This is a genomic window from Streptomyces olivochromogenes (assembly GCF_001514115.1).
Taxonomy (GTDB): Bacteria; Actinomycetota; Actinomycetes; order Streptomycetales; family Streptomycetaceae; genus Streptomyces; species Streptomyces olivochromogenes.
This window is the reverse complement of record NZ_KQ948466.1, coordinates 169,978-283,179: the sequence shown is the minus strand read 5'-3', so window position 1 is coordinate 283,179 and position 113,202 is coordinate 169,978. Positions and strand designations below refer to the sequence as shown.

Annotated in this window: 98 protein-coding genes and 5 pseudogenes (1 of these 103 only partly in view); 59 read left to right on the top strand and 44 right to left on the bottom strand. The window is 70.8% G+C overall.

The window, feature by feature from the left end; all coding sequences use genetic code 11:
* From AQJ27_RS35600 to AQJ27_RS35595, 3 genes and pseudogenes are all read left to right on the top strand, one after another.
* On the top strand, positions 1-172 hold a 172-nt coding region (locus AQJ27_RS35600), incomplete at its 5' end, for a winged helix-turn-helix domain-containing protein (RefSeq protein WP_208948609.1).
* 31 nt (positions 173-203) lie between these two features.
* Positions 204-449: pseudogene (locus AQJ27_RS52805) on the top strand (hypothetical protein); the annotation flags it as partial.
* A 238-nt stretch (positions 450-687) separates the two neighbouring features.
* A pseudogene (locus AQJ27_RS35595) lies at positions 688-1,317 on the top strand (toll/interleukin-1 receptor domain-containing protein); the annotation flags it as partial.
* Between the two features lies 1 nt (position 1,318).
* On the opposite strand, the gene AQJ27_RS35590 reads toward AQJ27_RS35595, so the two are convergent.
* Positions 1,319-1,612, bottom strand: a complete 294-nt coding sequence (locus AQJ27_RS35590) for a hypothetical protein (RefSeq protein ID WP_159064455.1) — start codon at positions 1,610-1,612, stop codon at positions 1,319-1,321.
* Between the two features lie 342 nt (positions 1,613-1,954).
* On the opposite strand from AQJ27_RS35590, the gene AQJ27_RS35585 reads away from it, so the two are divergent.
* The 3 genes and pseudogenes from AQJ27_RS35585 to AQJ27_RS60230 form a co-directional block, all read left to right on the top strand.
* Positions 1,955-2,677 (top strand): NUDIX domain-containing protein, encoded by a 723-nt coding sequence (locus AQJ27_RS35585; protein ID WP_079065475.1) that lies wholly within the window; start codon positions 1,955-1,957, stop codon positions 2,675-2,677.
* Positions 2,678-2,972: 295 nt separating this feature from the next.
* Positions 2,973-3,587 (top strand): annotated as a pseudogene (locus tag AQJ27_RS60895) (ABC transporter substrate-binding protein); the annotation flags it as partial.
* Between the two features lie 88 nt (positions 3,588-3,675).
* Positions 3,676-4,134, top strand: a pseudogene (locus tag AQJ27_RS60230) (ABC transporter substrate-binding protein); the annotation flags it as partial.
* Positions 4,135-4,244: 110 nt separating this feature from the next.
* On the opposite strand, the gene AQJ27_RS35570 reads toward AQJ27_RS60230, so the two are convergent.
* The 3 genes from AQJ27_RS35570 to AQJ27_RS35560 all read right to left on the bottom strand — a co-directional run bounded on the left by AQJ27_RS35570 (position 4,245) and on the right by AQJ27_RS35560 (position 7,404).
* Positions 4,245-4,775: a GNAT family N-acetyltransferase gene (locus tag AQJ27_RS35570; RefSeq protein ID WP_067377848.1), complete on the bottom strand. Its 531-nt coding sequence runs from the start codon at positions 4,773-4,775 to the stop codon at positions 4,245-4,247.
* Positions 4,776-4,989: 214 nt separating this feature from the next.
* On the bottom strand, positions 4,990-5,931 hold the full coding sequence (locus tag AQJ27_RS35565) for an SGNH/GDSL hydrolase family protein (RefSeq protein WP_067377845.1): 942 nt from the start codon (positions 5,929-5,931) through the stop codon (positions 4,990-4,992).
* Between the two features lie 249 nt (positions 5,932-6,180).
* A complete protein-coding gene (locus AQJ27_RS35560; protein ID WP_067377842.1) occupies positions 6,181-7,404 on the bottom strand; it encodes a PucR family transcriptional regulator in 1,224 nt (407 codons plus the stop codon).
* A gap of 141 nt (positions 7,405-7,545) precedes the next feature.
* On the opposite strand from AQJ27_RS35560, the gene AQJ27_RS35555 reads away from it, so the two are divergent.
* Positions 7,546-9,039: a flavin-containing monooxygenase gene (locus AQJ27_RS35555; protein ID WP_067377839.1), complete on the top strand. Its 1,494-nt coding sequence runs from the start codon at positions 7,546-7,548 to the stop codon at positions 9,037-9,039.
* A 326-nt stretch (positions 9,040-9,365) separates the two neighbouring features.
* Here the strand turns inward: AQJ27_RS35555 and AQJ27_RS35550 are convergent, their stop codons facing one another.
* Positions 9,366-9,845 (bottom strand): winged helix-turn-helix transcriptional regulator, encoded by a 480-nt coding sequence (locus AQJ27_RS35550; RefSeq protein ID WP_067377948.1) that lies wholly within the window; start codon positions 9,843-9,845, stop codon positions 9,366-9,368.
* A gap of 90 nt (positions 9,846-9,935) precedes the next feature.
* On the opposite strand from AQJ27_RS35550, the gene AQJ27_RS35545 reads away from it, so the two are divergent.
* The 4 genes from AQJ27_RS35545 (at position 9,936) to AQJ27_RS35530 (ending at position 13,328) form a co-directional block, all read left to right on the top strand.
* The gene (locus AQJ27_RS35545) at positions 9,936-10,421 is read left to right on the top strand and encodes a PaaI family thioesterase (RefSeq protein ID WP_067377836.1); all 486 of its coding nucleotides are present in this window, start codon (positions 9,936-9,938) and stop codon (positions 10,419-10,421) included.
* Positions 10,422-10,465: 44 nt separating this feature from the next.
* A complete protein-coding gene (locus AQJ27_RS35540; RefSeq protein ID WP_067377833.1) occupies positions 10,466-11,089 on the top strand; it encodes a cysteine hydrolase family protein in 624 nt (207 codons plus the stop codon).
* 71 nt (positions 11,090-11,160) lie between these two features.
* Positions 11,161-12,564, top strand: coding sequence for a dihydrolipoyl dehydrogenase (lpdA, locus tag AQJ27_RS35535; RefSeq protein ID WP_067377830.1), 1,404 nt, complete (start codon positions 11,161-11,163; stop codon positions 12,562-12,564).
* Positions 12,565-12,827: 263 nt separating this feature from the next.
* Positions 12,828-13,328, top strand: coding sequence for an HIT family protein (locus tag AQJ27_RS35530; protein WP_067377945.1), 501 nt, complete (start codon positions 12,828-12,830; stop codon positions 13,326-13,328).
* Positions 13,329-13,340: 12 nt separating this feature from the next.
* On the opposite strand, the gene AQJ27_RS35525 is transcribed toward AQJ27_RS35530, so the two are convergent.
* Complete coding sequence (locus tag AQJ27_RS35525; RefSeq protein ID WP_067377828.1) at positions 13,341-14,513, bottom strand: acyl-CoA dehydrogenase family protein; 1,173 nt, start codon at positions 14,511-14,513, stop codon at positions 13,341-13,343.
* Positions 14,514-14,588: 75 nt separating this feature from the next.
* Here AQJ27_RS35525 and AQJ27_RS35520 point away from each other — a divergent pair, with 75 nt between their 5' ends.
* Positions 14,589-15,755: a CaiB/BaiF CoA transferase family protein gene (locus AQJ27_RS35520; RefSeq protein WP_067377826.1), complete on the top strand. Its 1,167-nt coding sequence runs from the start codon at positions 14,589-14,591 to the stop codon at positions 15,753-15,755.
* Here the strand turns inward: AQJ27_RS35520 and AQJ27_RS35515 are convergent.
* Entirely contained in the window at positions 15,730-16,302 is a 573-nt protein-coding gene (locus AQJ27_RS35515) for a TetR/AcrR family transcriptional regulator (protein ID WP_067377823.1), read from the bottom strand. The two genes, AQJ27_RS35520 and AQJ27_RS35515, sit on opposite strands and share 26 nt — an antisense overlap.
* Before the next feature lie 43 nt (positions 16,303-16,345).
* Positions 16,346-17,029, bottom strand: a complete 684-nt coding sequence (locus AQJ27_RS35510; protein ID WP_079065479.1) for an SDR family NAD(P)-dependent oxidoreductase — start codon at positions 17,027-17,029, stop codon at positions 16,346-16,348.
* Between AQJ27_RS35510 and AQJ27_RS59025 the strand changes: the two genes are divergently transcribed.
* Positions 17,017-17,235: an aldehyde dehydrogenase family protein gene (locus AQJ27_RS59025; RefSeq protein ID WP_235613699.1), complete on the top strand. Its 219-nt coding sequence runs from the start codon at positions 17,017-17,019 to the stop codon at positions 17,233-17,235. The two genes, AQJ27_RS35510 and AQJ27_RS59025, sit on opposite strands and share 13 nt — an antisense overlap.
* Positions 17,235-17,699 (top strand): aldehyde dehydrogenase family protein, encoded by a 465-nt coding sequence (locus AQJ27_RS35505; protein WP_067377820.1) that lies wholly within the window; start codon positions 17,235-17,237, stop codon positions 17,697-17,699. The genes AQJ27_RS59025 and AQJ27_RS35505 overlap by 1 nt, the downstream gene beginning before the upstream one ends.
* 115 nt (positions 17,700-17,814) lie before the next feature.
* Here the strand turns inward: AQJ27_RS35505 and AQJ27_RS35500 are convergent, their stop codons facing one another.
* The 4 genes from AQJ27_RS35500 to AQJ27_RS35485 are packed head-to-tail and all read right to left on the bottom strand — an operon-like array spanning position 17,815 to position 21,737.
* Positions 17,815-18,717 (bottom strand): sugar phosphate isomerase/epimerase family protein, encoded by a 903-nt coding sequence (locus AQJ27_RS35500; RefSeq protein WP_060899598.1) that lies wholly within the window; start codon positions 18,715-18,717, stop codon positions 17,815-17,817.
* A 1-nt stretch (position 18,718) separates the two neighbouring features.
* Positions 18,719-19,633 carry an ATP-binding cassette domain-containing protein gene (locus AQJ27_RS35495; protein WP_067377942.1) on the bottom strand — a complete coding sequence of 305 codons (915 nt, stop codon included), beginning with the start codon at positions 19,631-19,633 and terminating at the stop codon, positions 18,719-18,721.
* Between the two features lie 8 nt (positions 19,634-19,641).
* Entirely contained in the window at positions 19,642-20,718 is a 1,077-nt protein-coding gene (locus AQJ27_RS35490; RefSeq protein WP_067377818.1) for an ABC transporter permease, read from the bottom strand.
* Positions 20,718-21,737 carry a sugar ABC transporter substrate-binding protein gene (locus tag AQJ27_RS35485; protein WP_067377815.1) on the bottom strand — a complete coding sequence of 340 codons (1,020 nt, stop codon included), beginning with the start codon at positions 21,735-21,737 and terminating at the stop codon, positions 20,718-20,720. Before AQJ27_RS35485 ends, AQJ27_RS35490 begins: the two co-directional genes overlap by 1 nt.
* Before the next feature lie 292 nt (positions 21,738-22,029).
* Between AQJ27_RS35485 and iolC the strand changes: the two genes are divergently transcribed.
* The 7 genes from iolC (at position 22,030) to AQJ27_RS60890 (ending at position 29,524) form a co-directional block, all read left to right on the top strand.
* Positions 22,030-23,001: a 5-dehydro-2-deoxygluconokinase gene (gene iolC, locus AQJ27_RS35480; RefSeq protein WP_067377812.1), complete on the top strand. Its 972-nt coding sequence runs from the start codon at positions 22,030-22,032 to the stop codon at positions 22,999-23,001.
* 29 nt (positions 23,002-23,030) lie between these two features.
* Complete coding sequence (locus AQJ27_RS35475) at positions 23,031-23,909, top strand: Cgl0159 family (beta/alpha)8-fold protein (RefSeq protein WP_067377809.1); 879 nt, start codon at positions 23,031-23,033, stop codon at positions 23,907-23,909.
* A gap of 75 nt (positions 23,910-23,984) precedes the next feature.
* A complete protein-coding gene (gene iolB, locus AQJ27_RS35470; protein WP_067377806.1) occupies positions 23,985-24,869 on the top strand; it encodes a 5-deoxy-glucuronate isomerase in 885 nt (294 codons plus the stop codon).
* Positions 24,869-26,740, top strand: coding sequence for a 3D-(3,5/4)-trihydroxycyclohexane-1,2-dione acylhydrolase (decyclizing) (gene iolD, locus AQJ27_RS35465; RefSeq protein ID WP_067377804.1), 1,872 nt, complete (start codon positions 24,869-24,871; stop codon positions 26,738-26,740). The genes iolB and iolD overlap by 1 nt, the downstream gene beginning before the upstream one ends.
* A gap of 44 nt (positions 26,741-26,784) precedes the next feature.
* The gene (locus AQJ27_RS35460) at positions 26,785-28,278 is read left to right on the top strand and encodes a CoA-acylating methylmalonate-semialdehyde dehydrogenase (protein ID WP_067377802.1); all 1,494 of its coding nucleotides are present in this window, start codon (positions 26,785-26,787) and stop codon (positions 28,276-28,278) included.
* Positions 28,279-28,413: 135 nt separating this feature from the next.
* Positions 28,414-29,157 (top strand): GntR family transcriptional regulator, encoded by a 744-nt coding sequence (locus AQJ27_RS35455; RefSeq protein WP_067377799.1) that lies wholly within the window; start codon positions 28,414-28,416, stop codon positions 29,155-29,157.
* Positions 29,158-29,275: 118 nt separating this feature from the next.
* On the top strand, positions 29,276-29,524 hold the full coding sequence (locus AQJ27_RS60890) for a hypothetical protein (RefSeq protein WP_067377796.1): 249 nt from the start codon (positions 29,276-29,278) through the stop codon (positions 29,522-29,524).
* 232 nt (positions 29,525-29,756) lie between these two features.
* On the opposite strand, the gene AQJ27_RS35445 is transcribed toward AQJ27_RS60890, so the two are convergent.
* Positions 29,757-30,449 carry a TetR/AcrR family transcriptional regulator gene (locus AQJ27_RS35445; protein WP_067377939.1) on the bottom strand — a complete coding sequence of 231 codons (693 nt, stop codon included), beginning with the start codon at positions 30,447-30,449 and terminating at the stop codon, positions 29,757-29,759.
* A gap of 62 nt (positions 30,450-30,511) precedes the next feature.
* Between AQJ27_RS35445 and AQJ27_RS35440 the strand changes: the two genes are divergently transcribed.
* Positions 30,512-31,630, top strand: coding sequence for an FAD-dependent oxidoreductase (locus tag AQJ27_RS35440; protein WP_067377793.1), 1,119 nt, complete (start codon positions 30,512-30,514; stop codon positions 31,628-31,630).
* A gap of 134 nt (positions 31,631-31,764) precedes the next feature.
* Here AQJ27_RS35440 and AQJ27_RS56600 read toward each other — a convergent pair whose 3' ends face one another.
* The 3 genes from AQJ27_RS56600 to AQJ27_RS35430 all read right to left on the bottom strand — a co-directional run bounded on the left by AQJ27_RS56600 (position 31,765) and on the right by AQJ27_RS35430 (position 33,759).
* On the bottom strand, positions 31,765-31,908 hold the full coding sequence (locus AQJ27_RS56600) for a hypothetical protein (protein ID WP_159064453.1): 144 nt from the start codon (positions 31,906-31,908) through the stop codon (positions 31,765-31,767).
* Between the two features lie 235 nt (positions 31,909-32,143).
* On the bottom strand, positions 32,144-32,383 hold the full coding sequence (locus AQJ27_RS35435) for a hypothetical protein (protein ID WP_067377789.1): 240 nt from the start codon (positions 32,381-32,383) through the stop codon (positions 32,144-32,146).
* A gap of 221 nt (positions 32,384-32,604) precedes the next feature.
* Complete coding sequence (locus AQJ27_RS35430; RefSeq protein ID WP_067377786.1) at positions 32,605-33,759, bottom strand: Gfo/Idh/MocA family protein; 1,155 nt, start codon at positions 33,757-33,759, stop codon at positions 32,605-32,607.
* Positions 33,760-33,887: 128 nt separating this feature from the next.
* Here AQJ27_RS35430 and AQJ27_RS35425 point away from each other — a divergent pair, with 128 nt between their 5' ends.
* Complete coding sequence (locus tag AQJ27_RS35425) at positions 33,888-34,889, top strand: LacI family DNA-binding transcriptional regulator (RefSeq protein WP_067377783.1); 1,002 nt, start codon at positions 33,888-33,890, stop codon at positions 34,887-34,889.
* Between the two features lie 66 nt (positions 34,890-34,955).
* Here AQJ27_RS35425 and AQJ27_RS35420 read toward each other — a convergent pair whose 3' ends face one another.
* Both AQJ27_RS35420 and AQJ27_RS35415 read right to left on the bottom strand, forming a co-directional pair.
* Positions 34,956-35,399: a TetR/AcrR family transcriptional regulator gene (locus AQJ27_RS35420; protein WP_079065473.1), complete on the bottom strand. Its 444-nt coding sequence runs from the start codon at positions 35,397-35,399 to the stop codon at positions 34,956-34,958.
* Between the two features lie 5 nt (positions 35,400-35,404).
* Complete coding sequence (locus tag AQJ27_RS35415; RefSeq protein WP_067377780.1) at positions 35,405-36,100, bottom strand: type 1 glutamine amidotransferase domain-containing protein; 696 nt, start codon at positions 36,098-36,100, stop codon at positions 35,405-35,407.
* A gap of 180 nt (positions 36,101-36,280) precedes the next feature.
* Here AQJ27_RS35415 and AQJ27_RS35410 point away from each other — a divergent pair, with 180 nt between their 5' ends.
* Positions 36,281-36,682: a nuclear transport factor 2 family protein gene (locus tag AQJ27_RS35410; RefSeq protein WP_067377777.1), complete on the top strand. Its 402-nt coding sequence runs from the start codon at positions 36,281-36,283 to the stop codon at positions 36,680-36,682.
* Here AQJ27_RS35410 and AQJ27_RS60535 read toward each other — a convergent pair.
* A complete protein-coding gene (locus AQJ27_RS60535; protein WP_341866117.1) occupies positions 36,679-36,942 on the bottom strand; it encodes a DUF6479 family protein in 264 nt (87 codons plus the stop codon). The genes AQJ27_RS35410 and AQJ27_RS60535 overlap by 4 nt on opposite strands.
* Here AQJ27_RS60535 and AQJ27_RS35405 point away from each other — a divergent pair.
* From AQJ27_RS35405 to AQJ27_RS35370, 8 genes are all read left to right on the top strand, one after another.
* Positions 36,919-37,299, top strand: coding sequence for a four-helix bundle copper-binding protein (locus AQJ27_RS35405; protein WP_067377774.1), 381 nt, complete (start codon positions 36,919-36,921; stop codon positions 37,297-37,299). The genes AQJ27_RS60535 and AQJ27_RS35405 overlap by 24 nt on opposite strands.
* On the top strand, positions 37,251-37,715 hold the full coding sequence (locus AQJ27_RS35400; RefSeq protein ID WP_067377771.1) for a hypothetical protein: 465 nt from the start codon (positions 37,251-37,253) through the stop codon (positions 37,713-37,715). Before AQJ27_RS35405 ends, AQJ27_RS35400 begins: the two co-directional genes overlap by 49 nt.
* A 114-nt stretch (positions 37,716-37,829) precedes the next feature.
* On the top strand, positions 37,830-39,008 hold the full coding sequence (locus tag AQJ27_RS35395) for an acyl-CoA dehydrogenase family protein (RefSeq protein ID WP_067377766.1): 1,179 nt from the start codon (positions 37,830-37,832) through the stop codon (positions 39,006-39,008).
* 69 nt (positions 39,009-39,077) lie between these two features.
* Positions 39,078-39,875 (top strand): oxygenase MpaB family protein, encoded by a 798-nt coding sequence (locus AQJ27_RS35390; RefSeq protein ID WP_425275251.1) that lies wholly within the window; start codon positions 39,078-39,080, stop codon positions 39,873-39,875.
* A gap of 62 nt (positions 39,876-39,937) precedes the next feature.
* Positions 39,938-42,214, top strand: a complete 2,277-nt coding sequence (locus tag AQJ27_RS35385; protein WP_067377760.1) for a serine/threonine-protein kinase — start codon at positions 39,938-39,940, stop codon at positions 42,212-42,214.
* A 260-nt stretch (positions 42,215-42,474) separates the two neighbouring features.
* Complete coding sequence (locus AQJ27_RS35380) at positions 42,475-44,034, top strand: phytoene desaturase family protein (RefSeq protein ID WP_067377757.1); 1,560 nt, start codon at positions 42,475-42,477, stop codon at positions 44,032-44,034.
* 129 nt (positions 44,035-44,163) lie between these two features.
* Complete coding sequence (locus AQJ27_RS35375; RefSeq protein WP_067377754.1) at positions 44,164-45,276, top strand: NAD(P)H-dependent flavin oxidoreductase; 1,113 nt, start codon at positions 44,164-44,166, stop codon at positions 45,274-45,276.
* Entirely contained in the window at positions 45,273-46,823 is a 1,551-nt protein-coding gene (locus tag AQJ27_RS35370) for an acyl-CoA synthetase (RefSeq protein ID WP_067377751.1), read from the top strand. The genes AQJ27_RS35375 and AQJ27_RS35370 overlap by 4 nt, the downstream gene beginning before the upstream one ends.
* Before the next feature lie 64 nt (positions 46,824-46,887).
* On the opposite strand, the gene AQJ27_RS35365 is transcribed toward AQJ27_RS35370, so the two are convergent.
* Complete coding sequence (locus tag AQJ27_RS35365) at positions 46,888-49,311, bottom strand: penicillin acylase family protein (protein ID WP_067377748.1); 2,424 nt, start codon at positions 49,309-49,311, stop codon at positions 46,888-46,890.
* Positions 49,312-49,496: 185 nt separating this feature from the next.
* On the opposite strand from AQJ27_RS35365, the gene AQJ27_RS35360 reads away from it, so the two are divergent.
* Positions 49,497-51,041 (top strand): acyl-CoA synthetase, encoded by a 1,545-nt coding sequence (locus tag AQJ27_RS35360; RefSeq protein ID WP_067377745.1) that lies wholly within the window; start codon positions 49,497-49,499, stop codon positions 51,039-51,041.
* 145 nt (positions 51,042-51,186) lie between these two features.
* Here the strand turns inward: AQJ27_RS35360 and AQJ27_RS35355 are convergent, their stop codons facing one another.
* Complete coding sequence (locus AQJ27_RS35355; protein ID WP_067377742.1) at positions 51,187-52,806, bottom strand: acyl-CoA synthetase; 1,620 nt, start codon at positions 52,804-52,806, stop codon at positions 51,187-51,189.
* Between the two features lie 273 nt (positions 52,807-53,079).
* Between AQJ27_RS35355 and AQJ27_RS35350 the strand changes: the two genes are divergently transcribed.
* The 8 genes from AQJ27_RS35350 to AQJ27_RS35315 all read left to right on the top strand — a co-directional run bounded on the left by AQJ27_RS35350 (position 53,080) and on the right by AQJ27_RS35315 (position 62,201).
* The gene (locus AQJ27_RS35350) at positions 53,080-53,880 is read left to right on the top strand and encodes a crotonase/enoyl-CoA hydratase family protein (RefSeq protein WP_054232934.1); all 801 of its coding nucleotides are present in this window, start codon (positions 53,080-53,082) and stop codon (positions 53,878-53,880) included.
* Positions 53,881-54,128: 248 nt separating this feature from the next.
* Positions 54,129-55,070, top strand: coding sequence for a Zn-ribbon domain-containing OB-fold protein (locus AQJ27_RS35345; protein ID WP_067377738.1), 942 nt, complete (start codon positions 54,129-54,131; stop codon positions 55,068-55,070).
* Positions 55,071-56,126: a thiolase domain-containing protein gene (locus tag AQJ27_RS35340; protein ID WP_067377733.1), complete on the top strand. Its 1,056-nt coding sequence runs from the start codon at positions 55,071-55,073 to the stop codon at positions 56,124-56,126.
* The gene (locus AQJ27_RS35335; RefSeq protein ID WP_067377730.1) at positions 56,123-57,289 is read left to right on the top strand and encodes a thiolase domain-containing protein; all 1,167 of its coding nucleotides are present in this window, start codon (positions 56,123-56,125) and stop codon (positions 57,287-57,289) included. The genes AQJ27_RS35340 and AQJ27_RS35335 overlap by 4 nt, the downstream gene beginning before the upstream one ends.
* A gap of 83 nt (positions 57,290-57,372) precedes the next feature.
* On the top strand, positions 57,373-57,615 hold the full coding sequence (locus AQJ27_RS35330; protein ID WP_054232930.1) for a DUF397 domain-containing protein: 243 nt from the start codon (positions 57,373-57,375) through the stop codon (positions 57,613-57,615).
* Positions 57,616-57,873: 258 nt separating this feature from the next.
* Positions 57,874-58,488 carry a CGNR zinc finger domain-containing protein gene (locus AQJ27_RS35325; RefSeq protein ID WP_079065472.1) on the top strand — a complete coding sequence of 205 codons (615 nt, stop codon included), beginning with the start codon at positions 57,874-57,876 and terminating at the stop codon, positions 58,486-58,488.
* 151 nt (positions 58,489-58,639) lie between these two features.
* A complete protein-coding gene (locus AQJ27_RS35320) occupies positions 58,640-61,531 on the top strand; it encodes a helix-turn-helix transcriptional regulator (RefSeq protein WP_067377936.1) in 2,892 nt (963 codons plus the stop codon).
* 172 nt (positions 61,532-61,703) lie between these two features.
* Entirely contained in the window at positions 61,704-62,201 is a 498-nt protein-coding gene (locus AQJ27_RS35315; RefSeq protein WP_054232928.1) for a hypothetical protein, read from the top strand.
* A gap of 16 nt (positions 62,202-62,217) precedes the next feature.
* On the opposite strand, the gene AQJ27_RS35310 is transcribed toward AQJ27_RS35315, so the two are convergent.
* A complete protein-coding gene (locus tag AQJ27_RS35310; RefSeq protein ID WP_067377723.1) occupies positions 62,218-63,237 on the bottom strand; it encodes an LLM class flavin-dependent oxidoreductase in 1,020 nt (339 codons plus the stop codon).
* A gap of 277 nt (positions 63,238-63,514) precedes the next feature.
* Between AQJ27_RS35310 and AQJ27_RS35305 the strand changes: the two genes are divergently transcribed.
* The 3 genes from AQJ27_RS35305 (at position 63,515) to AQJ27_RS35295 (ending at position 68,908) form a co-directional block, all read left to right on the top strand.
* On the top strand, positions 63,515-67,354 hold the full coding sequence (locus AQJ27_RS35305) for a S8 family serine peptidase (RefSeq protein ID WP_067377721.1): 3,840 nt from the start codon (positions 63,515-63,517) through the stop codon (positions 67,352-67,354).
* Positions 67,355-67,479: 125 nt separating this feature from the next.
* Positions 67,480-68,484, top strand: coding sequence for a helix-turn-helix transcriptional regulator (locus tag AQJ27_RS35300; RefSeq protein WP_067377717.1), 1,005 nt, complete (start codon positions 67,480-67,482; stop codon positions 68,482-68,484).
* Positions 68,485-68,542: 58 nt separating this feature from the next.
* Complete coding sequence (locus AQJ27_RS35295) at positions 68,543-68,908, top strand: hypothetical protein (RefSeq protein ID WP_067377714.1); 366 nt, start codon at positions 68,543-68,545, stop codon at positions 68,906-68,908.
* Positions 68,909-68,973: 65 nt separating this feature from the next.
* Here AQJ27_RS35295 and AQJ27_RS35290 read toward each other — a convergent pair whose 3' ends face one another.
* Positions 68,974-70,965: an N-acetylmuramoyl-L-alanine amidase gene (locus AQJ27_RS35290; RefSeq protein ID WP_067377711.1), complete on the bottom strand. Its 1,992-nt coding sequence runs from the start codon at positions 70,963-70,965 to the stop codon at positions 68,974-68,976.
* A gap of 328 nt (positions 70,966-71,293) precedes the next feature.
* Entirely contained in the window at positions 71,294-72,439 is a 1,146-nt protein-coding gene (locus AQJ27_RS35285; RefSeq protein ID WP_067377708.1) for an aminoglycoside phosphotransferase family protein, read from the bottom strand.
* A gap of 233 nt (positions 72,440-72,672) precedes the next feature.
* Here AQJ27_RS35285 and AQJ27_RS35280 point away from each other — a divergent pair, with 233 nt between their 5' ends.
* On the top strand, positions 72,673-74,175 hold the full coding sequence (locus tag AQJ27_RS35280) for a DNA-binding protein NsdB (RefSeq protein WP_067377705.1): 1,503 nt from the start codon (positions 72,673-72,675) through the stop codon (positions 74,173-74,175).
* Positions 74,176-74,254: 79 nt separating this feature from the next.
* Here AQJ27_RS35280 and AQJ27_RS35275 read toward each other — a convergent pair whose 3' ends face one another.
* Positions 74,255-75,676, bottom strand: coding sequence for a PP2C family protein-serine/threonine phosphatase (locus AQJ27_RS35275; RefSeq protein ID WP_067377702.1), 1,422 nt, complete (start codon positions 75,674-75,676; stop codon positions 74,255-74,257).
* 446 nt (positions 75,677-76,122) lie between these two features.
* On the opposite strand from AQJ27_RS35275, the gene AQJ27_RS35270 reads away from it, so the two are divergent.
* On the top strand, positions 76,123-78,144 hold the full coding sequence (locus tag AQJ27_RS35270; RefSeq protein WP_067377700.1) for a phosphocholine-specific phospholipase C: 2,022 nt from the start codon (positions 76,123-76,125) through the stop codon (positions 78,142-78,144).
* On the opposite strand, the gene AQJ27_RS35265 is transcribed toward AQJ27_RS35270, so the two are convergent.
* Complete coding sequence (locus tag AQJ27_RS35265; protein ID WP_067377697.1) at positions 78,145-79,158, bottom strand: Gfo/Idh/MocA family protein; 1,014 nt, start codon at positions 79,156-79,158, stop codon at positions 78,145-78,147.
* A 51-nt stretch (positions 79,159-79,209) separates the two neighbouring features.
* Positions 79,210-80,307 (bottom strand): baeRF3 domain-containing protein, encoded by a 1,098-nt coding sequence (locus AQJ27_RS35260; protein ID WP_067377694.1) that lies wholly within the window; start codon positions 80,305-80,307, stop codon positions 79,210-79,212.
* Positions 80,308-80,357: 50 nt separating this feature from the next.
* On the opposite strand from AQJ27_RS35260, the pseudogene AQJ27_RS59010 reads away from it, so the two are divergent.
* Positions 80,358-80,509, top strand: a pseudogene (locus AQJ27_RS59010) (arginine deiminase family protein); the annotation flags it as partial.
* Positions 80,510-80,516: 7 nt separating this feature from the next.
* Here the strand turns inward: AQJ27_RS59010 and AQJ27_RS35255 are convergent.
* Entirely contained in the window at positions 80,517-82,031 is a 1,515-nt protein-coding gene (locus tag AQJ27_RS35255; RefSeq protein ID WP_235613698.1) for an FMN-binding glutamate synthase family protein, read from the bottom strand.
* A gap of 367 nt (positions 82,032-82,398) precedes the next feature.
* Here AQJ27_RS35255 and asnB point away from each other — a divergent pair, with 367 nt between their 5' ends.
* Positions 82,399-84,240 (top strand): asparagine synthase (glutamine-hydrolyzing), encoded by a 1,842-nt coding sequence (gene asnB / locus AQJ27_RS35250; protein WP_067377688.1) that lies wholly within the window; start codon positions 82,399-82,401, stop codon positions 84,238-84,240.
* 26 nt (positions 84,241-84,266) lie between these two features.
* On the opposite strand, the gene AQJ27_RS35245 is transcribed toward asnB, so the two are convergent.
* Positions 84,267-84,767, bottom strand: a complete 501-nt coding sequence (locus AQJ27_RS35245) for a DUF4232 domain-containing protein (RefSeq protein ID WP_067377686.1) — start codon at positions 84,765-84,767, stop codon at positions 84,267-84,269.
* A 200-nt stretch (positions 84,768-84,967) separates the two neighbouring features.
* Positions 84,968-86,533, bottom strand: a complete 1,566-nt coding sequence (locus AQJ27_RS35240) for an alpha/beta hydrolase (RefSeq protein WP_067377683.1) — start codon at positions 86,531-86,533, stop codon at positions 84,968-84,970.
* Positions 86,534-86,750: 217 nt separating this feature from the next.
* Between AQJ27_RS35240 and AQJ27_RS35235 the strand changes: the two genes are divergently transcribed.
* Positions 86,751-87,455 carry a chaplin gene (locus AQJ27_RS35235; RefSeq protein WP_096240181.1) on the top strand — a complete coding sequence of 235 codons (705 nt, stop codon included), beginning with the start codon at positions 86,751-86,753 and terminating at the stop codon, positions 87,453-87,455.
* 75 nt (positions 87,456-87,530) lie between these two features.
* Here AQJ27_RS35235 and AQJ27_RS35230 read toward each other — a convergent pair whose 3' ends face one another.
* Complete coding sequence (locus AQJ27_RS35230) at positions 87,531-88,058, bottom strand: GNAT family N-acetyltransferase (protein ID WP_067377680.1); 528 nt, start codon at positions 88,056-88,058, stop codon at positions 87,531-87,533.
* 112 nt (positions 88,059-88,170) lie between these two features.
* On the opposite strand from AQJ27_RS35230, the gene AQJ27_RS35225 reads away from it, so the two are divergent.
* Positions 88,171-89,025, top strand: a complete 855-nt coding sequence (locus AQJ27_RS35225) for a GNAT family N-acetyltransferase (RefSeq protein ID WP_067377677.1) — start codon at positions 88,171-88,173, stop codon at positions 89,023-89,025.
* Positions 89,026-89,053: 28 nt separating this feature from the next.
* Here AQJ27_RS35225 and AQJ27_RS35220 read toward each other — a convergent pair whose 3' ends face one another.
* A complete protein-coding gene (locus tag AQJ27_RS35220; RefSeq protein ID WP_067377674.1) occupies positions 89,054-90,082 on the bottom strand; it encodes an aldo/keto reductase in 1,029 nt (342 codons plus the stop codon).
* A gap of 114 nt (positions 90,083-90,196) precedes the next feature.
* On the opposite strand from AQJ27_RS35220, the gene AQJ27_RS35215 reads away from it, so the two are divergent.
* Positions 90,197-90,823 carry a TetR/AcrR family transcriptional regulator gene (locus AQJ27_RS35215; protein ID WP_067377671.1) on the top strand — a complete coding sequence of 209 codons (627 nt, stop codon included), beginning with the start codon at positions 90,197-90,199 and terminating at the stop codon, positions 90,821-90,823.
* Positions 90,824-90,870: 47 nt separating this feature from the next.
* Positions 90,871-91,047, top strand: a complete 177-nt coding sequence (locus tag AQJ27_RS35210; RefSeq protein WP_341866116.1) for a MerR family transcriptional regulator — start codon at positions 90,871-90,873, stop codon at positions 91,045-91,047.
* A gap of 22 nt (positions 91,048-91,069) precedes the next feature.
* On the opposite strand, the gene AQJ27_RS35205 is transcribed toward AQJ27_RS35210, so the two are convergent.
* A complete protein-coding gene (locus tag AQJ27_RS35205) occupies positions 91,070-91,819 on the bottom strand; it encodes an MBL fold metallo-hydrolase (protein ID WP_067377930.1) in 750 nt (249 codons plus the stop codon).
* Positions 91,820-92,064: 245 nt separating this feature from the next.
* On the opposite strand from AQJ27_RS35205, the gene AQJ27_RS35200 reads away from it, so the two are divergent.
* Complete coding sequence (locus AQJ27_RS35200) at positions 92,065-94,071, top strand: ricin-type beta-trefoil lectin domain protein (protein WP_079065470.1); 2,007 nt, start codon at positions 92,065-92,067, stop codon at positions 94,069-94,071.
* 104 nt (positions 94,072-94,175) lie between these two features.
* Positions 94,176-94,949: a GNAT family N-acetyltransferase gene (locus tag AQJ27_RS35195; protein WP_067377668.1), complete on the top strand. Its 774-nt coding sequence runs from the start codon at positions 94,176-94,178 to the stop codon at positions 94,947-94,949.
* Between the two features lie 51 nt (positions 94,950-95,000).
* On the opposite strand, the gene AQJ27_RS35190 is transcribed toward AQJ27_RS35195, so the two are convergent.
* On the bottom strand, positions 95,001-95,264 hold the full coding sequence (locus AQJ27_RS35190) for a GlsB/YeaQ/YmgE family stress response membrane protein (protein ID WP_067377665.1): 264 nt from the start codon (positions 95,262-95,264) through the stop codon (positions 95,001-95,003).
* Between the two features lie 233 nt (positions 95,265-95,497).
* On the opposite strand from AQJ27_RS35190, the gene AQJ27_RS35185 reads away from it, so the two are divergent.
* Entirely contained in the window at positions 95,498-96,946 is a 1,449-nt protein-coding gene (locus AQJ27_RS35185) for a M6 family metallopeptidase (RefSeq protein WP_067377661.1), read from the top strand.
* A 74-nt stretch (positions 96,947-97,020) separates the two neighbouring features.
* Here the strand turns inward: AQJ27_RS35185 and AQJ27_RS35180 are convergent, their stop codons facing one another.
* From AQJ27_RS35180 to AQJ27_RS35170, 3 genes are all read right to left on the bottom strand, one after another.
* Entirely contained in the window at positions 97,021-97,230 is a 210-nt protein-coding gene (locus AQJ27_RS35180) for a hypothetical protein (RefSeq protein WP_067377657.1), read from the bottom strand.
* Positions 97,231-97,295: 65 nt separating this feature from the next.
* Positions 97,296-100,040: a glycoside hydrolase family 2 protein gene (locus tag AQJ27_RS35175; protein ID WP_067377924.1), complete on the bottom strand. Its 2,745-nt coding sequence runs from the start codon at positions 100,038-100,040 to the stop codon at positions 97,296-97,298.
* A 203-nt stretch (positions 100,041-100,243) separates the two neighbouring features.
* Positions 100,244-101,443 (bottom strand): ROK family transcriptional regulator, encoded by a 1,200-nt coding sequence (locus AQJ27_RS35170; protein WP_425275250.1) that lies wholly within the window; start codon positions 101,441-101,443, stop codon positions 100,244-100,246.
* A gap of 116 nt (positions 101,444-101,559) precedes the next feature.
* On the opposite strand from AQJ27_RS35170, the gene AQJ27_RS35165 reads away from it, so the two are divergent.
* Positions 101,560-103,014, top strand: coding sequence for an APC family permease (locus AQJ27_RS35165; protein WP_079065469.1), 1,455 nt, complete (start codon positions 101,560-101,562; stop codon positions 103,012-103,014).
* Between the two features lie 176 nt (positions 103,015-103,190).
* Here AQJ27_RS35165 and AQJ27_RS35160 read toward each other — a convergent pair whose 3' ends face one another.
* From AQJ27_RS35160 to AQJ27_RS35150, 3 genes are all read right to left on the bottom strand, one after another.
* Positions 103,191-104,402, bottom strand: a complete 1,212-nt coding sequence (locus AQJ27_RS35160) for an aminoglycoside phosphotransferase family protein (protein ID WP_067377654.1) — start codon at positions 104,400-104,402, stop codon at positions 103,191-103,193.
* A gap of 246 nt (positions 104,403-104,648) precedes the next feature.
* Positions 104,649-105,455 (bottom strand): hypothetical protein, encoded by an 807-nt coding sequence (locus AQJ27_RS35155; RefSeq protein ID WP_067377651.1) that lies wholly within the window; start codon positions 105,453-105,455, stop codon positions 104,649-104,651.
* Positions 105,456-105,484: 29 nt separating this feature from the next.
* On the bottom strand, positions 105,485-107,278 hold the full coding sequence (locus AQJ27_RS35150; RefSeq protein ID WP_067377647.1) for an Hsp70 family protein: 1,794 nt from the start codon (positions 107,276-107,278) through the stop codon (positions 105,485-105,487).
* Between the two features lie 149 nt (positions 107,279-107,427).
* Between AQJ27_RS35150 and AQJ27_RS35145 the strand changes: the two genes are divergently transcribed.
* Entirely contained in the window at positions 107,428-109,212 is a 1,785-nt protein-coding gene (locus tag AQJ27_RS35145; protein WP_067377645.1) for a helix-turn-helix domain-containing protein, read from the top strand.
* A gap of 186 nt (positions 109,213-109,398) precedes the next feature.
* Here the strand turns inward: AQJ27_RS35145 and AQJ27_RS35140 are convergent, their stop codons facing one another.
* From AQJ27_RS35140 to AQJ27_RS35130, 3 genes are all read right to left on the bottom strand, one after another.
* On the bottom strand, positions 109,399-110,211 hold the full coding sequence (locus AQJ27_RS35140) for an SAM-dependent methyltransferase (protein WP_067377642.1): 813 nt from the start codon (positions 110,209-110,211) through the stop codon (positions 109,399-109,401).
* A gap of 111 nt (positions 110,212-110,322) precedes the next feature.
* Positions 110,323-110,535, bottom strand: coding sequence for a DUF397 domain-containing protein (locus AQJ27_RS35135; protein WP_054233852.1), 213 nt, complete (start codon positions 110,533-110,535; stop codon positions 110,323-110,325).
* Positions 110,536-110,559: 24 nt separating this feature from the next.
* Positions 110,560-111,435 carry a helix-turn-helix domain-containing protein gene (locus AQJ27_RS35130; protein ID WP_067377638.1) on the bottom strand — a complete coding sequence of 292 codons (876 nt, stop codon included), beginning with the start codon at positions 111,433-111,435 and terminating at the stop codon, positions 110,560-110,562.
* Between the two features lie 375 nt (positions 111,436-111,810).
* Between AQJ27_RS35130 and AQJ27_RS35125 the strand changes: the two genes are divergently transcribed.
* Together AQJ27_RS35125 and AQJ27_RS35120 are read left to right on the top strand one after the other, a co-directional pair.
* Entirely contained in the window at positions 111,811-112,293 is a 483-nt protein-coding gene (locus tag AQJ27_RS35125) for an ATP-binding protein (RefSeq protein ID WP_067377635.1), read from the top strand.
* Positions 112,271-112,852: a hypothetical protein gene (locus AQJ27_RS35120; protein WP_341866115.1), complete on the top strand. Its 582-nt coding sequence runs from the start codon at positions 112,271-112,273 to the stop codon at positions 112,850-112,852. The genes AQJ27_RS35125 and AQJ27_RS35120 overlap by 23 nt, the downstream gene beginning before the upstream one ends.
* A 204-nt stretch (positions 112,853-113,056) precedes the next feature.
* Here AQJ27_RS35120 and AQJ27_RS35115 read toward each other — a convergent pair whose 3' ends face one another.
* On the bottom strand, positions 113,057-113,202 hold the 3' portion of the coding sequence (locus AQJ27_RS35115) for an SPW repeat protein (protein ID WP_067377632.1). Its footprint extends 295 nt past the window's final position; the window shows 146 of its 441 coding nt (coding positions 296-441); the start codon falls outside the window, past its right edge — the gene reads right to left on this strand; its stop codon occupies positions 113,057-113,059.

Here is a 113,202-nt window from a genome sequence, read left to right as displayed (position 1 = left end):
GCTCATCACCCAAAAACACCTCCTGGCCGAGGTGTGGGGAGTCAGCCAGAGCAACAAGACCAACTACCTGCGGGTCTACATGGCCCAACTCCGCCGCAAACTCGAGACCGACCCCGCCCACCCCCGCTACCTCATCACCGAACCCGGCATGGGATACCGCTTCGAAAGCTGAAGCGCGCGCACGAAACCGACGAAGAGAGACGAAGAGAGACGAAGAGAACCGCGGATCCACGTTCACCGAGACGGACATCGACGCGGTGCTGGCCCGGCACCCCCAGGTAGCCCTGGTCGACGAGCTGCCCCACACGAACATCCCCGGCATCCAGCAGCAGGAGACGGTGCCGGACGAGGTCGTACGCCGGACCGACCAGATCGAACTGGTCGACATGTCACCGCCCGCGCTGCTGTGGGTGGCCGACCGGGTCGACGAGTACCTGACCGAGTGCCGCGGTCGCGCGGGGCTTCGCCGAGGCGACAGGCGGCACCCTAGACGCCGAGGACACCCCGGCGGCGGTCTCAGCATGGTCCTCGGGCTGCCGATGTCCGCTCTGGACCGACATGCTGAAGTATGCGTCCGCTCAAGTGAGTTGGTCCTGCGGCCGACCCCGGAAAACATGTGTTCCTCTGCTAGTCGCGCCAGGACCGTGAGGACGTCCCACGACTCAAGGAACAGCTCGCCGACAAGGGTTCAACGCCTGGATCGACCTGTCCGACATCCTGCCGTCGGCCAAGTGGCGCGAGGCGGTCGCGGACGGCATCCGCCGCTCGGACGCGCTCCTCTTCGTCGTCTCGCCCGACCCGGTCCGTTCCGAGATGTGCGCCGAGGAGATCGACCTCGCGGTGCAGTACGGAAAACGTGTCATCCCGTTGTTCCACCGGCCTGTGCCCAGACAGGACATGCCCAAGGCGCTGGCTGCACACCACCGGACCGAGGGCGGCGACCTCGACCGAGCGGAGTGTGAACGGGCGGCGACGCAGCGCGCTGCTGCGCGGCAGGAACCTCAGGAACGCCAGGCACTGGCTGGCCGGGAGCACCGCGGACGAGCGCCGACCCCGACCGAGTTGCACCGGGAGTACCTCGCGCGGGGACGCGCGGCGGCGCACCAGACCCACTCGCGCAAGCTGGCGACCCGCGCCGAGGACGCCCTGAAGGACCAACTAGCCCTGGGGCTGCTGCTGGGGCGTGAGGCGGCCGACGAACAGCCGACGGTCGAGGCCGGACGGGCGCTGCTGACCGCGCCGCGGACCCGCCCACTGATGGTCCGGTTCCTCGACGCGCTGGCGGGTGTCCCGGCCGGGGACCGGGGGAGCCGCTGAATCACCTTCCGTTGGCCGTGCGGGCCGGCGGCCGGTTGCTCGCGATCCCGGTGCGGGGCGGAGTCCGGCTGGTGACGTTGCCGACGGGGCGACCGGCCTGGACGGTACGAGGCCTGGGCGGCACCCCCGCCTTCAGTCCCGACGGGCGGTGGTTGGCGGTCGCGACCGGGACCGACCCGGGGAAGGTCGAACTGGTGGACGTGGCCCGGCGGCGCGTGACGAAATGGCTGACCGTGCCGCAGAGCCACGACCGGCCGAACCCCAGCAACGACCTGCTCTCCGTCATCTCGGGCACGGCTGTCAGCCGCCGTGACCAGCGTGCCGCTGCTGCGCCGGGTCGGCGGCTCCTGGGATGTCATCGGCGAACGGCTGCCCAGGGGCGAACTCAGCGGCACCAGCGCCGTCTTCCTGGACCGGGGGTCCTCGCTGATCTGGGGCGTGCGCGGCACGGGCACCCTGGCCGTGTGGGACGTCCACGGTCCGGGCCCGCTGGGACAGGTGGTACGCGGCAGCCCGGGCAACGCCGTGGCCGTCGCCGTAGGCCCCGGCTCGGGGGAACCGGTGGCGTCCGGGGGCGCCGGCGGCACCATCACGACAGGTGGACTGACCCTGCGTCATGAACTGAAGGGCGAGCCCGGTGACGCCCCCCGGCGCGACCCTCTGGGCCACGGACCTCACCGCCCGGTCCCGGGCCGCCCGCGTCCGCGCGGACCGGGTACTGACCGGCGCCGAGGCCCACCGCTTCGACACCGGCGACCCGTTCCCGCGCTCGCCCCGCCCCGCCCACCGCATGCCGTCGTGGCTCCCGGGCACAACTGGGGTCATGGAGACCCGAGGACCATGGCGAAGACACCGCGAGGAGCAGAGGTACGCGACACCCCGCCTGGTGGTGTACCAGGACGAGATCACCCTGCCCGACGGGCAGCCGGGCCACTACGACTGGGTGCGCGTACCGGATCTGGTCCGGGTCGCGGCGCTGGTCGACGGGCGGCTGCTGATGATCGAGCAGTACCACTACCTCACCGGATCCATGTGGCAGTTGCCCGGCGGCAACGTCGACGCGGACGATCAGGACAATGAGGCGGCCGCACGGCGCGAGCTCGCCGAGGAGACCGGCTACCGGGGCGGCCGCTGGACCCCGAGGGGCGCCGTTCACCCCATGCCGGGACTGACCCCGGCACGTGTGCACCTCTGGAGTGCCGAGGGACTCACCCCGGGAGAGCCGGCACCGGAGTCCGGGGAAGCGGATCTCCAGGTGCGTCACCTGTCCCTGGACGAGGCCGTACGGGCCGTGCGCGACGGCCGGATCGGCTGCGCGTCCAGCGCGGCCCTCGTCCTGGCCGTCGCCGCCCCTCGTTGAGGGATGTCATGAACGAGGCCCCGATCCAACAGCGAACGGGCCTTCTCCATACGTTCGCCATGCCTCGCTATGTGTCTGGTTGAGAGGAGGGTCGTAGGCACGTCGGATTGTTGCCTCTGACCGGCGAATCTGAAATCGTCGAACGGTCCTGCAGTCCGGTGGTCACCGTCGTGGGCGTCTTCGTCCCTGACGTGGCGGTTGCTGGGCCAGTCATCGACGGGCGCCGGTTCGGCGGACAGCAGGGTCCCGCGGCGGTGGTACAGCGCGTACCGGCCCGGCGCGGGAAGGAAAGCCTGTGCCACGGTCGGGTCCACACACCGCGGCGGCGGCCGGCACGCCCCGCAACGTACCGACGCACACCATCGGCTTCCAAGCCGACCTGACAGGTCCTCAAAAGGCCACCGGAACAGCACAGGAACGCGGAGCCGCCCTCGCCGTCGCCACCCACAACGCACGCGCCGTCGCCTCCTTCCGCCTCGCCCTGACCAGGTACGACGACCGAGGCGAGACCGCACGGGCGAAGGACGCGGCCCGCAGGCTGCTCGCCCGGTCCGACGTCCGCGCGGTCATCGGCCCCACCACGACCGCTGCCGCACGCGCCGCGGGTCCGTTCTACGCGGCCGCGTCGACACCGTTCGTGCTCGTGTCGGTCGACGCCGACGAGGCCGGACTGTCCGACGACGTCTCCCTGCGGCGCGCACTGTGCGCGACCACAGCATCGGGTTCCCAGCGCGCCCTACCGGTCGTCCTCTACCTGACCCGGGTGCATTCCACGCGCCGTACCACCGTCATCGAGGACCAGGCCGTGGGACAGACGGCCTGGGACATCAGCCGGTACATCGGCGAGAATCCGCTCAGCGAGGGCGCGGTCACCATCCACCCCGTGAAAGCCGACACCGACGACTTCCGCCCGGCCGTCGCCGAGGCCCTGGCCACCGACCCGCAGGCCGTCGTCCACGCCGGGATCTCCCCGAGCCGAGCCGAGCCGAGCCGCGTCCTGCGCCCGCGCCCTGACTGCGGCTGGATTCACCGGTCCCCGCATGGGATTCGAGCCCGTTCTGCGTCCGGCCTTCCTCACCGGCGCGGGCGATGCGGCCGGGGGCTGGATGTTCGAAGCCCTTTACACCGAACCGCAATTGGCCGGCACCAAGGCCTCCAAGGCGTTCACCACCGCGTACCGGAAGCGCTACCGCCAGGCACCCGGGCGCTGGGCCGCCGAGGCGTACGACGCCGTCGGCCTGATCGCCCGCGCCCTCGACGCACTCGGGGGCGGCGCAGGAATCGAACCCGGCCAGGTCGCCGAACGCCTCTTCCGCACCGCCTACGACGGCGTGGCCAAGCCGATCCGCTTCACCCAGGACGCCACGCACACGCTGAACCCGGAGAACGCAAGCTTCCTCTGCCAGGCCAGGGACGGGGATTTCCGGTTCCTGGGGCGATACGACCAGGTGCGATGAGCGGCAGCGACGGAACCGCTCGAAGTTCCTGATCGCCCACGCCGTGATCGGGTGCGTCGATGGGCCGGTGCGGGCCGTCGGACCGGGACGGCACGCACCGGCGCCCTCGATCACATGGGGAGCGAGCGCAGGCGGACCTCTCCCGCAGGCCATTTCGCACCGTCGCGCAGTGGCGTCCACATGGTCCGCAGCGGCATGATCACGGATCCCCCGGGTTGTTCGACATGGACGTCCTGCTCAAGCATTCGCCAGCCGAGTCGCTGGTAGAGCGGAACGAGGGGAGGTCGGCAGAAGAGAAGCCCGTGCTGTGGCCCCATCGTTCGGGCGTGGTCCACGGCCGCCGATACGACCAACCGTGCCAGTCCGCGGCCCCGCAGATCAGGCGCGACAGCCACCCCGCCGACGCCCACCACCTGTGTGTCGGCCTCTCCTATCGATATGGGTAGCCGCAGCAGACCGGCGTGTGCGACGAGGCGGCCCTTCTGCCTGATGCCGAAATGATCTTCCTTCGGCAGCCAGGTCAATCCGGCGTCCGCGACGCCGAAGGGATCGTCGCTGTCGCCGATGATCTCGATCTGCTCGGTCTTCGTATACTCCGTGAGTCGCACCACGGGCGGTGCGGGAGGGAGATGGTCTGTCATCTCGCCATGATCCTGTTCGCGCCGGATTTTGAGCAACTGAAGTACTGGGCTGGTCAACCGAGTTGCTCGGTCACGCCGACGAGGGCACGTCATCGTCGAACTCACCGGCGGCGAGACCCCCGTGACCGAGGCGGTCGTTCGGCTCGCGAGTTCGTGAGTTCGTGAGCCCCGCTTCCGACAGTCACCCCCCGCAGGCGGTGTGCCGGGGTGTCGCTCACCGCGGAGCGCCGACCGCGCGCAGCACCGCGTCGGCCATGCCGCGCGCGCCCCGCTCGTTGGGATGCATCGGGGCGGCGGGAAGGCCGGGCAGCAGCGGTTCGATCCAGCGGGTGTCCCTGCCCGAGCAGGCGTCACGGCCGACGGAGGGCTTGTACGTGTCGACGTATCCGGCCCCGGCGTCCTGTGCCCGCTCGCGCAGCACGGCGTTGAGCTGTTGTTCCTTGTCGTGGAGATAGGTCGCGTCACCGGGTGCGAGGGTCAGGTCGTCGGCGCAGCCGGAGCCATGGGCCGGCAGGATCGCCGGGTATCCCACGACGTACACGTGGGCCTTCGGGGCGCGGCGCTTCACCTCGGCCAGTGCTTCGGACAGCCGCTCACCCGCCGTGTCGATCTTCCGCTGTACGTCGTCGGTGTCGCCGGAGACGTACTTCCCCCGGCACGGCGCGTCGTCCCCGGTGTACTTGCCGCGGCCGGTCATGTCGTAGAACACGCCCGCCTTGACGCACGTGGTGACCAGCGAGGCGAAGCCGATGTCGTTGCCGCCGATGCCGAGGGTGACCAGCCGCGTCCCGGCGGACAGTGCCGACAACTGGGCCGGGTTGGTGCCGTCGTCGGTGGACTGCGGCGTCGTCAGGTCGGCGACGGTGGCCCCGCTGCAGCTCACGTCGCGGAAGTCGGCCGCCCGCAGCCCCAGCCGCTCGGCGACCAGCGCCGGGTAGTCGTGGTCGGAGCGATCGCACCCGGCGGGGCTTCCGGTCCGGTCGGGGATCCGGGGCCCGGCGGTGTAGGAGTCGCCGAGCGCCACATACGGTCCCCGTGGCGTCGCGACGCCGGCCGGGTCGGTGCCCGAGGTGTGACGGCTGATGCCGACCGCGGCGACCAGGGTGGCGCAGGCGAGGAAGACACCGATCAGCACGGTCCGTAGGTGATTCGTCATCAACATGTCCTGCTGCCTCGGTGACGGATGAGGGGCGCGCACGCCGGAAGGCCCAACAGCCCGGTGGCCAAAGGGAAACAGCCATGGGAGCGGTCTTGTCGTCCCGCCCTCGGGGACGTCTTCAGGTTCTCGGACAGGGCCCTGTCGCGTCGTCCTGCGGCTGCCGACAATCCCGGCTACTGAGAACGCAGTACGCCGTGCAGTGCGCGTAGTGCCGATGCAGACGCACGCCCGCGCCCACCGTGGTCCTCAGTCGCTGCCACGCCACTGGAGCAGATCGAGGGCGACGGCGACCTTGACGGTGTTGTCCTCGAGTGGCTTCGGGAGCAGTTGGTCGGCTCGGTCGAGCTGCCGGAGCAGGGTGTTGCGGTGGGTGAAGAGCCGGCCGGCCGCGCGGGTCGTGTTGCACTGGGCCTGGATGTACGTGAGGACGGCGTGCCTCAGTTCCGGGCTCGCCGTGGCGAGGTCGCCGAGGGTGGTCTTGACGAAGTCGTCGGCCTGTTCGACGTCCTGGCTGATCAGGCTGCTGAGCTGGACGTCGTCGAAACCGGCGGCACGACGCGGTGAACGGAGCCTGGCGAGCATGCGCTGGGTGGTCAGCGCGGCGAGGTGGCTGCGCCGGAAGCCTTCCCTGCCCGGGGCGGGCGGGCCCACGGCGATCCGGACGCCCGGCAGCGGGTCGAGGAGCCGGTTCAGCAGGCCGGTGTCAGGTGCGGCGGGTCCGGGCAGCCACACCCACGAAGTGGCCGCGCCGACGATCACGGTGAGGGGTTGCTGCACTCCGGCCGTCTGCGCCAGAGCCTCGGTCGCACGTTCGAGGTGGCCCGGTTCGGGGCTCGGTTCCTCGCTCCACACGACGGCGGCGGTGTGCGTACGGTCGAGGGTGTAGCCCAGGCGTGCTTCCGCCCGTTGTCGGCTGATGGGTGCGCCCTCGACGAGCAGGGTGACGATCTCGCGACGTTCGGCGTGGGTGCCGTGGGTGAGTTCCTCGCGCTCGGCGGCCATGCGTGCGGCGATGTCGACGATCGTGGCGTCGAGGAAGCCCGAGACGGAGCGCGCCGAGGCATCGAGCAGCTCGCGCAGTTCGTCGGGGTCGGAGGTCAGGGTGAAGGCGGTCTGCATCCAGCGCCGCCAGGCCGCGTTCTGTCCGACGCGGTAGGAGTCGAGGGCCGATTCGTCGAGTCCGCGGCGCACCAGGTCGCGGGCGTGGCTGAGACTGTCCGGGCCGGTGTACGCGGGTACCGGCGCGCCGGGGTCGCGCACGGTCTCCGACGCCCAGAACGTCAGGTGGGCGCGGTTGATCCGCCGTGTGGCGGCGCGCAGGGCGGGGTCCTGCGCGATGGCTCGCATGGTCGCCGCCGCCAGGGTCGCCTCGTCGATCTCGTCGAGCCATTCCTGCAGACTGTTGAGTGCGATCTCCGCACCCTGCCGAAGCAAATCGCATGTCCGTTCGGAAGGGTGCTGCCAGGTCATGTCCGCACGTTAGCCCGCGGTGGTGCAAAATGCACTGGTCTTCTCCGATGAAGGTGCGAACTGCCACACCGTACTGGCTGGTATGTGAGGTCATCATCGAGGCACCACCCAGCGAACGCCTCATCAACGGAGTCCCCGCACATGACCCGTCAGAGCGAGCACATCGACGTGCTGATCATCGGCGCCGGCATTTCCGGCATCGGCGCTGCCCACTACCTGCAGACCGAGCGGCCGGGCAGCAGTTACGCGATCCTGGAGGCCCGTGGTGTCTCCGGCGGCACGTGGGCGCTGTTCCGCTATCCGGGTATCCGGTCGGACTCCGACCTGCACACCTTCGGCTACGCCTTCAAACCGTGGCGCAACGACAAGTCGATCGCCACCGCCGACCTGATCCTCGACTACCTGCGGGAGACCGCGGGGGAGAGCGGCATCGAACAGCACATCCGCTACCACCACAAAGTGCGCGGCGCGGCCTGGTCCACCGCCGAGGCCCGCTGGACGGTGGAGATCGAGCGCGCCGACACCGGTGAGACGGTGTCGATGACAGCGAACTGGCTGTTCTGCGCCGGTGGTTACTACCGCTACGACGAAGGGTTCACCCCCCGCTTCGAGGGCCGGGAGCGGTTCGCCGGACAGATCGTGCACCCGCAGCACTGGCCGGAGGACCTGGACTGCGCGGGCAAGAAGGTCGTGGTGATCGGCAGCGGTGCGACGGCCGTCACGCTGATCCCGGCGCTGGCGGACACGGCCGGTCACGTCACCATGCTCCAGCGTTCGCCCACCTACATCCTTCCGGTCGCCTCGGAGGACGTGATCGCGAACACGCTGCGCAAGGTGTTGCCCGCGAGCCTCGCCTACCGGCTCACCCGGCGCAAGAACATCGCCATGCAGCGCTTCATCTGGCGGACCTCGCAACGCCACCCACGGATCGTGCGACGTCTCATCCGCGCCGTGAACATCAGGCAGCTGCCGGCCGGTTATCCCGTGGACGAGCACTTCAACCCGTCCTACGACCCCTGGGACCAGCGGTTGTGCACGGTCCCCGACGCGGACCTGTTCAAGGCGCTCAAGAAGGGAGCGGCCTCGGTCGTCACCGACCGGATCGCGACGTTCACCGAGACCGGCATCCGGCTCGAGTCCGGTCGTGAGCTCGACGCCGACATCATCGTCACCGCCACCGGGCTGAACGTGCAGCTGTTCGGCGGGATGGCGCTCTCGGTGGACGGCGAACCCGTCGACTTCGCCGACAAGGTGGCCTTCAAGGGCATGATGCTGAGCGGCGTACCGAACTTCGCCTTCGCGATCGGCTACACGAACTCCTCGTGGACGCTCAAGGTGGGCCTGCTGTGCGAGCACTTCACCCGGCTGCTCGGACACATGGACGCCACCGGCGCGGACATCTGCCGCCCCGAGCTCCCCGACCCGGCCATGCCGACCCGTCCGCTGCTCGACTTCGGCGCCGGCTACGTCAAGCGGTCCCTCCACGTGATGCCGCGTCAAGGACTCGCCTATCCCTGGCTGATGTCGATGAACTACCACTCCGATGTCAAACTGCTGCGCGGCGGCCCCGTCGAGGACGACAACCTGCAATTCACCTCCGTCGCACGCCACGCGAAGGCGCAGACGTCGGCCTGAGCGACGACCGCGTTCCTCTCGCCGGACGCGACATCACCCCGTGCCGCCGGACGCAAGGCGACGACCGACGGCTGCGCCGGCCGGTGCTCCTTCGTCACCCGTTCCGACAGCCGTGACGCCGACCGGGCCACGAGGACCGCGGCGTCGCCGCCGGGCACGCTGTGTCAGGCGTCGGCCCGCCCGCGGTCCGACGCGTACGGCCTCGGCGACGGCCTGGCCCAGGACACCACAGGCCCGCTCGATCACCTCGGTGTGGCGGTCGCCGTCGTGACCGGCGCCGACTCGGCGACCGGGGCCGATCCCGCACGCGCGCGCTGCCCACCGGTCTAACGAGCGGTGAGGTCCAACGGCTTCGCCGACGGGCCGGGGCGGGTGCGTGCCTCCGGCGGGACGAGGGCGCCGTGTCCCGCGGAGCAGACGACCACGGTCTCGACCGGCGCGCCGCAGTCGACGTGCGTGACCTCCAGGGGCGGGCCCTCGGGATCCGCCGCGTGGCGGTCTCCCCACTGCTTGAGGGCGATCATCGCCGGCCACAGCTCCCAGCCCTTGCGGGTGAGCCGGTACTCGTGGCGGGTACGGCTGCCGGGCTCGTTGTAGGGGACGGAGTCCAGGATCCCGGCCGCGACGAGCTTGCGCAGCCGGTCCGCGAGCACGCTCTCGGACAGCCCCACGTGCCGGCGGAAGTCGTCGAAGCGCCGTACGCCGTTCATGGCGTCCCGCAGGACCAGCAGCGACCACTTCTCGCCCACCAGGTCGAGAGTCCGCTGGACCGTGCAGTTCTCGGTGCTTGTCTCCAGCCATGTCATGCGGCCCATCGTAGGCTGGCTTCGACGTTGACATCCAGACCTCGTCCTGGCTAGCTTCGAATTCCACATCCAGATCATCGAGGGAGCGACATGGGCAGGTCACGCACGTACGACTGGGAGGACCCCGCCGTCTCCGCCGCCGCCGTCGGGCAGTACAGCGGTCTCGACTTCCTCCGCGAGGTGCAGGCCGGACGGCTCCCCGCCGCGCCGATCGCGGCGACCCTCGGGATGACGTTCGAAGAGGTCGAGCACGGCCGGGTCGTCTTCGCCCTCGTCCCGGGCGAGGAGCACTACAACCCGATCGGAAGCGTCCACGGCGGTGTGTACGCCACCCTGCTCGATTCGGCGGCGGGCTGCGCGGTGCAGTCGGTCCTGCCGCAGGGGATGGGGTATACCTCACTCGACCTGAATGTGAAGTTCCTGCGCCCGGTCACCGTGGACACCGGCAAGGTCCGTGCCGTGGGCACCGTCCTCAACAGTGGACGTCGTACCGCCCTCGCGCAGGCCGAGCTCTTCGATTCCGGGAACCGGCTGCTGGCGCACACCACCAGCAGCTGTCTGCTGTTCCCCGTCTGAGCGGCCGCACGCACAGGAGCGCGACGTACGGAAGGCAGGCAGCCATGACGGTGTACGACTACGACCGGCGCCGGACGGGGGTTCTGCTGGTCGATCCGCTGAACGACTTCCTCGCCGACGAGGGCAAGCTCTGGCCGCGCATCGCGGAGGTCGCGCGGGAAGTCGACCTGCGGGCCCATCTGCCCGAACTGGTGTCCACCGCTCGTGAGGTCGACGTGCCGGTGTTCTATGTTCCGCATCACCGCTGGACACCGGGGTTGTACGACTCCTTTTCCCACCCGAACCCGTCACAACGCTCCGTGGACAAGCATCAGCTCTTCGCCCAGGACGCGTTCGGCGGGGACTGGTACCCGCCCCTGCGGCCCGAGCCCTCGGACACGGTGGTCGTACAGCACTGGGCCCAGAGCGGGTTCGCCAACACCGACCTGGAGATGCGCCTGCGTCAGCGTGGCGTGGACCACGTGATCGTCATCGGACTGCTCGCGAACACCTGTATCGAGACCACGGCCAAGTACGCGATGGAACTCGGATTCCATGTGTCGCTGGTGACCGACGCCACCGCGGCGTTCTCGCGCGAACTCATGAGGGCCGCCCATGAATTGAACGGTCCGACCTATGCGCATGTGATCACAGACACGAAAAGTGTCGTAGCGGCACTGACGACATAAGGTCACAGGGTCAGATGGTGCAGAGGATGTTGGACCGGCTCTGAGCCGGGCTTCACCGGAAGGATCCACTCATGGACGAGCGCTTCGACGTGGTCGTACTCGGAGCAGGACCGGGCGGCTATGTGGCCGCCATCCGCGCCGCGCAACTCGGCAAGCGGGTCGCGGTCGTCGAGGAGCGGTACTGGGGTGGTGTCTGTCTGAACGTCGGCTGCATCCCCACGAAGGCGCTGCTGCGCAATGCCGAGCTGGCGCACATCTTCACGCGGGAGGCGAAGACCTTCGGGATCAAGGTCGACGGCGAGGTCTCCTTCGACTACGGCGAGGCGTACCGGCGCAGCCGCCGGGTCGCGGACGGCCGGGTCAAGGGCGTCCACTTCCTGATGAAGAAGAACGCGATCACCGAGATCGACGGCCGCGGCACCTTCCTCGACGCCCACACGCTCCAGGTCGCCCTCGCCGACGGCACCACGAAGACGGTCGGTTTCGACGACTGCATCATCGCCACCGGCGCCACCCCCAAGCTGTTGCCCGGCACCCGGCGCAGCGACCGTGTCGTCACCTACGAGGAGCAGATCCTCGCCGAGGAGCTGCCGCGCTCCATCGTGATCGCGGGCGCCGGGGCCATCGGCATCGAGTTCGCGTACGTCCTGCACAACTACGGTGTGAAGGTCACGGTCGTCGAGTTCCTCGACCGGGTCGCCCCGCTGGAGGACGCGGACGTCTCCGCCGAACTCGCCAAGCAGTACCGGAAGCTGGGCATCGACGTGCTCACCTCGACGCGTGTCGAGTCGATCGACGAGTCGGGCCCGCAGGTGCGGGTGACGGTCACCGGCAAGGACGGTGCGCAGAAGGTGCTGGAGGCCGACAAGGTCCTCCAGGCGATCGGCTTCGCGCCGAACGTCACCGGGTACGGCCTGGAGGCCACGGGCGTACGGGTCACCGAGCGCGGCGCGATCGACGTCGACGGCCGCTGCCGTACGTCCGTACCGCACATCTACGCCATCGGGGATGTGACCGCGAAGCTGATGCTCGCGCACAACGCCGAGTCCATGGGGATCATCGCGGCCGAGACGATCGCGGACGCGGAGACCATGGAGCTGGACTATGTGATGATCCCGCGCGCCACGTACTGCCAGCCGCAGATCGCCAGTTTCGGCTACACCGAGGCGCAGGCGAAGGAGCGGGGCTACGACGTCAAGGTCGCCAAGTTCCCCTTCACGGCCAATGGCAAGTCGCACGGCCTGGGTGACACGGTCGGCTTCGTGAAGCTGATCAGCGACGCCAAGTACGGCGAGCTCCTCGGGGGCCATCTGATCGGTCCGGACGTGACGGAGCTGCTCCCGGAGCTGACGCTGGCGCAGCAGTGGGACCTGACCGTGCACGAGGTCGCCCGCAATGTCCACGCCCACCCGACCCTGGGTGAAGCGGTGAAGGAAGCCGTGCACGGCCTGGCCGGACACATGATCAACTTCTGAGACCGTACGGAGCCCTGACGCCCGCCGTGCAGCCCCCGCGGTGGGCGCCAGGGGTCGGAGGCGAGGACACGCTCGACGTAGGCGCGCGCCACGAGGGCGGCCTTGCCGGGTAGCTCAGGGGCGCAGTACCAGGCGGATCGGATCGCCCTTCTTGTGCTCCAGCCGTTCGACGGATTCGGCCGCCTGCTCCAGGGGCAGTACGTCCGAGATGGAGGGTGCAACTTATCCACCTCACCGAGAACGGGCGGCTGGACTTCTCCCCGATGACTGACACGACACGCGACACGGACACGGACGACACGACTCCCCCCTGCTACGCATGCGGCAAGGAAGCGCGGTTCGATGAACTTCCGCCCCGCGAACGCATCGCGTTCGACCAGTACTGGCGGGTGGCTCACAGCTTCAACACCGTGGTGCCCGGCTGGCTGGTGCTGCTGCCGCGGCGGCACGTCACGGCCGTCCATGACCTCACCGACGCCGAGGCCGGGGCGCTGGGGGTGTGGCAGGTCGGGCTCTCCAGGGCGCTGCGCGGGGTGACGGGTTGCCTCAAGACCTACGTCGTCCAGTTCGCCGAGTCCGAGGGCTTCGCGCACGTGCACTTCCACATCGTGCCGCGCATGGCGGATCTGCCCGCCGCACACCGTGGGCCGGGCATCTTCGGGCTCCTGGACCGCCCGGAGTCGGAGGGGGTGACAGCGGAAGGCGCGGACCGCATGGCCCGCGCCCTACGAGCCCGGCTCCACGGGCTCCCGCACTCCCATTAGGGTCCGCAGGTCCTAGTTCTGGACCCGGAGGGTGCCCCGGTCGCTCTCCCGCAGCGCGCGACCGATGATCAGGCGCTGGATCTGGTTGGTGCCCTCGAAGATCTGCATGACCTTGGCCTCGCGCATATAGCGCTCGACCGGGAAGTCGCGGGTGTAGCCGGCGCCGCCGAGGACCTGGACGGCGTCCGTGGTGACCTTCATGGCGTTGTCCGTGGCGATCAGCTTGGCGATGGACGCCTCGCAGGCGAACGGGAGTCCCTGGTCCTTGAGCCGGGCGGCGGCGAGTGTGGTGGCCCGGGAGGCCTGGACCGCCGCGGCCATGTCCGCGAGGACGAACGCCAGGCCCTGGTGTTCGATGATCGGGCGGCCGAAGGTCTCCCGTTCGCGCGAGTAGCGCAGCGCGTGGTCCAGCGCTCCCTGGGCCAGGCCCGTGGCCACGGCCGCGATGCCCAGTCGTCCGCAGTCCAGTCCGGCGAAGGCGATCTTGAGTCCCTGGCCCTCCTCGCCGATCCGGCGATCCGCCGGGACGCGCACGTCCTCCAGGCGGATGGTCGCGGTGGCCGACCCGGTCAGACCCATCTTGTGCTCGGGCGGGTCGGCTATGAGGCCGGGGGTGTCGGCCGGGACGAGGAAGCAGGAGATCGCGCCCGAGCCCGCGTCGGACGTACGCGCCATGATCGTGTAGAAGTCCGCGTGCCCACCGTGCGTGGTCCACGCCTTGGCGCCGTTCAGGACGTAGTCGTCGCCGTCCCTGACGGCCCGGGTGCGCATCGCGGCGGGGTCGGAACCGGCGTGGGCCTCGGACAGGCAGTAGGCGCCGAGCAGCTCGCCGCTGAGCATGTCGGGCAGCCACTCCTTGCGCTGCTTCTCGGTGCCGAAGGAGGCGAGGGCGAAGCAGGACAGCGCGTGCACCGAGACGCCGACCCCGACGCTGGCCCACACGGCGGCGATCTCCTCGAGGACCTGGAGGTAGACCTCGTAGGGCTGGTCCCCACCGCCGTACTCCTCGGCGTAGGGCAGGCTCAGCAGGCCCGCCCGGCCGAGCGTGCGGAAGACCTCGCGGGGGAACTTCTCCTCGGCCTCCGCTTCGGCGACTCGGGGCGCGAGCTCCTTCTCGGCGAGCTCACGGGTCAGGCCGATCAGGTCGACTGCTTCCGGGGAGGGAAGCGTGCGGGTAGCTGGCATGGGATGTCCTCGGTCGCTCAGGAATTAATGATACGGCGAGCGATACAACAGTATCGTTTTTGGTACCGTGATGCCATGCAGTCCAGCGATGGATCCGCCGGTCCCCTCGCCGGCCTACGCGTCCTCGAACTCGCGGGACTCGGGCCGGCTCCGCACGCGGCCATGGTGCTGGCCGATCTCGGCGCCGACGTGGTGCGCGTCGAGCGGCCCTCCGGCCGAGCGCTGCGACTCGGCCCGGAAGACGCGACCGACATCATGCGGCGCGGCCGCCGGTCGGTCTTCGCCGATCTCAAGGAGTCCGAGGGGCGTGCGCTGGTACGGGCGCTGGCCGCCCGGGCCGATGTGCTGATCGAGGGCCTCCGGCCGGGCGTCGCCGAGCGCCTGGGCGTCGGCCCCGAGGACTGCGGCAAGGGCAATCCGGGGCTCGTCTACGCACGCGTCACCGGCTGGGGTCAGGACGGCCCGCTCGCCCAGGACCCCGGGCACGACCTGAACTACATCGGTCTCACCGGGCTGCTCCATGCGATGGGCCGAGCCGGTGATCCCCCGCCCCCGCCGCTCAATCTGGTCGGAGATTTCGGCGGTGGGTCCATGCTCCTGGTCATCGGCGTCCTGGCCGCGCTCTGGGAGCGCTCACGCTCCGGAGCCGGGCAGGTCGTGGACTCCGCCATGGTCGACGGGACCGCCCTGCTGGGCCAGATGACATACGCGCTGCGCGGCATGGGCGAGTGGTCGGACGAACGGGGCGCCAACCTCCTCGACGGGGCCGCCCCCTTCTACGACACCTACGAGTGCGGCGACGGCAAGTACGTGGCCGTCGCCGCACTCGAACCGCAGTTTTTCGCGGCGCTGCTGGAAGGACTGGGCATCGCCGGGGCCCACCTGTCCGCCCAGGGCGACCGCGGCGGCTGGCCCGCGCTGCGCGCCCGGTTCGCGCGGCGGTTCGCCTCCCGTACGCGCGACGAGTGGGCCGCGCACTTCGCCGGCACGGACGCGTGCGTCACCCCCGTGCTGACGTTCGCGGAGGCGGGAGCGCATCCGCATGTGGTGGCCCGGAGCACCCTCATCGAGGTCGACGGCATCCTCCAGGCCGCCCCCGCCCCGCGCTTCTCGCGCACACCCAACCGGCGGCCCTCGGCCCCGGGCGCGCCGGGCGCCGACACCGAGTCGGTGCTGCGGGACTGGGGTGCCGGCTCACCGGCCGCCACCCCCGCGGTCAGGGCGAGACCGCGTGCACGATGAGCGACGCCAACTCGGCGTACGCCTCCGCGTCGCTCAGCCCCGTGCGCGCGGACACCTCGCCGCGCTGGATCTCCTGCATGGTGGCGGCGACGACCTCGCCCACGAAGGCCGCGTGGACGTCACGGAACGCGCCGGCGGCGACGCCGTCAGCGATCAGCTGTCGGATCCGGCCCGCGGCCAGGCGGGTGTTGGCCTCGTACACCTCGCGGGCCGGTTCGAATCCGGCCATGTCGTCGAGGAATCTCCGGGACAGCGGCCTCAACTGCTGGGCGACCGCGTTCAGGTAGACCGCCACACGCTCCGCGGGCGCGGAGGTGTCCGCCACCTGCTTCTCGATCGCCTCGGCCGCGCTCCGGAAGTAGTGCTTCACGGCCTCGCGGACCAACTCCTGCTTGCTGCCCGCCAGTTGGTACAACGTCGTCTTCGAGCAGCGCAGCCGCTCGGTCAGCTCGTCGAGCGTGAACGAGGCGAAACCTTCCGCCGCCAGCAGGGCGACCAACCGTTCGAGCAGGTCGGTCTGGCGCGCTGTGCGACGTGTGGACGGCATGACCTCAGCGTAGCCGTTCCCCTCTGCTCGGCAGGAGGTGCTGTCAGCGGGCGGTCCAGCCACCGTCGACGACGACCGTCTGCCCGGTGACATAGCTTCCGGCGTCGCCGACGAGCCACAGGACCGCGCCGACGATGTCGTCGGCGGTCCCCTCCTTGGGCAGCGGGGTGTTGCGGCGCAGGTACTCGGCGGCGCGCTCACCCTCGTAGAGCGGGCCGGTGATCTCGCTGCGGAAGAAGCCGGGGGCGACGGTGTTCACCCGGATCGAATGCCGCGCCCACTGCACCGCGAGTTCGGCGCTCAGGCCGGACAGGCCCGCCTTGCTCGCCGCGTACGAGGCCTGCGGGATGCCGGGGATGCCGACCCGGCCGCTGATCGACGAGATGTTGACGATCGCGCCGCGGCCGAGGGCGCGCATGTGGGGGAAGACGGCCTGCGCGAGCAGCAACGGGGCCAGCAGGTTGAGGTCCACGGTCCGGCGTACGGCGTCGAGCGGTTCGGACTCGGCGCGCTCGGTCGTGAACATGTTCCCTGCGGCGTTGACGAGGATCTCCGGCGGCCCCAGTTTCTCGACGACCGTGGGCACCACGGACCCGATCCGGTCGAGGTCGGAGAGATCGCAGGGGACGGCGAGGCCGCCGATTCCCTGGGGGAGCGCGGCCAGCCGGTCGTGGCGGCGGGCCACCACGGCGACCCGGGCGCCGAGCGAGGCGAGTGCGTGCGCCACCGCCGCTCGATGCCGCGGGTGTCCCCGCCGGTGTGTTCAACCTCGTCCAGGGCGACGGCCCCGGCGTGGGGGTGCCGCTCGCCGGCCACGCGGACGTCGACATGATCTCCTTCACCGGTTCGACGCGCGCGGGCATCGACATCGCGAGGAACGCCGCGCCCACGGTGAAGAGGGTGACCCAGGAACTGGGCGGCAAGAGCCCCTGATGGGGCCGGTGGTCTCGGGCGCCCAGTTCGAGAAGATCCAGGCGCTGATCCAGAAGGGCATCGACGAGGGCGCCACCCTGGTGGCCGGCGGCACGGGACGCCCGGACGGGCTGGAGAAGGGCTACTACGTGAAGCCCACCGTCTTCGCCCGGGTCACGAACGACATGACCGTCGCCCGCGAGGAGATCTTCGGGCCGGTGGTGACGATCCTCGGCTACGACAGTGTCGACCACGCCGTCGAGATCGCGAACGACACGGAGTACGGCCTCGCCGGCTTTGTGGCGGGTGCGGACCTGGAGACGGCGCGTGCCGTGGCGCGTCGCATCCGGGCGGGATGGGTCGCGATCAACGACGCGTTCGACTTCGGCTGTCCGTTCGGCGGGTACAAGAAGAGCGGCAACGGGCGGGAGTGGGGCGAGTTCGGCCTCCACGACTACCTGGAGACCAAGGGCATTCTCGGCTAGGGGGTGATCCGAACGACACCCCCCACGTGCCTGAGGCGGCCTCGCCGTGCTGACGAGGCCGCCTCACGGAGCGGACATCCGGGTGCCGGCGGATGCGGCGGTGGTGCCGGGCGGGTCAGGCGCCGCAGGAGCGCAGGAACTTGCGGGTGCGGACGGCGATCGGGAGCGGCTTGTCCGGCTCGCAGGGGTACATGTCCTGCTCGACGATGGCGAACAGGTCCACGCCCAGACGCTGGGCGGCCACCAGCACCGGCTCCAACTCCGGCACGCCGGACGGGGGTTCGCACATCACACCGCGCTGCACGGCGGGACCGAACGGCACCTCGTTCTTGACGACGTCGGCGAGGATCGCCGGGTCGACCTGCTTGAGGTGCAGATAGCCGATGCGCTCGCCGTACGTCTCGATGAGCTTGACGCTGTCGCCGCCGCAGTAGGCGTAGTGCCCGGTGTCCAGACACAGGTTGACCAGGTCGGAGTCGGTGGAGTCGAGGAAGCGCTCGACGTGGTCCTCGGTGTCGATGTGCGTGTCCGCGTGCGGATGGACGACGATGTCGAGGCCGTACGTCTCCTTGACCTCGTGGCCCAGCCGTTCCATGCCCTTGGTCAGGTGGGCCCACTGCTCGGCGGTCAGCTCCGGCGGCTCGATGATCTCGGCGGTCTTGTCGTCCCGCCAGAAGGAGGGGATGACCACCAGATGCTTCGCGCCCATGGCCTGGGTGAGCGCGGCGACCTCGCTGACGTGTTCCCAGGTGGCGTCCCAGACGGAAGGGCCGCGGTGCAGCCCGGTGAAGACCGTACCGGCCGACACCTTCAGGTCGCGCTTGTCGATCTCGGCGGTGAGCCGGGCCGGGTCGCTCGGCAGATAGCCGTAGGGGCCGAGTTCGATCCAGGAGTAGCCCGCCTCGGACACCTCGTCCAGGAAGCGTTCCCAGGGCACCTGCTGGGGGTCGTCGGGGAACCAGACGCCCCAGGAGTCCGGCGCGGAGCCGACCCGGATGCGGTCCAGGGGAGCGGTCATGTCAGGAGGTCCCTTCGGGAGTGGCCGCCGCGGGTGCTTTGAGGTCCTCCGCTTCGGGGAGTTCGTCGACGTCGACGCCTCGGACCTGGGCCAGTTCGTGCTTGAGGGCGGCGAGTTCGGCTCCGCCCGCCATGTGGTTGGTCAGCTCTTCCAGGCTGACCTCGCTGCGGGCGGCGCTGAGTTCCATGGTGCCCAGGCGCAGGACGCTGAAGTGGTCGCCGACCATGTAGGCGTGGTGCGGGTTGTGGGTGATGAAGATGACGCCGAGGCCGCGGTCGCGGGCGGCGGCGATGTACTTCAGGACCACGCCGGACTGCTTGACGCCGAGGGCGGCGGTCGGCTCGTCCAGGATCAGCACGCGGGCGCCGAAGTAGACGGCGCGGGCGATGGCCACCGACTGGCGCTGGCCGCCGGAGAGGGTGCCGATGGGCTGGTCGAGGTCGTCGAGGACGATGCCCATGTTGCGCAGTTCCTGGTCCGCGGTCTTCTTCATGCGGTCGATGTCGAGACGCTGGATCGGCCAGGGGCCCTTGGTCATCTCGGAGCCGAGGAAGAAGTTGCGCCAGACCGGCATGAGGGGGACGGTGGCAAGGTCCTGGTAGACGGTGGCGATGCCCTTGTCGAGAGCCTCGCGCGGGGTGGAGAAGCGCACCGGGGCGCCGTCGACGAGGAATTCGCCCTCGGTGTGCTGGTGCAGCCCCGAGATGATCTTGATGAGGGTGGACTTGCCGGCGCCGTTGTCGCCGAGGACGCAGGTCACCTGGCCGGGGTGGACGGCGAGGGAGACTCCGTGCAGGGCACGGATGTTGCCGTAGGCCTTCCCGGCGCCGCGCAGTTCGACGATCGGGGCGGTGCCGTCCTTTGGCGGAGCGTCCGGGAGGATGGCGCCGGCGGGTCCGGATCCGTTGGTTGTCATGGGTCGGTTCACCTCCGGGTCGCCGCGCGGCGGACCCACAGATTGATGAGCGTGGCGCCGAGCAGCATCACGCCGAGGAAGGCCTTGAACCAGTCGGGGTTCCAGCCCGCGTACACGATGCCCTGGTTGACCATGCCGAACATGAAGGCGCCGAAGACCGGTCCGATCGCGGAGCCGTAGCCGCCGGTGAGCAGACAGCCGCCGATCACCGCCGCGGCGATGTAGATGAGTTCCTGGCCGACGCCCTCGCCGGACTGCACGGTGTTGAAGGAGAACAGCTGGTGCATGCCGATGAACCAGGCGCCGAAGCCGACCATCATGAAGAGCGTGATCTTGGTGAAGGTGACCGGTACGCCGACCGCGCGGGCGCTGTCCTGGTTGCCGCCGACGGCGAAGATCCAGTTGCCGTACTTGGTGCGCAGCAGGACCCAGGTGGCGATCGCGGCGAAGACCAGCCACCACACGATGGTGATCTTCACCTGGACGCCGCCGACGTCGAAGGAGGAGGCGAAGACCTTCTTGGCCTGGTCGAAGCCGTCCATGGTGCTGATGTCGTCGGTCGCGACGTTCCCGGTGATCAGCTTGGTCACCGCGAGGTTGACGCCTTGCAGGATCAGGAACGTGCCGAGAGTGACCAGGAAGCTCGGTAGCCCGGTGCGGACCATCATCCAGCCGTTGAACGCGCCGACCGCCAGCGAGACGATGAGCGCGACGATCACGCCCACCCAGACGTTCATGGTCAGTTGGTAGCTGATCATGCTCGCGGTGAGCGCCGAGGTGATCACGGCGACACCGGCCGACAGGTCGAACTCGCCGCCGATCATCAGCAGGGCCACGGGCAGTGCCATGATCCCGATCGTCGACGACTGGTAGAGCACGGTCGCCATCGAGCTGCCGGAGCGCACCGACGGCGCCGCGATCAGGAAGAAGACGAACACCGCCACGGCGCCGAGGAAGACGCCGACCTCGGGCCGGGCGAGCAGGCGCAGCGTCAGGGAGCGCTGCGCGGTCCGCCCGTCGGTCTCCTTGGGGCCGGGGGCCGGCGGTGTGGTCACCGCCGGCTCGGCCTGCTGGGCCATGCTCATCACCGGGTGCCCTTCGCGGCGAACTGGGCGACGGCGTCGACGTTGGACTTGTCGACGAAGGCCGGGCCCGTCAGGATCGGCTGCTCACCGCCGCCGCTGTAGTTGCCGTTCGTCTTGTAGAGCCACAGCGAGTCGACGGCCAAGTAGCCCTGGAGGTAGGGCTGCTGGTCGACCGCGAACTGGATCGTGCCCTTGCTGATGGCGCCGGTCAGGTCCTTGTTGAGGTCGAACGTGGCGATCTTCGCCTTGCTGCCGGCGTCGCCCACCGACTGCACCGCGGTCAGGGCGTACGGGGCGCCGAGGGTGACGACGTAGTCGATGGCGCTGTCCTGCTTGAGCTTGGCGGTGATCGTCGACTTCACGGACGGCATGTCGGTGCCGTTGACGTACAGGGTCTCCGTCTTGCCGCTGAAGGTCTTCTTCACTCCGTCACAGCGCTGGGTGAGTCCGATGTTGCCCTGCTCCTGGATCACACAGACGGCCTTCTTCGCGCCTTCCGAGTTCAGCCTCTTGCCCAGCGCCTCACCCGCCACCGTCTCGTCCTGGCCGAAGAACTCCATCAGGCCGAGCTTCTGCCAGTCGCTGACGCCCGAGTTGAGGCCGACCACGGGGATCTTGGCCGACGTCGCCTTGCTCACGACGTCCTTCATGGCGTCCGGCTTGGCGAGGGTGATCGCGATGCCGTCGACCTTCTGGTCGATGGCGTTCTGGACCAGGTTGGCCTGGTTGCCCGCGTTCGGGTCGGCGGAGTAGATCAGCTTGACGTTGTCCTTGGCCGCGGCGGCCTCGGCACCCTTGCGGACGATGTCCCAGAACGTGTCGCCGGGCGCCTGGTGGGTGACCAGCGCGACTGTCATGCGGGGCGTGCTGGCCTTGCCGGCCGACACCGCCGACCCGCTCTCCTCCGCCTTCTTTCCGCCGGAGCTGCTGGAACAGCCGGCTATCAGCAGCACGGATGCCGCCGCGGTCGCGACGAGGGGGGCGATTCTGCGGGTACGGGGGTGAAACGTGCGGTCCATCTTTCCAGCACCTCACTGTGCGACAGGGGAAAGGGAACGGGACGGCGCCGGGGCGCTGGGCCCGTGCGGTGCCCGGACAGGATGTCCGGGTCGATGCGGGTGACTCGGCTGCTTCGTTGGGACGGGATACAAGTCCCTGACGCACCCCCCTGTCAATACTTTGTTAAGACATCATTTCCTGAGCAGGTCCGAATGTCAGTACAAAGTCTTGACAGGGGAGGGCCGTGGGTCCTACACCTAAAAGGCACCGGGCGCCCCGTTGCCCGCATCCCACGCATCAGGAGCGTCACGCATGCCTGAGTCCGCTGAATCCTTCGACGCCGAATCCCTCGACGTCATCACCATGGGACGCATCGGCGTCGATCTGTATCCCCTGCAGACGGGGGTGCCGCTCGCGCAGGTCGAGTCCTTCGGGAAGTTCCTCGGCGGCTCGGCGGCCAACGTCGCGGTGGCCGCCGCACGCCTGGGCCGGTCCACCGCGGTGATCACCCGCACCGGACAGGACCCCTTCGGCACGTATCTCCACCAGGCGCTCAAGGAGTTCGGCGTCGACGACCGCTGGGTCACACCCGTCGACGCCTACCCCACGCCGATCACGTTCTGCGAGATCTTCCCGCCGGACGACTTCCCGCTCTACTTCTACCGGCGGCCCAAGGCACCCGACCTGGAGATCCGGACCGACGAGCTGGACTTCTTCGCGATCCGCGCGGCCCACATCTTCTGGATCACCGGCACCGGCCTGAGCGAGGAGCCCAGCCGCTCCGCCACGCTCGCCGCGCTGAAGACGCGCGCCAAGTCCGGCACCACCGTCTTCGACCTCGACTGGCGGCCCATGTTCTGGTCCGACCCGGACGAGGCACGCCCGTACTACGCCGAGGCGCTGCGGCACTCCACCGTCGCCGTCGGCAACCTCGACGAGTGCGAGATCGCCACCGGCGTACGCGAACCCCGCGCCTGCGCCGAAGCCCTGCTGGCGGCCGGTGTCGAACTCGCCGTCGTCAAACAGGGCCCCAAGGGAGTCCTGGCCGTCCACCGCGACGGCACCGTCGCCGAGGTCCCGCCGGTCCCGGTGGAGGTCGTCAACGGCCTCGGTGCCGGAGACGCGTTCGGCGGCTCGCTCTGCCACGGTCTGCTGTCCGGCTGGGAACTGGAGAAGACCATCAGGTACGCCAACGCGGCCGGCGCGCTCGTCGCCTCCCGTCTCGCCTGCTCCTCCGCGATGCCCACCGAGTCCGAGGTCGAGGGCCTCCTCGCGCGCGGCTGACCGCCGCCACCCCCTGAACGGAGCCTGTCTTGAGCATCAGCATCCCCGACCTCGCCACGGTGCGCGCCCGGCATCCGGAGGCCATCGCCGAAGCGGCCGCCCGCCGGGTCCGCCGCCCGCTGATCGGCGACAGCGGCCGCCTGATGATCGTGGCCGCGGACCACCCCGCGCGCGGCGCGCTCGGCGTCGGCGGGCACCGCCTGGCCATGGCCAACCGCGCCGACCTCCTCGAACGACTCTGCGTCGCGCTGGCCCGGCCCGGGGTGGACGGGGTGCTCGCCACCGCCGACATCCTGGAGGACCTGCTGCTCCTGGGCGTTCTGGAGAACAAGGTCGTGATGGGCTCCATGAACCGCGGCGGCCTGTCCGGCGCGTCCTTCGAGATGGACGACCGTTTCACCGGCCACCGCGCCGAGGACATCGAGCGGCTGCGCTTCGACGCCGGAAAGCTGCTGGTGCGCATCGACTACGACGACCCGGGCTCCCTGGAGACCCTGCACACCACCGCGCGCGCCATCGACGACATGGCCGCCCGCCGACTGCCGCTGTTCGTCGAGCCTTTCATATCCCGCAGGGTGGACGGCAAGGTCCGCAACGACCTGAGCGCCGAGGCCGTCACCCGGTCCATAGCCATCGCCTCCGGCCTCGGTGGCACCTCGGCGTACACCTGGCTCAAGCTCCCGGTCACCGACGACCCCGACGACATGGCGGGGGTGCTGGAGGCCTCCACCCTGCCCGCCGTCCTGCTCGGCGGCGAGGTCGGCGGCGACCAGGAGGGCGCGTACGAGAGATGGCGCAAGGCCCTGCGGCTGCCCACCGTCCAGGGCATGGTCGTGGGCCGCTCGCTGCTCTACCCCGCCGAGGGCAGCGTGGAGACCGCGGTGGACACCGCGGTCGGCCTGCTCTGACTCCCACCCACCCGCCCGCGCCGACTCACCGACTCCCGAAGGCCCGCTCTGATTCCCGTAGAGGAGCCCCTCCCGATGACCACCACGCACCATCTGCCCGCGGGCAAGGCCGCCGCCGACGTCTATGCCGTGGACGTCACTCCCGAGTCGGCCGGCTGGGGCCACTCCAGCCTGCGGGTGCTCGAACTGCCCGCCGGCGGCTGGCACGCCTTCGACACCGGCGACAGCGAGTGGATCGTGCTCCCGCTCTCGGGCGGCTGCACCGTCGCGGTCGGCGGCGACACGTTCCGGCTCGCCGGGCGCGAGAGCGTCTTCAGCGGGGTGAGCGACTTCGCGTACGTGCCCCGCGACGCCCAGGTCTCGATCGCCTCGCGCGACGGCGGCCGGTTCGCGCTCACCGGCGCCCGCTGCGCCCGCCGGCTGCCCGCCCGCTATGGGCCCGCCTCCACCGTCCCCGTCGAACTGCGCGGCACCGGCAGCTGCTCCCGCCAGGTCAACAACTTCGGCGCGGCAGGGGTCTTCGAGTGCGACAAGCTGATCGCCGTCGAGGTGATCACCCCCGGTGGCAACTGGTCCTCCTTCCCGCCGCACAAGCACGACGAGCACCGGCCCGGCGAGGAGTCCGAACTCGAGGAGATCTACTACTTCGAGTTCGCCCCTCATGAGGGCACACCCGGCCTCGGCTACCAGCGCGTCTCGCCCTCGGGTCACGGCTCCCACACCGATGTGCTGGCCGAGGTGCGCGACGGCGACGTCGTCCTCATCCCCGACGGCTGGCACGGACCGTCCATGGCCGTGCCCGGCCACGACATGTACTACCTCAACGTCATGGCGGGCCCCGGCACCGACCGCGCCTGGCTGATCTGCGACCACCCCGACCACGCCTGGATCCGCGACACCTGGCCGGAGCGGCCGGTCGACCCCCGCCTGCCCCTCTACACCGCCCCCGAGAGGTCCTGATGAGCACCACCACCCGTCGTCTGACGACAGCCCAGGCTCTGGTGCGCTTCCTGTCCGCGCAGTACAGCGAGCGCGACGGCGTACGCCACCGGCTGATCGCCGGCACCTGGGGCATCTTCGGCCACGGCAATGTGGCGGGCATCGGCCAGGCACTCCTGGAGGCCGGCGAGGACGCCATGCCCTTCCACCAGGGCCGCAACGAACAGTCCATGGTGCACGCGGCGGTCGGCTACGCCCGCCAGCTCAACCGCCTCTCCACGCAGGCCGTGACCACGTCCATCGGCCCCGGCGCCACCAACCTCGTCACCGGCGCCGCCCTCGCGACGATCAACCGCCTGCCCGTGCTGCTGCTGCCCGGCGACTACTTCGCGACGCGCTCCGCCGACCCGCTGCTCCAGCAGCTGGAACACCCCGTCGAGGCGGATGTCTCCGTCAACGACACACTGCGCCCGGTCTCCCGCTACTTCGACCGGATCACCCGCCCGGAGATGCTGATCCCGGCCGCGCTGAACGCGATGCGGGTGCTGGCCGACCCGGCCGACACCGGCGCCGTCACCCTCGCCCTGCCGCAGGACGTGCAGGCGGAGGCGTACGACTGGCCGGAGGAGTTCTTCGCCGAGCGCGTCTGGCGCGTACGTAGGCCCGCCCCCGATCCGTTGGAACTCGCCGAAGCCGTACGGGCGATCCGCGCCGCCGAGCGCCCCCTGATCGTCGCCGGCGGGGGAGTGCACCACAGCGAGGCCGAGGCGGCGCTCAAGGCCCTGGCCGACGCCACCGGCATCCCGGTCGCCTCCACCCAGGCGGGCAAGGGCTCCCTGCGTCACGACCACCCCGCCGACCTCGGCGGCATCGGCCACACCGGCACCGCGGTCAGCGACGACATCGCCCGCACCGCCGACCTGATCATCGGGGTCGGCACCCGCTACACCGACTTCACCACCGCCTCGAACACGCTGTTCCAGCAGCCGGGCGTGCGGTTCGTCAACCTCAACATCACCGCCTTCGACGCCCACAAGCTCGCCGCCCGGCCGCTGGTCGCGGACGCGCGGACGGGGCTCGACGCGCTGACGGAGGGGCTGTCCGGCCACCGGGTCGACGCGGCGTACGAGGCCGAGTACCGCGCGGGCAAGGCGCGTTGGGAGGAGGTCGTCGAGGCCGCCTACCGGGCGGAGGACTCCGCCGTGCCCACCCAGACGCAGGTCCTCGGCGCCCTGGACGCCGTCGTCGGCGACGACGACGTGGTCATCAACGCGGCCGGCTCACTCCCCGGTGACCTGCACAAGCTGTGGCGGGCGCGCGGCCCGCGCCAGTACCACCTGGAGTACGGCTACTCCTGCATGGGCTACGAGATCCCGGCCGGCATCGGCGTCCAGCAGGCGGCCCCCGGCACGCCCGTCTGGTCGCTGGTCGGCGACGGCACCTACCTGATGATGCCCACCGAGATCGTCACCGCCGTCCAGGAGGGCCTGCCCGTCAACCTGGTCCTGATCCAGAACCACGGCTACGCCTCCATCGGCGGCCTCTCCGAGGAGGTCGGAGGCGAGCGCTTCGGCACCGCCTACCGCTACCGCGCCGCCGACGGCACGTTCTCCGGAGCCCCGCTCCCGGTGGACCTCGCCGCCAACGCCGCCAGCCTCGGCATGGACGTCATCCGCGCCAAGACCGTACGGGAACTGCGGGACGCCCTGGCCGCGGCACGCGCCTCGGACCGGCCGACCTGCGTCTACGTCGAGACCGACCCGACGCCCACCGCTCCGCCCGCCGAGGCCTGGTGGGACGTACCTGTCGCCGAAGTCGCCTCCCGCGACGCCGCGTCCAGCGCCCGCGAACGGTACGACGGCCACGTCGCCGACCGCCGCCGCCACCTCTGATCCCGACCTCTTCGCCTGCCCCGCCACCGAAAGGCCCCCGCACCATGAAGACCATCAGCCACTGGATCGGCGGCAAGCCCGTCGAGTCCGCCTCCGGACGCTTCGGCCCCGTCTACAACCCGGCCACCGGCGCCCAGGAGAAGCAGGTCGGCTTCGCCTCGGTCGACGAGGTGGACGCCGCCGTTGCCAACGCCAAGTCGGCGTACGAGAGCTGGGGCAGCGCCTCGCTCGCCAAGCGCACGGCGATCCTCTTCAAGTACCGCGAACTGCTCGACGCACACCGAGACGAGATCGCCGAGCTGATCACCGCCGAGCACGGCAAGGTGCACTCGGACGCGCTCGGCGAGGTCGCCCGCGGCATGGAGATCGTCGAGCTGGCCTGCGGCATCGCGGACAAGCTCAAGGGCGAGCTGTCCACACAGGTCTCGACCCGGGTCGACGTCGCCTCGATCCGCCAGCCGCTCGGTGTCGTCGCCGGCATCACGCCGTTCAACTTCCCCGCCATGGTGCCGATGTGGATGTTCCCGCTCGCCATCGCCTGCGGCAACGCCTTCGTGCTCAAGCCGAGCGAGAAGGACCCGTCGGCCTCCTTCCGGCTCGCCGAGCTGGCCTCCGAGGCCGGGCTGCCGGACGGTGTGCTGAACATCGTGCAGGGCGACAAGGTCGCGGTGGACCGTCTCCTGGAGCACCCGGACGTCGTCGCGGTCTCCTTCGTCGGCTCCACGCCCATCGCCAAGTACATCCAGCTCAAGGGCGTCGAGCACGACAAGCGCGTACAGGCGCTGGGCGGTGCCAAGAACCACATGCTCGTCCTGCCCGACGCCGACCTGGACTTCGCCGCCGACCAGGCGATCAACGCCGCCTACGGCTCGGCCGGCGAGCGCTGCATGGCGGTCTCGGTCGTGGTCGCGGTCGGCGACACCGGCGACGAGCTGGTCGGCAAGATCGCCGAGCGGGCGAAGAACCTGCGCATCGGCCCCGGCGACGACCCCGCCTCCGAGATGGGCCCACTGATCACGCGCGAGCACCGCGACAAGGTGGCCTCGTACGTCGCGGGCGCGGCGGCCCAGGGCGCCGAGGTCGTCGTCGACGGCACCGGCTACTCCGTCGACGGCCACGAGGACGGCTTCTTCCTCGGTGTCTCGCTGCTCGACAGGGTCCCGGTGACGGCGGACGCGTACAAGGACGAGATCTTCGGCCCGGTGCTGTGCGTGGTGCGCGCCGACACCTACGACGACGCCATCAAGCTCATCAACGCCTCCCGTTGGGGCAACGGCACCGCGATCTTCACCCGGGACGGCGGCGCCGCCCGCCGATTCCAGCTGGAGGTCCAGGCGGGCATGGTCGGCATCAACGTGCCGATCCCGGTGCCGGTCGGCTACCACTCCTTCGGCGGCTGGAAGGACTCCCTCTTCGGCGACCTGCACATCTACGGCAACGACGGCATCGCGTTCTACACCCAGGGCAAGGTGATCACCACGCGGTGGCCCGACCCGGCCGACGCGGGCATCAACCTCGGCTTCCCCAGCCACTCCTGACTCGCAGTGGCGGCCGGCGCGGGGACAGAACCCTCGGTTCCCGCACCGGCCGTCCTCAGGACCGACCGTCAGGACGATGCGATGGCAAGGGTTCCCGTCCGCCGGACCGCCCGGACCCCACGAGCAGCGGCCGCGATGCCCGTGGGCCTGGACTTCGCGCTGGACCGCAACAGCCCGGTACCGCTCTACTACCAGCTCGCGCAACAGCTGGAGGCCGCGATCGAGCGCGGTGCGCTGAGCCCGGGCAGCCTGCTGGGCAACGAGGTCGAGCTCGCGGGCCGCCTCGGCCTGTCCCGCCCCACCGTCCGTCAGGGCATCCAGACCCTGGTCGACAAGGGGTTCCTGGTCCGCCGCCGGGGCGTGGGCACCCAGGTGGTGCACAGCCAGGTCAAACGCCCGCTGGAGCTCAGCAGCCTCTACGACGACCTGGAGAACGCCGGACAGCGCCCCACGACGCGGGTGCTGCACAACGCGGTCGAGCCCGCGTCCGCCGAGGTCGCGGCCGCCCTGGGCATCGCGGAGGGCGGCGCGGTGCACCGTGTGGAGCGGCTGCGCCTCACCCACGACCGGCCCGTGGCGGCCCTGTGCAACTACATCCCGGAAGGGCTGCTGGACGTCGCCACCGCCCGGCTGGAGTCGACCGGCCTGTACCGCATGATGCGTGCCGCCGGCATCACCCTGCACAGCGCCCGCCAGTCCGTGGGCGCCCGCTCCGCCACGGCGGAGGAGGCCGAGCGGCTGGACGAACCGGCGGGCGCCGCCCTGCTCACCATGCAGCGCACGGCCTACGACGACACCGGCCGCGCGGTCGAGTACGGCACCCACATCTACCGCTCCTCGCGGTATGCCTTCGAGTTCCAGCTGCTGCTCCGTACCTGAGCGCGCCGCGACCGACCGACGGGCGCCCGCCCGCCCGTCACTCCCCGGTGTCGCGGCGACGCCGGTGGCGGCCAGGTCGCCGCCCTTCCCGCCGAGCGGGCTCGCGGAGGAGGAGGGCGTGGCGGACGCGCCGCCGGCGGGTGGCGCACCGGACGCGCGGCCCGGGGGCGACGTACCGGACGTACCGACGGTGTGCGCCGGCGACGCCGACGCCTCGGCGGCGGTGGCCCGGGGCCGGGTGAACGCCAGCGCGCCGAAGATGCCGGGTGCGCCCTTCTTCCGGGTGTACGAGGTGCAGGGCACGTCTCCGCCCAGGCTCCACTTGGCGACGTACTGGGCGCCCTTGAGGAAACGGCTGTCGTCATAGCCGTACAGGTCGATGCCCTGGTTCCAGGCCATCTCGCAGGAGCCGTTGTGGTGCGCGAGGAAGTCCTCGCTCAGCGGGTGGAGGACGTCACCTTTACCGACTCTCGATGTGTGCGGGTGAACTCTGAACTGAGGTGATGCGTCGCGTAGATGTCCGTGACGGTTTTGAGTCGCCCGTCAAAGCAGCGGCTTTGCGCGTTGCCGGGTCGCTCACCACCGGTCAGGGCTGCGCGTCACGCCAACGGCCGGGTGAGTTTGGCGGCCACGGCGTCGAGGACCCAGTCCAGGCCGGTCGCGAAGGATTCCTCGGCGTCCACGTCCGTGCCGTCGTACACGGCCTTGGCCAGCGCCGGGAAGCGGCCCGTGGCCAACATCCTCGTCACATGCGGGCCGGAGGCGCGCTGCCAGTCGCGCTTGGACAGGCCCGTGGCGCGCTCGGCCCGCAGGTTCGCGATCTCGCGTCTGATCGCGCCAGTGAAGTAGGCGCTGACGGTCTCCACAGCGCGCATGACGGTGTCGACGTCGGCGAGGCCATCGAGGGCGGCCAGCTTGGCCTCGGTCACGGCGAGGCCGTTCGGACCCAGGGTCGGGCGGCCGCCGAGCAGGTCGGCCAGCCATTCGTGACGGAGAGCGGCCTGCCTGGTGCGGTGGGCGAGGACGCGCAGCGCCTCCCGCCAGTCACCGGGCTGCTCCTCGGGGAGAATCTCGGCCTGGACCTCGTCCACCATGAGGTCGAACAGCTCCTCCTTGGTGGAGATGAAGCCGTACAGCCGCATCGGGCCGGCGTTCAGCCGGGCGGCGACCTTGCGCAACGACACCGCCTCCAGCCCGCCCTCGTCGGCCAGCGCGATGGCGGCGGCGACGATCCGCTCCCGGTCGAGCGGCACGGGGCGATTCGGCTGCTCCGGCCGGTCCCACACAGTCATGGTCACACCGTTCTGTTGCGTCCCTTGCGATGCATCGTATTGGAGAAATACAGTGTATCGACATGAGACATCGTATCGCCGTAGTCGGGAGCGGCCCTGCCGGCCTCACCTTCGCCCGTGTCCTGCACCGCCATGGCTACCCCGTCACCGTCCTCGAACGCGATCCCGCCCCCGACGCCCGCCCCCCGGGCGGCACGCTGGACCTGCACGAAGGGCTGGGCCAGCTCGCGCTGGACAAAGCGGGGCTGCTGGCCGAGTTCCAGACGCTGTCCCGCCCCGAGGGACAGGCCATGCGCATCCTGGACACGGACGGGACCGTCCTGCGCGACTGGCAACCCCGTGCAGATGACCGGGCCAATCCCGAGATCGACCGCAGGCAACTCCGTGACCTGCTGCTCGGCCCTCTTGACGTCCAGTGGGGGCGGGGCGTGACGCACGTGGTGCCGGGGACCCGGGACGGCGTACTGGTCCATTTCACGGACGGGCGACAGGAGACATTCGACCTCGTGATCGGCGCGGACGGCGCATGGTCCCGGATCCGCCCGGCAGTCTCGTCGGCGACGCCGCACTACACCGGCGTCACCTCGGTCGAGACCTCCCTCGACGACGTCGACACCCGCCACCCCGACCTCGCCCGGTTGATCGGCGACGGTTCCATGGCTGTGTACGGCGTGAACCGAGCTCTCGTCGCCCAGCGCAACAGCGGCGGCCACGTCAAGGTGCACGCCCAGTTCCGCGCGCCGCTGGACTGGCACACGAACCTGGACCTGGCCGACGTCGAGGCCGTGCGATCGAGCCTGCTGGCTCTGTTCGACGGCTGGGCCGCTTCCGTCCTCGGCCTCCTCCGCCACGGCACCGCTTTCGTCCACCGCCCCCTCTACGTCCTGCCTGTGTCCCACACCTGGACCCACGTCCCCGGGGTGACGCTACTGGGCGACGCCGCCCATCTGATGCCCCCCTTGGGGGCGGGCGCGAACCTCGCGATGCTGGAAGGCGCCGAACTCGCCGAGTCGCTCACCACCGGCCCTGGAGACCTGGACGACACCGTCCGCGCCTTCGAGGAACAGATGTGGGCACGGGCCGGCAGGTGGGCGAAGATCACGACGGCCGGTCTGGAACGCCTCGTGAGCCCGGACCCCGCCGAAGCCCTCGCCCTCTTCGACCAAGTCCAGCCATCCTGAGCACCAGCACGATCAGCTCGCCAAGGCTTCGCGGGACAGTACGGCACCGCCGCGGTCCCTTCCGGCCGAACCACGGTTAGACGAACGCGTGGACGCCTGCACGGACGCCTGCACTGAACGCAGCCCTCGGCCCGCTACCGCGGAAATCCGGTCCGACCCTCCTCGCGGGCCTGTTCGAGAAGTCGGGCTTCGAGGTCGGCGATGCGCTTCTCGGCGAACCGCAGGTTGGTGCGGGCGCCTTCGAGTCGCTCCTGGAGTGAGCGGTGCTCTCGCGTCATCTGGTCCAGACGGCGCTTGAGGGAGGTGTTCTCGGTGCGGAGGGCTGGGGCGGAGTCCGCGGGGCACTCTGTTCAACTTCTCGGAGCTGGCCCATCAGTTCGCCGATCCGCTTGCGCTGGGTGAAGACGGTCTCCCGGCGAAGCTGAGTGACGGCCCTCTCGAGCTGGGTCAGTTTGTTGCGGGTCTGGCGGCGGCGAGCGGCGATCGCGGCCGCTGGGGGGTTGGCAGCGGATGTCATGCGGCGTCACCGTCTTCGATCTCCGCTGGCTCGGTGAGGTCTGCGGCTCGGAAAGCGGTGGACCAGACGCGGCCGAAGTAGTCCTGGGGGCGGCGGAGTTCGAGCGCGAGGGCCTCGTCCAGGAGGCCGACGGCTTCCAGTGCCCGTTCCAGGCCGGTGATCGCGCGGGCGGTGGGCTCGAAGACCTGGTGGAGGTAGTCGGCGGTCGCACTGTCGGGCGCGCGTTCGGCGAGCATGCGTCATTGCTCACGCTTGCGGTGCCAGTGGACGAGGTCGGCGCCCGACATCGCGAAGTTCTCGCAGCTGTGGAAGTTGAGACTGACGTGGTTCTTTAGCGCTCGGTGCCTGGGGATGCCTACGCACAGGAGACGCCGTGGAACGCGGCCGATAACAGAAGGGCGCCCTGCCGCCGTCCTTCATGGACGCGATGACGGATCCGGCCATCGCGACCTCCCTGTCAGGCCAGGGGCACCCACGTGCCCCGCTCGGCGGAGCGGGACATCGCGTCCAGCGCGGCCGCGCTGTGCACCGCGTCGGCCAGCGTCGCGCCGTACGGGGTGTTCTCGGCGATCGACCGCAGGAAGTGGTGGGCCTCGATGACCTTGAGATCGTCGTAGCCCATGCTGTTCGCGGAACCCGGCTGGAAGGCCGCGTACTCGCCGTCCCCGGGGCCGACGTACACCGTGCTGACGGGCTGGTCCTGGTACGACGTACCCCTGCTGACGCCCAGTTCGCCCATGCGCCGGAAGTCCCAGAGAACCGCGCCCTTGGTGCCGTGCACCTCGAAGCCGTAGTTGTTCTGCTCGCCGACCGAGACCCGGCAGGCCTCCAGTACGCCCCGCGCACCGGAGGCGAAGCGCAGCAGACAGTTGACGTAGTCCTCGTTCTCCACCGGGCCCAGTTCGCCGCCCGTCGCGCGGGTGTGACCGGCGGTGGCGCCGGTCGGGCGGGCCCGGCGAGGCAGGAAGATCGCGGTGTCGGCGGTCAGTGCCTCGATCTCGCCGAGGAGGAATCGCGCCAGGTCGACGCCGTGCGAGGCCAGGTCGCCGAGGACGCCGCTGCCGCCGCGCTCCCGCTCGTAGCGCCAGGTCAGAGCTCCCTCGGGATGGGCCGCGTAGTCGCTGAACAGCCGGATGCGGACATGGGTGACGGTGCCGATCTCGCCGGAGGCGATCAGTTCGCGGGCGGCGGCGACGGCGGGCGCATTGCGGTAGTTGAAGCCGACCGTGCCCTGGACCCCGGCCTTGGTGACCGCGTCCGACACGACTCGGGCGTCCTCGGCGGTCAGTCCCACCGGCTTCTCGATCCAGATGTGCTTGCCCGCCTCGGCCATGGCGAGGCCGATCTCGCGGTGCAGGAAGTTCGGCGCGGCGATGCTCACCGCCTCGACCCGGGGATCGGCGGCCACCTCGCGCCAGTCGCGGTGGGCGGCGGCGAAGCCGTACTGGGCCGCGGCCTCCTCCGCCCGGCCCGGCACCTCGTCGGCGACGGCGACCAGTTCGGGCCGCAGGGACAGCCCGGGGAAGTGGTGGGGCACGCGGGCGTACGCCTGGGTGTGCACCCGTCCCATCCAGCCGAACCCCACGACGGCAACGCCGAGCGTACGCACCATGACTGCCCCTCTTTGGACCGGTCCAATGACTTCCCGGCCTCACACTGAAGGCCCTTGCAGTGCGTGTCAAGCCCTTTGACAAGCTCGCCCGCCGTATGGAACGGTCCAGGAATGGAGCCACGCAGACCATGAGAGCACCGACGATTCGCGACGTCGCCGAGCGGGCCGGAGTGTCGAAGTCGCTGGTCTCCCTCGTGCTACGCGGCTCCGACCAGGTCCGTGACGAGAAGCGGCAGGCCGTGCTGGCCGCCGTCGAGGAGCTCGGCTACCGGACCAACGCCGCGGCGCGCAGCCTCAGCGAGCGGCGCACCCGTACGGTCGGGGTGCTCCTCAACGACATGCGCAACCCCTGGTTCGTGGAGCTGCTGGACGGTCTGAACTCCCGGCTGCACGACTCGGGCCTGCACATGCTGCTCGCCGACGGCCATCTCAACCGGCGGCTGGGCGAGGACCTCACCCGTACCTTCGTGGACCTGCGTGTCGACGGTCTGATCGCCGTCGGCACCCTGCCTGCAGCCGAGGCGCTGCGGACGGCGGCCGGGCAGATTCCCACCGTGGTCGCGGGCGCCCGGGAGCCCGAGCTGCCCGGTGTCGACGTCGTCGCCAACGACGACGAGCGCGGCGCCCGCCTGGCCACCGAACATCTCATCGGCCTCGGCCACCGCCGGATCGCGCACATCGCGGGGCGGGGGGTGGTCGGTGAGCTGCGCCGCCGCAGCTTCGAGACGGTCATGCGCGAGCACGGACTGGCCGCGGAGGCGGTCGTGGAGCAGGGCGATCTGACCGAGGAGGGCGGCTACCGTGCCACGGTCCGGCTGCTCAGCGCCCGTGAACGGCCCACCGCCGTCTTCGCGTTCAACGACATCGCCTGCGTCGGCGCCCTCTCGGCCGCCGAGGAACTCGGCCTCCAGGTGCCGCGCGACCTCTCCCTCGTCGGCTACGACAACACCTACCTCTCCCGGCTGCGGCACCTGTGGCTCACCACCGTGGACAGCGCCGGCCATGACGTCGGCCGCCGCGCCGCGCAGTGTCTCCTCGACCGGATCGCCGACCCCGCCCGCCCGGGCGAGGTCGTCCTCACCGCCCCGACCCTCGAGGTCCGCGGCACGACGGCGCCTGCGCGGGGTTAGGGCCCTTCGACTTCCTGCTCTCCGGCGCGAGCACCTCGGCACCTGCCCCGGACACGGCCACCGTCGTCATGGAACTCCCGCGACGTCCGCGCACCGGGGAGACTTGGCGATCGCGCCGGTCGGCCACGAACGCCGCAACTCCCCGACGAACGCGTGGCAGATGTCCCCGAACAACCGGGCCTTCTCGTCGAGGAGTTCGGCCGTGTGCGGGGAGTCGCCTGCCAGCTGGACCACCAGGCCGAGCTTGGCGGCCAGAACGCCCCGGACGCGCTCGGCGTGCGGGGCGCCGCACTCGGCCGCCGCCTCCCCGGCCCGGCCGAGCGCCCGCTCGTGCAGACGCCCGGCGAGCAGATGGAAGACGTCGTCCTTACCGCGGACGTACGGGTAGACCGCCGACCGGGACACGCCCATGGTGGAGGCGATGTCGTCCATCGTCGTGCGCCGTACGCCATACCTGGTCAGGCAGTCGTAGGCGGCGTCGAGGACCTCATCGAGCCGGTCAGCGGCCATGAGGGTCAGGCCAGCTTCTTCAGCAGCTCGACGGCCAGAGGGGCGGAGGACGCCGGGTTCTGGCCGGTGACCAGGTTGCGGTCGACGACCACCTTGGGGGCCCACGGCTCGCCCTCCTGGAAGTCGACGCCCACCTCGACGAGCCGGTCCTGGAGCAGCCACTTCGCCTTGTCGGCGAGACCGGCCTGCGTCTCCTCGGCGTTGGTGAACCCGGAGACCCGGTAGCCCGCGAAGGCGTTGGTGCCGTCCTCCTTCGTCGCGGCGAGCAGCGCGGCCGGGCCGTGGCACACGACACCGAGCGGCTTGCCCGACTCCAGTGCGAGGGTGAGCAGCCGGCCGGAGTCCGCGTCGACCGCCAGGTCCTCCATCGGTCCGTGGCCGCCGGGGTAGAAGACGGCCGCGTAGTCGGCGAGGTCGACCTCCGCCAGCTTGATCGGCCGCTGGAGCGCGGTCATCGACGCGAGGGCGTGCGCGACGCGGTCGGCGGCCTCCTGGCCACCGTTGACCTCGGGAGCCAGGCTCCCCTTGTCCACGGTCGGTACGACGCCGCCCGGCGTGGCGACGACGACCTCGTGGCCCGCGGCCTCGAACGCCTCGTACGGGGCGACGGCCTCCTCGGCCCAGAAGCCGCTCGGGTGGCGGGTGCCGTCGGCGAGCGTCCAGTGGTCGACGCCGGTGATCACGAAGAGAATCTTCGACATGGTGCGTTTCTCCGAGGGTTGCGAGGGGTCGTTCGTCCTCGACGCTATGCGGCTCTGGCATAGGTGACCAATAGGGAGTGCGGTCGGAGCCATAGGGAATCCAATGCCTGGACGTCGGACGTGACCCCAACTACTCTGTTCGTAACCTAATCAATTAGTTGAGTGAGAGGCGGGGCTCGGATGCACCCCTTCCGGAAGGCCGTAGAGGCGGGCGACCTCACCGCGATCGAGGAGATGCTGGCCGACGACGTGGTGTTCACCAGCCCCGTCGCCTTCAAGCCGTACCCGGGGAAGGCCATCACCGCGGCCATCCTGCGCGGCGTCTCCCGTGTCTTCACCGACTTCCGCTACGTACGCGAGATCGCTGGTGCCGACGGCCGTGACCACGCGCTCGTCTTCACGGCGACGGTGGGCGACAAGGAGCTCAACGGCTGCGACTTCCTGCACTTCGACGAGGACGGCAGGATCGACGACCTGATGGTGATGGTCCGCCCGCTCTCGGCGGCCCACGCGCTCTCCGAGGCGATGGGCGCCCAGTTCGAGCGGATCTCACGCGAGGCGGCGGAGGCGATGGGCGGCTAGGAGCCGTTCGCTCGCTTCAACTCGTGGGGTGTCACCCGTTGCTCGCCCGGGGGCAGTTCGTTGGGCTCGCGGTGCTCCCTGACCTCGTGGACCGGGCCGCTGTCGGGCAGTCGAGGCTGTTCCTCCGGGCGGGGCGGGGGCGGTTGTTGTTGCCGCTCGCGGCGGCCCCGCTGGACCCGGAGGGCGGCGCCTGAGGTGCGGGGTTTGACGGAGCTTCCCGCGGCTACCCGCCCGCGGTGACGACACTGACATCCCAGCAAGAACGTATTCGATTCCTCGAGGACCGCTTCGACTGTGCGCAGGCCTGCGCCGAGGCCGCCCGCGCCTGCGCGCTGCGGGCGAGCGCGGTGGATCCGGACGGGCCGAGGGAGCAGGAACTCGTACGGCGCAAAGGCCTTCTCTGTGTGGAGGTGTGCGACGCGACCTGTCGTGTGCTGGCGGAGGAGGCCCACCGGGACGCGGCCGGCATTCGGGTCCAGGTCGAATGGTGCCGTACCGTCTGCCGCGAGAGCGCGGACGTGTTCGACGAGCACCCCGGTGGGCAGGACAGCGCGAAGACCTGCCGGGAGTGTGCCCAGGCCTGCACGGACTTCCTGGCCACCCTGAGCCGCCCCTGAAGCACCACTCCGCAGGCGAGCACGGCCTCGTCGACGGACCGGAGCCGAGGTGCGGACGATGGCCCGCATACGATTCCCGCGTCGCGTTCGGGACGATCTCTCCTCCGCTTGAGAGCCTGGAAATCCACGTCACGGCGCTGCTCCCGCCGACCCTGGCCGCGCTCGGCGCACTCGATGGTGCCGACGGCAAGGTACTGGCCACGGCCACTCTCGCCCTGCTGCCCGAAGGGCTGTCGCCGCCCTCCGGCAACTCGATCGACCAGCTGGAGCGTCGAGCCGTCGCAGGAGGGGACGCCGTGTTCACCCTGCGCCCCGACCCCGACGGGCACGGGTACCAGCACTTCCAGGCCGAGTTCGACCGTGGTGTCCGGGAGTACGGCCGCCCGGTCGACGTCGCGGACGGGTTCCGCGGGTGAGTGTCCGCCGGGAGGGTCGCGGTCCGGGCGTCGGTGTCATCGGCATTCACAATTTCTGAAACACGTTCTACGGTGTGCGCCGTCAGGTCCGGCCTTGGGGAGCCAGGAGGCGCCGTGCATCTCGAATACACGCCAGAACAGCAGCGGCTGCGGATCGAACTGCGCGGCTACTTCGCCGAGTTGGTCCCCGACCACGCCTACGCCCGATACGACGACCCGGCCGCCCAGAAACGGTTCTACCGCGAGACGATCCGGCGGCTCGGCAGGGACGGCTGGCTCGGGGTGGGCTGGCCCGCGGAATACGGCGGGCGCGGGCTGACCCCCATGGAGCAGTTCATCTTCTTCGACGAGGCGGCCCAGGCGGGCGTACCGCTGCCCCTGATGGCGCTGAACACCGTCGGCCCGACGATCATGCGGTTCGGCACCGCGGAGCAGAAGGAGTACTTCCTTCCAAGGATCCTCTCCGGCGAGATCGACTTCGCGATCGGCTACAGCGAGCCCGACGCGGGCACGGATCTGGCCGCGCTCAAGACCAAGGCCGTACGGGACGGCGACACCTACGTCGTCAACGGGCAGAAGATCTGGACGACGAACGGCGACACCGCCGACTGGGTCTGGCTCGCCGTCCGCACCGACCCGGACGCCCCACCCCACAAGGGCATCACCATGCTCCTCGTGCCGACCTCCGACCCCGGCTACTCCTGCACCCTCATCAACACCCTCGCCTCCCACGACACCACCGCCAGCTACTACGAGAACATCCGCGTCCCCCTCTCGCGCCGGGTCGGCGAGGAGAACAAGGGCTGGCGGCTGATCACCAACCAGCTCAACCACGAACGCGTCACCCTCGCCGCACACGGCACCATGGCGATCCGCGCCCTGCACGACGTCCAGCGCTGGGCCATGGACACCAAGCTCGCCGACGGCCGCCGCGTCGCCGACCTCCCCTGGGTGCGCCGCCGCCTCGCCCAGACCCACACCAAACTTGACGCGATGAAACTCCTCAACTGGCAGATGGTGAACGCCGTCCAGGAGGGCACCCTCACCCCGCAGGACGCCTCCGCGGTCAAGGTGTACGGCTCCGAGGCCCGCCGGGACGCGTACGCCTGGCTCATGGAGATCGTCGCCGCGCCCGGCGTCCTCAAGGAGGGCTCCACGGGCGCCGTCCTGCACGGAGAGCTGGAACGCGGCTACCGCTCGGCGGTCATCTTCACCTTCGGCGGCGGGAACAACGAGATCCAGCGCGAAATCATCTCGTGGATCGGACTGGGGATGCCGCGGGTCCGGCGCTAGCCTGACGAGGTGGACGCGCTTCGCTCAGGTGACCAGGGGCTGTTCGGTTCCTCCTCGGTGACCTGGCAGATGCACGGTGATCCCATGATGTGGGTCGCCGGGATCCGCGCGCTCTACCTCCAGGCCCTGCACCCCCGCGCCGTCCGGGGCGTCCTGCAGAATTCCGACTTCCGGCGCGACGCCTGGGGCCGGCTGATGCGCACCGCGAACTTCGTCGGCACGGCGACGTACGGCACCACAGAGGCCGCCGAGAAAGCCGGCGCCCGGGTCCGGAAGATCCACACCCTGCTCAAGGCCACCGACCCGGACACGGGGGAGCGGTACCGGATCGACGAGCCCGAGCTGCTGCTGTGGGTGCACTGCGCCGAGATCGACTCCTATCTGCACGTCCTGCGCCGCTCGGGCTTCCCGATGACGGACGCGCACGCCGACCGGTACATCGACGAACACCGGGTCAGCGCACGCCTGGTCGGCCTCGACCCCACCGACGTACCGGCGAATCGGGCGGAGCTGGCCGCCTACTTCGAGAAGGTGCTGCCGGAGCTCGCCGCAGGGCCCGAGGCGAGGGAGGTGGACGACTTCCTGTCGCGCCCGCCGACCCACCCGCTGCTCGTGCCGGCGCGCGCGCTGCTGTGGCGGCGCGTGGCGCGGCTGGCGTACGCCGCCCTGCCGCCGTACGCCCACGAGCTGTACGGCCGACCCGCGCCGGCCCCCTCGACGGTGACCCGGCGCCTGCGTGTCACGGGCACCGTGCTGCGCTGCGTTCCCGCACGTCTTCGCTGGCAACTCCCGCCCAAACACATTCTGCGGGCCATGGCGCGGCTCGGCCCCGGCTCCCGACCGGCGCCGTACAAAGTCGGCAGATAACTCGCCATACTGGACGGGCCAGGGGAGGGCGCGGCGAGCAGCGACGGGGGCGATCGCACGAGATGGCGGAGACCAGGCTGATCCAGAGCCGGTACCGACTGCTCGATCTGATCGGGCGGGGAGGCATGGGTGAGGTGTGGCGCGCCCGCGACGAGTCGCTGGGGCGGCAGGTGGCCGTGAAGTGCCTCAAACCGCTCGGGCCGCACCACGATCAGTCGTTCACCCGTGTGCTGCGGGAGAGATTCCGGCGCGAGGCCAGGGTGGCCGCCGCGCTGCAACACCGCGGGGTGACCGTGGTGCACGACTTCGGCGAGTCGGAGGGCGTGCTGTACCTGGTCATGGAGCTGCTGGAGGGCCGCAACCTCAGCCAGCTCCTGGAGGACAACAAGCAGCATCCGCTCCCCGTCGCCGATGTCGTCGACATCGCCGACCAGGTGTCCGGGGCCCTCGCCTACACCCACCAACAGGGCATCGTGCACCGTGACCTGAAGCCCGCCAACATCATGCGGCTGGCCGACGGCACGGTGAAGATCTGCGACTTCGGCATCGCGCGCCTCGGCCACGACATCGGCTTCACGGCCCGGCTGACCGGCACCGGTATCGCGATGGGCACTCCGCACTACATGTCGCCGGAGCAGATCAGCGGTGCCCAGGTCGACCAGCGCAGTGATCTGTACTCCTTCGGATGTGTGCTCTACGAAATCGCCACCGGGGCACCGCCGTTCGACCTGGACGACGCGTGGGCGATCCTCGTCGGCCACCGTGACACGCCTCCCGAGCCGCCGCGCCACCACCGCGCCGAGCTCCCCGAGTACTTCGAGCGGATCATCCTGGATCTGCTGGCCAAGGAGCCGGAGAGGCGCCCGCAGGACGCGCGCGAGCTCGGCCGGCGCATCGGCACGGGGCGTACGACTCCGGTGTACGTGCCGACGGTCGTGTCCCCCGCGATCGACCGTCCCGCCGACGAGCGGCGCATGTTGGAGCCGTCGACGAGGGCTCCCGCTCCCTCTTCCTCGCGTGAACCCCGGCTGCCCTCCTGGACCCGGGGCATGACCACCGGTCACAAGGCGACCGGTGCCGGACTCGGCGGCGCCCCGCCGGACGCGGCGGCGGGCCTGACCGGCGAATGGACGGCGCGCCCGGCCACGTCCGCACCGGAGGCGCCGGAGCACGTCGAACGCCCGACCCCCTCGCCGGAGTTGCTCACCACCCTGACGGGCCGGCACAACGCCGGACTGAGCCTCGGGCGGCTCGGCCGGTGGACCGAGGCGGGCGAGGTGCACCGCGCGGTCGCCGCCGAACGCGAGCACGTCCTTGGCCCCGACCACCCCGACACCCTCGCCAGCCGCTACGAGGTCGGCTTCACCCTCAGCCGCACCGGACGCGCAGCCGAGGCGCTGCGCGAGTACACGCGGGTCGCCGGGGGCAGGGAGCGGGCGCTCGGCCCCGACCATCCCGACACCCTGGCCGCGCGTCAGGAAATGGCGTACGTACTGGGCCAGTTGGGCCGTCACTTCGAGGCGCACCAGGCGTACACCGCGGTGCTCGCCGCCCGGGAGCGTGTCATGGGCCCCGATCATCCCGACACCCTGCGCTGCCGCCACAACCTGGCCTTCAACCTGAGCAGGCTGGGCCGCCTGGAGGACTCCTACCGGATGGCGAGCGAGGTCGCCGCCGCGCGGACCCGGGTGCTCGGTGTGAACCACCCCGACACCCTCGTGACACGGTACGAAGTCGCGTACGCGCTCGGTCAGTTGGGCCACTGGCCCGAGGCGTTGGGGACCTACCGGGAGGTGGCCGAGGCACGGGCCCAGGCCCTCGGCCCCGACCACCCGGACACCCTCTCCGCCCGCTACGAGGTCGGCATCAGCCTCGGCCGGCTCGGCCGCAGCGCGCAGGCCCTGGAGCTGTACCGGGACCTGATCGACGACCGCACCCGGGTGCACGGCCCCGCCCACCCCGAGACCCTGCGCGCCCGGCACGGCCTCGGCGTCAACCTCGGCCGGATGGGCCGCTGGGAGGAGGCGCTCGCCGAGTCCCGTGACGTGTGGGCCATCCGCGAGCGCGTCCTCGGCCCCGACCACCCGGACACCCTCGTCAGCCGCCGCGAGGTCGCGGTCGGCCTCGGCTGGCTGGGCCGCTGGTCCGACGCCCTCACCGAGTACCGGGGCGTCGCCACCGCCCGCGAACGCGTTCTCGGCGCCGACCACCCCGACGCCCTGGCCAGCCGCAACGACGAGGCACACTGCCTGGAACAACTGGGCCGGGGCCAGGAGGCGGTGGAGCTGTACCGCAGAGTGGCCGCGTTGCGCCAGCAGCGGGCGGCACGGGGAGACTGAGGGGCTCCCGTGCGTCCCGTGCGGGGGCGGGGGTGTGCCCGCCCTGTTCGAGGGACGGCACCGGCCATACGGCGGTGTCGTGGTCGGCGGACCGGCCATACGGCGGTGCCGTGGTCGACGGACCGGCCATACGGCGGTGTCGCGGCCGACGGTGGCGAAGGCCACGCCGGGGCGGATGCCCGCGCTCGTGCCCCGTCCGGACGCCCGCCGGGTGCCGCGTACCTCTGGCCGTTCTAGATCATCGCGTGCTACGAAGAACCATGCCTGCACACGAGGGATACGACGTCGTGATCGTCGGCGGGGGCCACAACGGACTCGTCGCCGCCGCCTACCTGGCCCGGGCCGGCCGGTCCGTGCTCGTGCTCGAGCGCCTGGGGACCACCGGCGGCGCCGCCGTGTCCACCCGGCCGTTCGCCGGAGTCGACGCCCGGCTGTCGCGCTACTCCTACCTGGTCAGCCTGCTGCCCCGGAAGATCGTGCGGGATCTGAGCCTCGACTTCCGCGTGCGGGGCCGCACCGTGTCCTCGTACACGCCCGTCGAACGCGGCGGACGGCCCACCGGCCTGCTCGTCGGCGGTGGCGAGCGCCGCACCCGCGAGGCCTTCGCGCGCCTGACCGGCTCGGACCGCGAGTACGAGGCGTGGCAGCGCTTCTACGGCATGACCGGCCGGGTCGCCCAGCAGGTCTTCCCGACGCTCACCGAACCGCTGCCCACCCGCGAGGAACTGCGCGCCCGCATCGACGACGAGGAGGCCTGGCGGGTCCTCTTCGAGGAGCCGGTCGGTGTCGCCGTGGAGGAGAACTTCGCCGACGACCTCGTACGCGGTGTCGTCCTCACCGACGCGCTCATCGGGACCTTCGCGGACGCCCACGACCCGTCCCTGCGCCAGAACCGCTGCTTCCTGTACCACGTGATCGGCGGCGGCACCGGCGCCTGGGACGTGCCGGTCGGCGGCATGGGCGCCCTCACCGACGCGATGGCCGCGGCGGCGCGCGCCGCGGGCGCCGTGATCGTCACCGGCCACGAGGCGGTGCGCATCGAGACCGACGGGCGGGCCGCCGAGGTCACCTACCGCACCGCGGACGGCGAGGGCGTCGTCCCGGCCCGGCACGTCCTCGTGAACGCCTCGCCGCAGGAACTCGCGCACCTCACCGGCGACGAACCGCCGACCCCCGCCGAGGGCGCCCAGCTGAAGGTCAACATGCTGCTCAAGCGGTTGCCGAGGCTGCGCGACACCTCGGTCGACCCGCGCGAGGCGTTCTCCGGCACCTTCCACATCGCCGAGGGCTACGAGCAGTTGGCGACCGCCCACGCGCAGGCCGCGTCGGGTGAGCTGCCCACCGCGCCGCCCTCCGAGATCTACTGCCACTCCCTCACCGACCCGAGCATCCTCGGCCAGGACCTGGTCGAGCAGGGGTACCAGACCCTCACCCTCTTCGGCTTGCACACACCTGCCCGGCTGTTCGAGCGGGACAACGACGCCGTACGGGCGGAGCTGCTGAAGTCGACGCTGGCGCAGCTGGAGGCGCACCTCGCCGAACCGCTCGCCGACTGCCTGGCCACCGACGCGGACGGCCGCCCCTGCATCGAGGCGAAGACCCCGCTCGACCTGGAGCGCGACCTGCGGTTGCCCGGCGGCAACATCTTCCACCGCGACCTCGCCTTCCCGTACGCCCAGGAGGGCACGGGCCGCTGGGGCGTCGAGACCCGGCACGCGAACGTCCTGCTGTGCGGGGCGGGCGCGGTGCGCGGCGGCGGCGTGAGCGGGGTGCCCGGGCACAACGCGGCCATGGCCGTACTGGAGGGCGGGGACGACTAGCTCTGCCGGTCGGTCGCGTGCCGTCGGTGTGGCGCGCGGTCTGGGACCCGGTCGAGGGACTGGCCAGAAATCTGACGGAGCATCAGAAAAGGCCTTCCCTCGTCCGGGGGACTGCGGCATTCTGCGGCCATGCAGACGGAGCTGAGCAAGAAACTGGGAGTCGAGCACGCCATTTTCGGCTTCACGCCGTTTCCCGCCGTCGCCGCGGCCATCAGTCGCGCGGGCGGATTCGGTGTGCTCGGCGCGGTCCGCTACACCGCCCCCGACGACCTGAAGCGCGACCTCGACTGGATCGAGGCGAACGTCGACGGCAAACCGTACGGCCTGGACGTCGTCATGCCCGCGAAGAAGGTCGAGGGGGTGACGGAAGCCGACGTCGAGGCGATGATCCCCGAGGGGCACCGGCAGTACGTCAGGGACACCCTCGCCAAGTACGGCGTGCCCGAACTCGCCGAGGGCGAGGCGTCCGGCTGGCGCATCACCGGCTGGATGGAACAGGTCGCCCGCTCCCAGCTCGACGTCGCCTTCGACTACCCGATCAAACTGCTCGCCAACGCGCTGGGCTCGCCACCCGCCGACGTGGTCGAACGCGCCCACGAGCGCGGGGTACTCGTCGCGGCCCTCGCCGGCAGCGCCCGGCACGCGCGCAAACACGCCGAGGCGGGCATCGACGTCGTCGTCGCGCAGGGCTACGAGGCGGGCGGCCACACCGGCGAGATCGCCTCGATGGTGCTCACCCCCGAAGTCGTCGACGCCGTCGACCCGTTGCCCGTGCTGGCGGCGGGCGGCATCGGCAGCGGACAGCAGGTGGCCGCCGCCCTCAGCCTAGGCGCCCAGGGGGTGTGGCTCGGCTCCCTGTGGCTGACCGTCACGGAAGCGGACATGCACGCGCCCGCCGTGACCCGCAAGCTGCTCGCCGCCGGGTCCGGCGACACCGTCCGCTCGCGCGCGCTGACCGGCAAGCCCGCGCGCCAGCTGCGCACCGAGTGGACCGACGCCTGGGACGACCCGAACGGCCCCGGCACGCTCCCCATGCCGCTCCAGGGGCTGCTGGTGGCCGAGGCGGTCTCCCGGATCCAGAAGTACGAGGTGGAACCGCTGCTCGGGACGCCGGTCGGGCAGATCGTCGGGCGGATGAACAGCGAGCGCAGTGTCCAGGCCGTCTTCGACGACCTGACGAGCGGCTTCGAGCGGGCCGTCGAGCGCGTCAACCGGATCGCGGGAAGGGGCGAACGGTCATGAGCACCTCACCCAACGGCTTCTGGGCCCAGGCCACCGCCGACCCAGGGCGGACGGTCCTCATCACCCCGGACGGGGACGAGTGGACCGCGGGCCGGCTGCACGCCGCGGCCAACCGGCTCGTCCACGGTCTGCGCGCCGCGGGACTCGAACGCGGCGACGCCTTCGCGGTCGTCCTGCCCAACGGCGTCGAGTTCTTCGTCGCCTACCTCGCCGCCTCCCAGGCCGGCCTCTACCTGGTGCCGGTCAACCACCACCTCGTCGGCCCCGAGATCGCCTGGATCGTCTCCGACTCGGGCGCCAAGGTGCTGATCGCCCACGAACGGTTCGCCGATGCCGCCCGCCACGCCGCCGACGAGGCGAAGCTTCCCGCGACGCAGCGGTACGCGGTGGGCACGGTGGCGGGCTTTAGGCCGTACGCCGAACTCCTCGACGCACAGCCCGACTCGGCGCCCGCCGGCCGCACCCTCGGCTGGGTCATGAACTACACCTCGGGCACCACGGGCCGCCCGCGCGGCATCCGGCGCCCGCTGCCCGGAAAGCTCCCCGAGGAGTCGTACCTCGGCGGCTTCCTCGGCATCTTCGGCATCAGGCCGTACGACGACAACGTGCACCTGGTCTGCTCACCGCTGTACCACACCGCCGTACTCCAGTTCGCGGGCGCGTCCCTGCACATCGGGCACCGCCTGGTGCTGATGGACAAGTGGACACCCGAGGAGATGCTCCGCGTCATCGACGCCCACGCCTGCACCCACACCCACATGGTCCCGACCCAGTTCCACCGGCTGCTGGCACTGCCCGACGAGGTGAAGGCTCGCTACGACGTCTCCTCGATGCGCCACGCCATCCATGGCGCCGCCCCGTGCCCGGACCATGTGAAACGGGCCATGATCGAGTGGTGGGGCCACAGCGTCGAGGAGTACTACGCGGCCAGTGAGGGCGGCGGCGCCTTCGCGACCACCGAGGACTGGCTGAAGAAGCCCGGCACGGTCGGCAAGGCCTGGCCCATCAGCGAACTCGCCGTCTTCGACGACGACGGCAACCGGCTGCCGCCCGGTGAACTCGGCACCGTCTACATGAAGATGAGCACCGGCGGATTCTCGTACCACAAGGACGAGAGCAAGACGAAGAAGAACCGCATCGGCGACTTCTTCACCGTGGGTGACCTGGGCTGTCTCGACGAGGACGGCTATCTCTTCCTCCGTGACCGCAAGATCGACATGATCATCTCGGGTGGGGTCAACATCTACCCGGCCGAGATCGAGGCCGCGCTGCTCTCCCACCCCGCCGTCGCCGACGCGGCCGCCTTCGGCATCCCGCACGACGACTGGGGCGAGGAGGTCAAGGCCGTCGTCGAGCCCGCCCCGGGCCACGAGCCGGGGCCGGCCCTCGCCGCCGACATCCTCGGCCACTGCGAGCGCCTGCTCGCCGGGTACAAGCGCCCCAAGAGCGTCGACTTCATCGCGTCGATGCCGCGCGACCCGAACGGGAAGCTGTACAAGCGGCGCCTGCGGGATCCCTACTGGGAGGGCCGTACGCGAGCGGTGTGAACAGCGGAGCGGGGTGCGACCGGGGTGGTCCCCGCCCGCCCGGGCAGGGACCACCCCGCTGCCGTCAGCGCTGTTCGCCCACGCGGATCACCCGCAGCCCGGGCGAGGACAGGATCTCCTTCTCGCAGAACCGGGAGGTGACCCACTTCCCCTCGGAGAACAGCCGCGTCTGGTCGCTGAAGTGCGGCGAGTTCGGATTCGACGACTGGGAGTAGGCCAGCAGCGTACGGGCGACCGGGCAGCGGCCGCCGTCCCACCCGACGGCCTGGATGTACGAGGACCCCGTGGTGACCTCGGTGTAGCCGCCGGCCGCCACGTCCCACACCGGCTCGACCTTGTTCCACACGCCGAGCGACTCCGTGCCGCCCGGCACGGGGATGCGCTGCTCGCCCCGGACGACGACCTGGTGCGCGCCGAGCGTCGCGTCCAGCGCGATGCCCGCCGCCCGCAGCTCGCTCACCGCGTCGGCGAGGGCCGTGGCCACGCCGGGCGCTTCGGTGTTGAGCGTGTTGGGCGTGTGCACGGGGTCCGCCGCCGAGAACGGGACCTTCCAGAGCTGCGCGGTCGCGGTCGTGGCGGTCAGTCGCCGCCAGAACCGGTCGAAGAGCAGTGCGCCCCGGCTGCCGGTCTTCATGGAGTGGTCCCACGCCTTCAGCACACCGCACGCCTCGCTCACGTCAACGGCCCTGCCGTCGCTGCCCGTCGCCGTCCCGCCGGGCAACGAGGCACACGCGCGGGCCGTGTCGTCGGCGATGAGGTCGCCCGAGGTCGCCCGGTTCGCGAACTGCTGCGCCTGTAGGTCCCGTACGGTCAGCTCTCCCGTCGCGGCCATCGCGGACACGTCCGCCTTCGCGCCCCGCGCACGGGTCGACAGCGGCGAGCCGATCGACCCGAAGACCCGTTCGTACCCGGTGAGCGGCCGGTCCGTATTGGCCAGCCAGGCACTGTCGTTGGAGTTCTCCGCGTACGGCGCGTCCTTCAGGACCGGCATCTTCGCGGGCCCGAAGATCCCGGGCTGTACGGCGTCGGGGTCGGTGCCCGGCGCGCAGTCGCCGCGGGAGCCGTCGAGGACCGCGATACCGGACGACGGGTAGAGGGCCTTGCCGAGCGCCGTCGAGCAGCGCTGGGCCAACTCGTCGGTGATACGCGGCAGTACCTGCGACTGCGTGAACAGCGAGTGCCCGCCCGAGTCGGCGGCGACCGTGTTGATCCAGGGCAGCCCCTGTGTGCGCCTCAGCGTCGTGAGGACGTCGGCCGTGCCGCGGGCCCGGCCGAAGCCGAGGGCGGTGTCGGGGGCGCGCAGATTCTCGGCGTTGGGGTCGTTGAGGGCGTACGCCGTCGTGGACGTCCAGGGCAGCGGGAGTCCCGCGCCGAGCGAGGTGACGACCGGGCCGTAGCGGGTCCACCACTGGGCACGGGTGACCGGCGGGCCGCCCCGCGTCTCGACGGTGACGGTCCGCCTCGTCATCCGCTCCGGCTTCCCGTCTACCAGGTACGTCGTGGGGTCGGCCGGATCCAGCGTCAGCTGATGGAGGTTGAGCGTGACGCCGGTGGCGACGGTATGGCTCCAGGCCACCCGTGCGTTGCGCCCGATGGAGACCGTGGTGGAGCCGAGCAGCGCGCCGCCCGCCACGTTCAGCTCGCCGGGGATCGTCTGCTGCGACTGCCAGAAACGACGGCCGCCCTGCCACGGGTAGTGCGGGTTGCCCAGCAGCAGCCCACGGCCGTTCGCCGTGGTGGCACCGCTGAAGGCGACCGCGTTGGACCCCATGTCGGCGGTGTCGAAGAGTTTTCGGGCGGCGCGCGCGGCACTCTTCGCGTCGGGTATGCCGACGGCCGTACGCGCGGCGGTCGTCGCGGGCGGCCGCGCGGCCGTGATGCCGTCGACCGCGCGGCCCTGACCGCCGAGCACCGCCAGCGCGAAGGTACGCGCGGCCACGTCCACCGCGGTCACGGGCCGGACCCAGGAGGCGCCCCGGCAGGCCGGATCGGTGATCCGGTTCTGGGCGAGCCAGGCGTTGTAACCGGTCGCCCAGCCCCGCATCAGAGCCTTGGAATCGCGGCTCGGACCCCGTGGCGCGGGCTCCGCGAGCAGTTTCTCCACGGTGCCCGTCGCCCGCACGCCGCGGAAGTAGAGGTCGCTGGAGAGGTTCTCGGCCGCCGAGGACAGCGAACCGTCGGGCTCCGCGTCGGGACCGAAGAAGCGGGAGCGTTCGCCGCGTACGGTCACGAACCCGTCGGCGAGGGTGCACACCTGGTCGGCGGCCTGCGCCCAGCCGGTGCCGAAGCCGAGGTCCGCGTAGTTCTGCGCGAGGATGTGCGGAATGCCGTACTCGGTGTAGCGGATCACGGCGGACAGACCGCCGGCGGACGGGTGGGACGGAGAGTGCTGACGCTCCTGGCCGTTCGCTGCGGTCGCGGGCAGCGCGGCCGAGGCGGTGAGCAGGGCTACGGCCAGGACGGCGAACCGTCTGGGGCGGATGCGCATCGTGCCTCCCGACATCATTGAGGGAAGGGGCGGTTGAGCGTAACAACAGCCACAGACGTGTGACCTGGTGTCAGTACGTTCCACGGTGGGGTTGATCCTCTTCGCGCCAAGGGCGCGGGAGGCTTGACCCCGTTCGCGGGCCGGAACGAGGATCACGGCACAGCAGCCGGACGAAGGAGCAGGTCATGACGGCGGGTCAGAACCCCACGGTGGCGGCGGGACGGAGCGTCACGGTCGACGGGGTGCTGCGGCGCAGCGCCCGGCGGACCCCCGAACGCGTCGCGATCCACTACCGCGACCGGTCCTGGACCTACGGCGAACTCGACGAGGCCGTCTCCCGCGCGGCCCAGGTGCTGCGCTCCTCGGGACTGGCACCGGGCGACCGTGTCGGTGCCTACGGCCACAACTCGGACGCGTACCTGATCGGCTTCCTCGCGTGTGCGCGCGGCGGGCTTGTGCACGTGCCGGTCAACCAGAACCTGACCGGTGACGACCTCGCGTACATCGTCGGACAGGCCGGCTGCGGACTGGTCCTGGCCGACCCGGACCTGGCCGGGAACCTCCCTGAGGGAACCCGTGTTCTCGCCCTGCGCGACAGTGACGAGTCGCTGCTCGCGCGACTCGACACGACCACGCCGTACGACGGACCGGAGCCCCGCGGCGAGGACCTGACGCAACTCCTCTACACCTCGGGCACCACCGCGCTGCCCAAGGGCGCCATGCTGACCCACCGTGCGCTGGTGCACGAGTACCTCAGCGCGATCACCGCCCTCGATCTGCAGGCCGGCGATCTGCCCGTGCACTCGCTGCCGCTCTACCACTCCGCGCAGATGCATGTGTTCCTGCTGCCCTATCTCGCGGTCGGCGCCGTGAACGTCATCCTCGACGCGCCCGACGCCGGGCAGATCCTCGACCTGATCGAGGCCGGTCACGCGGACAGCCTGTTCGTGCCGCCCACCGTCTGGATCGGACTGTCCAACCGCCCCGACTTCGCCACCCGTGACCTGAGCGGACTGCGCAAGGCGTACTACGGGGCATCGATCATGCCGGTGCCGGTTCTGGAACGGCTGCGGGAGCGGCTGCCGAAGCTGGCGTTCTACAACTGCTTCGGCCAGAGCGAGATCGGACCGCTGGCCATGGTCCTCGGACCCCACGAGCACAAGGGGCGGATGGACTCGTGCGGGCGGCCGGTGCTGTTCGTCGAGGCGCGGGTCGTCGACGAGTCCGGCAAGGACGTGCCCGACGGGGAGCGAGGCGAAATCGTCTACCGCTCGCCGCAGTTGTGCGACGGCTACTGGGACAGGCCGGAGGAGACCGCGGAGGCCTTCCGTGACGGCTGGTTCCACTCGGGGGACCTCGCCGTGCGCGACGAGGAGGGCTACTTCACCGTCGTCGACCGGGTGAAGGACGTCATCAACTCCGGTGGCGTGCTGGTTGCCTCGCGCCAGGTCGAGGACGCGCTCTACACACACGACGCCGTCGCCGAGGTGGCCGTGATCGGGCTCCCCGACGAGCGGTGGATCGAGGCGGTCACGGCGGTCGTCGTCGCCCGTACCGAGGTCACCGAGGCCGAACTCCTCGCCCACGCACGCGAGAAGCTCGCCGCCTTCAAGACGCCCAAGCAGGTCCTCTTCGTGGACGAACTGCCACGCAACGCCAGCGGGAAGATCCTCAAACGCGAGCTGAGGGACCGCTTCGCGGACGCACGGTCCGAAACCGTCCAGGGGTAGGACGCCCTGACGGAGACGGCCGACGACCCTCGCGTTCGACCGTCACCGGTCGCCCCGGGACGGGCTCGGCAACCGTCGCCGGTCACGCGGCAACCGTTGTCGGTCACGCGGTGACCGGCGTGGGGCGGCGGTTGCGGCGGATGCGTCAGTGGGCCGCCTCCGTCGCCACCGAGCGCGCCCACCGGTAGTCCGCCTTGCCGCTGGGCGAGCGCTGGATGGCGTCGGTGATGACGAGCTGGCGGGGGATCTTGTAGCCGGCCAGGTGGCTTCGGCAGTGGGTCTGGATGTCCTCCAGCGAGGGCCTGCCCGCGCCCTCGCGGAGCTGGACGACCGCCGCCACGTGGTTGCCCCACTTCTCGTCGGGAACCCCAGCGACCAGCGCGTCGTACACGTCCGGATGGGATTTCAGGGCCTGCTCGACCTCTTCCGGATAGACCTTCTCGCCACCGGTGTTGATGCACTGGGAGCCGCGGCCGAGGACGGTGACGATGCCCTCCTCGTCGACCGTCGCCATGTCGCCGAGCAGCACCCACCGCTCGCCGTCCTTCCGGAAGAAGGTCTCGGCGGTCTTCTTCGGGTCGTTGTAGTAGCCGAGGGGCACATGGCCGCGCTGTGCGACCCGGCCGGGCTCACCGACGGCGACCGGCTTGTACGTGGCCGGATCCACCACCTGTGTACGGGAGTTGACCCGTAGCCGGAAACCTTGTCCGGCCCCCGAGTCCGCGGTCGCGGTGCCGTTGAAGCCGGACTCCGAGGAGCCGTAGTTGTTGAGCAGCATCACGTTCGGGACCAGTGACTGGAACTGCTCACGCACCGTCTCGGACATGATCGCGCCGGACGAGGACACGCTGAACATCGAGGAGCAGTCCGTGCCCTTCATCGGCCCCCGCAGCGCGTCGATCAGCGGGCGCAGCATCGCGTCGCCGACCAGCGACATGCTGGTGACCTTCTCCTTCGCCACCGTCCGCAGGACCTCTTCGGGCACGAACTTGCGGTGGATCACGACCCGTTGGCCGAAGTTGAACCCGATGAACGCCGTCAGTGTCGAGGTGCCGTGCATCAGCGGGGGAGTGGGGAAGAAGGTGATGCCCTCGCCGCCGGCCGCCACCCGCTCGGCGAGCTCCTCCGGCTTCCTGACCGGCTCGCCGGTCGGGGCCCCGCCGCCCAGCCCGGAGAAGAACAGGTCCTCCTGGCGCCACATCACACCCTTGGGCATGCCGGTGGTGCCGCCGGTGTAGATGATGAACTGATCGTCCGCCGAGCGCGGCGGGAAGCCCCGTTCGGGGGATCCCGCGGCCTCGACCTCGGCGAAGTCCAGGGCGGGCAAGGAGGTCCCGTCGCTCGCCGCGCTCCCCACCCGCAGGAGATGCCGCAGCGCCGAGGCCCGCGGCACTGCCGCCGCCACCCGGTCGGTGAACTCCGTGTCGAAGACCAGCGCCACCAGATCCGCGTCCCGGTAGAGGTAGACCAACTCCTCTTCCACGTAACGGTAGTTGACGTTGACCGGCACGATCCGTGCCTTCAGGCAGCCCAGCACGGTCTGCACGTACTCGACGCCGTTGTAGAGGTGCAGCCCGAGGTGCTCGCCGGGGCGGATGCCGCTGTCGATCAGGTGATGGGCGACGCGATTGGCCGCCGCGTCGAGCTGGGCGTACGTCAGACGGCGCTCCGCGCCCGTGCCCGGATGGTCGATGTACACGAGCGCCTCGCGGCCCGGAACCACGTCGACGACCGACTCGAACAGGTCGGCAAGGTTGTACTCCACCGCTCCTCCTGACGTCGCGCGTCCGGTCCCGCCCCAAGGGCCTGTCGTTTGGATCAGGCCTGGGCCGCGGGGTCTGACCAAGCCTCGTCTCCTGAAACGACCTGATCCAAACGACAGGCCCTCGGCTCGACGGCCATCAGAGCAAAGCCCGCCACAACTGGGAAGGGCCCGCGCAGAAGAAATCTGACTGTCTGTCAGAAAACTCTTGTACTGGTCCCGCGCCTACTGCAACCTGTTCTCGTTCCAGAGAGCCTGTCTGACGGGAGGACGGCAATGGGTGGTACGGAACACCTCACCGTGCAGCGCGAAGGCGCCACACTGGTGCTCACGCTCAACAGGCCCGAGGCCAAGAACGCGCTCTCGCTGCCGATGCTCGTCGGTCTGTACGACGGCTGGATCGAGGCCGACGAGGACGACGCGATCCGCTCGATCGTGCTCACCGGTGCGGGGGACGCCTTCTGCGCCGGCATGGACCTCAAGGCACTGGCGGGGCGAGGCATGGAGGGCCAGCAGTACCGGGACCGGCTGAAGGCCGACCCCGATCTGCACTGGAAGGCGATGCTGCGCCACCACCGCCCCCGCAAGCCGGTGATCGCCGCCGTCGAGGGTCACTGTGTCGCGGGCGGTACCGAGATCCTCCAGGGCACCGACATCCGGGTCGCGGGAGAGTCGGCGACCTTCGGGCTCTTCGAGGTCAAGCGCGGGCTGTTCCCGATCGGCGGCTCCACGGTCCGCCTGCAACGCCAGATCCCACGCACGCACGCCCTGGAGATGCTCCTCACGGGGCGTCCGTACTCGGCCCGGGAGGCCGCCGGGATCGGCCTGGTCGGACACGTCGTGCCCGACGGGACGGCGCGGCAAAAAGCCCTCGAGATCGCCGAACTGATCAACGCCTGCGGTCCGCTGGCCGTCGAGGCGGTGAAGGCGTCCGTGTACGAGACCGCCGAGATGACGGAGACGGAGGGCCTCGCGGCCGAGCTGACCCGGGGCTGGCCGATCTTCGACACGGCCGACGCGAAGGAAGGTTCCCGAGCCTTCACCGAGAAACGCCCACCCGTCTATCGGCGCGCGTGACGTCCCGGGCCGTGACGGTGCGCGGGGCCGGGACGGGCCTGACAGAGGCCTTCTGCGGCCGGGAGAGGGAGACCCGAGGGCCTGGGTTCTGCCGTCGGGGGCACGCTCGATCCTCTCCTCCCTCCCGACGGAGTCACCTCGTGCTTGCCCCTCCCCCCGCGCGACGGAGTCACCACGTGCTCGACCCTCCCCTCCCCCCGACGGAGTCGTGACGCGCACGATCCCCCTCCCCTAAGGAGACAACCGGGATGCCCGAAGTCCTCAAAGCCCCCCTCGTCGTCGAGTTCCCCTTCACCCGATCGCTCGGCCCCGTCCAGAGCGCGTTTCTCACCGGGCTGCGTGAGCGTGTCGTCCTGGGTGTGAAGACCGCCGACGGCCGGACGCTCGTCCCGCCCGTCGAGTACGACCCCGTCACCGCGGAGGACCTGGACGAGCTCGTCGAGGTCGCCCCCACCGGCACCGTCACCACCTGGGCCTGGAACCACGAACCCCGTCGGGGCCAACCCCTCGACACCCCCTTCGCCTGGGCCCTGGTCCGGCTCGACGGCGCGGACACCGCCCTCCTGCACGCCCTGGACGCTCCGGGCCCCGACGCCGTACGCACCGGTATGCGCGTGCGTGTCCGCTGGGCGGCGCAGCGCACCGGCGCCATCACCGACATCGCCTGCTTCGAGCCGTACGACGGAGACCGCCCGCAGATCGCGGGCCACGACGGGCGGTTCGAGGACATGGTCACCGGCATCGTCGCCCCCGCGCGCCTCGACTACGTCTACTCGCCCGGCCGCGCCCAGTCCGCCTACATCGACAGCCTCTCCTCGCGGCGCACCGTGGGCGAGCGCTGCCCGTCCTGCCGCAAGGTGTACGTCCCGCCGAGGGGAGCGTGCCCCACCTGCGGTGTCATCACGTCGGAGCAGGTGGAGGTGGGTCCGCGCGGCACCGTGACCACGTACTGCATCGTCAACATCAAGGCCAGGAACCTCGACATCGAAGTGCCGTACGTCTACGCGCACATCGCCCTCGACGGCGCCGACCTCGCGCTGCACGGCCGGATCGGCGGCATCCCCTACGACCAGGTGCGCATGGGGCTGCGGGTGGAGCCGGTGTGGACGGAGGGCGGCCGCCATCCCGACCACTACCGGCCCACCGGCGAACCGGACGCCGAGTACGACACGTACAAGGAGCTGTTGTAGATGCCGCCCATCAGGGACGTCGCCGTCGTCGCCTTCGCGCAGAGCGACCATCTGCGCACCACCGACGAGCTCTCCGAGGTGGAGATGCTCATCCCGGTCCTGCACGCCGTCCTCGAGCAGACCGGGCTGAAGACCAGCGACATCGGTTTCACCTGCTCCGGTTCGAGCGACTACCTCGCGGGCCGCGCCTTCTCCTTCACCATGGCCCTCGACGGGGTGGGCGCCTGGCCGCCGATCTCCGAGTCGCACGTGGAGATGGACGGGGCCTGGGCACTGTACGAGGCGTGGACGAAACTGCTCACAGGGGACGCCGACACCGCGCTGGTGTACGGGTACGGGAAGTCCTCACCCGGATCCGTACGGGACGTTCTGACCCGGCAGCTCGACCCCTACTACGTCGCGCCCCTGTGGCCCGACTCCGTCGCCCTCGCGGCCCTCCAGGCGCAGGCGCTCATCGACGCCGGCGAGACCGACGAACCCGCGCTGGCAGGGGTGGCGTCCCGCAGCCGCGCTTCGGCCGCCACCAACTCCCATGCCCAGCTGCGGGGTTCGGTGGACCAGGGCGACTACCTCGTACGGCCCCTGCGCGTCGGCGACTGCCCGCCCGTCGGTGACGGTGCCGCCGCCGTGATCCTCGCGGCGGGGGAGCGGGCCCGCGAGCTGTGCGAACGGCCCGCCTGGATCCGGGGCATCGACCACCGCATCGAGGCACACGGCCTCGGCGTGCGCGACCTGACGGACTCGCCGTCGACCCGCCTCGCCGCCGAGCGGGCCGGAGCCTTCGAACGGCCCGTCGACACCGCCGAGTTGCACGCGCCGTTCACCTCCCAGGAGGTGGTCCTGCGCAAGGCGCTGCGGCTCGGCGAGGAGGTGCGCGTCAACCCGTCCGGCGGCGCCCTCGCCGCCAATCCGATCATGGCCGCCGGGCTCATCCGCATCGGTGAGGCCGCCGCCCGTGTCCACCGGGGCGAGTCCGACCGGGCGCTCGCCCACGCCACCTCCGGTCCCTGCCTCCAGCAGAACCTGGTCGCCGTACTCGAAGGGGATCCCCGATGAGCAAGGAGCCCGTGGCCGTCGTAGGCATCGGCCAGACCAAGCACGTGGCGGCCCGACGGGACGTGTCCATCGCGGGACTCGTCCGCGAGGCCGCCGGGCGGGCGCTCGCCGACGCCGAGTTGACGTGGGCCGACATCGACGCCGTGGTGATCGGCAAGGCGCCCGACTTCTTCGAGGGCGTCATGATGCCGGAGCTGTACCTCGCCGACGCGCTCGGCGCGGTCGGCAAGCCCATGCTGCGGGTGCACACGGCGGGTTCCGTCGGCGGATCCACGGCCCTGGTCGCCACGAACCTGATCGCGGGCCGCGTCCACGGCACCGTCCTGACCCTGGCCTACGAGAAGCAGTCCGAGTCGAACGCCATGTGGGGCCTGTCCCTGCCGATCCCCTTCCAGCAGCCGCTGCTGGCCGGGGCGGGCGGCTTCTTCGCACCGCACGTACGGGCGTACATGCGGCGCACCGGCGCGCCCGACACCGTCGGCTCGCTGGTCGCGTACAAGGACCGGCGCAACGCGCTGAAGAACCCGTACGCCCATCTCCACGAGCACGACATCACGCTGGAGAAGGTGCAGGCCTCGCCCATGCTGTGGGACCCGATCCGCTACTCGGAGACCTGCCCGTCCTCGGACGGCGCCTGTGCGATGATCCTCACCGACCGGGCGGGGGCGGCCCGCTCGCCGAGGCCGCCCGCGTGGCTGCACGGCGGCGCGATGCGCAGCGAGCCGACCCTGTTCGCGGGCAAGGACTGTGTGTCGCCGCAGGCGGGCAAGGACTGCGCGGCCGACGTGTACCGGCAGGCGGGCATCGCGGACCCGCGCCGTGACATCGACGCCGTGGAGATGTACGTGCCCTTCTCCTGGTACGAGCCCATGTGGCTGGAGAACCTCGGTTTCGCCGAGGAGGGCGAGGGCTGGAAACTCACCGAATCCGGTGTGACCGAGCTTGACGGGGACCTGCCCGTCAACATGTCGGGTGGTGTCCTCTCCACCAATCCGATCGGCGCCTCCGGCATGATCCGCTTCGCCGAAGCGGCACTTCAGGTGCGCGGTCAGGCGGGAGAACACCAGGTGGAAGGGGCTCGCAGGGTGCTGGGACACGCCTATGGAGGGGGATCCCAGTTCTTCTCGATGTGGCTGGTCGGGGCCGAGTCGCCCACCTCCTGAAAGCGTCCCCCTCACGTGGCCTGTCCGCCGCCGGAACCGATCGCTAGGCTGGCGGCGGACGACGAACCGGGAGGAGCACGGACGTGGCCGAGAGCACCATCGAGCAGCACCCGCTGGCGGGGTGGGACAAGCCTGAGCTGGACCTCAGCAACGCCGAATGGCAGTCCAGCAGCCGAGGGCGGGGAGACGTCCAGATCGCTTTTGTCGAGGGTTTCATCGCGATGCGCAACAGTGGCCGCCCCGCGAGCCCTTCCTTGATCTTCACACCGGCCGAGTGGGGCGCGTTCGTGTCGGGCGCCCGCGAGGGAGAGTTCGACCTGACCTGAGCCGACCTGACCCGACCTGACGTCGAGACTACGAGCCGACGCCCCGTACGAGGAGGCGATACGCGACGTGGGTCCCGTCCCGGGGCCGGTGCCCGAGCCGGGATCCGGTCCCAGGACGAGGCTTCGTCCTCAGGGGCGGGCGATCCGTGAACGGCACGGCGGCCCCCGGGCGACTGAACGGCGTGGCGGCCCGGAGCGGCTGAACGGTACGGCGGCCCCGGGCGTCTAATGGGTGCACGTGTACCTATCATTACCGTCATGGCGGACTCGATCGACGCGGACACCCGGCTCGCCCTGGACCTCGCCCTCACCATCCGGCACGACGGACAGGGCGGAGTGGCCGACGACCTCACGGACCCCGCTGGACTCACCACCTGGGTGCGCGGGCACGCCGAGCTGCTGCCCGGGGCCGACGCCTTCGTCGCCGACGCCGCCGCGCTCGCCGCCGTACGCGACCTGCGCGCCGCGGTCCGCTCCCTGTTCGCCCGCGCCGTGCGCCCCGGCGACCCCAGCCCGGCCGACGCCGCCCGACTGCTGCCCGTACCGCAGGCCGTGCTGCGCCTCAACACCGCCGCCGCCCTCGCGCCGACCGTCCCCGTCCTCACCTGGGACGACGGCGCCGAACCCGTCGTACGCCGGCAAGCCGTGGGCGGCGCCGCACCCCTCCCGGCACTGCTCGCCCGCGCCGCCCTCGCCTTCCTCGCGAGCCCGGACCGGTCGCGGCTGCACGCCTGCCACGCGCCGCGCTGCGTGCGCTACTTCATCAAGGAACACCCGCGACAGGAGTGGTGCAAACCCTCGTGCGGGAACCGAGCACGTGTCGCCCGCCATCACGAACGGCACAGGAAATCCGCGCAGGCCGTGGGGGATTGACCGAAGAATCCGGTCGGTCGGCCGAAGCCCGCGCCGGTAGCGGCGGAAGGGCTCCCCACGAGGCGCTACGAGCGTACGCTGAGGTCCCTGGAGGTCACGGTACGCATCCGCTCCCCGCGTGGACCGCACCACCGTGGCCAGGGGGTGGATCATGGGACAGCGTGCCGTACGCAGCAGAAGGACACTCTTCGAACGCGAGGGTGAACTCGCCGCCGCCGACGAGGCGTTGGACGAGCTCACCGGTCTGCGCGAGGACGGAACCGAAGCACCCGAGCGGCCCCGCGGCGCGCTCCTCGCCTTCGCCGGGCGTGCCGGAATCGGCAAGACCACGCTCCTCGCCGAGGTACGGCGGCGCGCCGCAGCCCAGGGCTGCACCGTTCTGTCCGCGCGCGGCGGCGACCAGGAACAGGGCGTCGCCTTCCATGTCGCCCGCCAGCTCCTGCAACCCCAGCTCGCCGGGATCGCGGAGGCGGAACTCCGTGCCCAGCTGGGGAGTTGGTACGCGATCGTCGGCCCCGCGCTCGGCCTGTGCGCCCCGTCCGAGGGCGCCCCGCCCGACCAGCAGGGCCTGCGAGACGGCCTCGACTGGGTGCTCACCCACCTCGCGGTGCAGCGCGCCCCGATGGTGCTCGTCCTCGACGACGCGCACTGGGCCGACCCCGAGTCACTGAGCTGGCTCGCAGCCTTCGCGCCGCGCGTCGAGGAACTTCCGCTGCTGCTCGCCGTCGCCTACCGGCCCGACGAACTCCCCGACCACGCCGAGGCGTTCAGGAGCCTTCCCGGACGCGCGGGCCAGCGCCCCCTCGACCTCGAACCGCTCAGCGCCGCCGCCGTGGCCGGACTCGTCCGCGAGGACCTCGGCACCCAGGCCGACGACGTGTTCTGCCGCGAGTGCTGGGCGGTCACCGCGGGCAACCCCTTCGAGGCGGTGGAGCTGACCGCGAAGGTCCGCGACCGCGGGCTGGTCCCGACCGAGGAGGGGGCGCACCTGCTGCGCGACCTCGCCGCCGCCGTCAAGGGCAGCGGCCTGATCGCCCGCCTCGAACGCCTCGGCGCCTCCACCGTGCGCTTCGCCTGGGCCTGCGCCGTCCTCGGCACCGAGATCCCGCCGACCCTGGCCGCCGCCGTAGCCGGCCTCGGCTCGGAGGAGGCCGCCGACGCCGCGGACGCCCTGCGCGGCGCCCGTATCCTCGCCGGCGCCGACACCTTGGAGTTCGTCCACCCCCTCATCGCCACCGCCGTCTACCGCGCCATCCCCGGCGCCGTCCGCGTGGCCCTGCACGGCCAGGCCGCCTGGTGCGTCATCAACGAAGGGCTCGGCCCCTCCGCCGCCGCCCGCCACCTCATGGAGACCCACCCCGAGGGCGACAACTGGGTCGTCCAGCAGCTGCGCGCCGCGGCCCGCGAGACCCAGCGCGCCGGAGCCCCCGACGCCGCCCGCCGCTACCTCGCCCGGGCCCTGCGCGAACCGCCGCCCCTCAAGGAGCGGGCCGCCGTCCTGCACGAACTGGGCTGCGCCTCCCTGCTCACCGAACCGGCGACCACCGTCAACCACCTCCGGGCCGCCCTCGAAGAGCCCATCACCGACCCGGAACTGCGCCACAACATCGTCTACCGGCTGTCCCAGGTCCTCGCCCACAGCGACCGGCTCGCCGAGGCCTCCGAGACGCTCGCCCGTGAGATCCGCGTGACCGGCGACGCCCGGGTGCGGCTGCGGATGCAGTCCGAACAGTTCATGTGGGACGCCTTCCGCGCCGACGAACCCGACTCCCCGGCCCGCTCCCGCCGCCTGGCCCGCCTCGCCGACCGGCTCACCGGCCGCGACCTCACCGAGCGCTATGTCATCGGCCTGCGCGCCTGGGACGCCACCCTGCGCGGCGAGCCCGCCCACGTAGCGCTCCACCACGCCGAACGCGCCCTCGCCGGAGGGATCCGCTGGGCCGAGGCCGACCGCGGCTTCGAGGTGCCCGTCCTGGTCGCCCTCACCTTCATGTACGCCGACCGCCCGGGCCGCACCGAGGAACTGTTCGCCGCCGGGATCGCCGACTTCGAGTCCCAGGGCTGGCACGGCGCGCACCTCTCCTTCGGTTACACCCTCCTCGGATACGTCCGCTACCGCCGCGGCCGACTCGCCGAGGCCGAGGACTTCGCCCGCGCGGGCCTCAGGCTCGCCGAACGCGTCGGCGCCGGAACCCCCGTCCACTGGTACGCCGTCGGCGTCATCATCGAGATCCTGCTCGCCCGCGGCCGCGTCACCGAGGCCGCCCAGATCGGCGAGGACCACGGGTTCGGCGCGCCCTTCCCGGCCGCCGTCACCTTCCCCGACGTCCAGACCGTGCACGGCGAACTGCTGCTTGCCCGCGGCCTCACCAAGGAAGCCGCCGCCGAGCTCGAAGCGGCCGGACGCCGCCTGGACCCGCGCGGCATTCGCAACCCCTCCTGGTGCCCCTGGCAGCTCCACCTCGCCCGCGCCGAACGGCACGACGCGCCGGAACGCGCCGTCGCCACGGCACTCGAAGCGGTGCACCGTGCCCGCCAGTTCGGCGCCCCCTCGGCCGTCGGACAGGCGCTGCGGGCCGCCGCCGACGTCTCCTCAGGCTCGACCCGCGTCAAGCTCCTCGAAGAGTCCGTCAGCCATCTGGAGCGCTCCCCGGCCGCCTACGAACTGGCCTGCGCGCTGGTCGCCCTGGGTACGGAACTGCGCCGCTCGGGCTCTCCCAAGGAAGCCGCCGAACACCTCTACCGGGGACTGGACGCGGCCATGCAGTGCGGCGCCGACGGCCTGGGCGACGAGGCCCGCGCCGAGCTGGCCGCCGCCGGACTGCGCCCGCGCCGCCTGCACAGCACCGAGACGGACACCCTCACCGCCCGTGAACGTGCGGCCGCCGCGCTCACCGCCCGGGGCCGCACCACGACCGAGGTCGCCGAAGAGCTGGGGACCGAAGAACCGGTCGTCGTCCGTCTGCTCTCGGCGGTCTACCGGAAGGTGGGCACGGACCGTACGGGACTTGCGGCGGCGCTGGGCCAGCAAACGGTCCGGTAGCCACGCGCGACCGGTCCGCCAGCCATCGACAGCCGGGTCCGCCAGCCATCCAGAGCCGGGTCCGGCGACCGGGCGCAACCAGGTCCGGCGACCACGCACAACCGGGTCCGGCCACCACGCACGGGGGACGCCCCCGAGGCCCGGTTCGCGCCCGGGCACGTACCATTGCGGCATGTCCTTCCTCCGCCGCCGCAGCGCCACGCCCGCCGGGCCCGACTTCGACGTTCTGGCCATGGATCCGGGTGACTGGCCGGGCAATCTCGGTGCCGGTCTGCTGCCCGCCCCCGACGGCAGCTGCCAGGGTGTCTTCCTGCGCTACGACCTGTTCGGCGGCCGTGGCCCCGCGATGATCATCGGCAATCTGCCGGAGGGCTCCCCGGCCCGCGAGGTCGCCGAGGACGAGATCCCCTTCGAGGTGGCCCAGCTGCTGCTGGCGCTGGAGAACGACGAGGAGGTCACCGTCACCGGGACCGAGGACATCCCGGTGATGCAGGGTGACGGTCTCCTCATCGTGCGCCGCCTCAAGCTCTCCGAGACCCGCATCTCCTGCGTGCAGTTCGACCGCAGCGACAACGTCCTGGTGACCATCGCCGCCTGGGACCGTCCCATCACCGACGACCTGTACGCCCTGCTCAAGCCGCTGCCCCCGGAGCTTTTCCAGCAGGGCTGAGGCCCCGGCGCCGCGTTCAGGCGGTCGGCTGCCACCCGAGTGCCGGACCGAGCCGGGTGGCGATGTCGGTGAGGATCTGCACGTAGTCCTCGTGCCCGAAGGTGAACGGCAGCGCGAACGCGACCTCGTCGACCTCCCGGAACGCGGCGTGGGCGTACAGCCGTTCGGCGATCTCCTCTGAGGTGCCGACGAGATCGGGCGCGAACATCATCCGGGCCGGTCCCTGCGGGGTCGCGGTGCGGGGAGTGCGCTTCAGGGCGTACTCCTCGTACTTCTCGCGCTGCTCGGGTGAGGCGCTGTCGGTGGGGATGACGACGAGGCCCTGGGAGACCCGGGCACGGTCGCCGTCGGGGTGGTGGGCGCGGAACGTCCGGATGTGCGACCGCTGAATCTCGGCGAAGTCCTCGGACTCCTCCGCCTTGACGACACTGCTGGTCAGCAAGTTCATCCCGTGCTCGCCCGCCCACTGCGCGGAGCGCAGGCTGCCGCCCCCGTACCACATGCGCCGGCCCAGACCCGCGGCGTGCGGCTGGACGCGGTCGGAGAACACCTCGAAGCCCTCGACGCCACTGAAGTCGGTCGCCGGCTTGCCGCGCACGAAGTCCAGCAGCCGTTCCACGCGGGCGTAGCTGAAGTCCTCGATGTCGCCGGTGTCGGGGTAGAGGGCCTGCTCGACCTGGCTGTAGTGCATCGGCGGGCCGACGCTGACGCCCGGGTTGAGACGACCCCCGGACAGGATGTCGACCGTGGCGAGGTCCTCGGCCAGCCGCAGCGGGTTCTCCCAGCCCACCGGGATGACCGCCGTCCCCAGCTCGATCCGGCTGGTGCGCTGCGAGGCCGCCGCCAGCACGGCCACGGGGGAGGAGATCCCGTACTGAAGATGACGGTGTCGCACCCACGCGCTGTCGAATCCCAGCCGCTCACCGAGCTCGATGATCTCCAGCGTCGACTCATGACCCCGCCGCGGGTCGGCCTCGTCGAACAGCCCGATGGTCAAGAAGCCCAGCTTCCGCAAGGGGTGTGAGGGCAGTGGCACGAGGCTCCTCCAACGTTCGCGACGATCTCTGTCGAACAGATGATCTCTGTTGAACAGTCGAACGTCAGCGCCACGGCGGCTATGCCCGAGGTGGCGGGCGGTTTCCGCGCTCCCGCCCCGCACCCCCCACGGAGTCCCCGGGGTGGCGCGGTTGCGACATGTCCCATCCGCGACACCGGGAAACGGTGACATCGCGTCCGGCGGCAGCGGATTCTGTGCAGCACCCGCATGAAGATCTCCTCACGCGCACAACCATGCACGGAAAGGTGCTGATCAGATGAGACGCCTCCGCCTCGCGGCGGTGATATCGGCCGGCCTGGCGCTGACCGCTGGCGGCATGCCATCGGCGGCCGGCGCGGCTGGTGTGTCCAGTACGACCGGGACGACCCTGACGGCAACGGCAGCCACGACGGCAACGGCAGCCACGGCTGTCTCGGTGGGAGGCTCGGCCGGCGGCACCGCCACCGTGCGGCTGATCACCGGCGACCGTGTGACCGTCACGACGGACGGCGACGGCAAGCGGATCGCCGCCGTCGAGCCCGGCAGCGGCAGGCGCGGCATCCTGTTCCGGACCGTGGAACAGGACGGTGACCTGACGGTTCTGCCCTCCGACGCCCAGGACCTGGTCTCCGCCGGGCGCCTGGACCGGCAGCTGTTCAACGTCAGCGCACTCATCAAACAGAAGTACGACGCGGCGCACACCGACACGCTCCCCCTGATCATCGGCCGGCCGGACGGTGTCCCGGCCTCCGCGGTGCGCAGGCTCACCACGCTGACCGAGGACGACGCGCCCGCCCGCACGCTGGACAGCATCGACGCGCAGGCGGTCCGGATCTCCGACGACGACCTGGGCCGGTTCTGGAAACAACTCGCCCCGGCCCCGAACAGGGTGAGCGCCGCGGGCGTGGGGGCCACGCCCAGGATCTGGCTGGACGGCCGGGTGGACGCCGTCCTCGACCGCAGCACCGGACAGATCAACGCCCCGGCGGTCTGGAAGGCCGGGTACGACGGCACGTCCGTCAAGGTCGCGGTACTCGACACGGGTGTCGACCGGACCCATCCGGACCTGGCCGGACGCATCAGCCAGGCGAAGGACTTCTCGGGCAGCTCCGGGACCGGTGACGTCTTCGGCCATGGCACCCATGTCGCCTCCACGGTCGGCGGGACCGGCGCCGCGTCCGGCGGCACACGCAAGGGGGTGGCACCGGGCGCCGACCTGCTGATCGGCAAGGTTCTCGGGGACGACGGCTACGGAACCGAGTCGCAGGTCATCGACGGCATGGAGTGGGCCGCCGCCGAGGGCGCCAAGGTCGTCAACATGAGTCTGGGCTCGGACGAAGTGAGCGACGGCACCGACCCGATGAGCCTCGCCGTCGACGAACTCAGCAGCACCAGCGGCGCCCTGTTCGTGGTGGCGGCCGGCAACAGCGGAGAGCAGGGCGCGGGAACCATCGGCTCGCCCGGCGCCGCGGACGCCGCGCTGACCGTGGGCGCGGTGGACCGCGACGACTCACTCGCCCCGTTCTCCAGCCGCGGTCCGCGCCACGGCGACCGCGCGGTCAAGCCCGATGTCACCGCGCCGGGCGTGGGCATCGTCGCGGCCCGCGCGGCGGGCACCACCATGGGCGAACCGGTGGACCAGTACTACGTGGCCGCTTCCGGTACGTCGATGGCCACCCCGCATGTGGCGGGCGCCGCCGCCCTGCTCGCCCAGGCGCATCCGACCTGGAGCGGACAGCGGCTCAAGGACGCGCTCATCAGCACGGCGCACACCGTCGGTGGACAGCAGGCGACCGAGGAGGGCGGCGGCCGCGTCGACGTGGCCGCGGCGGCGCTCGGACCGGTCACCGCCACCGGGAGTCTGGCGCTGGGACCCTACGGAACCGGCGGCGACAACGGCGCCCCGCGCACGGCCACCGTCCGCTACACCAACACCTCGGACAAGGACGTCACCCTCGCGCTCGCCGCCCGCCTCGCCACCACCGGCGGCCGGGAACTCGCGACCGGTGCGCTGCGACTCGGCTCCGACGCGGTGCGGATCGCCGCCGGCGCCACCGTGGACGTGCCGCTGACGGTGGACCCCTCCCGGGCCGGCCGGGGCGACTACTACGGCTACGTCACCGCCGCCACGACCGATGGCGCGGTCAAGGTCCACACCACGGTGAGCGTCGTGGTGCACGGCCCCACCCACAAGCTCACCGTCACCACCTACGACCGCGACGGGAACCGCGTCCAGGCACTGCCCACCATCTGGGGCACGGACGGATTCGTCGACTACGTCAGCACCGAGCCCGCCGTCGCCGAAGTCGAGGAGGGCACCTATCAACTCGACTACTCCAGCCTGGACACGGCCGACGACGGACAGGAACTGCGCCACGTCGTCCTGCCGGAGGTGAAGGTCACCAAGGACACGGCCGTCACCCTGGACGCGCGCAAGACCACCAAGGTCGACATCCGCACGCCGCGGCCCGCCGAACAGCGCGGCATCCTCGACTACCAGACCTACCGGCAGATCGACGGACACAGCCTCCTCCAGGGCACGATGTACTTCGACCTGGCCAAGCGGCTCTACGTCAGCCCCACCGCGGCCGTCACCGACGGCACCTTCGAGTTCGCCTCGCGCTGGCAGCTGGTCGCCCCGCTGCTGGAGGCGAAGGTGTCGGGCAGCGACCTCGCCCTGAATCCGTACTACATGCCGAATTCGCCGCTGTTCGCCGCCGGCGGTAGCACCCTGACCGCCGTGGACGCGGGCACCTTCGCCAAGCCCGACTTCAGCCGGGCCCGCGGCAAACTCGCGATCGTCCGCAACGAAGAGGGCACGGACGAGCGGGAGTTGACCCGGAAGGCGGCCGCAGCGGGCGTACGCGGACTGCTGATGACCCACTTCTCCGACATCGCCTGGACGCGCTGGAGCCCCGACGGCGAACGCACCGCGGTGCCGACCGTCCGCACCGGCAAGGCGGCGGGCGCCGCCCTGCTCGACCGGCTGAAGAAGCACCCGACCACCACCGTCAGGTTCACCGGAACGGCGAAGAGCCCGTACCTCTACGACGTCATGCAGACGTCGTCCCAACAGATACCCCGGCAGGTCGTGTACACGGTGTCCGAGCGCAACAGCGCGGTGCTGCGGACCACATACGCCGACAACGGAGGAGCGCCCTGGGCCAGTGAACAGCGGTTCGCCCGGCGCCCCTACCAGGACACCGCCTGGTTGCAGTACACCCGTTATGTGCCGACGGGCTTCGTACGCACCGAGTACGTCAGCGCGAACGGCACGACCTGGCTCCACCGGGTGCATCACACGACCACGTTCGACGTCGACATGCCGCTGGCCGTGGGCATGCACGACGCGCCCCGCACCTACCGGCCCGGCGAGCACCTCGACGAGCGCTGGCAGGGGGCAGTGGTGCGCCCCTCGATCCCCCGGGGCACCACGACGCCCTCGGTACGGACCGGAGACGTACTGGCCCTGCGCGTCCCGGAGTTCACCGACTCCACGGCGGGGCACTGGTCACGGCTGCTCGCCGGTGACGGCGGCGGGGTGGGCGGACTCGCCACCGCGGCCGACGCGCCGGGCGGTGACACGGCAGCCGCGGCGCTCTACCGCGACGGGGTGAAGGTCGCCGACGCCGACAGCGCCTGGACCGATTTCGAGGTCTCCCCGGGCGCGGCCGACTACCGGCTGGACCTGAAGACCTCGCGCGTGGACGACGAGTGGGCGTTCGCCGCCCGTACGGACACCTCCTGGTCCTTCCGCTCCGCGACCACGGCCATGGCGACACCGCTGTCCCTGCTGCAACTCGACTACGACGTACCGGTCGACGCGCACAACGCGGTGGAAGCCGGGCGGACGCACACCATCGGCCTGGCCGTCCGCGCCCAGGACGGGCAGCCCGCCCCGCGTGGAGTGTCCCTGCGCGTGGAGGTGTCCTACGACGACGGCAGGCACTGGGGCGGAGCGGCGGTCCGCGGCCGCGGGCACAACGCCTTCCGGGCCACCGTCACCAGGCCCTCCGGACACGGCGACGCGTATGTGACCCTGCGGGTCACGGCGCGGGACCGGCTCGGCAACAGTGTCCGGCAGACGGTGCAACGCGCCTACCTGCAACGGGGGTAGACACGGCTGCGCATACGCGCACGGCGGGTGCACGGCGGAGCGACGCGGCCGTGCACCCGCCGCCCGTCCACACGGATGCAGTACGGTGTGCAACCGTTGGACGGGGTGGGACCAAGGAGAGCGCCGTGACACTGGAAGCCGCCGGGGTCACCGATGCCGAGGAGTCCGCCTACCGGATCCTCGTGACGATGAGCAACGCCTCGGCGCGCGAATTCGCGATCCGCTCGGGTGTCACCACCGCGGACGCCGCAGGGACCCTCGAGGCGCTCACGGCCAGGGGTCTGGCCAGTCACACCGACGGATCACCACGGCTCTACCGGGCCACGCCACCCGATGTGGCCCTCATGCCCCGGCTCAAACGCAACGCCGACGCCCTCGACCAGGCCCGCGCCACGGCCACCGCCCTGCTGGCGACCTACCGGGACACCATGCGCCGGCGCGACGCCGGCGAACTCATCGAGGTGATCACAGGGGCGGACGCGCTGCGCCAGCACCTGCGCCGCATCCAGGCGGACACCCAGGACGAGATGCTGTGGTTCTGCAAGGCCCAGTACGTCGCCATGCCGTCGGGCAGCAACGAGGCGGAGTTCGACGCCCTGGCCCGCGGGGTGCGCTATCGGGTCCTCTACGAGAAGGCGTTCTTCGACGACGAGGGAGCCGTGGACAACGTTATCGAGGGCGTACGGGCGGGTGAAGTCGCTCGCGCGGTACCCCATCTGCCCCTGCGGCTCGCGGTGTCCGACCGCGCCATCGCCATCTGCCCCCTCGTACCCGGTGGTCCGCACGGCAGCCCCGAGGAACCCACCGCGGCCCTGGTGCGCGACAGCAGCCTCCTCGCCGCGCTCATCGCACTCTTCGAACGCTACTGGGACGACGCCGTCCCCCTGCACGTCGACGACACCGGAACGGTCAGCGGCACGGACGGGACATCCGGTGCCGACGCCCTCTCCACCACGGACCGACGGCTGCTCTCCCTGCTCGTCGCAGGCGTCACGGACAAGGCGATCGCTTCGCAACTGGGCCTGAGCAGGCGTACGGTCCAACGTCATATCCAGCAACTGATGACGTTCGCCGGGGCGGCCACCCGTATGCAACTGGCCTGGCAGGCCGCTCGCCGGGACTGGGTGTAGCGGAGATGGGCCCGGCGCCCGTCTCCGGGCAGTACGCCCGCCACCGATAGGAGTCCCCATGACCGACGGTTCACTCATCGTGGAAAGCCTGAAGGTCGGTACCCACCTGAAGGACCTGCGGATAGAAGCCCGGGAGATCTATCGGTTCCGTCCCCAGAACGTCGGGGCCGGGCAGCCGGATGTCTGGACGGTCATCGAGTTCAGCGTGGCGGCGGCACGCGCGGCGGAGGTCGCCGAGGCGATCTCGGGGGCCTTGGATCAGCCCGGCTGGTACGCGGATCTGCGGTCCGCCGACGAGACGTTCGTGGTGTTCCCGGGGCGCGTTCTGCGTTATGCGCGGGGCGACCGCGCCGCCCGGGCCGAGGCGCGGGCGGTGGGCTGGACCTTCGGGGTGCCGGAACACCAGCTCGACTGGTCGGAGTAACGACGGTACGGGAGTCGGGGGCGGAGGCCGGGGCGCTGTCCGCGGCCCCCGCCCCCCTCCAGCACCTATGCGCGCGAGCGCGTCAGGTCCACGTCCGCCGCCCGCACGAACGCCACCCGGTGGCCGAACTGGATCTCGTAGTACATGTCCTTGCCGATCACGACCCTGTGCGGGGCCGTGTCGAACGTCGGTGCGTAGAAGTACTCGCCCGGCACCTTGTCACCGACCGCGTATTTCTGGCCTGCCAGGATCTTGTACGGCAGCGGCGAGACAGCCTGGACGGGCACGCCCGCGGGGTACGCCGCCGCCTCCGGGTAGGCACGCCCGTACACGGGGATCTCCGTGACGCCGGCCTTGGGGCTCACGACCTGACCCGAGGCGTTCACCGCCGTCGGCCGGCTCTGCGGGTTCTTGAACCAGGCCTTCTGGCCCAGGTACCAGATCGCCGTCCAGTCGCCGTCACGGTCCGCGACCGCGTACCGCTGTCCGGTGGAGACCCGTGAACCCACGTCGTTCACGTCGATCGTCGAGTCGTCGCCCTTGGGACGCAGCCCGATGTCCTTGATCAGGGGCGAGGTCTCGTCCGGCCGGGAGTAGAGCCGCACCTCGCTGGAACCGTGCGCCGCGCAGGGCTCGCCGCTGGTCACACAGCCCGTGTACTGGGGCTGGTTCTCCGCGAAGTCCGGCAGCACGGTGACCAGACCGCCACTCGTCCTCGTCCTGGTCGTCGTCGCACTCTGGAAGGGGTGGCCGAGCAGGGTGAAGTAGTGCTGCCAGTCCCAGTACGGGCCTGGGTCCGTGTGCATGCCGGGGATGGTCGAGGTGGTCGGGCCCGGCACGTTGTCGTGGCCCAGGATGTGCTGCCGGTCCAGCGGAACGCGGTACTTCTCGGCGAGGTAGGTCACCAGCCGCGCCGAGGCCCGGTACATCTCCTCCGTGTACCAGGCGTCCGGCGAGGCGAGGAATCCCTCGTGCTCCAGGCCGATCGACTTGGCGTTGATGTACCAGTTGCCCGCGTGCCAGGCCACGTCCTTCGCCTTCACATGCTGGGCGATGTGACCGTCGGTCGAGCGCAGGGTGTAGTTCCACGACACGTACGTCGGGTCCTGGACCAGCTTCAGAACGCCGTCCCAGCTGCCCTCCGTGTCATGGATGACGATGTACTTGATGCTCTGCGACGCGGGCCGGTCCCCGAGGTCGTGGTTCCCGTAGTCACCGTCGCCGAACTCCGCGTACGGGGCCGGAATCCACTCGCAGGACACGGTGGTGGGGCACTGAGTGTCCTTGGCGGAGACGGTACGCAGCCCGGTCCGCCGCAGCTGCGCGGTGTCGGGGCGCAGTCCGGGCCGGGCGGCGAGCACGACCTGCTGACCGGCGTCCGTGGTGCGCTCCTCGCCGTCGAGGATCACTCCGTAGACGTCGTTGGCGTACGTCGCCGCGGTCGCGGTGTCGTCCGCGCCGGAGAAGCGCGCCACCGCGCCGTACCAGTCGGCCGCGTCGTCGCTCAGCGGCTCGCCGAGGTCCTTCTGCGCGGCGGCCAGGAGCGCGGCGCCGCCCGCCACGTTCGCGGCGGCGTCGGTGCGCAGCCGTTCCTCGGGCAGACCGGTGAGCCGGGCCGCCTTCGTCAACGTCTTGAGTCGATCGGGGAGTTGGGAGTTCTGCGGCACCTTGGTGGTGGGCAGCAGGGGCGCGCGCGAGCTGTCGCCGCGGGCGTCCTCCGTGCCCTCACTGTGGTGCGGTGCCTGCGCGATCGCCGTCCGCGCGTCGGTGAGGTGCATGGGGCCGTAGCCGCCGCTGACGCTCGGCGCGCCTGCGTGCGCGTCCCAGCGGGACTGGAGGTAGGAGACGCCGAGCAGGACGCTCAGCGGCACGTGGTACTCGGCGGCCGCGCCGGCGAAGGCCCGCTGGAGCCCAGCGGAGGACGCCTGCGCGGTGCTGTTCGACGGTGCCGCGCCGAGCAGCGGCAGCAACATGGCCGCCGAGGCGACGGCGCCCGCGGTACGGCGCGCGCGTCTGTGCCCGGCGGTGGCCTCGGGGTCGGTGAAGGATCCTCGCAATGCAGCCTCCTGGGACGGTCGAGCGCGGTGGGGCGTGCGGGCCGAACGTGGGTCAGTGGTATCGGCTCTCCGACGATCCGTCAATCATGCCCAGGAGCAGGCGATTTCCCATGTCAGCCAGGGACGAACAGGTTTTCGTGGCGACAGCGGGACGGCCTGCAAGGCGTCAGTGGAGTGGACCGGTGGCGCGAACGGGTGAAGATGCCCCGGAAGAGATACCGACGGGGAAGTGCCGCTCGCCGTACATCGGCGCCGCCCGGCCGTGCTCGCGCACGACGAAGGCCCGCGGCGCGCCGCCGTTCAGGCGCACCGCGGGCCTTCGTCCCCGTCAACGAGTGCCGACCGCCGCTCGAACGGCCCGACGGGCCATCTGGCAGTCGTCGTGCAGCCGCCGCAGCAGCAGCCGCTGTTCCTCGCCGGACGGCGCAGCACCCGGATGGGCCGGTCCTGGTGCCGCCGGGGTCGCGTCGTGCATCGAACGCTGCACGGCCGTCTCGTACGTACGGATCTCCCGGGTCAGTACGAGCATCAGGTTCACCAGGAAGGCGTCGCGCGCCGCGGGACCGGCGGACTGCGCCAGCTGACTGATCTGGCGGCGCGCCACGGGAGCGTCACCGAGGACCGCCCACAGCGTCGCCAGGTCGTAGCCCGGCAGGTACCAGCCCGCGTGCTCCCAGTCCACCAGCACTGGACCGGCCGGTGACAGCAGGATGTTCGACAGCAACGCGTCCCCGTGACAGAACTGGCCCATGCCCTGACGGCCCGCCGAGTGCGCGATGCCGTGCACCAGCTTCTGCAGGTCGCCCATGTCCCGGTCCGTGAGCAGACCCAGCTCATGGAAACGGGAGATCCGCTCCGCGTAGTCCAGCGGGGCGTCGAACGTCCCCGCCGGCGGCCGCCACGCGTTCAGCCGGCAGATCGCACCCAGTGCCGCCCGGATGTCCGCGCGGGGCGGCGCCTCCGCCGGGTGCCGCTGCAGCGCGGCCACCCGTCCCGGCATCCGCTCGATCACGAGGGTGCAGTTGTCCGGGTCCGCCGCGATCAGCCGGGGCACCCGGACCGGCGGCCGATGCCGCACGAACGATCGGTATGCCGCTATTTCGTGCCTGATCCGCTCCGCCCAGATCGTGGAGTGGTCCAGTAAACACTTGGCGACCGCCGTGCTGCGCCCCGTCGTGCCGACGAGGAGCACGGAGCGCCCGCTGCGGCGCAGTACCTGGACCGGAGCGAACTCCGGACAGATCCGGTGCACCGACGCGATCGCCGTGCGCAGCTGCGCGCCCTGGGGGCCGGACAAGTCGATTCTCCCGCTGAGCGGTTGGGTGCCGAGCCCCGGAACGCGCCGCGTCCTGCCGGCGCCGAGCACGGGGGCCGCCGGTCGAGCGGGGTCGAGGTAGGGGCCGCTGCCCGCCGCCGCCGGGCGGGGGTGAAGCGACCGGGGCGGAGCGGACACGGAGGACGATGCTGTGTACATGGGCGAAACAGATCCCTTCGTGTGCCTGCAAGTTGCTGCGCTACCCGCCCCGGACGCCCTGGTACACCCTGGGGGAATGTCCCTCGGCAACCGGGTCGGGGTGGCGCTTTCCTACCTGACACCGGATGCCCAGTGGCAGACCATCTGGCGCACCCTGGCGAACCCTGGCGAATAGTCGCTCAGCAACTGACAGAGGGTTACTGTCAACTCAGCCGAGAACCTGGGGGCTTGACGTGAACGGACAACCCAACACTCGTCTGTCGGATCTGTTCGGCCTGGCCGGCTGGTCCAAGGGCGAACTCGCGAGGCTGGTCAACAAGCAGGCGGCGGCCATGGGTCACCCCCAGCTGGCGACCGACACCTCACGGGTGCGGCGTTGGATCGACATGGGAGAGATCCCGCGCGATCCGGTTCCGCGAGTGCTGGCGGCTCTTTTCACCGAGCGTCTCGGCCGTGTCGTGACCATCGAGGACCTCGGTCTGGTGCGGCACGGGCGTGTGGGGAAACGGCCGGGCGGCGGGAATGTGGAACATCCCGACGGTGTGCCGTGGGCGCCCGAGCGAACCGCTGCGGTCCTCACCGAATTCACGGGAATGGACCTCATGCTCAACCGACGCGGCTTGGTGGGCGCGGGTGCCGCGCTCGCCGCGGGATCCGCACTCAGCAGTGCCATGCACGACTGGCTCCACACCGATCCGGCCCTCGTGGCCGACGCCCCTGTAGTCGACAATCCCCTGCACGCCGACCCCGCTGGGTTCGACCGTTACGAGGCCGCCCCCATCGGGTCGCAGGAGATCGAGGAACTGGAGCGCTCGGTCGAGGTGTTCCGGGCCTGGGACGCGGCCCGCGGCGGCGGGTTGCAACGCAAGGCCGTGGTGGGCCAGCTCAACGAAGTGGGAGGCATGCTCTCCTACCGACACCCTGACCATCTGCAGCGCCGCCTGTGGGGCGTCGCCGCCAATCTCGCCGTCCTCGCGGGCTGGATGTCGCACGACGTCGGCCTGGAGCCCACGGCCCAGAAGTACTTCGTCATCGCCGCGCACGCGGCCAGAGAAGGCGGCGACCGGCCGCGCGCCGGGGAGGCGCTCTCCCGCGCCGCCCGTCAGATGGTGCACCTGGGCCGGCCCGACGACGCCCTGGACCTGATGAAGCTCGCCAAGTCGGGCTCGGGTTCCGAGATGTTGCCGCGCACCCGGGCCATGCTCTACACGATCGAGGCCTGGGCTCAGGCGTCGATGGGCAAGGGCCAGGCCATGCGGCGCACCCTGGGGGAGGCGGAGGACCTCTTCGTCTCCGACAAGGGTGATGTGCCACCGCCAAGCTGGATGCAGATGTTCGACGAGGCGGACATGCACGGCATGCAGGCCCTGGCCTACCGGACGCTCGCGGAGCACGACCCGGCCGCGGCGACCACGGCGCAGCGCCACGCCAAGGAAGCACTGCATCTGCGGGAGAACGGGCGGCAGCGGTCACAGATCTTCGACTGGCTGTCGCTGGCCTCGGCGTGCTTCATCGCGGACGACCCCGAGCAGGCGGACCGCTATGCCCGGCTGGCCCTGGTGTCGATGGGGGCGAACTCCTCCCACCGCACTTGGGACCGACTGCGCGAGATGTACCGGCTCACCGCCGAGTACTCCGGCTACCCGAAGATCCACGAACTGCGTGAGGAGATCCAACTCGCCCTCCCCAAGAGCTCGCTCAGGCCGAAGCGCGGGGGCAGCACCACACAGGCATGAGTACTGCTTGCCTGTGTGCGGAAAAGGGTTCCAGGTCGGGTCGTTCCGGGTCGGGTCTGTGAGCCGGTCTCGGAGAGGTCTATGAGCCGATCCTGGCGATGAGCACGCAGGCGTCGTCCTCGCGCTCACTCTCGCCGAATTCCTCGACAACCGTCCGTACGCAGTCCTGGGCCGTGCGGGCTCCACGGAAGCGCGGGGCCAGGTCGAGCAGCCTCTGGACGGCCCCCGCTCCATAGTGCCCGGGGACCAGTCCGTCGGTGTGCAGGAGCAGCAGGTCGCCGTCTTCGAGGGTCTCTTCGGCCTGCCCGTAGACGGCCCCCGAGGTCGCCCCGAGCAGCACGCCGTCCGGCGCTGCCAGCATGCGCCCCGTCCCGTTGCGGAACAGCAGCGGGGCGGGGTGTCCTGCCTGCGCCCAGGTGAGGGTGCGGGTCTCGGGCCGGTAGCGGCAGCAGACGGCGCTGCCGAGGGACGGCTGCACCGAGGCGTCGAGCAACTGGTTGAGCCAGGACATGAGTTGCCCGGGCCGGGTGCCCGCGACGGCCATGCCGCGCAGGGCGCCGAGCAGCATCGCCATGCCCGAGGCGACGGTGACACCCTGCCCGGTGAGGTCACCGACGCTCAACAGCGTCGCTCCGTCGGGCAGTTCCATCGCGTCGTACCAGTCGCCGCCGATCAGCGCGCTGTTCGAGGAGGGCAGATGGCGGGCGGCGAGGTCCAGGGCCTCGGGGCCGCGCTGCGGGAACCGCAGGGAGCCGCGCCAGGGCGGCAGCACGGCCTCCTGTAGCTGGACCGCGAGCCGGCGCTCGCTCTGCGCGTGGTGCCGGTGCAGCTGAAGCGACTCACGGCTCTCGCTCACCGTCCGCTGGCTGCGACGCAGTTCGCTGACGTCGCGCAGCACGGCCCACATCGCGGCGGTGCTGCCGTCGGTGTCGAGCACGGGCTCGCCCATCATGTGCACGGTCCGTACCCCGCCGTCGGGGCGCACGATGCGGAACTCGCCGTCGATGGGCTTCGCGTCGATGAGGCAGTCGGTGACCATCGCGGTCAGCATCGGCCGGTCCTCGTCGAGCATCAGCGACGGCAGTTCGTCGAGGGTGAGCGGGGGAGCGGCGGGGTCGCGGCCCAGGATGTCGTAGAGCTCTCCGGACCAACTGGCCTCGTCCGTGAGCAGGTTCCACTCGGCACTGCCCACCCGGCTGAGCAGCGAGCCGCGCCGGGGCGCGGGCGACACGGCCGGTGCGGCGGCGGGCTCCGCGGGCACCGGCGGGGGTCCGTCCCGCAACTGTGCCAAGTGCTCGTCGAGGTCGTCGAGTTGGTGCACCGCCAGATCGCACAGCGCCCGCTGCCAGCGTCCTTGGGGGTCCGTGCCGTCGAAGGGAGCGTCGCGTCGTACGGCGTTCACCTCGCCGCGCAGCCGTCGCGTCTGCGAAATGAGCGCGTCGACCGAGCCGCGTGGGGGCGGCTGGGCGGCTGGGCGGTCCGCAGAGAGATGGGACGGCATGACGCACTCCGATGGGGGACGGTACGACCAAGGCTGGGCGGAAGGACCGTTACGACTGTTGCACAGCCCGCGACGCCCTGTAAGGGATTTGGCAACACACGATCCGGTGGTGCTTCTGGCATATGCCGCAGTCCAGACGGACGGGTCGACCGGCATGGATTCGGTACGCGGGTCGCGCGCCCAAGTCGTAGAAAGCCTACGTGACTTGAGGGGTTCCAGGGGTGGCCGGGACCCTCCTTCATTTCTTTGTTCGACGGTCATATGTACGCGGCGTGTCCATGCCGGGGAACGAGGGGCCCACGTTCACAGTGAACGGACGAAAAGCGGCGGCGTTCCGCCGCTGTTCATTCGTCCCTCACCGCATCGGTATGACCCTTGGCGATTGCCGCGTGCACGCTGGCGCGCGGTGTGCCGCAGGGGCACTCCGGTGACGAGGGGGCGGGCGAATGACACCGATCAGCCGTAGAGGCTTCGTGGGACTCGGCGCATCCGTGGCGGCGGGCGCCGCGCTGGGCGTCGGCTCGCGCCCGGCGGCGGCCGCGGGCGCGACGACCGGCACCATCTCGGACGTACGGCACGTCGTCGTCCTCATGCAGGAGAACCGCAGCTTCGACCACTACTTCGGCCGCCTCAAGGGCGTCCGCGGCTTCGACGACCGCAGTGGCATCACCCTGTCCGGCGGGTACTCCGTCTTCAACCAGCCGAACGGCGGCGGACGGCAGTACCCGTGGAAGCTCAGCTCCACGCCCGCCGCGGGCGGTAAGGACGGCGAGACCCTCGCGCAGTGCAACGGCGACCTCCCGCACTCCTGGTCCTCGCAGCACTCCGCCTGGAACAAGGGACGCCTCGACAACTGGGTCTCCGGCGTCGGCAACGTCCGCTCGCTCGGCTATCTCGACCGCTCCGACATCCCCTTCCACTACGCGCTCGCCGACAACTACACGATCTGCGACGCCTACTTCTGCTCCGCACTCAGTGCGACCGGCCCCAACCGCACCTACCTGTGGAGCGGCAAGGTCGACGGCTCCAGCTACGACGGCGGCGACGAGTCCGGACTGACCTGGCAGAACTACGCCGAGGCGCTCCAGACGGCCGGAGTGACCTGGAAGGTCTACCAGAACGCGCAGGACAACTACGGCGACAACGGCTGCGCCTACTTCAAGAAGTTCGCCTCCGCCAAGGCGGGCGACCCGCTGTACGACCGCGGCATGGCCTCCGTGCCGAAGGTCACCGGCTCCACCCCCGACGACATAGCCGCCGCCATCAGGGCCGACGTCCTCGCGGGCACGCTGCCCCAGGTCTCCTGGGTGGTCGCCAACCAGGGCTTCTCCGAGCACCCCTACGCCCCGCCCGGCGACGGCGCCCACTTCGTCGACCTGGTGTACAAGGCCCTCGCGGCCGACCAGGACGTCTTCGACTCCACCGTCCTGTTCCTCAACTACGACGAGAACGACGGCTTCTTCGACCACGTGCCGCCCCCGGCCCCGCCCGCGAACACGGCGGGGGAGTTCCTGGGCGGCGTCCCGTACGGTCTCGGCTTCCGTGTCCCGATGCTCGTCATCTCGCCCTGGACGCGGGGCGGCTGGGTCTCCTCGGAGGTCTTCGACCACACCTCGGTCCTGCGCTTCCTGGAGACGTGGACGACGGCGCTCGGCAAGCCCGCCGCCTGCTCCAACATCAGCGCCTGGCGCCGCAAGGTCAGCGGCGACCTCACCGGAGTCTTCGACTTCGGCAACCCGGTCCACGGGACGGTCCCGCTGCCCGCCACGAGCGTGCTCGGGATCGCCACCTGCGGCCCCCTGCCCAACCCGGTGCCGACCACCAACGCCCTGCCCGCCCAGGAGCCCGGCACCCGGCCCGCCCGCGCCCTGCCCTACCAGCCGAACGGCTACCTGGACCACCTGGAGTTCGGGGCGGCCGGCAAGATCCTCGCCTGGTTCACGATGGCCAACCAGGGCACCCCGGCCGGCAGGGCCGCGCACCTGTCGATCCACCCGAACGCCTACCGCGACACCACGCCCTCGCAGTACACCGTCGACGCCGGCGCCACCGCCTCCGACTCCTTCAGCATCGGCTCGGGGTACGGCAACGGCAAGTACGACTTCACCATGGCCGGCCCCAACCGCTTCCTGCGCCGCTTCAAGGGCGACGCGACTCAGGCGGGCAAGTCGGCCGAGGTGAGCACCCGTTACGCCACCGAACCCGGCACCGGCAGGACCGCCCTCTACTTCAAGATGACCAACTCCTCGGCCGCCCCGGTGAAGTTCACGATCACCTCGAACCAGTACCGCGGCGACGGGCCGTGGACGTACACCGTCGCCGCGGGCGGCTCGACCGAGGACTACTTCAACGCCGTCGCGTACCAGAACGGCTGGTACGACTTCACGATCACCGTCGACTCCGACGCGAGCTGGTCGCGCCGGTTCACCGGGCACATCGAGACGGGCGCGGCGAGCGTCAGCGGCTGATCACGCGTAGAGGTCCGGGCGCGGGGCGAGTTCGACGGTCACCCGGCCGCCGCTCTCCAGCGCCCGGACCCCGGCCTCGGCGACGGCCGATGCCGCGTACCCGTCCCACGCGCTCGGCCCGGTCACCTTCCCCCGCCGGGTGGCGTCCACCCAGGCCTGCACCTCGCGGTCGTAGGCGTCGGCGAACCGTACGAGGTAGTCCTGTGCCACCTCCTCGCGGGCACCGCCCGCCGTCGTCACCACCATGGTGTGCTCGTCCCCGATCCGCGCGCTCCCGGACTCGCAGACCGCCTCGCAGCGCACCTGGTAACCGAAGCCGGAGTTGACGAAGACCTCGACGTCGACGAGAGCGCCTTCGGCCGTCTCGAACACCACGAACTGGGGGTCGACAAGACCCTCGGGGGCACCCGCGGACGGCCGTGGGCGCAGCACGGTCACGGCGGTGAGTTCCTGGTCGAGCAGCCAGCGCGCCACGTCGATCTCGTGCGAGACGGAGCTGTTGACCAGCATCGCCGAGGTGAAGCCGGGCGGGGAGGACACATTGCGGTGCGTGCAGTGCAGCATCAGCGGACGGCCCAGCCGCCGACTGTCCAGCAGGGACTTCAGGCGCTGGTACTCGGCGTCGTACCGGCGCATGAACCCGACCTGCACCAGCCTCCGGCCGAGTTTCGCCTCCGCCTCCACCACCCGCAGTGCCCCGGCCGACTCCGGCACCATCGGCTTCTCGCACAGCACCGGCAGACCGCGGTCGAAGGCCGCGAGCAGCGCTTCCTCGTGCGCGGGCCCGGGGGAGGCGATCAACACCGCCTGCACGCCGGGCGCGTCGAGGGCCGCCGCCACCTCGGCGTGCACCGAGACACCGTCGATGCCGGCGACGGCGTCCTTGGCGCGCCCGGTGTCGGGATCGGCCACCGCCGCGACCCGGGCGCCGTTCACCACCCGATCGATCCGCCGTACATGGTCGGCCCCCATGTGGCCCGCACCCAGGACCGCGACACCCAACAGCTCACTCACGCGCTCACCTCTCCGGCAGACAGCTCTGGAGGCGATTGTCTGCCGGAATGATCAGTAGCGCAGTACCCCGGCGATGCCTTTCGCGTCACCGAGACTGCCGTCGGGGACGAAACGGACGTCCGCTCCGGTCTCCAGGCACTGTTCGACGATCTCGTCGACGATGTCCTCGCGGGCGTCCAGATCTCCGCTCTCGGCCGGGACCAGATGGTCGCCGCCGTCGTCGCGCACCGTCACGCGGTAGTTCTCCTCGACGGCCAGCAGCCGGACCCGGCCCTGGGAGGCGTTCTGCCACACCTCGTCGACCCCGGCCGCGAACTCCTTGCGGCCACGGGCCGACTCGAGTTCGCGGGCCACGGCGTCGGTGTCCCTGCGCTCCTCGGCGCTGATCAGCGGACGGACCGCCTGCCACACGGCGTCGGGGGTGCCGTGCGCGAGTCCGCCGTGCGGGATGTGCGTGGCGTCCTTGGTGACCGTGCCGACCTCGTCGAGGAGGGAGAGTGCGGCGGTCTCGCCGGTGACGTACAGCGGACGCGGATCCTCGCGCAGGACGGCGCTCATCGCGGTGTCGGCGTCCCGCACGAAGTGCTTGGTCCGCTCGTCGCGGAAGGTGCTGGGCAGGTCTCCGATGCGCTCCTTGCGCTCGGCGTTCGGGTCCTCGAGGCTGCGGGTCCGCGGGAAACCGCCGATGCGCTCCTCGGTGACCCGCTCGGCGCCGCCGTTCCACAGCGTCACCCGGTCGGCCGACACGGCGAGCACCCAGAACGGCCGCTCCGAGACCTGCGCGGCGACGAGGTTGCGGGTCAGGAAGGTGTCCGAGAGCACCACGCGTTCGGGCACCGTGCGGGCCAGCGACCACACCTGGTGCTCGCCGGGCGCCGCGAAGATCGCGAGGCCCTCCTCGGCGTGCGCAAGGTCGACCTCCGCGAGGGCCTGGTCGAGCTGCTGGACGAGGTCGGTGCGCCGTGCGCGGGTGACCGCCGGATCGGATTCGATCTGTTTCTTGGCCTCGGCCACGACATTGCGCAGCCGGACCGGATCCTGGGCGTTGTCGGGTTCGCGGCGGTGCGTGGGCGTCAGCACCGACACCGCGGGATAGGGCCGCGGCCTGCGCAGCATGGTGAGGGTCGCTGGGCTGAGTGCGTGCTCCATAACAGCACAATAGAGCGGATTCAGTTATCGGGCATTTGGGGCAATTGAGCGTGGTGGTCACCTGCGACCGCAACACCCGGACCAACACGCTGCTGCGCAAGGCCGGGATCGAGCCCATCACCATCGTGGGCGCCGAGCTGGGCGTGGCCGGGGCGGCGGCCACTGCGCGATGTGCCCCATCATCAGGGACCCGGTGGAGTTCCGAACGCTCAGAACGCGTCCGGATCCGCCGCCTTCCAGTCCGCCTCCCAGGACGCGGGCGGCTCCGCGAGCAGCACCCCGGGCTCCAGCCACTCGTAGAGCTGCGCGTACGACCGTACGGTCGCCGGGTCCGTACGCCGCAGCAGCTGATGCGGTCCGAGCCCGGCCGGATCGCGTACCCCCATGGCGGCCATGATCCGGCTCGCGCTGCGGACCGTGGCCCGCTGGTAGCGGTGCACGCGCGCCGACTTGTCGGCCACGTCCAGGGCGCGCACCCGGCGCGGGTCCTGGGTCGCGACCCCGACCGGGCAGGTGTTGGTGTGGCAGCGCCGCGCCTGGAGGCAGCCGAGCGCGAACATCATCGCGCGGGCCGCGTTCGTGTAGTCGGCGCCCTGCGCCAGCCGTTTGACGATGTCCGAGCCGGTGGCGACCCTGCCGCTCGCGCCGATCCGCACACGGTCGCGCAGCCCGGTGCCGACCAGCGCGTTGTGCACCGTGATCAGTCCTTCGGTCAGGGGCGTACCGAGGGAGGCGGCGAACTCCGGCGGCGCGGCCCCCGTACCGCCCTCGGCGCCGTCGACCACGATGAAGTCGGGCGAGACCCCCTCGGCGAGCATCGCCTTGCAGACGGCGAGGAACTGGCGGCGTGAGCCGACGCAGAGCTTGAAGCCGATCGGCTTGCCGCCCGCCAGCTCCCGCATCCGGGCGAGGAAGCACACCAGCTCGCGGGGGGTCGAGAACACCTGGTGGTACGGCGGTGACACCACCGTCTCGCCCTCCGGGACGCCGCGGGCCCGGGCGATCTCGGCGCTCACCTTGGCGCCGGGCAGCACCCCGCCGATGCCCGGCTGCGCCCCCTGGGAGAGCTTCAGCGACACGCACTTGACCTCCGGCAGCGCGGCCTTGTCCGCGAATTCCCGTGCCTCGAAGCCTCCTTCCGGGGTGCGGCAGCCGAAGTACCCGCTGCCGATCTCCCAGATCAGGTCGCCGCCGCCCCGAAGGTGGTGGTCCGAAAGACCGCCCTCGCCGGTGTCGTGCGCGAAACCGCCGAGCGCCGCACCCCTGCTGAGTGCCAGGATCGCGTGCGAGGACAGCGCCCCGAAACTCATCGCGGAGACGTTCAGCAGGGCCATGTCGTACGGCTGGGAACAGTCCGGGCCGCCGACCCGCACCACGGGCGGCTCGTCCGGCATCTCGACCGGGCGCATCGACGGTTCCAGGTACTCGTACCCGTCCCCGTACAGGTCCAGCCCGGTGCCGAAGGGCTCCTCGGCCTCGACGCCCCCGGCGCGCTCGTACACGATGCCGCGTACATCACGGTCGTCGGGCCGCGGGAGGAAGCGGAGGTGGCCGAGCAGGGGACGGTTTCGCAGGATCGCCCGGCGGCGCTGAGCCAGGTCCCGGACGGCGAGCGCGGTCAGGGCGAGCAGCACGGCGGCCGCCCACCACCACCAGGGCGAGACGGCCCATGTCAGGACCAGCGCCCCGGCCGCACCCAGGGCGACGAACAGCGGCAAGAGCATCCGGCGCACACCCCGAGTCAAACCCATGGGACGGAAAGGGGCGAAAGCGGGCATGCCGCTCGGGTCCCCGAGGGTGCCTCCCCGGGCGCCCCGGCGGATGTTGAGGAAGACTTTGCCCGTGGCCGATTCCCGTTCGCAGACGCCCGGCAGCGGGCCGATCCGCCCGTCCGCGGGGCGTAAAGGGCGGCCGAAACCGTCGGGGTGACTGGTCTGGTCAGGTTACGTACGTGTTGACGTCACTTGCGCACATGACACAACCTCGTCATATAGCTGCTCAATACAACTGGTTTTGCGGAAGTGCTGGCCCGTCCATGAAACCGCAGGCAGGCGCGGTGTTCCCGGCAGAACCGGACGCGGGAGGTAACACATGTGCGGCATCACCGGCTGGGTCTCCTTCGACCGCGACCTGCGCGCCGAGGCGGAGACATTGGATGCAATGACGGAGACGATGTCCTGCCGGGGCCCCGACGACCGCGGCACCTGGACCGAGGGGCCCGCGGCCCTCGGGCACCGCCGGCTCGCGATCATCGACCTGCCCGGCGGACACCAGCCCATGACCGCCGAGACCCCGGACGGCACGGTCGCGCTCGTCTATTCGGGGGAGGCCTACAACTTCACCGAGCTGCGCCGCGAGCTGACCGACCGCGGGCACCGTTTCTCGACCGACTCCGACACCGAGGTGGTCCTGCGCGGCTACCTCGAATGGGGCGAGGCGCTCCCCGAGCGGCTCAACGGGATGTACGCCTTCGCGGTCTGGGACGGCCGCCACGACAAGCTCGTGATGATCCGCGACCGCATGGGCATCAAGCCCTTCTACTACTACCCGACCCCCGACGGCGTCCTCTTCGGCTCCGAACCCAAGGCGATCCTCGCCAATCCGCTGGCCCCGGCCCGGGTCCGCCTCGACGGACTGCGCGAGCTGTTTACCTTCGTCAAGACGCCCGGACACGCGATCTGGGACGGCATGCGCGAGGTGGAGCCCGGCACCGTCCTCACTGTCGACCGCTCCGGTCTGCGCCGCCGCGTCTACTGGCAGCTGGAGACCCGCCCGCACACCGACGACCGCGACACCACCATCGCCACCGTCCGCTCGCTCCTCGAGGACATCGTGCGCCGCCAGCTCGTCGCCGACGTGCCGCGCTGCACCCTGCTCTCCGGCGGCCTCGACTCCTCCGCCATGACCGCGCTGGCCGCCCGGCAACTCGGCGAGCACGGCGAGAAGGTCCGCAGCTTCGCCGTCGACTTCGTCGGCCAGACCGACCACTTCGTCGCCGACGAGCTGCGGGGCACCCCCGACACCCCCTTCGTGCACGACGTGGCCCGTGCCTCGGCCACCGACCACCAGGACATCGTCCTCGACGCGCACGCCCTGGCCGACCTCGACGTCCGCGCGAAGGTGATCAGGGCCCGCGACCTCCCCATGGGCTTCGGCGACATGGACACCTCCCTGTACCTGCTCTTCCAGGCCATCCGCGAGCACTCCACGGTCGCGCTCTCCGGGGAGTCGGCGGACGAGGTCTTCGGCGGCTACCTGCAGTTCTTCGACGAGGAGGCCCGCAGCGCCGAGACCTTCCCCTGGCTCGTCCGGTTCCGCCGGGACTTCGGCGACGACGCCGACGTACTGCGCCCGGACCTCACCAAGGCGCTGGACCTGGAGTCGTACGTCGCCGACGGCTACCGCACGGCCGTCGCGGGCATCCGGCGGCTCGACGGCGAGAGCGACTTCGAGTACCGGATGCGGCGGATCTGCCACCTCCACCTGACCCGCTTCGTCCGCGTCCTGCTCGACCGCAAGGACCGCGCGAGCATGGCCGTCGGCCTGGAGGTGCGGGTGCCGTTCTGCGACCACCGGCTCGTCGAGTACGTCTACAACACGCCCTGGTCCCTGAAGTCCTTCGACGGACGGGAGAAGAGCCTGTTGCGGGAGGCGACCGCCGACCTGATCCCCAAGTCCGTGTACGACAGGGTCAAGAGCCCCTATCCGTCGACGCAGGATCCCAAGTACGCGATCGCCCTCCAGGAACATGCCAAGGACCTCCTGGCCCGGCCCGCGCACCCGGTCTTCGACCTGGTCGACCGGGAACGGGTCCACCGGGCCGCCCACCGCGACAGCCCGCAGATCACACAGGCGTCGCGGCGGGGCCTGGAGCGGACCCTGGACCTGGCGGTGTGGCTGGACATGTACGCCCCGGACGTGCTCCTTACCTGAGTGCCCGGGTCACCTGAGTGCCCGGGCTACTTGAGTGCCCGGTCGGCGGCCGCCTGCGAGGGCTTCCACCACGAGGTCACCGGCTCCCACACCAGGACGACGCGACCGACGCCCAGCTCACGCGCGGTGAACGTACGGCCGAAGCGCGTGGGGTCCGGTGAGACGCCGATCGACTCCGCCCGGCGGGCCTCCGGGTCCGCCGGGTCGGCGATGGTCCGCAGGGCCGCGTACGCCGTCCGGCCCGCCTCCAGCAGGTACAGCCCGCTCCGCCCGGCGGGAACCGGCAGGGCGGCGCCGTCCAGGTCGCCGAAGACGACGGTCGGGATGCGGTCGACGGTGCACGCCCGGGTGGAGCGGTTGGTGACGCCGAGGTGCAGCAGGGTGGGGTCGGCGGTGCGCTGGGCGTGGACGGTGACGGCCTTCTCCGTGCACCGGGCGGGCCGCGCGGCGGCCGAGCCGCTCTGCGGCACGGCGAGGAGCAGTGCCACGGCGACGGACGGGAGGGCGAGAACGGGTCGGATGCGCATCGGTGGGTTCCCCCTGTTTCGGTCACGAGCAGTGTCATGTGCGGTGTCATGTGCGTTGCCATGTGCGATGCCAAGAGCGATGTCACGAACGGTGAGTGACGCCTGCTCAGTGTGACGGTCGAGGTGTCCTTCGGGTGGTGTCCGGCTTGCCGGTGCGACCCGTCCGCGTCCGTTCTGTGACACGCCGTCGCGAGGCCCGCTCAGGGGGCCGTCGCATCCTCCGGGCCGCAGGAGCTGCCGTTGTCCGGCAGTGAGCCGTACAGCAGGAAGTCGGTGACCTTCTGGCGCACGCACTTGGAAGACGCGTACCCGGTGTGGCCCTCGCCCTTGTTGTCGAGCAGGACGGCCGAGGAGCCGAGCCGCTCGGCGGTCTCCTCGGCCCAGCGGTAGGGGGTCGCCGGGTCCCCGCGGGTGCCGACGAGGAGCATCTTCGGCGTGTGGACATCGCGTACCTTCTCGCGGATGTAGTCGCTGCCCTTGGGGCGGCCGTAGCACATCAGCAGCTCGTTGAGGCGGAGGGGACCGAAGATCGGCGACGCCTCCAAGTAGGCGGCCTTCAGGTCGTCGATCTCCTTGGTGAGCTGCGCGGCGCTGGGCCGATCGGGGTCGTCCGCGCAGTTGATCGCCAGTAGTGCGGACTCGAGGTTGTCCGGGGGCACGTTCGCGGGGTCGACCAGCCCGCTGTACGTGGCGTGGGGAAGGGCGGCGCCCCCGGCCGCCTGCAACAGTGCGCTCGGGTCGCCGTCCTGGACGAGTGAGGCGAGGGAGCGTTCGAGCTCCGGCCACTTCTTGCGGTCGAAGAGTTCAAGCCCCATGGTCGCCACCAGATCCTGGCCGGAGAACTGCTGCCCGAAGCTCGTCGGCACCGGATCCTTGTCCAGCGATTCGACGAGCCGGGCGACCCGCTGACGGGCATCGCGCGGATCCTGCCCGAACGGGCACGAGGTGTCCTTGGTGCACCAGGTGAGGAAGTCCTCCAGGGCTGTCTGCTGCCCCTCGGCGCTCACCAGGCCCGACTCGGACAGCGGCTCGGTGAGCGTGTCGACGCCGTCGAGCACCATGCGGCCCGTCTTGTCGGGGAACTGGCTCGCGTAGACCGCGCCCAGGCGCGTTCCGTACGAGAAGCCCAGGTAGTTGAGCTTCTTGTCGCCGAGGGCCTGGCGCATCACGTCCAGATCCCGGGAGGCGTTGACCGTGCCGATGTGGGCCAGTACCGGGCTGGAGTGCTTGGCGCACTCGTCGGCGTCCTTCCGCACCTGCTTGAGGAGTGCCTCCGGGCTGTTGTCGTGGGTGGCGGGGCCCGTCGCGCCGGAGGTCTGGCCCATCCCGCCGCCGCAGCTGACGGGAGAGGACCGGCCGACACCGCGCGGGTCGAAGGTCACCACGTCGTAGCCGTTGGTGAGCGGCATGAAGTCCTTGCCGCCGTCGGCGGCGAGCTGCGGGACTCCCGGGACGCCGGGGCCGCCGAAGTTCAGCAGTACGGATCCCCTCGACGCGCCGGTGGCGCGATAGCGGGCCAGCGCGAGGTCGAGCGTCCCGGCCCCCGGGTGCGCGTAGTCCAGCGGGACGGTCACCTGCCCGCACTGCAGATCCGCGGGCATTCCGTCGCCCTTGCAGGTGCCCCACTTGATCTGCTGGTGGTAGAAGCGGGACAGGTCGGGGCCCTCGGCGGCCGTCGCCACCGCCGCGGGCAGGCCCGCCGCAAGCAGGGCCAGTGTCACGACGCCGGCTCCGGCGTACGCCCAGCGTTGGTGCGCGGACAGCATGGATGCCTCCAGGGACGCCCGACGTCGTACCGGGCGCCAGGGGATAGCTCCTCGATCACGATAAGCGGCTGTCCGGGAGCGCGCCTCTGGGCGGGCGTTCGATAAGCGTGACCCTCGATGGGGTGAAAGCGCGATCAGCCATAACGTCTGATGGTTCTTCCGCGTTTTACGCGGTGCGGGTGAGTGCCCGCGTCCATGTCTGGAAGGCAGGGAACCTATGAAACGGGTTACCCGAAATGGTTTGATCGCCGCGGCCGCCGCCTCGGGCGCGGCGATGGCCGTGACGATGCCGGCGCACGCCGACGCCTCGGCGGCCGGCGGCACGGCGGCCTCGCCCGGGCTGATCTCCGGCAACACCCTCCAGCTCCCGGTGCACGTCCCCGTGAACGTGTGCGGGAACACCGTGAACGTGGCGGGGCTCCTGAACCCCGCCGCGGGCAACGGCTGCGCGAACGTGAGCGGAGGTGGGGGTCCCGGTGTCGGCGGCAGGAGCCACGGCAGGAGCGGCGAAGACGCCGGTGGCGTGGCCCGGGGCGGTGCCGTCACACGTGGCGGTGCTGCAGCGGTCGGGAGCGGAAAGGATTCTCCGGGCGTGCTCTCGGGCAACGGCCTGCAGCTCCCGGTGCACCTCCCGGTGAACGTCAGCGGCAACTCCGTGACCGTGGTCGGCCTCGGCAACGCGTCCGTGGGGAACACGTCCACGAACACCTCCGGCGACCACCCCCAGCCGGTGAAGACCGCCCCGAGGCCGCACACGACGCCCAGGGCGCAGGGGACGCCGTACCAGGCCCCGCCGCGGCCCGTGGCCTCCCTCGCCCACACCGGCGCCGACCAGACGATGCCGGCGGTCGCCGCGAGCGCCGCCCTGCTGCTGGGCGGGGCCGTGCTGTACCGGCGGTTCCGGCCCACGGCGGTCCGCTGACGCGCAAGGCCCCACCGGGCTCACGACCGGTGGGGCCCCGTTCGGGTGGCTTCGGCGAGCGGTCCCCGGGCGGGGTCAGCGCACCTCGGGAAGGTCGTCGCGCAGGATGCTGTAGCGCACGCCGTCGCGCCACCGGCCGTCCCGGAAGGACACACTGCGCAGCACGCCCTCGCGGGTGAACCCGGTCTTCTCCAGGGCGCGTTGCTCGGCGATGTTCTCCGCCTCGGTGTCCGCCTCGATCCGCACCACGGGCGTGTGCGCGAACAGGTAACGGACCAACTGCCGGTGGGCTTCCGTGCCCCAGCCCTTGCCGCGCGCCTCCGGCAGCAGGCCGATGCCCATGTTCCAGTAGTACGTGCTCGGGGTGGGCCGGATCTTCCGCCACCCGACGAAGCCCAGGCGCTCCTCGCCGCGCACCACCATCAGATGGCCCGCGTCGTCGCCGAGCATGCGGTTCTCCGCCCACTTGCGCCGCCAGCGGTCCGGGTCCCGCCAGCCGAACCACTGGAAGGGTGTGGCGGTCTCGGGTTCCGTCAGAAACCGGTCCAGTACGGGCAGGTCGTCCTCGGCCACCGGGCGCAGGGTCACGTCATCGACACTCATGGACGGCAAGCCTATGAGTGACGGAGGCTGAAATCCCCGTGGAGATCGGGAAGGATGCTGCGGGCGCGGGCGACCGCCGCGCACCCCCGCCGCAAGCGAATGGAGCGCGCACATGACTTCTCCGGGTTCCGCGGATCTCGTCGTCGCCCGGGCCTCGCTCGACGACTGGTCGGTGATCAGCGGGTGGGCGGGGGACGAGGGATGGAATCCGGGGCTGTCCGACGCACCGAGCTTCTTCGCCCAGGATCCCGAGGGGTTCTTCATCGGCAGGATCGACGGGCAGCCGGTCTCGGCCGTCTCGGTCGTGACGTACGACGCCGACTACGCCTTCCTGGGCTTCTATCTCGTACGACCGGATCTGCGCGGCCGCGGCCACGGCCTCACCACCTGGAAGACGGCCCTCGCCCACGCCGGCGGCCGGACCGTCGGTCTGGACGGGGTGGTGGCGCAGCAGGACAACTACCGCAAGTCCGGATTCGAACTGGCCCACCGCACCGTCCGGTTCATCGGAACCGTGCCGGCGGAACAGACGCCACCGGGGGTGCGGCCCGCCGCGGCGGCCGACTTCGCGTCGATCGCGGCGTACGACAATGCCTGCTGCCCGGCCGACCGCCCCCGCTTCCTGGAACGGTGGCTCACCGGTCCCGGCCACCGCACCTTCGTCCGCGTCGCCGACGGCCACCTCACCGGCTACGCGGTGATCCGGCCCGCCCTCGACCGCCCGCGCGTGGGCCCGCTGTTCGCCGACACCGCCGACGACGCCCGCGCCCTCCTGCAGGCGCTGGCCGCCGCCGCTCCCGGGGGCGAGGTCGCCATCGACATCCCCGAGTCGAACGCGCCGGGCGTCGCCCTGGCCGAGGAGTTCGGCCTCACCCCCTCCTTCGAAACGGCCCGGATGTACACCGGCCCGGTCAGGCCGTTCACCGGCGAGCGCGTCTACGGGGTCACCACGCTCGAACTCGGCTAGGGCATGATCCGCCGGACAGGGCCCCGGTTCAGACGGCGGAGCGTTCGTCGGGCAGGCGGCGGCGCAGGGCGGTCTGCTGGACGGCGGGTGGGTTGTAGGCCATGTCGAGCGTCCCGATGTCGGTGCCGGGCGGCACGATGGCGTCGATCTGGTCGAGGATCTCGTCGGTCAGACTGGTCTCCGCGCCCGCGAGGAGGTCGTCCAGGTGGGCCATCGTGCGCGGTCCGATGATCGCGGAGGTGACGCCGGGGTGGGCGATCGCGAACGCCATGGCCAGGTGCGTCAGCGCCATCCCCGCCTTCTCGGCCAGGGGGATGAGCTGTTCGACGACGTCGAGCCGGCGTTCGTCGCTGAGGTGCTTGAAGCCGAAGGCGGCACGGTGGCTGTCGGGCTGCCGGTCCTTGCGGTAGCGGCCGGTCAGCAGGCCGCCCGCGAGCGGGCTGTAGACCAGGGCGCCCATGCCGTAGCGCTCGCAGACGGGCAGCACCTCGCGCTCGATGCCGCGGTTGAGGATCGAGTACGTCGGCTGCTCGCTGCGGAACCGCATGAGGCCCCGTCGCTCGGCGACCCACTGCGCCTCGACGATGTCCGAGGCGGGGAAGGAGGAGGTGCCGATGGCCCGGACCTTGCCCGCGCGTACCAGGTCGGTGAGGGCCGAGAGGGTCTCCTCCACGTCGGTGTCCGGGGCGGGCCGGTGGATCTGGAACAGGTCGACGTGGTCGGTTCCGAGCCGGCGCAGCGAGTCCTCCAGCGCGCGGACCAGCCAACGCCGCGAGTTGCCCCGCTGGTTGGGGTCGTCCCCCATGGGGAGGTGGGCCTTGGTGGCGAGTACGACGTCGTCCCGGCGGCCCTTGAGGGCCTTGCCCACGATTTCCTCGGACTCGCCGCGTGAGTAGGCGTCCGCGGTGTCGACGAAGTTGATGCCCGCGTCCAGCGCCTTGTGGATGATCCGGACGGAGTCGTCGTGGTCGGGGTTGCCGATGGCGCCGAACATCATCGCGCCCAGACAGTACGGGCTGACCTTGATGCCGGTTCGGCCCAGTGTGCGGTACTTCATGATTCTCCTTGCGCGTCGGCCGGTGCCCGCCGCGGCGCGTTAGGCTGGCGGAAACGGAACAGCGTTCAGCTTGAACGATACGGAACAGTGTTCCGCTTAGCAAGGGGAAGCATCGTGAGCGAGGAATCGACTCGGGAAGCCGACGCCGCCGCGGCGGAGGGCCGGCCCCGTAAGCGGCTGCGCGCCGACGCGCAACGCAGCACCGACGCCCTGCTCACGGCGGCCGCGGAAGTCTTCGCCACCTCGGGAGTGGACGCGCCCGTACGGGAGATCACCGCCAAGGCGGGCGTGGGAGCCGGCACCCTCTACCGCCACTTCCCGCAACGCTCGGATCTCATCGCCGCGGTCTTCCGCCACGAAGTCGATGCCTGCGCCGACTCCGCGCCGTCCCTGGCGGCGCGGTACGAACCGGCCGAAGCGCTCGCCAAGTGGCTCCAGCGCTTCGCGGGCTTCATCGCCACGAAACGCGGACTCAGTGCGGCCCTGCACTCGGGGGACCCGGCCTACGACACGCTGCCCTCCTACTTCGAGCAGCGCTTCATGCCCGTCCTCGGCGCGCTCCTCGACTCCGCGGCGAAGGCCGGCGAGATCCGCTCCGACGTCGACCCGGAAGACCTCCTGGTCGCCACGCGCAATCTGACCCTGCCCGCCCAGGAAGACGACAACGGCCACACCCCCCGCATGATCGCCCTGCTCGTCGACGGACTCCGCTACGGCGCCCCCGCCCGGGAAGCCCGCTGAAGGACAGGCGTCCGGACAGGTCCTGGTAGACGGTCATCTGCGGGGAGGTGGCCACGTCGGAGTGGGCGGGGCCGGAGGTGTACGGCGACGGGGCCGTCCCGTGCGTACGGCGGATCCGTGGACTCCTCGACTCCGGGCTCACCACCGAGAACATCCGTGTCATCCTGCCGTTCCTGTCCGACCCCGGCGAGATCCACCTTCACTTGGGAACCCTGCGGCCTTGAGTCGGCCGGCTCGCGGCGGCCGTCAGTTGGCGAGTGCCTGGGCGCGCTGGGCCGCCTCGCTCACGGATCCGCGGTGCACCGGGCCGTGCCCGGGCAGCAGGACGTCCGCCGAGAGTGCCTCGATCAGCTTCAGCGACGCGAGGGCGTTCGCGCGCTCGGCGTGGAACATGTCGGGCAGCAGCTGCGGGCCCTGTATCCGCGAGGTGGGGTGACCGCTGACCAGGGCGTCACCGGAGATCACGATGCCGGCGTCCGGCAGGTGGTAGACACAGTGTCCGGAGGTGTGCCCGGGGGTGTGCACCGGCACCGGACCGCCGGGAAGATCCAGCGCCCCCTGGCCGGGGAACGGCTCGGGCCGGGTCATCCGGACGTCGGCCGTGCCGCCGGACCGGATCGCGTGCACCGCCCAGGGCAGCACGCCGGGACGCCAGGCCTGGCGCATCACCTCTCCCACGCTCACCTGCTGGAGGAACTCGCGGCGCGCGTGCGCCACCTCCTCCTCGTGCAGATGGACCGGGACGCCGTAGGTGCTGCTCAGGTACTCGGCCGACCCGAGATGGTCGTTGTGCGCGTGGGTGATGAGTACGGCGCTGATGGCCTCGGGGGAGTGGCCGAGCGCGTCGAGCGAGGCGAGGACGTCCGGGCGGTCGCCCGGATATCCGGTGTCGATCAGGGTGACGGCGTCCCCCTCGGTCAGGATCACCCAGTTGGTGTTGCTGCCGTGAACCAGATGGATTCCGGCCGCCACCTCGACGATCGTGTCCTCGCGCATGACCATCCCGCTGCTTGAGATCTCTGCCGGCCGGGTCGGGCCGGGTCGAACCGAAGGTACCGCGTGCGGGCGGCGGCGCGACGGGCGGCCTCCGGGGCGCGGACGCGTTCACCGGCGGCGTGGCCGAACGTGAACGGGCCCTGTCGGCAAGGGACTTGACGCGCCCGCGGAATGGCGGCTCCCATATGGCGAGTCTCGTTGACTTTTGTTCGAGTCTGCGAACAAACCGCTCAAGGGAGAGCCGCATGTCCCCCCATTCGCACACCGCGCGCCTCAGAGGCCTCTTGAAGCGCGCAGCCGTTCATGGCGCCGTCCTGGGGCTGGCCGTCGTCGGGTTGGCCGGAGTCGGACGCTCCGCCACTGCGCTCACCGCCGAACCGACCGCCGTCAGCACCAACCAGATCGGGGTCGCCCCGGCCCCGATGGGCTGGGCGTCCTGGAACACCTTCGCCAGCGTCATCGACTACGCCACCATCAAGGCCCAGGCCGACGCCCTCGTGTCGTCGGGCATGGCAGCCGCGGGCTACAAGTACGTCAACATCGACGAGGGCTGGTGGCTGGGCACCCGCGACAGCAGCGGCAACATCACCGTCGACACCGCCAAGTGGCCGGGCGGGATGAAGGCCGTCGTCGACTACATCCACAGCAAGGGCCTCAAGGCCGGGATCTACACCGACGCGGGCAAGAACGGCTGCGGCTACTACTACCCGACCCCCTCGGGAACGCCCGCCGCACCCAACACCGGTATGGAGGGCCACAACCAGCAGGACCTGGAGACCTTCCAGAACTGGGGCTTCGACTTCCTGAAGATCGACTGGTGCGGCGGTGACGCCGAGGGCCTCGACCAGGAGACGACGTACAAGGCGATCCGCGACGCCAACACCGCCGCCACCGCGGTCACGGGCCGCTCGCTCGTGCTGTCCCTGTGCGAGTGGGGCACGGGCAACCCCTGGAACTGGGCCGCAGGCACGGGCGCGATGTGGCGCACCAGCACCGACATCGTCTACTACCCCGACAACCCGACGATGGCCAGCATCCTGGCCAACTTCGACAAGTCGCTGCACCCCGCCGCCCAGCACACCGGCTACTACAACGACCCGGACATGATGACGGTCGGCATGAACGGCCTGAGCGCCGCCCAGAACCGCACCCACATGGGCCTGTGGGCGATCTCCGGCGCCCCCCTGCTCGCGGGCAACAACCTGGCCACCATGAGTTCGACGACCGCCTCGATCCTCACCAACTCCGAGGTCGTCGCGATCGACCAGGACCCGCGCGGCCTCCAGGGCGTCAAGGTCGCCGAGGACAGCACCGGCCTGCAGGTCTACAGCAAGATCCTCTCCGGTACCGGGAAGCGCGCGGTCCTGCTGCTGAACCGTACGTCCGCCGCGGCGAACATCACCGCCCGCTGGCAGGACATGGGTCTGACCACCGCCTCCGCCGCCGTACGCAACGTCTGGTCGGCGTCCAACGCTGGTTCGTTCGCGACGAGTTACACCACCAGCGTCCCCGCGGGCGAGGGCGTGCTGCTCACCGTCTCCGGCACCGAGGCGTCCGGGACGACGTACGAGGACACCACCTCCGCGACGACCCCGGCCTTCACCGGAGTCACGGCGTCCGCCGCGGGCACCAAGCTGATCGACATCACCTACGCCAACGGGGGTACGGCGGACCGCAAGGCGACGCTTCAAGTGGGCGGCCAGTACGCGCAGACGCTGGCCTTCCCGCCCACCGGCTCGGCGACCACCTACCGGACCGTCTCCGTCCTCGCGTCCCTGGCGAAGGGCTCCAACACACTGACCTTCGGGGCCCTGGGTACCGCGCCCGACATCGACGCCGTGGCCGTACGCGCCGTTTCGGGCACCAACGGGACGGCGGTCGTCGGCACCGGGTCCGGACGCTGCCTGGACTTCTTCAAGAGCACGATCACCAACAACAGCCAGGCCGAACTGTGGGACTGCGGCGGTGGCCAGAACCAGACGTTCACCTACACCTCGCGCAGTGAACTGGTGGTCTACGGCAACAAGTGCCTCGACGCCTACAACAGCGGTACCGCCAACGGCACCAAGGTTGTCCTGTGGGACTGCAACGGCGGCACCAACCAGAAGTGGACCTTCAACTCCAACGGAACCGTCACCAACAACGTCTCGGGCCTGTGTCTGGACGCGTCGGGCGCCGCGACGGCCAACGGAACCCTGATCGACCTCTGGACGTGCAACGGCGGATCCAACCAGCAGTGGACCCGCAACTGAACCGTGCCTGACCAGGGACGAAACACCGGGGTGGGGTGGGCCGATCGACTCCGCCCCGGTGCAGAGCCGTTGCCCTATGCGCTCCGGGGTGCTGGAGTGACCCCATGGATCACGTTGCGGTACTGGCCCTGTTCGACCGGGACATGCGGGAGGGCGCGCGGCCCGACGGCCCGGGAGCCCGGGTCGAGCGCGTCGACAAGGTGGTGCGCCAGGTCGGCACCGAGCACGGCTGGAACGGGGTGATCTGGTCGGACCTGGACGAATCGAACGCCGATGCCGCGATCGCCGAGCAGATGCGCTACTTCGGCGAACTCGGCCGCGAGTTCGAGTGGAAGCTGTACGGGCACGACAAGCCCGAGGGCCTGGGAAAGCGGCTGCGCGCCGCCGGGTTCGTCGCCCAGCCCGAGGAGACCCTGATGATCGCCGAGTTGGGCGACCTCGCGCTCGACGCACAGCCGCCCGAGGGCGTACGGCTGCTGCCCGTCACCGACCGCGCGGGCGTCGACCTCGTCGCGGACGTCCACGAACAGGCCTTCGGTACGGACAGTACCCGGATGCGCCACCAACTCCTCGCCCAGCTCACCGGCGACGAGGACAACGTCGTCGCGGTGGTGGCCCTCGCCGGTGACGTCCCGGTCAGCGCCGCCCGCATGGAGCTGGTCCCCGGCACCCGCTTCGCCGGCCTCTGGGGCGGCGGCACCGTCGACTCCTGGCGCCGCCGCGGCATCTACCGTGCGCTGGTCGCCCACCGTGCCCGCGTCGCCGCCGAGCGCGGCTACCGCTACGTCCAGGTCGACGCCACCAGTCAGAGCCGCCCGGTCCTCGCCCGCCTGGGCTTCGAACCCCTGACCACGACAACGCCGTACGTGTACGGGTGACACCGGACGCCGTCCGGGCAGGGACGGCGTCACCGACCGCCGTCGGTCCCGTCAGCGGCGCACCTTCACCCGGTCGAGCGCCGCGACGCCCACCGCCGCGAGTCCGATCTGAATGAGCCACTCGATCCAGTCGACGCCCTTCGTGTTCGCCACGCCGAACGCGGCGGCGATCCCCGAGCCGATGAACGCGGCCACGATGCCGACGAGGATCGTCCACAGGATGCCGATGCGCTGGCGTCCCGGGACCACGAGCCGGCCCAGTACGCCGATGATGATGCCGATGAGAATGGCACTGATGATGCCTGAGATCTCCATGTCCGCCCCTTTTTGCCAGGACCCCCGCAGTTAGGTGTGTTCCCCCTGCGGGCGAAGACAGTCCGTTCTGCTTTCCGGCCGTCCCGCGTCCGCTCCGGCGGGCTCCTGTTCAGTCGCGTTCCTGCCATGTACCGTTCAAGAATCTGTCGCGCGGCAGACGGCCAACCACCGTTCTACGCGCGCAGACTTGGCGCCCGCACCGCCTCTCCCCACCCCTCATGGAGGTTTGCAGGATGCTCGGATTCAGACGATCCCGCCACAGACTCACCACGGCCACGGCCGTGTTCGGACTGCTCGTCGCCGGTGCGGCCGTCCAGGCGTCCGCGGCGACTCCGGCCGCCGCCGCGACCCCGCACCGCATCCTGTTCGACAACGCCCACGCGGAGACGGCCGGCAACGCCGACTGGATCATCTCCACCAGCCAGCCCGACCCGCTGGGCCAGGACTCCTCGCCGTCGGCGGAGACCGACTGGACCGGCGCCCTCTCCTCCTGGGGCGTGGCCCTGCAGAAGACCGGCGACTACAGCCTGAAGACGCTGCCTTCGGGCTCCAGCCTGGCCTACGGCGGCTCGACGGCCACCGACCTGTCGAACTTCGACACGCTGGTGCTGCCCGAGCCCAACACGCTCTTCACGACCGCGGAGAAGACCGCGATCATGACGTTCGTGAAGAACGGCGGCGGTCTGTTCATGGTCTCCGACCACACCGGCGCCGACCGCAACAGCGACGGTGAGGACGCGGTCGAGATCCTCAACGACCTCATGACCAACAACAGCGTCGACTCCACCGACCCGTTCGGGTTCTCCATCGACACGCTCGACATCAGCTCCGGCTACCCGGCGGCCATCAGCGACAGCACCGACGCCGTCCTGCACGGCTCGTTCGGCACCGTCACCAAGAGCCTGATCGCCGACGGCACCACGGCCACCCTCAAGCCGGCCGACAACTCCGCCGTCAAGGGTCTGGTCTACCGCAGCGGATACTCGGGCAACACCGGCGCCTTCTTCGCCACCAGCACCTTCGGCAGCGGCCGAGTGGCGTTCTGGGGCGACAGCTCACCGATCGACGACGGCACCGGTCAGTCCGGCAACACCCTGTACGACGGCTGGAACGACACCAGCGCCACCAACGCCGCCCTCGCCCTGAACGCCACCGAGTGGCTCGCGGGCGGCAGCAGCAGCGGCGGTGGCGGTGGAGGGGGCGGCGGTACCTGCACGGCCGCCCAACTGCTCGCCAACCCCGGCTTCGAGTCCGGCAACACGTCCTGGACCGCGACCAGCGGTGTCATCACCAACAGCTCCAGCGAGGCGGCCCGTACGGGCTCCTACAAGGCCTGGCTGAACGGCTACGGCTCGGCCAACACGGACACGCTCTCCCAGTCGGTCACCATCCCGTCCGGCTGCGCGGCCACCCTGAACTTCTATCTCCACGTGGACACGGCCGAGACGACCACCAGCACGGCCTACGACACCCTCAAGGCCCAGGTGCTCAACAGCAGCGGCACGGTCCTGTCGACGCTCGCCACGTACTCGAACCTGAACGCCGCGTCGGGTTACACGCTGCGCAGTTTCGACCTGTCCAGCTACGCCGGGCAGACGGTCACCGTCAAGTTCACCGGCACCGAGGGCTCCACGCTGCAGACGTCGTTCGTCCTCGACGACACGGCGCTCAACGTGAGCTGAGCGCGAACAAGCGAGAGGGCGGGCCCGGGAGCGGGCCCGCCCGTCGCGCACCGGAGTTCGGTGCGTCCGCCGAATCAGGCGCGACGCACCTTGACGCCGTCGGCCTCGAAGTCGTAGACGTACTGATTGATACGCAGCCCGTCGACGGCGCCGATCCACATGTGGTCGCGGCCCTTGCCCACGACGGCGGAGTAGATGACCGGCACCGCGCCGCCGGGCACCGATCCCGGGACGGTCGAGGCGAGGATCGCGGCCAGTGCGGTGACCGTAAGCGCCAGCGACATACCGTTGGCATATGACTGCTCGGGTAATGAGCCGCGGAGCGTATGGGTTATCGTCACTCTCCGTGTCAGTTGGATTCCGTGTCGGTCGCCGGGACGGTCGTCTCCGGTGTGTTCCAACCCGAGACCCGCACCCGGGGCGCCGAACCGTGCAGATCGGCCGTCCGGTAGGTGGCGGTGAGCGTCGTGGACTCGCCGGGCCACAGGCTGACCTGGTTGTCGGACCACTGGATGGGCAGGACGGGCTTGCCGGCCGAGTCCACGAGGTGCACGTCGGTCAGCAGCGACGGCGTCCTGCCGGTCCCGGTGTTCCGCAGCGTGACCGTGGTCATCGAAGCGCCGTCCACGCCGACCGAGGTCGAAGCCGTCGCCGAGACCGGCACCCGCGCCATGGAGTTGAGCCCCTTGAGGTCCGCGTAGCTCGTCGTCGGCGTGTAGTACCAGTCGGTCTTGGCCCAGTCGAGGGTGTCGGACTTGGTGGACAGCCAGTAGACGTTGCGGCTGACCTCCTTGCCCTCGGCGTCGGTGAGGACGAGGCGTGCCAGGTAGGTCGCCGACAGGCCGCTCACGGAGGACGGCACGGTGAGGGGGGTGCTGTGGGCGCCGTCCCCGTCCACGTCCACCCCGGTCGCCGTCCTGTCGTACTTCTGCGTGCCGTCGGTGTTGAAGAGCGTGACCCGGGCCGTGAGTCCGGACGCGGAGGCGTGCCGGTTGTTCACGACGACGATCGAACGGGTGTCGTAGGAGTACTGGATGTGCAGCGGCTCGTTCGCCTTCCTGGCCCCGAAGTAGGCGCCGCCCTGGTCGAGGTAGCGGTCCATCAACTGCCAGTGCAGCGACGTCCATCCGCTGTTGAACATCCAGTAGACGACCCCCGTCGCGGGCCTGGCGGAGTCGGTGGCGTTGCGCCCGTACGCCTCGTACTGCGCGCGTACGTTCTCGTACTGGGCGAGCTGTGCCTTGCGTACGTAGTCGGTCAGGCCGCTCGGTGCTCCGTACCGTCCCGCGAGCGCGTCGTCGTACAGCTTGAGCGTGCCGAAGGTCGACGACGGTGAGCGGTGGTACTGCTTGGTGGTCGGGCTCTTCCACAGGCTGTCCAGCTCGGCGGGGGACATCATGCGGCGCAGGGTGTCGAGGGTGGGGATGTCGGGGCCCGCGCTGGTCTCGGAGTTGAAGCCGGTGGCGCCGCCCTCGCGCTTGGCGTACCAGTAGTTCGGCGGGATCCAGTCGTAGGGCCCCGTCATCTTCATGCCCGAACTGCCGCTGACCGGGGCGGACTTGGCGGAGGCGGCGGCGACCACGGGGTTGGGCCAGTCGGCGGCGGCCAACGCGTCGAGGTAGTTCTTCTCGATCGTCGCGTCCGGTGCGAAGTCGCTGCCGATGAGGAAGGAGATGACGCTCGGGTGGTCGCGCAGCCGGGCGGCCTCGGCGGCCATCGACGCCTTGGCGACGGGGTAGTCGGCCGCGGTCCACTTGTCGCCGGCCTCGCTGCCGTTGACGTTCCCCTCCCACTTGTCGCAGCATTCCCAGCCCGGCAGCGTGAGGATGCCGTACCGGTCGGCGAGGTCGAAGAACTCGTCCGGCTCGATGTGGCCTTCGAGGCGGATGGTGTTGAGGCCGAGGTCGAGCGCGTACTTCAGCCGGTCCTCGACATACGTCCTGTCCCAGCGCAGGAACTCGTCCGGGGACCAGCCGCCGCCCTTGATGAGCAGCCTGCGGCCGTTGACGCTGTACTGCCGGGCGCCGTCGGAGTTGAGGGGCGCCTTCACCTCACGGATGCCGAAGTCCTCGTGCGCGGTGTCCGAGGCGGTGCCGCCGACGGAGGCCGTCAGGTCGAGGCCGTACAGCGGCTGTCCGCCCATGCCCGCGGGCCACCACACCTTCGGCGCGCTCAGCTGCAGGCCGGGGGTGTCGGCGGGGGAGAAGGTGACGGTCTTCGTCTCGTGCGCGGCGAGGGAAACGGTTTTGCTGAAGGAGGCGTCCGAGCCGATGCTGCCGGACACCGTCGCCGTGACGGGAGCGCTCGTCTCGTTGCGGGCCTGTGCCTTGACCGTCAGGTTCGCGGAGGCGAGCGAGGGGACGGCGAGCTCGGTGACGACGTGCGCGTCGCGCAGCGCGACCGGACCGCCCCGGCGGACGAGGACGTCACGCACGATGCCCATGTTCTGGTCGGGCGGGGGCTGGAGCCAGTCCAACCAGCCCATGGTCAGGTGCTTGTTGGGCTCGTTGGGCCGGATGCGGAAGGCGACCGTGTTCGTGCCCGACCGCACCAGCGAGGTGATGTCGAGTTCGTGCCGCGTGTAGGCGCCCGTGACATCGGCGGCGGTGGCGACCTGCTTGCCGTTGACGTAGACGTCGGCCGCCGAGATCACCCCGCTGAAGTCCAGGTAGCTGCGCTCGGTGGTGTCGGCGACCGTGAAGTCCGAGCGGTACCACCAGGGGACCTGGAAGTCGGCCTTGGGGATCTTCTGCTGGTTGGTCGAGAAGAACGGGTCGGCGTACTTCCCGTCCGCGAGCAGCGCGGCGAGGACGGTGGAGCGGGAACCCGCGGGGTACCAGCCGCTCGCCGGATAGCCCGGGCTCGAGACGTCGGACGCCGCGTCCGTGACCTTGGCCGTCGACTGGATCGCGTACCCGGACAGCGCGGTGGTGCTGCCCGCGGTGGCGGGCACCGGGGTGACCGGCACGCGTGCGGCCGCGTCGGGTCCGACGCTCCGGGACTCGCCCCACGCGCTGGTCGAGAGGGTGCACAGGAGGCCCAGGGCGACGGCGGCCGTGGCGGAACGCCGTCCTGGGGCAGGGCGATGGAACACGGTGGTCTCCTTGGGGGTGGGGAGCATCCGCGCTACGAGACTGCATGTCGGCACTGCGAGGCATGAGCGAGGCAGGAGTGAAGAGGCGCGCGCCAGGAACAAAGGGGCGCGAGCCAGGGCTGCAAGTTAGGAACCTTTACTAACTGGCGCACAAGCTAGGCGGCCGAGCAATCCGTGTCAATCACCGACGGCGAGTGCCCCGCTCAGGACGCCGAGCGTCGCTCGAACACCACGTCCCGCGCGGTCCCGAGGGCCGTCGCCACCGCGCCCAGCAGAACCGCGTCCTCGCCCAGCCGACTCGGCACGATCTTCGGACGCAGGGGCGTGAGCGTACGCAGGGTCTCGCGCACGGGCCGCAGCAGCAGGTCGATGCTGTGGCCCACGCCGCCGCCGAGCACCACCAGATCGGGATCGAGCACCGCGGCGGCCGCGGCCACCGTGTAGGCGATCCGCTCACCCTCCAGTCGTACGGCCCGCACCGCGGCGGAGTCCCCCTCGCGCGCCGCGTCGAACACGGCCTTGGCCGTGAGCTGGCCGGTCATGCCGAACCGCCGCGCGGCCTCGACGACGGCCTCTCCCGACACCGCGTCCTCCAGCGTCTCCGGCTTCTGCAGCCCCGGCCACGGCAGGAACCCGATCTCCCCGGCCCCGCCGCGCGCCCCCGTGAACAGCCGGCCCTCGCTCACCACGCCCATGCCGAGACCGGTGCCGATCAGGATGTACGTGAACAGCCGGCTGCCCGCGCCGACGCCGTACGTGTACTCGCCGAGCGCCGCGAGGTTCGCGTCGTTGTGCACCTCCAGCGGGATGCCCAGCTCCTCGCGCATCCGGTCGAACAGGCCCGCGCGACCCCACCCGGGCAGATGCATCGCGTACCGCACCCGGCGCCGCTCCTCGTCGTACACGCCCGGCGTGCCCACCACCGCGTGCGCCACCTCGTGTGCTCCCACGCCGGAGTTGGCGACGACCTGACGTGCGGTGGAGACGACGAGGTCGGCCATGGCACCCGAACTGCGCGCCCGATTGCGCACATCGGTACGTGCGACCACGCCGCCGTCCAGATCGGCGACCGCCACCCGCAGCCAACTGCGCCCGATGTCGATGCCGAGCGCGTACCCGGCCGCGGGATCCGGGGCGTAGAGCACCGCCACCCGGCCGCGCTCGGGCGCGTGAGTGCCCGCCTCACGCACCAGGCCCGCCTCCTCCAGAGCCGCGAGCGCGCTGGAGACCGTCGGCTTGGAGAGCCCCGTCTCCCGCGCGAGCTGAGCCCGCGAGGCGGCGCCGCCCGTGCGCAGCCGGTCGAGCAGCAGCCGCTCGTTGGTACTGCGCAGCCGCTGCCGGTTCCAGGGCTGTTCGGGCTGCGCTATGGCGTCGCTGGCGGGCATCGCACCATTCTCACGCATGCCTGACACCCTCTTGACGCATCTAGTAAGTCTCCTTAACTTTATCGCCCAGTCAGCCTCGCCGGGCCGGCCGAAAGGGAGCCCGCCTCCCCGCGTCCCGATATCAGGAGACCCCTATGTCCGGTAGCCCGCCACCCACCGGCGGTTTCGTCCGCCGCGTCGGCCTCTTCCAGGCCACCGCCATCAACATGAGCCAGATGTGCGGCATCGGCCCGTTCGTGACGATCCCGCTGATGGTCGCCGCGTTCGGCGGCCCGCAGGCGATCATCGGCTTCGTCGCGGGTGCGCTGCTGGCCCTCGCGGACGGCCTGATCTGGGCCGAACTGGGCGCGTCCATGCCCGGCTCCGGCGGCAGTTACGTGTATCTTCGCCAGGCCTTCCAGTACCGCTCCGGACGCCTCATGCCGTTCCTGTTCGTCTGGACGGCCATGCTCTTCATCCCCCTGATCATGTCCACCGGCGTGGTCGGCTTCGTCCAGTACCTCGGCTACCTGGCCCCCGACATGGGCAAGACCACGGGCGACCTCATCGGCCTGGCCGTCGTCGCCCTCGTGGTGCTGCTCCTGTGGCGCGGAATCGAACACATCGCCCGCATCACGGCGGTCATGTGGGCGGTCATGATCACCTCGGTCCTCCTGGTGATCATCGCCGCGGCCACCGACTTCAGCGCCCATCTGGCCTTCACCTACCCGGCGCACGCCTTCGAACTGACCAGCAGTCACTTCTGGATCGGCTTCGCCGCGGGTCTGACCATCGGCATCTACGACTACCTGGGCTACAACACCACCGCGTACATGGGCGCCGAGATCAAGGATCCGGGCCGCACCCTGCCCCGCTCCATCGTCTTCTCCATCCTCGGCATCATGGCGATCTACCTCCTCCTCCAGATCGGCACGCTCGGTGTCATCGACTGGCACCGCATGACCGATCCGACGGACATCGCCTCCACCTCCGTCGCGTCGGCCGTCCTCGAAAAGACCTGGGGCGAGGGAGCCGCCGACACGGTCACGGTCCTCATCCTCATCACCGCGTTCGCCTCGGTCTTCACCGGACTCCTCGGCGGCTCGCGCGTCCCCTACGACGCCGCCCGCGACCGCGTCTTCTTCCGCCCGTACGCCAAGCTGCACCCCAAGCACCGCTTCCCGATGCTGGGCCTGGCGACCATGGGCGTCATCACGGCGATCGGCTTCCTCATCGGCCGCCACACCGACCTGGCCACCCTGATCCAACTCCTCACCACCGTCATGGTGATCGTCCAGGCCCTGGCTCAGATCGTCGCCCTCTCCGTCCTGCGCAAGCGCCAGCCCACCCTCCACCGCCCCTACAAGATGTGGCTCTACCCGATCCCCAGCCTCCTCGCCCTTGTCGGCTGGCTCACGATCTACGGCTACGCCGACAAGAACTCCCCGGGCCGCCACCCCATCGAGTGGTCCCTGGCCTGGGTCGCCCTGGGATGCGTCGCCTTCGTCATCTGGGCGAACCTGGAAAAGGTGTGGCCCTTCGGCCCGAAGGAGATCAAGGAGGAGTACCTGACCACCTCGACTCCCGACCCGGAGCCCGCCGAAGCCTGAACAGCCCACTGCCCGCACCCGTCAACGCGCGGAAGGGGCCGTGACGGTACGTCGCAAGCCCGTCGTTTACGTCCGGATCTGGAGACGTCTCCTTACAGGGCAACGCCTGATCCGGCGGCGACGGGCTCGACGTACCGGCACGGCCCCGACCCACGCACCCACAGCCGACGCAGGGATCACCCTAGCGACGCGCAACGCAACGCCGCCCGGACCTCGTCCGCCGGATCCCCCCGGTGGTAGGGCCGTTCCGAAGGCTCGATGCCGTCCAGGAACTCCTGATACCGGACGGCGTACGTGAGATGGGCCAGCGGCTCGGCGAGATCGAGCGCCCGAGCCGGGTCACTGCCGGGCACCCGCGACTTCCAGGCCGCCACCCAGTCCCGGGCGGCCGCCGCACGACCCGACTCGGGAAGGAAGCCCTGGACGCGCAGACCGTCGAGCACGGGATTGCCCCAATAGGCATCGGCGAAGTCCATCACGACAGGAGCCCCACCGTCGCTGCGCCAGTTCCCGGGGTGGAAGTCACCGTGCACCAGCGTGTCGGGCAGCCCGCACTCCGACACAAGCTCCCACCGCCCGGCCAACTCCCGCGCTCCCCGCACCTCCCGCTCGGTCAACTCCTCCGCGAGGGGTCCGTCGAGCAGATCACGAACCGCCACCTCGAGAACCGGCGCACGCCAGTCCCGCACCCCCGCCACGAAGCCGCACCCACCCGAACCCCCGGAAGCGACCGCGGCCTGCGCGCCGACGAACCGTTCCACCGCCGCACCGACCGTCTCCGGCGAGGGCCCCCAGCAGTCATCACCGGGAACGTGCTCCATCAGGACGCGCCGCTCACCCACGCCGAGGAGCGTGGGGACGAGCCCCGGATCGACCCCCGCGAACGCGGCGATGACGGCGGCCTCGTCCGCCGCGAAGCGCGGTGTCGCCTTGAGCCAGACCGGACCGCGCACCGTGGGCAGACGAAAGAGCCCGGCCAGATTCCAGGTACGCCGCTGCACGACAGGACCGCTCACCGGCCGCCCCGCCGAAGCCAGTTCCCCCGCCGCCCAGTCGAGCAGTTCGCGCAGCCCCTCAGCCCGGGCCCACGGCGACCTGAGCGCCTCGGTACCGTCCAACACTCCATCTACGACGGGTCGTTGATCCAGCAGACCGATCGCCGGACGCTCCAACGCCTCGACGTGGTACGTCACATGGCCGTCCCGCCCGTGCGCACCCCCCGCCACGTCCAGCAGACGCAGTACCAGCACGGGCACCCCGAGCAGTCCCTCCAACCACCCGACGACCGGCCCCACTTCGGACCACCAGGGAACGTCCACGGCGAACGGCCCCGCGCTCCCGAGGAACTCGTCACCCGAAGTCACCCACGCACTCACCGTTCTCGTCACCGCGCGAGTGTGAACGACCGGACGCGCTCCCGCCCAGCGATTATCGGCGGCAGGGACGCGCGCATCGGAAGGGGAGCGGAGCCGATGCGGCGACTCCGCTCCCCTTCCCCCGGGTCCCCCAACCCGGTCCCCCCGCGGGCCCTGTGGCCTTCCGGGCCGGAGCGCCCCCCGCGCGCCCCGGACCGAAATCCTTCTGTCCGACCCGGACCCGAAGGCCGGACAGCACATCGATCGAAACCCCCGGCGTCAGCCCGTGGCCTCGGTGTAGACGAAGGTCTCCAGCAACCGGCGGCCTGCCGCCCGGTATCCCGGACACACCACGAAGGCGACCGGTCGCCCGGCCTCGCACGAGGGCCAGAGGGCGTGTTCCTCCGAATCCACCGGGGTGCCGGGCTCCACCGCGAAGTCGAAGTGGCCGGCATGGCCACTGCCGGTCATGGCCCGGAACAGATGGGCGGCTTCCGTGCCGACCCGCTCCAACAGCCGCTGGTGGCGCGCGTCGAGCCCCACCACGCCGGCGTCGGTGGCGATGCGGGCCAGCTCGGCGAGGTCGGGCTCGCCGAGCCCACCCTGCTCGTCGGGGCCGAACAGCACCACGCACAGCCGGCTGATCAACTGCGCCTGGCGCCGTACGACATCACGGGGCCGCTCCGCCGTCAGCCGCGGCTGGATCAGGTCGGGCATCCGCTGGGTGTACAACGCCCGCAACCGCTGGGCGAGTTCGTAGTGGACGAGAAAGTCCTCACGGGTGAGGTCGTCCCGTTCCGCCACCTGGGTGACCCGCACCAGGTCCAGTACCTCGCTCTGCTCGTCGAGCACGCGGCGGGTGTCCGCGACGGCCGTCTCCAGCGTCCGGGCCCGTTCCTCCGCGCGTTCCTGGCGCATCCTCAACTCGATCAGCCGGTCACCCAGCGGGTCGAGCGCGGCGAGCGCGGCCCGCTGGTCGTCCGCGGCGGCCTCCAGCTTCCGGATCCGCGACTCCAGGGTGTCCAAGCCGTCCAGCCTGATGCTCACTTCCTGCGGCCGCTTGCCCTTGTCGCGGTTGAACAACACGTCTCCTCCTTCGGGGCGGTAGGCCATGGCTATACGCGGTCGAAGTCGACGGAGACCTGGCTGGTCTCTCCGGTGGCGGGGTCGAACACCTCGACCCGAAGTTCGGTGGCGCCGAAGTAGAACAGCAGCATGATCGGACGCTCCCGGAGCGGTCTGCCGACGGTGCCGGACAGGTCGACGGTCAGTCGGCCGATCTCCTCGGACCCGTCCTCGTCGACGTACCGGGGATCGGCCTTCGCGGAGCGGTACAGGCGTACGTCGAGCTCGTCCTGGTCCTCGCGGACCGGCACGATCCGGAAGGGGTGGGCGTCGTTCACCCGCACGCTGTCCATGCGTTGGACCGCGACACCGAAGCGGCCGACGCACAGGAGGTCGCCCTCGTCGTCGCGGTACATGCGCATCGTGGAGTCGACCCCCTCCTCGAAGGGCTTGGCCGTCTCGAAGCCGTAGGTGTACTTGGCCTGCCGGGAGACGAACACGTCCGGCCGGTAGGCGAAGTGGACGGCGCCCTCCAGGACCGCGAGGGCCGGGTCCGGCGGGACGAGGATGCGGTGCCGCTCGCCGAACCGGGCCCGCATCCGCTCGCGCAGCCACGGGGAGCGGGCGAATCCGCCGACCAGGACCAGGGTCTCCGGCTCCGCGCTCGCGGCGCTGGTCCGGCCGATGGCCGCGAGCTGCTCCGCGACCTTGTCCAGGATGCCGTCCACCCTCTCGTCGAGCAGCCCCTCCACCTCCTCGGGAGGCAGGACGATCTGCCGCGGCAGGCCGGCCGCGTCGTGGGTCAGCCGTACCCGCACCTGCTCGTCCAGGAGGTCCCACACGGTGACCGGAACCTCGATCCGCACCGGGTCCAGCACAGCGGCGACCGCATCCGCCTCCCGGTCCAGTTCCACCGTCGCCTTGGCCCGCTCCCACTGCTCGGACAGCTCGAGCAGCTCGCCGGGGTGATCCCGTTCGATCCGCTTCAAGGCCGCCGGACCGAAGCGGTCGCCCAGCGTCTTGTCGAGGAAGGCCTGGTTGACGTGTTCCGAGCCCAGCCACCCACCGGTGGCGATGCCGATCTCGCGCAGCGCGATGGACGGACCGGCGTCGCCGTGCGACTCGTACGCCGTGATGTCGACCGTGCCGCCGCCGCAGTCGACGACCACGGACCGGAAGCCGTCGAGGTGCAGGGGCAGCCGGGCCCGCCGGTGCGGACCCGAGCCGGCGTCGGGCATCCGCAGATGGCAGTACAGGGCCGCCGCCTCCGGCTCGATGGCCAGCAGCAGCCGCTCCGGATCACCGGGGAACCCCGCGTCCACGGCCAGCCGCCGCAGCACCGCCTTGTCCTCGTCGTCCCAGATCGCGGGGACGGTGATGCACCAGCGGACCTCTCGTTCCGTGTACGTCATCCTCTTGATCTCCGCGGTCGCGAGTTCGCGGATCTCCTTGAGGTAGGCGGTGACCAGTTCCCGTATCAGACCGCGGTCGGCGCGGTCGACGAAGCCGCCCGTGATCGGCAGGTCCGCCATCGAACCGCCGCTCTTCAGCGCCGTCTTGAAGGCGTAGGCGTAGCCGAGCCCTTCGGCTTCGCCCTTCGCCAGGGCCTCGACCCACCGAGCGCGCGCCTCGTGGCCCCAGGCGACCGTGTCCCCGTCGTCCGTCACCAGGATCGCGGTCAGGTTCTTCGGGCTGTCCGGCTGCCGACCGGGGAACCGGGTGAAGAACTGGATCCGCCTGGTCAGCGGATCGTCGTTGAGCGGCGTGCGCACCGTCCAGGCGAAGCCGGTGCCGTGGGTGCCGAAGTCGACGGCCGCCACCACCTTGGCTTCGTCCGATCCCATGACCAGTGCTCCTGTCCGCCGGTGCTCGCACCCTTGCTCGCTGTAAGCTCGCTCACAGACAGAGTGGTGGGTTTCCGCGGCAACGTGGAGCGGTCGGCTGTTGCCAACGCTTTCTGGCAACACAGGGCGGGGAGCGGGCCGTTGGGAGGGTGGCGATCGAAGAGAACGCGTTCGGCGCAGAGTTGCGCCGACGTCGGACGACGGCCGGCAAGTCACTGAGCGAACTGGCCGAAGAGGTGCACTGCAGCCGCAGCTTTCTGAGCAGGATCGAGACGGGCCAGCGACGTGTCACGCATGAGCTCGCGCAGCTGTGCGACGAACGGCTGGAAGCGAAGGGCGCGCTGCTCGCCCTCGTTCCCGATCCGTCCACCGAGCGGATCTCGAAGACGATCGGCCCGGGCCCGGGAGAGCGGGCGGCCAAACTGGTCAAGTCCGGCGCGGGCAGGGGAGGTTCGGCCGCCGCCCGGCACCGGGACGAGTTCGACCGGTTGCTGCGGCGCGGCGACCTCAGCCACACCGCCGGGGACATGCGCGAGGCGGACCGGCTCTACCGGGCGGCGTACGCGAGCGCCGAGGGGGATCCCCCGGCCCGGGCGGAGGCCGTCATCAGGATGGCCCGCCGCTGGTCGGACCCCGGGCAGGTCGACCACGAACTGCTCCAGCTGATCAGGGAGAGCCTGGCCGCGCTGGGCGACGACGAGAGCGTCGAGGCCGCCGGACTGCGCCTCAGGCTCAACGCGCACCTGGCGAAGAAGCTGTCCATGGCGGTCAGCCAGGACACCGCCGCCGGCCAGGCGGGCCCCGAGCAGGGCGCACGGCTGGCGCGCAGTACGCTGCGCAGGCTGTCCGTGGACGGCAAGGACGACGAGGTGGCCTGCGAGGTGCTCACCGAATGCCGGTGGGGACTGTACGACTTCATGTCCACCGCCGAGTCCCTGACGCTCTCCGAACGCCTGCGGGACGCCGCGGCCCGGCACGGCTCGGCCTACTTCCGCGGCGAGGCGCTCATGGCCGTCGCCCTCGACCAGCTGCGGGCCGGCAAGGTGTACAGCGCGCTGGCCACGGCGAACCAGTACCGCAAACACGCCGCGGACACCCGCGGCGTGCTGACCACCTGGCAGCAGCACACCCTGGACGCCCTGCTCGACCTGTGGCACGGCCGGTTCGACAAGGCCGCGGGCTGGATCTTCGGCGACGCGCTGACGTTCGTCGAGCGATTACCCGCCGATCTGGCCGTCCCCGCCGACAACCTGCACCAGACCCGCCTCGGCCAGGCCTACTGGCTGCTGCGCGAACAGGGCCGGATGGCGGACCTGTTCGCCTCCGGTCTGGCCGACACCGTCGAACGGCACGGGTACTTCCCCGTCTGGCGGGCCGGGCTCGCGCTCGCGCTGTGCGAGACGGGTCAGTACGCCGAAGGGGCGGACCGGCTCGTCGGATTCGCCCACGACACCGCCGACTTCAGCCGGTTCCCGCCCTCCGGATGGGCGGTGCCCACGCTGGTGCTGCTCGCCGAGGTGAGCGCCGCGCTCGACGCCCGGGGCGGATTCGAGGCCGAGCTGCGCCAGGTCCTGCCGGTACTGCGGGAGCGGCTCGCCGCCCACGACGGCGAGCAGATCGCCCTCGCGGGCTGGCCCACCGTGCTGATCGGACCGACCGCTCGGGCCCGCGGACTGCTGGCCCTGGCCGCCGGAGAGCCGGACACCGCCCTCGCCCACTTCCGCACCGCGACCGAACCGGTCCGCTCCTCCCAGCCCCAGCTGGCCCGCCTCCGGCTGGCCCAGGCCCGCGCGCTGCGCAGGTCCGACCGCCCCGGCGCCGCCGCCCACGCCTCCGGACTGCTGCGGGAGGCGCTGCGCGTGGCCGGGACGTACGGCATGGCGGCCCTCGCGGCCGAGTGCGCGGCCCTGCTGGACTCCACGGCGGACGCCTAGAGCCTGTCCGGCGGGATCAGGCCGGAGGGAAGAGACGGTGCCTCATCGGCACAGGTGGCCGTGCCAACCCCCGCTTCTCCGCCGTGAACCGCCGGACAGGACCTGGCACTCGCCCGACGAGAACGCCCGTGCCGCCGGGCCCCTTTCGCGTGGGGCCGGCGGCACGGGTGGTGTGCAGCGGACGGGCTACGGCTTGCGGGCCACCACCCCGTACATCGCGATGTCCTCGTCGCGGATGTCCGGCTCCGTGCCGTCCGGGTGCCACTTGTGGACCTGGACGACGCCGGGCTCGACGAGTTCGAGGCCCTCGAAGAACTCCTCGGCCTCCGCGTGGGTGCGCAGCCGCATCGGCATGTTGCGGGCCGCGTACTCGCGGGCGACGCGGCCCACCTCATCGGGTGCGAACTCGGCGGTGCCGATGGACATCGCCAGGTAGCTGCCCGAGGGAAGGGGCTCCAGGAGGCGTCGGACGATGCCGACCGCGTCGTCCTCGTCCAGGACGAAGTGGACGATCGCGATCACCGTGAGGGCGACCGGCTCGGTGAGGTCGAGGGTGTCGCGCAGTTCCGCCGCGCCCAGGATCGTCGCCGGGTCGAGCATGTCCGCCTCGACGTACGCGGTCTTGCCCTCGGGGGTGCTCGACAGTAATCCCTGCGACAGGGTGAGGACGATGGGGTCGTTGTCCACGTAGACGACCCGGGAGTCGGGGGCCACCGACTGGGCGATCTCATGGAGGTTGGGGGAGGTGGGGATGCCGGTGCCGATGTCGAGGAACTGGCGTATCCCCGCCTCCTTGGCCAGATAGGCCACCGCGCGGTTCATCCAGTCGCGGTTGGCCTTCATGTGGATCGGCAGGGCGGGCCACTCCCGCGCCATCGCGTCGCCCGCCTCCTTGTCGGCGGGGTAGTAGTCCTTACCGCCCAGGATGTAGTCGTAGATGCGCGCGGAGTGTGCGCTCTCGGTGTCGATACGGTCGGCAGGCCATCCGTTGTCGGGCAACGCCGCCCCTCCCATCAAGTCGTCGGTGCACAGCTGCTGTTCGTGGGGGAAAGAGAACTTTGTCGAGGAAACAGTGGGGAAAGAACAGGGCATAGGAATCAGACAAGGTTGTCAGAGGAGGAAGTCGGCCTCCCCCGCCTTGACGCCCGCAAGAAAGCTCGTCATCTCACGGGGCGTGAAAACCAGGGCGGGCCCTTCGGGATCGGTGGACTGACGCAGCGCGATGCGCCCGTCGCCCAGTTTCTTCGCCTCGACGCAGGCGCCGCCCGCGTCGTCGCTCCACGGCTTGGACCAGCCCTGCGTGCCCAGTTCCCGGGACGGCATACCGTTGCGTATGTGGTGGTGCACTCATAGCTCCTTGCGAATCGCAGCGAGAAGTTCCTCGGTCTTCCTGGCGGGCGCCGACTGTGCGCCCAGCCGGTCCAGGGCCTCGCGGTACACCACGACGTCGTCGTCCTTGTCGAGGTAGACGGCGCCCACCAGACCGCTCAGATAGACGATGTCCGGCAACTCAGGTGCCCTGAACCGGAAGAGATGGAACGCGCCGGCCCGCATGGCCGGATGCGGGCCGTTTCTGAACGGCATGATCTGCAGGGTCACATGGGGGAGCGCGTTGACCGCGATCAGATGATCGATCTGCGCGCGCATCACCTCGGGTCCGCCGACCGGCCACCTCAGCACGGTCTCGTCCATCACCACCCAGACGCGCGGCGGAGCGGGCCGGGACAGCAGCTCCTGACGGCGCATGCGCAGCGCGACCCGGCGCTCGGTCGCCTCGGTCGAGGCGTGCGGATTGCCCGCGCCGAGCAGGGCCCGGGCGTACGCCTCCGTCTGCAGCAGTCCGTGCACGAACTCCGCCTCGTACGCGCGGATCTGGAGGGCCGCCTGCTCCAGGCTCAGATACGCCGCGAACCAGTCCGGCAGGACATCACGGTACGTGTGCCACCAGCCGCGCTTGTTGGCCTCGCGGACCGACTTCAGGAAGGTGTCGATCTCCTGCTGGTCCGTCACGCCGTACGTCTGGAGGAGCTTCTCGGCGTCGGTGAGCCGGAGCCGGGCCACCTTTGCGGCTTCCATCCGGCGGATGGTGGAGTGGCTGACGCCGATCGCCTCGCCCGCCTGCTCGTATGTCAGCCCGGCCTGGGTGCGCAGCTCCTCCAGCTGCTTGCCGAGAATCATGCGCAGGACGGAGGGGGCGCCGCCCCAGTCGGTCTCCGTGGACACGCCTTACCCCCTTACAGCGGGCTTCGAGGTCGCAGTCTGTCACGATCATCCGTCGACGGGGGAAGCATGCACCTGGCACATTGCAATTTTCAACTTGTCGGTTGCGAGGTGTTGTTGGCAGCTGCCACAGTGGTCCTATCGTCCCTGACCCGGTGAAGGGAGTGGTTGTGCGGCCCAGTTGGGGGAGACGGGGCCGCAACATGGAGCCTTGCGCGGCGAGTTGTGTGCGTCTCGCGGCAGTGCGAGGCCATGGGGGACGGCATTGGCACCGCTTGTGGTGCGAAGGCAGACGAAAGGCGAACGGCGATGACCCCGCCCTCCCTCCCCCAGCCTTTGGGCTTACTACCAGGGGACGAGTATCCCCATCGGGCAGGTGTGTTCGCCCTGCCCGCGGCCCCCGCCTCGGTGGGTGTGGCCCGAAGAGACGTCCGTGAGTGGCTCATCGACCGGGGCGTCGACCCCGAGACCCGCGACAACGCGATCCTGGTGACGTCCGAGCTCGTCACCAACGCGCTGACGCACACGGCGAGCGAGTGGATCGGGTGCAGAATCCACATCGCCGAGGAGCGGCTCCACATCGAGGTCGAGGACCAGCACCGCGGCTGGAGCCTTCCGGCCCAGCGCCGGCCGGGGCCCGACGACCAGGGTGGACGTGGGCTCCTGCTGGTCGGCGCCCTGAGCAGCGCCTGGGGCGTCACAGACACCGCCGACGGCTCCGGACGCATCGTCTGGGCCGTACTGCCGTCGAAGGGAGGAGACACCGTGTCGACCGGCTCGCCGGCGACCGTGACCATGGCCCGGCCCATCCCCCACTCGGCCGAAGGATCTTTATCTGATGGAACGACAGCACATTCCTGACCTGCGCGATCACCAGCCCGCCGGACACCCGGGCGACCACCTTTCCGCCCTCGACGGCCGAGACCGCCTCCCGGCCCCCGACGGCCGCGATCGCACCGCCACCGTCGAACCGCGCCCGTATCCCGCCGTCCTCGGCCTGCGCATGTACCTCCCCACCGCGCCGCCGCACGAGTCCCCGGCACGACTGGCGATACCCGCCGAGTTGTCCGCCGGTCTGGGATACGACGCCGTGGGCACCTCCCCGGAACACGGGGAGCGGATCATGGACTGTCTGCCCCGTGTCGGTTGTGTCTTCGCCGACGACGAGCGGTGGTGGTGGATCGTCCCCTCCGGCTCCCACATAGGCGTCACCTGGCCGTCCTCCATCAGCTACGCGGTGGGCGCCCGGCTGGCCGACCCGTCCTGGACACGGGCCCTGCTGCGCTCACGGTCCGCGCGCCCCCGTCTGATCCACCGACCCGAGGGTGACTCTCCGTACACGCCGCCGATACCGCTGTACTTCCTCACCTGCCGCCTCGCGGGCAGCACCCCGAGCTGGTCGCTCGGCGCGGGTATCTAGAGACGGGCGGCTCTTCGGGATGTACGGCCGGGCGTGAGGGAGGCCGGTCCGCGTGGGCGGGCCGGCCTGTGGGGTTGTTCGTTTCCTTTCGTGGTGCCTGGGCTCAGCTCGGGCATCGACTCGCTGGGCTGAGCCCAGGTATGCGGCTCCGGCGCTGTTCCCGGGAGTGTCCGTCGGGAGCGCTCCGGAGGGTGTCCGTCGGGCCTACGCCCGAGGAGTGTTCCTCGTCGTCGAGACCGCGCACAGCGCCCCGAGCACCACGGCCAACGCGCCGATGATGATGCTGTTGAGCACGACGCCGGTGTCCGGGCTGGTTCCGACCACCCACGGTGAGATGATCAACCACGCGC

Bases quoted from the DNA above. Each gene is read 5' to 3' on its own strand.
- AQJ27_RS35315 (WP_054232928.1), top strand. From the start codon at position 61,704: ATGTCCTTCCTCCGCCGCCGCAGCGCCACGCCCGCCGGGCCCGACTTC.
- AQJ27_RS35275 (WP_067377702.1), bottom strand. From the start codon at position 75,676: ATGCCGTCCCATCTCTCTGCGGACCGCCCAGCCGCCCAGCCGCCCCCA.
- iolD (WP_067377804.1), top strand. From the start codon at position 24,869: ATGAGCACCACCACCCGTCGTCTGACGACAGCCCAGGCTCTGGTGCGC.
- AQJ27_RS35435 (WP_067377789.1), bottom strand. From the start codon at position 32,383: ATGCTCGCCGAACGCGCGCCCGACAGTGCGACCGCCGACTACCTCCAC.
- AQJ27_RS35560 (WP_067377842.1), bottom strand. From the start codon at position 7,404: ATGACCTGGCAGCACCCTTCCGAACGGACATGCGATTTGCTTCGGCAG.
- AQJ27_RS35495 (WP_067377942.1), bottom strand. From the start codon at position 19,633: ATGACAACCAACGGATCCGGACCCGCCGGCGCCATCCTCCCGGACGCT.
- AQJ27_RS35545 (WP_067377836.1), top strand. From the start codon at position 9,936: ATGGGCAGGTCACGCACGTACGACTGGGAGGACCCCGCCGTCTCCGCC.
- AQJ27_RS35120 (WP_341866115.1), top strand. From the start codon at position 112,271: ATGGAACGACAGCACATTCCTGACCTGCGCGATCACCAGCCCGCCGGA.
- AQJ27_RS35305 (WP_067377721.1), top strand. From the start codon at position 63,515: ATGAGACGCCTCCGCCTCGCGGCGGTGATATCGGCCGGCCTGGCGCTG.
- AQJ27_RS35460 (WP_067377802.1), top strand. From the start codon at position 26,785: ATGAAGACCATCAGCCACTGGATCGGCGGCAAGCCCGTCGAGTCCGCC.
- AQJ27_RS35445 (WP_067377939.1), bottom strand. From the start codon at position 30,449: ATGACTGTGTGGGACCGGCCGGAGCAGCCGAATCGCCCCGTGCCGCTC.
- AQJ27_RS35485 (WP_067377815.1), bottom strand. From the start codon at position 21,737: ATGGACCGCACGTTTCACCCCCGTACCCGCAGAATCGCCCCCCTCGTC.
- AQJ27_RS35135 (WP_054233852.1), bottom strand. From the start codon at position 110,535: ATGCCGTCCCGGGAACTGGGCACGCAGGGCTGGTCCAAGCCGTGGAGC.
- AQJ27_RS35515 (WP_067377823.1), bottom strand. From the start codon at position 16,302: ATGCCGTCCACACGTCGCACAGCGCGCCAGACCGACCTGCTCGAACGG.
- AQJ27_RS35525 (WP_067377828.1), bottom strand. From the start codon at position 14,513: ATGCCAGCTACCCGCACGCTTCCCTCCCCGGAAGCAGTCGACCTGATC.
- AQJ27_RS35190 (WP_067377665.1), bottom strand. From the start codon at position 95,264: ATGGAGATCTCAGGCATCATCAGTGCCATTCTCATCGGCATCATCATC.
- AQJ27_RS56600 (WP_159064453.1), bottom strand. From the start codon at position 31,908: ATGACGCGAGAGCACCGCTCACTCCAGGAGCGACTCGAAGGCGCCCGC.
- AQJ27_RS35260 (WP_067377694.1), bottom strand. From the start codon at position 80,307: ATGGAGCACGCACTCAGCCCAGCGACCCTCACCATGCTGCGCAGGCCG.
- AQJ27_RS35375 (WP_067377754.1), top strand. From the start codon at position 44,164: ATGCAGACGGAGCTGAGCAAGAAACTGGGAGTCGAGCACGCCATTTTC.
- AQJ27_RS35205 (WP_067377930.1), bottom strand. From the start codon at position 91,819: ATGCGCGAGGACACGATCGTCGAGGTGGCGGCCGGAATCCATCTGGTT.
- AQJ27_RS35555 (WP_067377839.1), top strand. From the start codon at position 7,546: ATGACCCGTCAGAGCGAGCACATCGACGTGCTGATCATCGGCGCCGGC.
- AQJ27_RS35410 (WP_067377777.1), top strand. From the start codon at position 36,281: ATGCACCCCTTCCGGAAGGCCGTAGAGGCGGGCGACCTCACCGCGATC.
- AQJ27_RS35285 (WP_067377708.1), bottom strand. From the start codon at position 72,439: ATGTACACAGCATCGTCCTCCGTGTCCGCTCCGCCCCGGTCGCTTCAC.
- AQJ27_RS35235 (WP_096240181.1), top strand. From the start codon at position 86,751: ATGAAACGGGTTACCCGAAATGGTTTGATCGCCGCGGCCGCCGCCTCG.
- AQJ27_RS35520 (WP_067377826.1), top strand. From the start codon at position 14,589: ATGCAGTCCAGCGATGGATCCGCCGGTCCCCTCGCCGGCCTACGCGTC.
- AQJ27_RS35500 (WP_060899598.1), bottom strand. From the start codon at position 18,717: ATGACCGCTCCCCTGGACCGCATCCGGGTCGGCTCCGCGCCGGACTCC.
- AQJ27_RS35420 (WP_079065473.1), bottom strand. From the start codon at position 35,399: ATGGCCGCTGACCGGCTCGATGAGGTCCTCGACGCCGCCTACGACTGC.
- AQJ27_RS35530 (WP_067377945.1), top strand. From the start codon at position 12,828: ATGACTGACACGACACGCGACACGGACACGGACGACACGACTCCCCCC.
- AQJ27_RS35225 (WP_067377677.1), top strand. From the start codon at position 88,171: ATGACTTCTCCGGGTTCCGCGGATCTCGTCGTCGCCCGGGCCTCGCTC.
- AQJ27_RS35200 (WP_079065470.1), top strand. From the start codon at position 92,065: ATGTCCCCCCATTCGCACACCGCGCGCCTCAGAGGCCTCTTGAAGCGC.
- AQJ27_RS35295 (WP_067377714.1), top strand. From the start codon at position 68,543: ATGACCGACGGTTCACTCATCGTGGAAAGCCTGAAGGTCGGTACCCAC.
- AQJ27_RS35255 (WP_235613698.1), bottom strand. From the start codon at position 82,031: ATGCTCTTGCCGCTGTTCGTCGCCCTGGGTGCGGCCGGGGCGCTGGTC.
- AQJ27_RS35165 (WP_079065469.1), top strand. From the start codon at position 101,560: ATGTCCGGTAGCCCGCCACCCACCGGCGGTTTCGTCCGCCGCGTCGGC.
- AQJ27_RS35270 (WP_067377700.1), top strand. From the start codon at position 76,123: ATGACACCGATCAGCCGTAGAGGCTTCGTGGGACTCGGCGCATCCGTG.
- AQJ27_RS35345 (WP_067377738.1), top strand. From the start codon at position 54,129: ATGCCCGAAGTCCTCAAAGCCCCCCTCGTCGTCGAGTTCCCCTTCACC.
- AQJ27_RS35385 (WP_067377760.1), top strand. From the start codon at position 39,938: ATGGCGGAGACCAGGCTGATCCAGAGCCGGTACCGACTGCTCGATCTG.
- AQJ27_RS35195 (WP_067377668.1), top strand. From the start codon at position 94,176: ATGGATCACGTTGCGGTACTGGCCCTGTTCGACCGGGACATGCGGGAG.
- asnB (WP_067377688.1), top strand. From the start codon at position 82,399: ATGTGCGGCATCACCGGCTGGGTCTCCTTCGACCGCGACCTGCGCGCC.
- AQJ27_RS35505 (WP_067377820.1), top strand. From the start codon at position 17,235: ATGGGGCCGGTGGTCTCGGGCGCCCAGTTCGAGAAGATCCAGGCGCTG.
- AQJ27_RS35365 (WP_067377748.1), bottom strand. From the start codon at position 49,311: ATGCGCATCCGCCCCAGACGGTTCGCCGTCCTGGCCGTAGCCCTGCTC.
- AQJ27_RS35240 (WP_067377683.1), bottom strand. From the start codon at position 86,533: ATGCTGTCCGCGCACCAACGCTGGGCGTACGCCGGAGCCGGCGTCGTG.
- AQJ27_RS35550 (WP_067377948.1), bottom strand. From the start codon at position 9,845: ATGACATGGCTGGAGACAAGCACCGAGAACTGCACGGTCCAGCGGACT.
- AQJ27_RS35430 (WP_067377786.1), bottom strand. From the start codon at position 33,759: ATGGTGCGTACGCTCGGCGTTGCCGTCGTGGGGTTCGGCTGGATGGGA.
- AQJ27_RS35390 (WP_425275251.1), top strand. From the start codon at position 39,078: ATGCACGGTGATCCCATGATGTGGGTCGCCGGGATCCGCGCGCTCTAC.
- AQJ27_RS35440 (WP_067377793.1), top strand. From the start codon at position 30,512: ATGAGACATCGTATCGCCGTAGTCGGGAGCGGCCCTGCCGGCCTCACC.
- lpdA (WP_067377830.1), top strand. From the start codon at position 11,161: ATGGACGAGCGCTTCGACGTGGTCGTACTCGGAGCAGGACCGGGCGGC.
- AQJ27_RS35370 (WP_067377751.1), top strand. From the start codon at position 45,273: ATGAGCACCTCACCCAACGGCTTCTGGGCCCAGGCCACCGCCGACCCA.
- AQJ27_RS35335 (WP_067377730.1), top strand. From the start codon at position 56,123: ATGAGCAAGGAGCCCGTGGCCGTCGTAGGCATCGGCCAGACCAAGCAC.
- AQJ27_RS35350 (WP_054232934.1), top strand. From the start codon at position 53,080: ATGGGTGGTACGGAACACCTCACCGTGCAGCGCGAAGGCGCCACACTG.
- AQJ27_RS35180 (WP_067377657.1), bottom strand. From the start codon at position 97,230: ATGTCGCTGGCGCTTACGGTCACCGCACTGGCCGCGATCCTCGCCTCG.
- AQJ27_RS35150 (WP_067377647.1), bottom strand. From the start codon at position 107,278: ATGGGATCGGACGAAGCCAAGGTGGTGGCGGCCGTCGACTTCGGCACC.
- AQJ27_RS35325 (WP_079065472.1), top strand. From the start codon at position 57,874: ATGGCGGACTCGATCGACGCGGACACCCGGCTCGCCCTGGACCTCGCC.
- AQJ27_RS35320 (WP_067377936.1), top strand. From the start codon at position 58,640: ATGGGACAGCGTGCCGTACGCAGCAGAAGGACACTCTTCGAACGCGAG.
- AQJ27_RS35380 (WP_067377757.1), top strand. From the start codon at position 42,475: ATGCCTGCACACGAGGGATACGACGTCGTGATCGTCGGCGGGGGCCAC.
- AQJ27_RS35565 (WP_067377845.1), bottom strand. From the start codon at position 5,931: ATGACGAATCACCTACGGACCGTGCTGATCGGTGTCTTCCTCGCCTGC.
- AQJ27_RS35425 (WP_067377783.1), top strand. From the start codon at position 33,888: ATGAGAGCACCGACGATTCGCGACGTCGCCGAGCGGGCCGGAGTGTCG.
- AQJ27_RS35230 (WP_067377680.1), bottom strand. From the start codon at position 88,058: ATGAGTGTCGATGACGTGACCCTGCGCCCGGTGGCCGAGGACGACCTG.
- AQJ27_RS35570 (WP_067377848.1), bottom strand. From the start codon at position 4,775: ATGACAGACCATCTCCCTCCCGCACCGCCCGTGGTGCGACTCACGGAG.
- AQJ27_RS35220 (WP_067377674.1), bottom strand. From the start codon at position 90,082: ATGAAGTACCGCACACTGGGCCGAACCGGCATCAAGGTCAGCCCGTAC.
- AQJ27_RS35540 (WP_067377833.1), top strand. From the start codon at position 10,466: ATGACGGTGTACGACTACGACCGGCGCCGGACGGGGGTTCTGCTGGTC.
- AQJ27_RS35340 (WP_067377733.1), top strand. From the start codon at position 55,071: ATGCCGCCCATCAGGGACGTCGCCGTCGTCGCCTTCGCGCAGAGCGAC.
- AQJ27_RS35360 (WP_067377745.1), top strand. From the start codon at position 49,497: ATGACGGCGGGTCAGAACCCCACGGTGGCGGCGGGACGGAGCGTCACG.
- iolC (WP_067377812.1), top strand. From the start codon at position 22,030: ATGCCTGAGTCCGCTGAATCCTTCGACGCCGAATCCCTCGACGTCATC.
- AQJ27_RS35245 (WP_067377686.1), bottom strand. From the start codon at position 84,767: ATGCGCATCCGACCCGTTCTCGCCCTCCCGTCCGTCGCCGTGGCACTG.
- AQJ27_RS35490 (WP_067377818.1), bottom strand. From the start codon at position 20,718: ATGAGCATGGCCCAGCAGGCCGAGCCGGCGGTGACCACACCGCCGGCC.
- AQJ27_RS35185 (WP_067377661.1), top strand. From the start codon at position 95,498: ATGCTCGGATTCAGACGATCCCGCCACAGACTCACCACGGCCACGGCC.
- AQJ27_RS35415 (WP_067377780.1), bottom strand. From the start codon at position 36,100: ATGTCGAAGATTCTCTTCGTGATCACCGGCGTCGACCACTGGACGCTC.
- AQJ27_RS35455 (WP_067377799.1), top strand. From the start codon at position 28,414: ATGCCCGTGGGCCTGGACTTCGCGCTGGACCGCAACAGCCCGGTACCG.
- iolB (WP_067377806.1), top strand. From the start codon at position 23,985: ATGACCACCACGCACCATCTGCCCGCGGGCAAGGCCGCCGCCGACGTC.
- AQJ27_RS35170 (WP_425275250.1), bottom strand. From the start codon at position 101,443: ATGCGTGAGAATGGTGCGATGCCCGCCAGCGACGCCATAGCGCAGCCC.